Source organism: Bacillus sp. LBG-1-113 (assembly GCF_020708615.1).
Lineage (GTDB): Bacteria > Bacillota > Bacilli > Bacillales > Bacillaceae > Bacillus > Bacillus mojavensis.
Genome location: NZ_JAJFDG010000008.1, coordinates 62,317 through 163,297, shown reverse-complemented (window position 1 = coordinate 163,297; position 100,981 = coordinate 62,317). Strand labels below are relative to the sequence as shown.

The following is a 100,981-nucleotide window of genomic DNA, read 5'->3' as shown; positions in this document are numbered from 1 at the left end:
GAGAAGAATTTCTTGTGTGGAACATGAGAAAGACACCGTCCTTTTGAAGTCTTTCTTTTATTTTATTACAGGAGAGTGGGTATTTTAAGAAAAAATAAAGGCTGTCGAGATTTTCTCGACAGCCTGAAGAAAACCCGCCAACGGGTTTTCTTTTTTATTATCCAGTTTTTTGCTATTCGGTGAATCTCTATACAATTATAGGTGAAAATGTGAACATTCTGTGGAGGCTTACAGTATAAAAAGTTTTTTAACTTTAAACAGATTGACACATGTTAGGGGCTATTGTATGCTAAACGAGGGTATTATGAGAAGGTTTTCATAGCTTTCATTATAGTCCTCATCCCCAATGTAAATCCTCCCAGAAAACCCGTTTTATGAGGATTTATTCAAGCGAATGAAACAGCATCCCTGCAAGGCTTGCGGATGAATGATTTTTTCGAACAGGCCCGTTTTGCCGGACAAAAAAGGTCTTCTACTAGGGTTAACCGCTGATTTTGCCGTATCCAAGAAATACATTATTTTTTCATCAGGAGACAGATAGTTGATGGACGATCCCAAGCTACAATTTAGCAGACAACGAAAATATCTATTGTTCATTTTGGCAGCGTATGTACTGGGTTATGGTTTAACAGCGTATAAAACCGTTTTTTTAGGCCTTATTCTGGGAACTGTTTTCAGTTTGTTTAATTTTTTACTGCTCGTCAGAAGAATGAATGCTTTTGACAGGGCCGTTGCGAAAGGCAAGTCCATACGATCCCTTGGGAGCGCAGCGCGGTGGTGCAATGCGATACTTGCTGCGGCTGTTGCCTATAAATATCCCGAGCATTTTCATATGGCAAGCACAGTTATTGGATTAATGACAATTTATCCTGTCATTATGATAGATTCCTTTATCCAGCTTAAACGTTCATCAATGGAAGAGAGGTGAAAACCCTTTGAATCATGAATACAGAACTATTGAATTACTAGGTCTTACTTTTAATCTGACAAACATTCTGATGATTACTGTGGCGAGTGTGATCGTGTTATTGATTGCCATCCTTACCACAAGAACGCTTTCGATCCGTCCGGGAAAAGCCCAGAACTTTATGGAATGGATTGTTGATTTTGTCCGCAATATTATCGGCAGTACAATGGATTTGAAAACAGGGGCTAACTTCTTGGCACTTGGTGTCACATTGCTGATGTACATATTTGTGTCGAATATGCTGGGGCTGCCGTTCTCTGTCACAATCGGACATGAGCTCTGGTGGAAATCTCCGACAGCCGATCCTGCCATTACATTAACGCTTGCCGTAATGGTTGTCGCTTTAACCCATTATTATGGTGTGAAGATGAAAGGGCTCAAGGAATATTCCAAGGAGTATTTGAGACCTGTTCCGTTCATGCTCCCGATGAAAATCATAGAAGAGTTTGCAAATACGCTGACTCTCGGTTTGCGGCTTTATGGTAACATCTTCGCCGGTGAGATTCTTCTCGGACTGCTTGCGGGATTGGCGACAAGCTTCTATTCGCAAAGCGTGGTTCTCGGACTTGTCGGTACAATCGGCGCCATTCTGCCGATGCTGGCATGGCAGGCATTCAGTTTATTTATAGGTGCCATCCAGGCGTTTATCTTTACGATGCTGACGATGGTGTACATGTCTCATAAAATCAGTAATGATCATTAAAACATTATATCCAAACGGATAACATTTTAAAGGAGGAACTTTTTCATGAATTTAATAGCAGCTGCGATTGCAATTGGTTTAGGCGCACTTGGTGCAGGTATTGGTAACGGTTTGATTGTTTCACGTACGGTAGAGGGGATTGCCCGTCAGCCGGAGGCAGGTAAAGAACTTAGAACTCTTATGTTCATGGGTATCGCATTAGTTGAGGCCCTTCCTATTATCGCTGTCGTTATCGCATTCTTAGCGTTCTTTGGCTAAGCATAAAAGCCTTATATGAACTAAAAATGGCGAAGATCATTCCAAGAGAACCTTCGCCATTGCTTTATGTCTGATAAGCATCCCGCCTTGCCGGCTGAAAAGAGACAAGTGCGGCTGCTGGATCAGCAAAGAAAAACCTGCAGAAGGGAGTTGCCGTAGTAGATGTCTCAATTACCACTTGAACTAGGACTGTCGTTTAACGGCGGAGATATCCTGTTCCAACTGTTAGCTATGTTAATTTTATTAGCGCTTCTGAAGAAATACGCTTTAGGGCCGCTATTAAACATAATGAAACAGCGTGAAGATCATATCGCTGGAGAAATTACGTCTGCTGAAGAAAAAAATAAAGAAGCGCAGCAGCTGATTGATGAGCAGCGCGCTCTGTTAAAAGAAGCAAGACAGGAATCCCAAACGCTTATCGAAAACGCGAAGAAACTGGGAGAGAACCAAAAAGAAGAGATTATTCAGGCTGCGCGTGCAGAATCTGAACGTCTGAAAGAAGCAGCCAGAACTGAAATCGTGAAGGAAAAAGAACAGGCGGTTTCTGCTCTCCGTGAGCAAGTAGCGTCTCTTTCTGTCATGATTGCGTCGAAAGTGATCGAAAAAGAACTGGATGAACAGGCTCAAGAGAAATTGATCCAGGACTATCTTAAAGAGGTAGGAGAAAGCCGATGAGTGGATCAGCTGTCTCTAAACGATATGCATCAGCTCTTTTCGATATTGCCAATGAGTCCTCTCAGCTCAATCAGGTAGAAGAAGAGCTAAAAGTTGTAAAAGAAGTATTTCAAAATGAAAAAGCGCTAAATGATGTGTTAAACCATCCGAAGGTGCCGGGCGCAAAGAAAAAAGAGCTCATCCAAAACGCTTTTGGATCTTTATCACAGTCCGTGCTTCATACGATTTTTCTTTTGATTGACCGTCATCGGGCAACAATTGTGCCTGATCTCACAGATGAGTTTGTGAAACTCGCAAATGAGGCCCGTCAAACAGAAGACGCAATTGTATATTCAGTTAAACCACTGACGGATGCTGAAATTTCTTCATTATCACAAGTGTTTGCAAAAAAAGCCGGAGTCGCTTCACTGAGAATCAGAAATGAAGTGCAGACGGATTTAATAGGCGGCATTAAAGTCCGCATTGGAAACCGGATTTTTGACGGCAGCGTAAGCGGAAAGCTTCATCGCATTGAACGTCAACTTGCCGGGGAAAATCGATAGAAGGGGTGAAACCTAAGTGAGCATCAAAGCTGAAGAGATTAGCACGCTGATAAAACAGCAAATACAAAATTATCAATCTGAAATTGAAGTTCATGACGTAGGTACAGTCATCCAAGTCGGTGACGGTATTGCTCGTGTACACGGTCTTGACAACTGTATGGCCGGTGAACTTGTTGAGTTTTCAAACGGCGTTTTGGGTATGGCTCAAAACCTTGAAGAATCAAACGTAGGTATCGTTATCTTAGGACCTTACACAGAGATCCGTGAAGGGGACGAAGTAAAAAGAACAGGCCGCATCATGGAGGTTCCTGTCGGTGAAGAGTTAATCGGCCGTATTGTGAACCCGTTAGGTCAGCCGGTAGACGGTCTTGGCCCGATCCTCACAAGCAAAACACGTCCGATCGAAAGCCAGGCACCTGGTGTTATGGACCGTAAATCCGTTCATGAACCGCTTCAAACTGGTATTAAAGCAATTGATGCACTGATTCCAATCGGCCGCGGCCAGCGTGAGCTGATCATCGGTGACCGTCAAACAGGTAAAACATCTGTTGCGATCGATTCGATCTTAAACCAAAAAGGCCAAGACATGATCTGCGTATATGTAGCGATCGGTCAAAAAGAATCTACAGTCCGCGGCGTAGTTGAAACATTGCGTAAGCACGGCGCGCTTGATTATACAATTGTTGTAACGGCGTCTGCGTCACAGCCGGCACCACTTCTGTACCTTGCTCCGTATGCAGGGGTTACAATGGCAGAAGAATTTATGTACAATGGCAAGCACGTTCTTGTTGTATACGATGATCTTTCTAAACAAGCGGCTGCTTACCGTGAGCTGTCCTTGCTTCTTCGCCGTCCGCCAGGCCGTGAAGCGTTCCCGGGGGATGTATTCTATCTTCATTCCCGTCTGCTTGAGCGTGCAGCAAAGCTTAGCGACGCGAAAGGCGCAGGATCAATTACAGCTCTGCCGTTCGTAGAAACTCAAGCCGGAGATATCTCAGCGTATATCCCGACAAACGTTATTTCCATCACTGACGGACAGATCTTCCTGCAATCTGATTTGTTCTTCTCAGGCGTACGCCCAGCGATCAACGCCGGATTGTCTGTATCACGTGTCGGCGGTTCCGCGCAAATCAAAGCGATGAAAAAAGTATCAGGAACATTGCGTCTTGATCTTGCATCATACCGTGAGCTGGAAGCATTCGCTCAATTCGGATCCGACCTCGACCAAGCGACTCAGGCGAAACTGAACCGCGGTGCGCGTACAGTTGAAGTGCTGAAGCAGGATCTGAACAAGCCGCTTCCGGTTGAAAAACAGGTAGCCATTCTTTATGCGCTGACAAAAGGATATCTTGATGATATTCCTGTAGCGGACATCAGACGTTTTGAAGAAGAGTACTACATGTACCTTGACCAAAACCATAAAGAACTGCTTGACGGAATTGCAAAAACAGGGAACCTTCCTGCTGATGAAGACTTCGCAGCTGCAATCGAAGGCTTCAAACGCACATTTGCACCAAGCAACTAACTCGAATGCTGATGAGAGAAAAAGGTTCTCTTTTTCTCTCTTTTTACGCAAATGAAGAGAAAAGGTGGTGAAATCTTTGGCCTCATTACGCGATATTAAGTCAAGGATCACGTCAACGAAAAAAACGAGCCAGATTACAAAAGCCATGCAGATGGTATCTGCAGCTAAGCTGAATCGTGCTGAAAACAACGCAAAATCATTTGTGCCATATATGGATAAGATCCAAGAGGTTGTATCAAATGTCGGAAAAGTATCCGGCAGCGCGAAACATCCGATGCTTCTCAGCAGAGATGTGAAAAAGACGGCATACCTCGTCATTACATCTGATCGCGGTCTTGCTGGCGCTTTTAACAGTTCGGTTTTACGGAGTGCTTATCAGGCCATTCAAGAACGTCATCAGTCTAAGGATGAGTATGCAGTGATCGTTATCGGACGAGTGGGCCGTGATTTCTTTAAAAAACGCGATATTCCGATCATTTCCGAGCTAACAGGACTTGGAGACGAAGTGTCGTTTTCAGAAATTAAGGACCTTGCCCGTCAAACGATTCAAATGTTTATAGACAGTGCATTTGATGAATTGCATCTTGTATATAACCATTATGTCAGCGCCATTTCTCAAGAAGTGACGGAGAAAAAACTTCTGCCGCTATCTGATTTGGGCGGCGGCGGAAAAAGAACGGCGTCTTATGAATTTGAACCGTCTGAAGAGGAGGTTCTGGAGGTTTTGCTTCCTCAATACGCAGAAAGCTTAATCTTCGGTGCGCTTCTTGACAGTAAAGCAAGTGAACATGCTGCGAGAATGACGGCGATGAAAAACGCGACAGACAATGCGAAGGATCTTATCGATTCACTTTCGCTTTCTTACAACCGCGCTCGCCAAGCAGCGATTACACAAGAAATTACGGAAATTGTCGGCGGAGCAGCCGCTTTAGAATAGAAAGATTTTGTCAGGAGGGATAGCGATGAAGAAAGGACGCGTTAGCCAGGTATTAGGGCCAGTTGTCGACGTACGTTTTGAAGATGGTCACTTACCTGAAATATATAATGCGATTAAAATTTCACAGCCGGCTGGAAGTGAAAACGAAGTAGGTATTGATTTGACGCTTGAGGTCGCTCTTCATTTAGGCGATGACACAGTCCGTACAATCGCAATGGCATCTACGGATGGTGTGCAGCGCGGAATGGAAGCTGTCGATACGGGAGCGCCGATTTCAGTTCCGGTTGGTAATGTGACACTCGGCCGTGTATTTAACGTACTCGGAGAAAATATTGATTTAAATGAGCCGGTTCCTGCGGATGCGAAGAAGGATCCGATTCACAGACAGGCTCCTTCATTTGATCAGCTTTCAACAGAAGTTGAAATCCTTGAAACAGGAATTAAAGTTGTTGACTTGCTTGCTCCATACATCAAGGGCGGTAAGATCGGATTGTTCGGCGGTGCCGGTGTAGGTAAAACCGTATTAATCCAGGAATTGATCAACAACATCGCGCAAGAGCACGGCGGTATCTCTGTATTCGCCGGCGTAGGAGAGCGTACTCGTGAAGGGAACGACCTTTTCTACGAGATGAGCGATTCAGGCGTAATCAACAAAACAGCCATGGTATTCGGACAAATGAACGAGCCGCCGGGCGCACGTATGCGTGTTGCACTGACAGGTCTTACAATGGCTGAGCATTTCCGTGATGAGCAAGGACAGGACGTACTGTTCTTCATCGATAACATCTTCCGTTTCACACAAGCGGGTTCAGAGGTTTCTGCCCTTCTCGGCCGTATGCCTTCTGCGGTTGGTTATCAGCCGACGCTTGCAACTGAAATGGGTCAGCTTCAAGAGCGTATCACGTCTACAAACGTTGGATCCGTTACATCTATCCAGGCGATCTACGTGCCTGCCGATGACTACACTGACCCGGCGCCGGCAACGACGTTCGCTCACTTGGATGCGACAACAAACCTTGAGCGTAAGTTAACTGAAATGGGTATCTACCCTGCGGTTGATCCGTTGGCTTCTACATCACGCGCCCTTGCTCCAGAAATTGTCGGAGAAGAGCATTATGCGGTTGCCCGTGAAGTTCAATCAACGCTTCAGCGTTACAAAGAGCTTCAGGATATCATTGCGATTCTCGGTATGGATGAATTGAGTGACGAAGATAAACTTATCGTTCAACGCGCACGCCGCATTCAGTTCTTCCTTTCTCAAAACTTCCACGTGGCTGAACAGTTCACTGGCCAAAAAGGTTCTTACGTGCCTGTAAAAGAAACGGTTCAAGGTTTCAAAGAAATCTTAGCCGGCAAATACGACCATCTTCCTGAAGATGCGTTCCGTCTTGTAGGCCGTATCGAAGAAGTTATTGAGAAAGCAAAAGAAATGGGTGTAGAAGTTTAAACTGGTCCTAGGAGGGTAAAAGCATGAAGACCGTTCAAGTCAATATCGTTACTCCCGACGGCCCAGTATACGATGCGAATATCGAAATGGTGAGTGTGAGAGCCGAAAGCGGCGATCTCGGTATTTTGCCAGGTCATATTCCAACCGTGGCTCCTCTTAAAATTGGTGCTGTTCGTCTGAAAAAAGACGGACAGACTGAATTGGTTGCCGTCAGCGGCGGATTTATAGAAGTCCGTCCTGATCAGGTGACCATCCTTGCCCAAACTGCTGAGACAGCGGAAGGCATCGATAAAGAGCGCGCTGAAGCTGCACGTCAGCGGGCGCAGGAGCGTTTGAATTCTCAATCAGATGATACTGACATTCGTCGGGCTGAGCTTGCATTACAGCGGGCTTTGAACAGATTGGATGTAGCAGGGAAATAATAAAAAATCCTTCTCTTAATGAGAAGGATTTTTTTTATGACTGCACAAGAGAATCAAACAGTGACAGCAGCGGCTGACTCTCTTTTTGACGCAAGTATAACCAGTCACAGCAATTCACGGTATGCCATGATTTACGGTTTCTTCTAAAGCCCATTGTATAAGCCCCGTCTGTATACGGATAAGGCTTTACGATCCATTCAGCATCTTCGTGGTGGGCAATTACACAATCTATAAGATAAACACTGATCATCTTCTCGAATTCTTCAATAGGAAGATTCCAATCAGCAAGCAAAAGCTCTTGTATACTTTGAAAATAAAGATTTTCAAGCTCTTCTAGGCTTTCTCTCGTATGGGTGAGAGAAATGTTATAAAACTGACACAATTCATTCAGTTCTTCAATCTGTGACTGTCTATAATCATAATAGAATGCAATTGCTTCCCATTCCTGCTCAAATACAGGCAAGTCCTCACCATATTGCTTTTCAGGCTGAAAAAAAGAATGATTCATAATTGCCAGCTCCTTTCCAAAAAAGTATACCATGCAAAAGAGCCGCTGTTTAAGCGGAGATTAGCCCTAGTTTTGGATGAATATTCCGTTCTGTATAAAATGTATCATCTTTATCTCTTCTTCTTATATAATAAGAAAGGGTATAAAGCGGAGAATGGATGAAAGGAGTGCGGATAGATGAGCGTATTGGGACAGCAGGCTGCAATTGGCATTATCGTTCACTTGATTTTTATCGCGGTTACTTGGTGGGCGCTGCAAGCCGTCAATATTGATCCGTTAATCAGAAAAGGCAAAGTCGTGCAGGCAAGACTCCTGATGATTTTGCTGACCATTGCAATCGGAACGACTGTCGGAAACTTCTTTTTAGATTACCTTAATTATTCACAGCAGCTTCCCTATTTATTTTGATAGGTTTTGATTGCCGAAAACATGGGAATGGCTGGGGAAGCGGGTTAAAACGCTTCCTGGAATAACGCGAGTTTTGACGAAGATTTCCACGTATGGCGCCCCTTGCCTCCGGTAAAACTGGAGATTAGGGGGAGAGATCATAATGAAGAAAAAACAAGTAAGCCATGCTATTATTGTATCTGTTGTGTTAAGCTTCGTCATTGCTGTTTTCCATACGATTCATGCGAGTGAGTTAACGCCATTAGCTCAAATTGCACAGGGAATGGAACGCCAGAATGTGTCAATTGATAAGTGGACATTGCATGCAAAACAAAATATGTCTCTGAACGAAAAAGAATTTTATAAAAAAGTGCAACGTTTAAAATCAGAGTATCGTCAATATAATTGGGCACTTGCACAGGAAGATTCAATAGTAAAGGCCATTGGCACGTATACTGACAAAAAAAATCATACTTCTTTTAAACTGCAGCTTGTCACAACCCTCAAAAAACACAACCCAACTTCGTATTTATTATATGAGCAAATGAGTCTTGAGACACCGATTAGCTGGAATGATACATATGAACAGTTTGAACGGCAGGCACTCGGGATATTCCAAGAAAAAGTAGTTACTTTTACTTGTCTAAATGGTCACTTAGATGATAATATGAATATTGTTTTGCAAAAAAAAGCAAATCAGTTATTAAATGAATTTCAAGCAAGATCTGTTGAACATGTAGTCGAGCCAAGTTTCGTTTCTATTTCTGCGTATACAGATGAGTGGAAAGAGTCTATCATGACCTCAAAACATAAAATGAATTTGCAAATTGCACTTAGAAGTGCAGGAATGGGCGGAAAACATATCGTTACGGTTGGCACACCAATCGTTACGACTGAATATTAATATAGAGAATTTAGGGACGCGGAGGGGAATACCTTGGAAAAAATCATCGTCCGCGGCGGTCAAAAGTTAAACGGCACAGTCAAAGTTGAAGGCGCTAAAAATGCTGTTTTACCAGTTATCGCTGCATCTTTATTAGCAAGTGAAGAAAAAAGCGTAATTTGTGATGTACCTACGCTCTCCGATGTATATACAATTAATGAAGTGTTGCGTCATTTAGGAGCAGATGTGCATTTTGAGAATAATGAAGTCACTGTAGATGCTTCATACGCTTTGCAAACTGAAGCACCTTTTGAATATGTGCGTAAAATGCGTGCGTCTGTGCTTGTCATGGGACCGCTTCTAGCGCGTACAGGTCATGCAAGAGTAGCGCTTCCAGGCGGATGCGCAATTGGATCTAGACCAATAGACCAGCATTTAAAAGGTTTTGAAGCAATGGGCGCAGAAATTAAAGTCGGTAATGGCTTCATTGAAGCTGAAGTAAAAGGCCGTCTGCAAGGCGCAAAGATCTATCTGGATTTCCCAAGTGTGGGAGCAACAGAAAACCTGATTATGGCAGCTGCTTTAGCTGAAGGAACAACAACGCTTGAAAACGTGGCGAAAGAGCCTGAAATCGTTGATTTAGCAAACTATATCAACGGCATGGGCGGAAAAATCCGCGGAGCGGGCACCGGCACCATCAAAATTGAAGGAGTCGATAAGCTTCACGGCGTAAGACACCATATTATACCTGACCGTATTGAAGCGGGCACATTTATGGTTGCCGCTGCAATCACTGAAGGAAATGTTTTAGTTAAAGGAGCAGTACCTGAACATCTCACTTCTTTAATCGCAAAAATGGAAGAAATGGGTGTTACGATTAAGGATGAAGGAGAAGGCCTTCGTGTAATCGGTCCGAAAGAATTGAAACCGATTGACATTAAAACAATGCCTCATCCGGGATTCCCGACTGATATGCAATCACAAATGATGGCGCTTCTGCTTCGTGCAAGCGGCACAAGCATGATTACAGAAACTGTTTTTGAAAACCGTTTTATGCACGCGGAAGAATTCCGCCGTATGAATGGTGATATCAAGATTGAAGGACGTTCTGTGATTATTAACGGCCCTGTACAGCTTCAAGGAGCTGAAGTTGCAGCTACTGACTTGCGTGCAGGCGCAGCGTTGATTCTTGCGGGGTTAGTGGCTGAAGGTCATACACGTGTTACTGAACTGAAACACTTAGACCGCGGTTATGTTGATTTCCATCAGAAGCTTGCCGGTCTTGGCGCAGACATCGAACGTGTAAACGATGAGTCTGCTTCTGAGCAAGAAAGCAAAGAAGTAGTTTCAGACTTAAACGCATAAAGGATTAAAAATCAGTATGTCATTCTGGCATACTGGTTTTTTATTTTTAGTGTATTATCATCATTATGCGCAAAATAGCAAAAAAGAATACGTAAATGACAAATAAAGTTTCTGTCCAAAAGGAGAGTCATATTAGCTTGTCCCTGCCCATAGACTAGACTAGAGTCGAATCCCGAGCAGGAGGCAGCTAAATATGAAACAATTCGCAATCACACTATCCATACTATGTGCATTGATTCTCTTGGTCCCCACACTCTTAGTGATTCCGTTTCAGCATAATAAGGAAGCGGGGGCCAGAGGAGAATCAGGAAAGACAGCAGTCAATACGATACAAGAATCTAAAGGAGCGGAAACATTGAAAGCTTCGCCTGTTTCTATCCCAGTCTATCGAACCGCCAATCAATCCGTAGAAGATATTCCGCTTGAAGAGTATGTCATCGGAGTCGTCGCCTCCGAAATGCCGGCTACCTTTGAACCTGAAGCGCTGAAGGCTCAGGCTCTCGCCGCAAGAACGTTTATTGTCAGGCTGATGGTCTCAAATTCCGCAGTAGAGGCCCCTAAAGGCTCGCTGGTCGATGATACTCAGATGTTCCAGGTGTACAAAAGCAAACCGGAGCTGAAGAAACAGTGGGGCGCAGATTATGAAGCAAAGCTGAAAAGAATCACAGATGCGGTTGCCAGTACGCAAGGCAAAATCTTAACGTACAACAACCAGCCGATTGAAGCCTCCTTTTTCTCCACAAGCAACGGTTATACAGAAAATGCGGAAGCATATTGGACAAGTGCCATTCCTTATTTAAAAAGCGTCAAAAGCTCTTGGGATAAAAAATCCCCGAAGTATAAGGCCACCAGAACCTTTACAGTGGCACAATTTGAACAAAAGCTTGGCGTCCAGCTGAATGGGTCAAATACTGTCGGAGAGATCACCGGAGAAACACCGGGCCATCAGGTGGCAACAGCCGTCATTAACGGCAAGAAGCTGAAAGGAAGGGACATACGCGAAAAGCTTGGCCTCAATTCAGCTGATTTTGAATGGAAACGAAATGGAGACACCATTACCATTACCACGAAAGGCTTTGGCCACGGTGTGGGAATGAGCCAGTATGGAGCTAATTTTATGGCCAAAGAGGGCAAAACAGTTGATGAGATTGTGAAGTATTATTATCAAGGAACACAGATTTCAACCGCAGATTCGTTTTTGAATAAATATATGGCGAAGAAATAAAAGGACGCTTCATAAAGCGTCTTTTTTGCCGTTTATAAGCGCATATTCTGTTCCTAAGCCTTTTTATTTAAAAGCGGCTAAAGACCGCCTAAAGGCCTTCTGCGTATTTTAAAGTCTATATGAGGATGAGGGAATCAGTTCCTTTTTCATATTTGCTGACACTGAGCTTGTGGTAAAGAAATCCACATTGATCGACTGACTTCGACAGACTCATATAACGAAAGGCGAAAGGCTGACAATCATGATTTTTCATCCTGCTGTTAGGCGGAAATCACTAATAAAAATAAAGATTTCTATGCAAAAGTAAACAGAGGCAATGGGGAAGCCCGCCCTATTTATTTCTCTGTTTTTGTCGATTACGATTAGTTATGTTCAGCGTTGAACATCTGCACGCAGAAACAAACTTGAAAAGGGGCAAGAACATGAAAAAAAGATTTTCACTGATCATGATGACAGGATTGCTATTTGGACTGACGTCACCTGCTTTTGCTGCTGAAAAAACAGAACCGAAGGCTGAAGCTCCGGCAAGCGTGGCGGTTTTGCTTGATGCCAGCGGAAGCATGGCGAAAAGAATAGACGGTGTATCTAAATTTAATTCAGCCAAAAAAGAAATTTCAAAGTTTGCAAGCTCACTGCCTGCAGACACTCAAGTGAAAATGAGTGTGTTTGGTTCAGAAGGAAACAATAAAAATTCCGGAAAAGTTCAATCATGCGAAGCGATTCGCAACGTATACGGCTTCCAAAGCTTTAACGAACAGAGCTTCCTCAATTCTCTTAACACAATCGGGCCGACTGGCTGGACACCGATCGCAAAAGCGCTGAACGAGGCGAAATCTTCTTTCGATCAGCTTGATGCAAAAGGAGAAAAAGTCGTTTATCTGCTAACAGACGGTGAGGAAACATGCGGCGGCAACCCGATCAAAACAGCAAGAGAACTTCATAAAGACAACATCACAGTAAATGTAATTGGATTTGACTATAAAGAAGGGTATAAAGGCCAGCTGAACGCAATTGCTAAAGTTGGCGGCGGAGAATATTTCCCTGCTTATACACAAAAAGATGTTGAGAAAATTTTCACTCAGCAATCTCTGATGTTATCTAAATAAGAACAAAGAAGAGGCTGAAAGGTCAGCCTCTTTTTTGTTTTTAACAAAACGTTCAAAAGTAAGCAGCTGCCCGCCTGTAGCATAGTAGCAGATTTCAGCTTTTCTCTCCTGATCACGGAGAAAAAAGAATGAACGGTGTCACATTCTTTCTATATTTTTTGGGTGGAAATGGCTAAAAACGATTGAGGTTTCCAGCGATTTTGAATAGAGAGTAAAAGGGAGATAAAAGGCAGCTTGCCCTATATCAATTTGAGGTTTCATATTCTAGCATTAAGAAGAATCCAACAAGACGTTGGAAAATATGATAAAGAAAGGAAGTTGAACATGAAAAAATTACTGACTGCAAGTATGATTGGACTGTTGACTGTCTCCATTGCGTCCCCGTCTTTTGCCGCTGAGAAAAAAGCCGACACGAATGTAGCTGTCCTGTTTGATGGAAGCGGAAGTATGGTTCAAAAAACAGGAGGAGAACGAAAGATAGACATTGCCAAAAAATCTGTAAAGTCTTTTGCCGAGCTGCTTCCTGAGGATACAAATCTGATGCTTCGTGTCTTTGGACATGCCGGAAACAATAAACTTTCCGGAAAGGCTCTTTCATGCAGCACAACAGAAACGATTTACGGCCTCCATCCATATGAAGGAACGCTCTTTGACCATTCATTAAGCGGCATCAAACCGACCGGCTGGACGCCAATTGCCAAAGCGCTTTCTGATACTAGAAAAGAATTTGAAGCGTTTGATGCAGACGGGAAAAACGTGGTGTATTTAATTACTGACGGCGAAGAAACATGCGGCGGAAATCCTGCTGATGAAATTGAAAAGCTTCGTGAAGCAAATGTAGATACGATTGTAAACATTATCGGCTTCAACTTTGATGTGAAAGAAAACGCGGAAATGAAACAGGCGGCTGTTGCCGGCGGTGGAGAATATATTTCAGCAGACAGTGCGGAAGAATTTGAGCAGGCCTGGGAAAAAGAAGCACAAAAATTTACGGATTAACCCAATGAAAAGGCGCTGCCCCAGGCGCCTTTTTCTATTGGTTTAAAAACAGTGCCTGCGGGAATGATACCGGTAAAAGGGGTTGAAAACATGAGATTGTTAGGATTGATATTTCTTATAGCGGCCGTGGTTTTCATATTGCTCGGTGTTTTTCTGAAACTGGCAGCTTTCTTTTTTGTCAGCATGCTCACTTTGATCGCAGCTCTTGTGCTGTTTATGATCCTGAAAAAGAATCAGCATAACCAAACGTAGAGTCCTTTAGAATGGGCTCTTTTTTTTATAACAGGATTCGACAAAATCTGAGGAGTGTGAAAAAATATAAAGGCAGGAACATTGCGGAGGGGAAGAGACATTGAATGATAAAGTAACTGCGGTCAGGGAGATATGGCGTTATGAACAAGGGGAAATGAGCAGGCAAACCGACCGGATGGTGACGGAATATCCGTTGACGGTGATGGTGAACGGCAGTGAGTTTGTCACGCTCGTTTGCACGCCGGAGCATATCAAAGAGCTCGTCATCGGATTTCTCGCATCTGAGGGCGTTATTCGATTTCAAAAAGAGATTAAAAGGTTTACAATAGATGAAAGTCTCGGTTTTGTGTATGTCGATCTTGTTCATCCTGGGACATTGGATCAACAGGAATATACGAAACGGGTGATCGGCTCGTGCTGCGGAAAGGGTCGCCATTTTTATTTTCAGCAGGATGTCAAAACCGCCAAGACGGCTGTCAGTCAAATCAAGATTTCGCCTGAAACTTGTTTGGCGCTTATGAAGGATATGCAAAAAGAAAGCGGGACGTTTCAGGAGACGGGAGGCGTGCATAACGCGGCGCTTTGCGATACGGAGAAAGTGCTTTTGATGCGCACAGATATCGGCCGTCACAACGCGCTTGATAAATTATACGGACATTGCCTGCTGAATGGGATGTCCGTCCGCGATAAACTGATTGTCTTCAGCGGGAGAATCTCATCAGAAGTGCTGTTAAAAGCGGCAAAAATCGGCGTGTCGATTGTGATTTCAAAATCGGCCCCGACAGAGCTTGCGATTCAAATGGCAGAAGAATTAAATATCACAGCGATCGGTTTTGTGAGAAACGGATCTTTTAATGTATATACACATCCCGAAAGAATTTGGGGATAGGAGGGGCTGCGCAATGAATACAGAATCTCGCCAGATGTTAGATAAAAAGAACAGACCGCTCAGAGATCTTCGCATTTCTGTTACAGACCGCTGCAACTTCCGATGCACGTACTGTATGCCAGCCGAATTATTTGGCCCGGATTATCCTTTTTTAAAGAAAGAAGAGTTGCTTTCATTTGAGGAAATGGAACGGCTTGCGACGCTGTTTGTCACCAGGTTTGGGGTGGAAAAAATCCGCTTGACCGGCGGAGAACCGCTTATGAGAAAAGACATGCCTGAATTAATCAAAAAACTGGCCCGCATTCCGGGTCTCCGTGATATTGCGATGACGACAAACGGGTCGCTGCTGCCTGTTTATGCTGAGAAACTCAAAGAAGCCGGCTTGAAAAGGGTTACCATCAGCCTTGATTCATTAGAGGACGAACGCTTTAAAATGATCAACGGGCGAGGGGTTTCTGTCAGTAAGGTGCTTGAAGGCATTGAAGCGGCGAAACAAGCGGGGCTCGGCGTTAAAATCAACATGGTTGTCCAAAGGGGCGTCAATGAAAAAGATATACTGCCTATGGCGCGCTATTTTAAAGAAAATGGGCATATCCTGAGATTCATCGAATTTATGGACGTCGGCAACACCAACCAATGGGAAAAGAAAGATGTCATGACAAAGGCGGAAATCATTGATGTAATCAATGAACACATGCCGGTTGAACCGATCAAGCCTAACTATAAAGGGGAAGTTGCTTCAAGATTCCGCTACTTGGACGGCTCTGGTGAAATCGGTGTGATTTCTTCTGTATCTGATGCGTTCTGCGGCTCGTGTAACAGGGCCCGCCTGTCTGCGCGCGGTGAGTTGTTTACTTGCCTATTCGCTTCAAGCGGATATGACCTCAGAGCGCCGGTTCGGCAGGGATTAAGTGATGGCGAGCTGACAGAGATGATCGGCACAGTATGGAAGAATCGGATAGACCAATATTCAGTTGACCGGACGCTTTCAAAAACAGCGGGGAAAAAGAAAGTGGAAATGTCTTATATCGGCGGTTAATATGATAAAAGCTTATCGGCTAAGTCCGGTAAGCTTTTTTGTGTCAAAAACTGTAATGCGCAAAAAAGTGCAAAAAATCCATTCATAAACCGAAAGATATAAGGATAGGCAAAAAGAAGGAATCATTGGAAGGAATTTTAATTCCAAAGCCATACAATATGATAAAATATAACCACTAGTTCATAGAAAGGGTTGGAGAGGCATGGCCGCTTACGAGATCCCGTCATCTCAAGTAGGAGTTAAAATCAATCAGTGGTATAAGCACATTTTAGCATTTCAAGTGGCTGATGCCGTTCAGCTGAAGGAAGAGATTGATCATGATATAGAACATATGGAAGAGGATCAGCTGCTTCTGTTGTATTATCAGCTGATCAGCTACCGTCATCAAATTATGCTTGATTATGTAAAGCCCGACCTGCACGAGGAATCTCAGCTCCAATATCGTGAATTAATCGAGAGGCTGGAAAGCAGCAAGGACAGCATCTCGGGATTATCTGAGTATTATTTTCATTTGTTCAGAGGAATGTATGAATTTGAACAGAACAATTACATCTCAGCCATATCTTTCTATCGAAAAGCTGAGAAAATGCTTGCGTTTGTAGAGGATGATATTGAAAGAGCGGAATTTCATTTTAAAGTAGCAGAAGTATTTTATATTATGAAGCAGACCCACTTTTCTATGAATCATGCGATACAGGCGCTTGAGACCTACAAGGCTCATGATTTTTACAGGGTGAGAAGAATTCAATGCCACTTTGTCATTTCGGGAAACTATATAGACTACAGAAATTATGAAAAAGCGCTTGAGCATCTCGATGACGCTTATCGTTTGGCTTTACTGGAAGGACAGCCCCGCTTGATCGGATCAGCCCTCTACAACATGGGGAACTGTTATGATGAAAAAGGAGAGCTGGATCAGGCGGCTGCCTACTTTGAAAAAGCGCTGCCCGTCTTTGAGGAACATCAGCTGGAGCAGCTCCCGAAAGCGCTGTTCAGCTTGACGCGTGTTCTCTTCAAAAAACAAGCTGAACAAGCGGCTATGCATTATTATGAAAAAGGGATTGCCATCGCCCGAAAACGAAACGACAGCTTTAGTCTGGAAAAATATAAATTTCTGCAGGCTCTATATGTGGAATCCGTTAACATGGGTATGATTCAAGAGGTTTTTGATTATATGGAGGCCAAGTCCCTGTATGTGTATATTGAGGAATTTGCTCTGGATGCAGCTGCATATTCGAGCCTTCACGAAAACTATCAAGATGCGGTGTTTTTCTATGAAAAAGCGGTCAGCATGAGAGCGCTGATCCAGAAGGAAGACTGTTTATATCAAGTGTAAAAACCATCTGACGCCAGATGGTTTTTTTTTATACAAAAAAAGGGGAGCATCGGGACGTTTATTTCCGTGGAGAACAGGAAAAATCGCTACATACTGTTTTGGAACACAAACGGATGGTTAGCCGCGATTTTGTGAAATGGGAAATGGCGTTGTTTATGACAAGCGTGAGGGGGAATTCAATGTTTGGATTTGATGATATGGTGAAGTTTCTGTGGTCTTTCCTCATCGTTCTGCCGCTTGTATCTATTATACATGTTGCCGGGCACAGCTTTATGGCCTTTATTTTTGGCGGGAAGGGTTCATTGGATATCGGGATGGGCAAAAAGCTGTTCAGGATCGGGCCGATACAGGTCAGAACCATTTATTTTATGGATTCGTTTTGCCGGTACGGCGAACTGAAGATCGACAACCGATTCACACACGCACTTGTTTATGCCGGAGGCTGCCTGTTTAACTTAATCACCATTTTCGCAGTGAATTTGCTCATTATACACAGTGTATTGAAGCCAAATGTGTTTTTTTATCAGTTTGTCTACTTTTCTACGTATTATGTGTTTTTTGCCCTGCTGCCGGTCCGTTACTCAGAAAATAAATCATCTGACGGGCTGGCGCTCTACAAGGTGCTCCGTTACGGAGAGCGTTATGAAATCGATAAATAATATTCAAATGTTTACCGCTGCTCAGATCGGGAAGGTAACAAGTACACACATAAATGAAGGGAGAGAATTACACATGGGTAACGATAGTGTAAAAGATAAAATGAAAGGCGGCTTAAATAAAGCCAAGGGAGAAGTGAAGGATAAAGTTGGAGATATGACCGACAAAACGGATATGAAGGCTGAAGGCAAAAAAGATAAGGCAAAAGGCGAGGTCCAAAAAGATATCGGTAAAGCAAAGGATACATTCACAGATAAAAATTAATCAGAGCGGCAAGGCAAGAAACAATGTTTCTTGCCTTTTTTTATGTGAATAAATATGACAAAAAAGACAATCGATTTGGTTAAAGTATCTAAATTTTTTAAATATTCTTTAAAGTAATGCATCTTTTCTATATAATAAATGACATAAGTTGTTAACTTTTATAACATCAGTTGACTCAATCAGACAAAGGAGGTTGTGAATGAAAAGCAAAGGGGTTAGAATACAGGCTTTCTTTCTGATGGTTCTTATCACGATTCTGATCACGGGATGTGCGGCGCCGAAAAAAGTGTCGGAAGCCAGCGTGGATGCGAAAAAAACAGTTGATATTGACACAAGCGGGGATGCAGTGAAGATTGGGATTCTTCACTCATTAAGCGGGACAATGGCAATCAGCGAGGTATCCGTTCATGATGCAGAGCTGCTGGCTATTCATGAAATCAACCAAAAAGGCGGCGTTCTCGGCAAAAAGCTTGAACCTGTCGTGGAGGACGGGGCTTCTGACTGGCCTACATATGCCGAAAAAATGAGAAAGCTGCTTCAGCAGGACAAAGCGGCGGCTGTTTTCGGAGGATGGACATCAGCGAGCCGTAAAGCGATGCTCCCGGTTGTGGAGCAAAATAACGGGCTGCTGTTTTATCCGGTGCAATACGAAGGCATGGAGTCATCACCAAATATGTTTTATACCGGAGCAACGACAAACCAGCAAATCGTGCCGGCTGTTGATTGGCTGCTGAAGAATAAAGGCAAGACATTCTTTCTGATCGGCTCTGATTATGTGTTTCCGAGAACAGCCAATAAAATCATTAAAGCGCAAGTGAAAGCCGCTGGGGGAGAAATTGTCGGTGAAGAGTATACGCCGCTCGGCCACACGAATTACAGTACGCTGGTCAGCAAAATCAATGAAAAGCAGCCGGATGTTATTTTTAACACATTAAACGGCGACAGCAATGTGGCATTTTTTAAGCAGCTGATAGATGCGGGTGTGACAGCTGATGAAATTCCTGTCATGTCGGCGAGTGTCGCAGAGGAAGAAATTCGGGGGATCGGTCCTGATGTGCTAAAAGGGCATTATGCGGTGTGGAATTACTTCCAGACAACCAATACAAACGAAAATCAGACATTCGTGAAGCATTATAAAAAGATGAACGGCGATAGCCGGGTGACGAGCGATCCGATTGAAGCCGGTTATAATGCGGTGTATCTCTGGGCAGCGGCTGTTGAAAAAGCCAAGTCCTTTGATATCGATAAAGTGAAGAAAGCGGCTGACGGGATTGCATTCAAGGCCCCGGGCGGCACGGTGAAAATCGATGGGGAAACACAGCATCTTTACAAAACAGTTAGAATCGGGCAAATCACGGGGGATGGACAGTTTAAAGAAGTATGGAATTCAGGTGATCCGGTAAAACCTGATCCGTATTTAAGAACGTACGACTGGGCAAAGGGGTTATCTAAATAAATCAAAGCCGTTTGCGGGAGAGGAGGCGGAAAATGTCTGTCATCGTAACGCAATTGTTTAACGGAATCAGTCTCGGTTCTATTTTGATTCTCATTGCGATTGGATTGGCCGTTACATTCGGTTTGATGAACATAATCAATATGGCGCACGGTGAGCTGATTATGGCGGGGGCATATACGACATATGTCGTTCAGCAGCTGTTTTTAAGTTATTTGCCGGCTTCTATGTTTTCTTACTATTTTTTAATTGCTATCATCATGGCATTTGCGGTTGCGGCGTTTATTGGAATTGTTATTGAAAAGGTGATTGTCAGGCGGTTGTATGACCGTCCGCTCGACAGCCTTTTGGCAACATGGGGGGTAAGCTTGATCCTGCAGCAGGCGGCCAGATCGATTTTTGGCGCACCAAATGTGGCCGTCAAGTCTCCTGAATGGCTGACGGGAGGAGTAACACTGTTTTCCGTTACCTTTCCGTATAAAAGGCTGTTTATTTTGGCGCTCGTTCTTTTTACACTGGCGCTGCTCGGATTCTATTTGTTTAAAACCTCTGCGGGACGGCGGATGCAGGCTGTTACGCTGAATCGGAGCATGGCATCATGTCTTGGTGTATCTGTGAGAAAAACAGATACATTGGCTTTCGCGCTCGGAAGCGGGCTGGCCGGTATTGCGGGGAGCTCACTCACATTGCTGGGGTCAATCGGGCCTACTCTCGGTTCGTCCTATCTGGTCGATGCTTTTATGATCGTCATTTTAGGCGGTATCGGAAAATTAAAAGGGACGATTATTGGGGCTGTGCTGGTGGGATTACTCAGTACATTTGTGGAGTATTCGGCAAGCGCCATCATAGCCAAGGTTGTGGTGTTTGCGTTTATTATTCTCTTTCTGCAATGGCGGCCTTCGGGTCTCGCAAGCGTCAAAACGAGATTACTTGATTAGGGGGTGCCGGATGAAGCAGTTTTCGCAATTCAGTCCGTATCTTGTGATGTTTGCCCTTTTTATCGCCGCTCCGTTCTTTCTTCAGGAGTTTCGATTGGGGCTGTTGGCGAAGTTTTTATGCTTTGCGATTGTAGCGGTCGGCATTTGCCTCATTTGGGGATATACAGGCATTTTGAGCTTGGGGCACGGCGTCTTTTTCGGATTGGGCGCCTACTGCATGGCGATGTATTTAAAAATAGAAGCCTCACCATCCGGGATTCCTGATTTTATGGAGTGGACGGGAGTCAGCGAACTGCCGTGGATCTGGGCTTTGTTCAGGCATCCTTTTGCTGCAATTGCGGCGGCTGTCGCTGTGCCTGTGCTACTGGCGTTTTTGCTCGGCTATTTTACGTTCCGCAACAATATAAAGGGAGTATATTTTTCATTGATATCACAGGCAGTCGTCGTTGTGGTGGTTACACTGTTCATCGGCAGCCAAGAAATCACCGGCGGTACCAATGGACTAACCAACTTCTATACGATTTTTCAATATTCTTTGGCTGATCCTGCGTTGAAGCGGATCCTGTATTTTACCACAGTCTTTTTTCTCGGCCTTACTGTTGTATTCGCTTTGTTTCTTACGAGAAGCCGCTTTGGCCGGCTTTTGCAGGCGGTTCGCGAAGGAGAAAACAGGGTGCGTTTTTTCGGTTATCATTCCACTGTTTTTAAAGTGTTTATTTACTGTGTGTCCGCTGCGATGGCGGGAATTGCCGGGATGCTGTTTGTGCTTCAGGACGGAATGATCTCGCCGGAAATGATGGGCATCATCCCTTCAGTGGAAATGGTGCTGTGGGTGGCGATCGGCGGCAGGCACTCCATTTTCGGAGCTGTGCTGGGCGCGCTGTTAACAAACGGCATGAAAAGCTATTTAAGCGAATATTATCCTGACATTTGGCTGTATTTCCTCGGTGCGCTGTTTATGATCGTCGTGCTTTACTTGCCAAAAGGGATTGTCGGACTGTTTGAGAAGCTTGGAACCCGGCTTTCTTTCTCGAAAAAGAAAGGAGCGGCTGCATATGAAACCGATACTTATCTGCCGTGACGTGAAGGTTCAGTTTGATGGATTTTGGGCGCTGCAGGGGGCGGATATCAGTGTGCAGGAACGTGATATTCACTTTTTGATTGGGCCGAATGGCGCCGGGAAAACAACCATGCTGGATATTATTTGCGGGAAAACAAAGCCGCAGTCGGGTGAGGTTGTTTTTCAAGAAACGGCAGAACTGACAAAGGTTCAGGAATATCAGATCGCCAAAATGGGCGTCGCCAGAAAGTTTCAGGCTCCGAGTGTCTTTTCGCAGCTGACCGTGTTTGAAAATATCGAGCTTGCCATGAAGCAGAAAAAAACGATTCTCTCCCTGCTGATGGCGCGTATGACAAGAGAACAGCGTGAAAGGGTGACAGACATCCTGAAGCTAATCGGTTTAGAAGGAAAGCGGGACATAAAAGCCGGCAGCCTGTCACACGGACAGAAACAATGGCTCGAAATCGGCATGCAGCTCGCCATGGAGCCGAAGCTTTTGCTGCTGGATGAACCGATCGCCGGAATGACGGGAAAAGAGCGGGATAAAACCGGGGCTCTCCTTGAGGAAATTGCCAAAACGTGTTCCGTTTTAATTGTGGAGCACGATATGGATTTTGTCCGCTCGTTTTCCAGAAAAGTGACGGTGATGCATGAAGGAAAAGTGCTTTGTGAAGGATCGATGGATGAGATTACAAGCAATGAAGAGGTGGCAGCGGTGTATTTAGGAAGGAGCGGGGCGTCATGATAGCGGTTAGTAATGTGACATCCGGTTACGATCAATCCATGGTTTTGCATAACCTCAGCATGGAAGTCCGCCCTGGGCAGATCGTCGCTGTATTAGGCCGAAACGGAGTTGGGAAATCCACTTTGCTGAAGACGATCATCGGCCTGATCCCGGCCAAACAGGGACAAATCCGTTTTCATCAAACGTTTGTTCAAAACGAAAAGACGGAAAAACGGGCAAGAGCAGGAATAGCGTACGTGCCGCAGGGGAGAGACATCTTTCCCGCTTTAACCGTTCGCGACAATCTTTTGCTCGGAGAAGAACCGCTTCCTAAGAAGGAGCGGAGAGGGCAGATCAAGGAGGAGATTTTTCAGTGGTTTCCTGTTTTGAAGGACATGCTCGACCGTAAAGGCGGCGATTTGAGCGGAGGACAGCAGCAGCAGCTTGCGATTGCCAGAGCGCTGATGGGTAATCCGAAAATGATTTTACTAGATGAACCAATGGAAGGAATTCAGCCCTCAATCGTGGAATTGATTCAAAAAGTTATCATAGAAATTTCCAGAAAAGAAGAGACTGCAGTTGTTTTGGTGGAACACAGCTTAGAGAACGCCTTAACGTGCGCTGACTATCTTTATGTTATGGACAGGGGAACGGTCGTCGCTCACGGAAAGGCTGACGAAGAAACGGCTCGCCGTTTTGAAAGGCATCTCACTGTTTGATCAGCATCCTGAAAAAGGGAGGTGATGGCCCGCCTGCATCGTTCCGGAGATTCATGTAACGCAATCCACTTTAGAATGACGATAATAAGGAGGACCTAAGATGAAACTGACACCTGTTGAACAAGAGAAATTGCTCATTTTTGCAGCGGGAGAATTAGCCAAGCAGCGAAAGGCGCGCGGCGTTCTGCTCAATTATCCCGAGGCTGCCGCTTATCTCACCTGTTTTATCATGGAAGGCGCGCGTGATGGTAAGGGAGTGGCGGAGCTGATGGAAGCCGGCCGCCATGTATTGACTGAAAAAGATGTCATGGAGGGCGTGCCTGAGATGCTGGACAGCATTCAGGTGGAAGCTACATTCCCTGACGGAGTGAAGCTTGTCACAGTACACCATCCGATTTCTGCGGAGGTGAAGTCATGAAGCCGGGAGCATTTCAGATTGCTGAGGGAACCATTACGATTAACGAAGGCCGCCAGACACGGGAGATAGCGGTGAAAAACACCGGATCACGTTCCGTTCAGGTCGGTTCCCATTTTCATTTTGCGGAAGCCAATGGTGCGCTATCGTTTGACCGCGAACAAGCCATCGGCATGCGTATCGACATTCCGTCAGGCACATCGGTCCGTTTTGAGCCAGGTGAGGAGAAAACGGTCACGCTTGTTGAATTCAGAGGACGAAAAACAGTAAGAGGACTGAACGGAATGTCCGATACGTATATCGATGAACGCGGCAAAGAAAAAACGTTAGCCAACTTAAAGAAAGCCGGCTGGATGGAAGGTGTGATTCGATGAAAATGTCACGGGAACAATACGCGGAGCTGTTTGGTCCGACAACGGGCGATAAAATCAGATTGGGCGATACGGACTTATGGATCGAAGTCGAAAAGGACTTCACTGTATATGGTGAAGAAATGATCTTTGGAGGCGGAAAAACGATCCGTGACGGCATGGGCCAAAACGGCAGCATCACAGGAAAAGACGGTGCTTTGGATTTGGTGATCACCAACGTCGTGTTATTGGATTACACAGGCATTGTCAAAGCGGATGTCGGTGTAAAGGACGGCCGGATCGTGGGTGTCGGAAAAAGCGGCAACCCAGATATCATGGATGGAGTCGATCCGCATATGGTCATCGGTGCGGGTACAGAGGTGATTTCCGGGGAAGGCAAAATTTTAACGGCTGGAGGAGTGGATACGCACATTCACTTTATTTGTCCTCAGCAGATGGAAGTTGCACTTTCCTCAGGAGTGACGACTCTTCTTGGAGGCGGAACGGGGCCCGCTACAGGAAGCAAAGCGACAACATGTACGTCAGGTGCATGGTATATGGCAAGGATGCTGGAAGCGGCCGAGGAATTTCCGATCAATGTCGGCTTCTTGGGAAAAGGGAATGCATCCGATAAAGCGCCGCTGATTGAACAGGTGGAAGCCGGCGCCATCGGCCTGAAGCTCCATGAAGATTGGGGCACGACGCCAAGCGCTATCAAAACGTGCATGGAAGTTGTGGAGGAAGCCGATATTCAAGTCGCAATCCATACGGATACGATCAATGAAGCGGGCTTTCTGGAAAACACGCTTGATGCAATTGGTGAGCGGGTGATTCATACCTATCACATTGAAGGAGCAGGCGGAGGCCATGCCCCGGATATTATGAAGCTCGCCTCTTATGCGAACATTCTGCCGTCATCCACAACGCCGACAATCCCTTACACCGTCAATACGATGGATGAGCACCTTGACATGATGATGGTCTGTCACCATTTAGACGCGAAGGTGCCCGAGGACGTGGCGTTCAGCCATTCCAGAATCAGGGCTGCGACAATTGCGGCAGAGGACATTCTCCATGATATTGGTGCGATCAGCATGACGTCATCGGATTCCCAAGCGATGGGGCGGGTTGGCGAAGTCATTATCCGCACTTGGCAGGTGGCTGACAAAATGAAAAAACAGCGTGGCGCTCTCACTGGAGAAAACGGAAACGATAACGTACGTGCGAAACGCTACATTGCCAAATATACGATTAACCCGGCAATTACTCACGGCCTCAGCCATGAAGTCGGTTCTGTAGAAAAAGGTAAGCTCGCTGACCTTGTCCTATGGGATCCTGTATTTTTCGGCGTGAAACCGGAATTGGTCTTAAAGGGCGGCATGATAGCACGCGCGCAAATGGGGGATCCAAACGCGTCTATCCCGACTCCGGAGCCTGTGTTCATGCGCCAAATGTATGCTTCGTATGGTAAAGCCAACCGCTCAACCTCCATTACGTTTATGTCCCAGGCGGGCATTGAAAGGGGCGTGGCGGAAAGGTTTGGGCTGGAAAAAAGAATTTCTCCTGTGAAAAACATCCGCAAGCTGAGCAAGCTGGATATGAAATTAAACGCTGCTTTGCCGAAGATTGAAGTCGATCCGAAAACATATCAAGTCTTTGCTGACGGAGAAGAATTATCCTGCCAGCCTGTCGATTATGTTCCGCTGGGACAACGATATTTCTTATTCTGACAAGACACGGCCGGAGTGCATCCGGCCGTTTTATTGACTAAACGGATGTCCAAGAAGCGCAAATTTAGTGTATATTATATGTTGACAAACGAATTAAATGTAACTATTATAGTTACAACGGTGGTGAAAAAACATGATTAACAGCCGTCTTGCTGTTGCCATTCATATTTTATCGCTCATTTCGATGGATGAAAAAGCGTCTTCGGACATTATCGCTGACAGTGTCAACACCAATCCGGTAGTTGTAAGAAGAATGATCAGCCTGCTGAAAAAGGGCGATATTCTCACATCACGCGCCGGGGTGCCGGGCGCGAGCCTCACAAAAGATCCAGCTGATATTTCTCTTTTAGAAGTATATCGGGCTGTTCAAAACCAAGAGGAACTATTTGCGGTTCATGAAAACCCGAACCCGATGTGTCCGGTAGGCAAAAAAATTCAGTGCGCACTGGATGAGACATTTGAAAGTGTGCAAAAAGCGATGGAAAATGAGCTGGCAAGCAAGTCATTAAAAGATGTAATGAATCATCTCTTTTAATCAAAAGAGATGACTTCTCACCGCCAACATGTAACTAAAATTGTTACAAATAAGGAGGAAATCAAAAAATGAAAATAGGAATTATTGGTGCAAGCGGAAAAGCGGGAAGTCTGATTTTGAAAGAAGCGAAGGAAAGAGGCCATGAGGTAACAGCCATTGTCCGAAATGCATCTAAAGTGCAAGAGCAGGACACAGCGATTTTGGAGAAAGATGTTTTTGAACTGACAGCGGAAGATCTCAAGCCTTTCGATGCACTCGTGAACGCTTTTGGAGCTGCGCCTGGCCAGGAACATCTTCATGTTGAAGCAGGCAGAACATTAATCAACCTGCTAAAGGATGCAAAACATACAAGATTGTTTGTCGTCGGCGGAGCGGGAAGCCTGTTCGTTGATGAAGCCAAAACAACACGTTTAATGGATACACCGGAATTCCCGAAAGAATATCTTCCGACTGCATCAAATCAAGGAGAGAACCTGAAAGACCTGCAAAAGGCAGACTCTATTTCCTGGACATTCCTCAGCCCGGCGGCGTTTTTTGATGCGGCAGGAAAGCGGACGGGATCTTACCAAAAAGGAAAAGACAATGTGATCGTAAACGCAAAAGGCGACAGTTATATCAGCTATGCCGATTATGCGATTGCTGTTTTGGATGAGCTTGAACATCCGTCACACAAAAATGAACGCTTCACAGTAGTAAGCGAAGCGGAATAACAAGAAAAAACCCGGAGGAAGCTCCGGGTTTTTTACTTAATAGCTGCTGTACGTATCATAATCGCTGAATATGCCGTCAGCGATTCCAAGCATTAGAAAGATGAAGAATGCGATGATCGCCAGGATCGATACAGCGATGCTCACAATTAAATAAATCCCTTGCATCTTTACAAATTTCGCATAGTTCTCCAGCATTAAATCTTCAGATTGCCCGCTATGCTTTTCAGCCATTAAGCCTGCTTCTTTTGCTGACCGCATCAAAAAGATGCCAGAAATGATTTGCAGTACGCCGGGCACTGCGCCGATAAGAAAAAAGAACGCGCCTGAAAGCGCAGTAAAAGCGCCCATAATAATAAATAAAATGCCTGTTGCTTTTCCCCATTTTGAAATACTGATGAGGGTTTTGTTGACCGTTTCCGGATTCATTGACACGGGTCCCCTTTACAAAAAAATACTCACTTTTCTTTTATACACTATTTGTGAGAAGTTTTGTATAAAGAAATAAAAATAGTGAATTTGATTTTGAAGCGGCGTGAATGGAGCTTGGCCTGACGATCCGGAGGTGCAAGCAAGCCGCTCTTGATAAATTACATGATCATATTAGTGATTTTTTATTACGATTGCACGCTATATGGGAAAGGTCACCAACGTTTTTATGGGATGCGTGATGATGCCATGCTGAAAAACCCCGGCCATAAAGGCCGGGGGATTGGCACATCTTATAAAATCGGCGACAGCAGCCGTGACACTGATTCCTTAATGCGGATCCATAATGATCGCTGCTGATATTCCTCGTAGGTGTATTTTCTCGATACGAGCAAATCTTCTTTAAATGTAGAAACCAGTTTTTTGGCAATGTTGATATCATAAATAAATGCATTAACCTCAAAATTCAGCCTGAAGCTTCGGACGTCGATATTCGCTGTACCGACTGACGCAATTTCGTCATCCACAACGATTGTTTTCGCGTGGATAAAGCCATTATCGTATATATAGACGGTGGCTCCGGCTTTTAAGAGATCCCCGATATACGAAAGTGTGGCCCAGTATACAAAGGCATGGTCGGGCTTGTTCGGTATCATAATGTTGACATCAATGCCGGACAGGCACGCAATCCTTAATGCATCCAGCAGGCTTGCGTCCGGAATAAAGTAAGGTGTTTGTATCAAAATGCTACGTTTGGCGTTTGAAATCATTTTGATGTAGCCGTTTTTAATTTGTTCCCATTCGGAATCGGGCCCGCTCGTAACAATCTGCATCCCGACATTTCCCTTTGGGCTGCAATCGGGAAAGTGGTTCGGAATATAGGTGAGTGTATGATGATGTGAAGCTTGGTTCCAGTCAAGGATGAATCGTGTCTGAATGGCGTGGACGGCCGTTCCCTGCAATCGAATATGGGTATCGCGCCAATAGCCGAACTTCGGATTGAGGCCGAGGTATTCATCCCCGACATTAAACCCACCGACATAACCGGTTATGCCGTCTATGATGACGAGCTTTCGGTGGTTGCGGTAATTCAGCCGAAGGTTAATCGGCCTGAGTTTTGAAGGGAAAAAGACCTCCACATGCCCGCCGGCCTCACGCAGTTTTTTGAAAAACTTTTTGCGTAGCGTTCTGGACCCGAGCTCATCATACAAAACCCTGACCTGCACACCTTCTTTCGCTTTTTGAATGAGGGCGTCCCGCAATTTTTTTCCTAATTCATCACCTTTGTAAATATAATATTGTAGATGGATATGATCCTTTGCCTTTGATATGTCATGTAAAAGCCGCTGAAACTTATCACGTCCGTCTGTAATGACATCAACTGAATTATCCTCTGTAAAGACAGCATGATTATTCATGATGAGCATGTATATTAAATCCTTATTATCAAAGGTTGCCCGGTTGTTGAACTGAAATTGCCTGTTTTCTAATTCTTCAAGCTGATGCTGCAGCAGCTTTTCGATTCCGATTTTCTTGCGATCCTCCCATTGAAACAAATGCTTGCGTCTGAGATTATGACCGAATAATAGGTATAAAATAAAGCCTAAAACGGGTATAAAGAAAAGAACAAGCAGCCAAGCCCATGATGCACTGGCATCGCGCCGTTCTTTGAATATGACAATGATGGCCAAAAGAATATTCAAAATGAAAAAAAGTGATAAAAGGATGGAAGAAATACTCACTTTGTAACCCCGCTAATTCATATTTATCAAGAAGATTGCCATTAGTATTCCATGAATAACAGCAATCTGATTCCCATTACAAATTATAACACTGACTTTTTAAAAGAATAAAGTGTGTTGATCCAGATTCTTTGTGAATAACACGGGCAGATTTCTTTAAAACCAGCTTGCACCTGCGTTAAAATAAACTCATATGATAACGTTCGTAAAGCCTTGCAAAATCAAATAAAGGGGGAGAATAAATGAACTTTTACAGAATAGAACAAATGCCGGGGTTCATTAAAACAGAAATGCAAAAAATTCAAAAGGCTGTACAGCCTTTAATGAAGAAAACTGTCATCTACCGTTTTCTTGCTGTTCCGCTTGCTGCATTCTCTCTCTTTAATTTGGCTGCTTTCCTTTTTCATGCTTCAGCAGACAGAGAGTCCCTAATCAGCGCCGGTCTTTTTGCGCTTCTTGCTGCACTTGGATTAGCATTTTTTAAAGAAGCGGGCTATCAGCATAAACAAATCCAAAAGACCGTTCATATTTATATGCTGAACAGAATCAAAAAGAGCGAAATTCTTTCAGAAGAGCGCAAAAACACGTATACGCGCCAGATCAAGGAAGAACCGTTTGCGATGCGGAGCTTTGTAGAGTTTTTGACTGAAGAAGACAGACGCAAGAAAATGCTGTATTAATACAGTAAACGGCACCCTGACTGTTAGCGGATTTATCTAACAATCAGGGTGCCGTTTTTTCATTTCATCGAATTCGTGTGAAACAACCGGATATTCATTCTGTGTTTTATATATCTATTGAAGATAACGTAGACATGGCAATTCTTTCTTTTCATCAAATTAGATCTGTGGCCCGTGCCGTATACGATATCTATGAGCATTATCATGATTCCTTTTCATAGAAAAATAGGGGATAAAACTATATAGAATCCCATCCCAGCGGTGTCCCTGCTGAAAGGTGTTTCGTTGCTGTTTTTCCGATCATTACATCAAAGTACTTTGGTTCCAAACCATAACCAGGTCGTATCACCTTAATATTTTCTTTGGTGAAAATCTCTCCGGCTTTTATATCGTTTGTTACATAAATAGAGCGGCGAAATTTAAGCGAAGCTTTTTCCATGTCAGTTGGTCCATAAGTGATCTGTCCTAACGCTTGCCATGCCCTTTCCGTTTCAACGACAAGTTCTTTCAATTCAGGTGGTTCCAGTGAAAAGGCAGAATCTACACCGCCATCAGCTCTTGATAAAGTGAAGTGTTTCTCAATCACAGTTGCGCCTAAGGCGACACTGGCAACAGCAACTCCTGTTCCCATTGTGTGATCTGATAAGCCAACTTGGCAATTAAATAATTCCTTCATATGAGGAATCGTAGAAATATTGGTGTTTACTGGTGATGCCGGATAGGTGCTTGTGCATTTTAGAAGGATTAACTCTTTACAGCCTGCTTCCTTGGCAGCCGTTATTGTTTCATCAATTTCTGCTACTGTAGCCATTCCAGTTGAAATGATAATGGGTTTACCTGTAGCAGCTACCTTTTTGATAAGAGGGATATCAGTATTTTCAAATGAGGCTATTTTATATATAGGCACTCCCAGGTCTTCCAAAAAGTCGACAGCCGATTCATCAAATGGCGTACTCAAAGGAATCATTCCAAGCTCCCGGCATTTATCGAAAATGGGTTTATGCCATTCCCATGGGGTGTAAGCCTTCTGATATAATGTATAGAGCGTACTGCCAGACCATAGACTATCGTTATCCTCAATTTTAAAATCTTTCGTATCTATATTTAACGTCATCGTATCAGCGGTATAGGTTTGTATTTTTAATGCATGTGCACCTGCTTTGGCTGCTGCTTCTATAATGTGAAAAGCACGTTCTAACGATTGATTATGGTTCCCGGACATTTCAGCAATAATAAATGGGGGATGATGCGGGCCAATACTTCTTCCATCAATATTGATTTCGTTCATCTTTGCACTCCCTTCTATTCACAGGAATACCGGCCGTAAAACAATAGACTTTGATGTCATCTATATGAAATGATTGTTCAAAGTCTAAAGTTCACTAAAACCTGTATCAATGTCCTTGATATCTATTCCTCTTTCAGCCAATTTCCTGATCACTTTCGGCTTTTCTGCAATCCATTCTTCTTTTAAGAGACCATATCTGATTACATCAAGATATTGATGATTTCTTACTATATGGTTTCGAAAATGACCTTCTTTACAAAAACCGAATGTTTGGTGAAATGATAAGCTTCTTTCGTTATTCAAAAGTACTTCTCCGTATACTTTCTCAACACACAACTTTTGAAACGCCCATTCTAACGCTAAAAACCCCATGATAGAGCCAGAGCCTTTTGGACTATCGGGCTCTCCAATATAAAAACCCCAATAGCAGTGGCTATGTTTATCATCAACATCTTTAAAGCTAACAAAGCCAGTTTCTTTATGATCAATTGTAAATATAAAATAATGTTCTGTTTTGGATGTATTTATTTTCTTGAACCATTGATGATGCTGTTTTTCATTAATTATTTGGTCATGGTACATTGATTTTCTGATTCTCTCATCGTTACGCCAACGGAGAACTGTGTCTAAGTCTTTTTCTTTTAATGGTCTAAGGGAATATTTGAACACAGATTTATTCCTTCCTTACTTTAAAATTTCTAATAAGAGGTTCTGGCGTTGATCCATATTTTTTTCCAGCAGCAGTCGGGCTTTTCTTGACATTTGTTGAAGTGACAAGGGGCTATTCATCATGTCTTGAATGGCTGAGACGATATCTGATTCCTTGACTGATTCTTTAGGTCCCAGATATTTAATCGCGCCTAATTGATCAAGCGTTTGAGCAATCGATTCTTGATTTTCAGCGACGGTGATGACGATCGCTGGAAGGCCGAGATAGCAGCGCTCCCAAGTAGTCGTTCCGCCCGCACCTATTGCCAGGTCAGCATTGTACATTAATTCTGCAATATGATTCACTTGGCAGTGAAAGTTGCAATAGTCATGGATGTTACAAATGGATTCAATTTCATTCTTATGAGTATTGGTATTTCCAATCACGATATCCAGCTCAATATCATGGGGGGAAAGCTGCTGAAAGGCTTTCATCACCTTTTTCGTTTCATTAGTGGGATCACTGCCTCCAAAAAAGACAAGAATCTTTTTTACACTTCCATCGCGGTTGATGTGATGGGGTAAAAATGAATAAAACTCGTCTCGCAATAAGACATATTCTGGTCCTAAGTATTGTTTGCAGCTTTCGGGGACTAGATTGACATAACGATCTTTATAATGATGATAAAGATTCTGATCCAATAATATATCACAATCATGTAAACGATCAGCCAAGTCATCAATCACCATCATTCTTTTCACATGTTTTTTCACATTCATCTCCCAATTGATATCAATTGCGTAGTGATCAATGATAAGGAGGGAGATGTCCTTGTTCATGTCTTTTATCGCGCTAATGGTTTCAGCTGCGTCAACATACCAAGGGACACCAAGCCAATTAGAATGCGGAGTTGTTTTAGGAATGAAAACATTCTTTTTAGGTTCTGGCAGCATAATGAGATCAAACTGTTTCTCTCGGATGACCTCCGCTAGATGACCTTGTAAGTCTCGGCAAATAAAGATAATATTTGCCCCCTTTTTGCGCAACGCATGAGCAAGCGTGAGGCATCTCATGACATGACCTGTTCCTATTTCAATTGAAGCATCTGTTCTGAAAAGGATGTTCATCACAGCACCTCAATCACTTGCATTTATTGTCGGCTTCATTGATGATTTCTTTTTGTTCTATCCGGGCATTGAGCAATGACCATTCTGGAAACTCGTTCAATAATGATAGGGTATCCTCTAGGCTGAAGTCAGGTTTAGTTGGGTAAAGTTTTTCAATAATGTTTTTGATTAATAAAAAATCCTCGTGCGTATCTACAGTCCATCTATGCTGTTTCTGATTTTCGGTATAGGTGATATTAGCTAAGCTGAATCGATCTGGATTCAGGTAAATAAAGGGTGTAACATGTTCCCGTTCGTAGTCAAGGCTGGACTCGTGATAAGCTTTCTCTAACGAAGAAGCTGAAAAAACCTCTATATCCATTCCGCGGGGATACGTTCGCTGTAAGGTGTTAGACACATAATCATATTGGCCCTTTGAATCCAGGTAACATTTTATTACCTTATCAATCACACGATAATCAATAATAGGGCAGTCAGAGGTTAGTCGGACGACATTTTCCGCGTTGCTTATTTTTGCTGCTTCGTAGTACCTTGATAAAACATCGGTTTCTGACCCGCAATAATAAGAAAGAGACAATCTCTTACTTAACTCAACAATGGGTTGATCTATCGCATTTGTAGTCGTGGCGATCACAATATCATCAATAAGTGCTGCTCTTTTGATTCTTTCAATTTGATATTCCAGCAAAGGTCTATTCAACACTTTTTTCAACACTTTACCCGGCAATCGGCTGGAGCCCATCCGTGCTTGGATAATAGCCGTTACTTTCACCTAACCACCTCCTACGAATAATAATTCACTACTTTCTTTAGTGCTTTTATAACATCGTCTGCATCTTTTTCGTTCATCGATTGAAACAGAGGCAAGGTGATCATTCCTTTATACAGCTTTTCGGCATTTGGGCATAAGCCCTCTTGATAACCTAAACGTTGATAATAAGGGTGTAAATAAACAGGTATATAGTGGACGTTAACACCTATATTTTCTTTTTGCATAGCGTTGAAAATATCATCGCGATTTCCTTTAAGCGAATCTAGCTTTAACTCAATGACATAAAGGTGCCAGCTGGAAGTTGAGGCTGCATCTTGAATTGGGAGATGAATGTGGGAGATTGTTTTTAATTTTTCGTTGTAGATCCTGGCAAGATGTCTTCGTTTTTCAATAAAATCATCTAATTTTTGAAATTGGCTGATGCCTAATGAAGCTTGGATATCTGTCATCCGATAATTGAATCCAAGAAAGTGCATTTCATAGTACCACGATCCATGGTTTTGGCTTAGCTTTTTAGGGTCGCGGGTAATTCCGTGACTGCGGAATTGGAGCAGCTTCTCATAATATTCTCTATTATTAGTTGTTATCATTCCGCCTTCGCCGGTTGTAATATGTTTAACAGGGTGGAAACTAAACATCGTCATATCACTGATTGAACCGATTGTTTCCCCTTTATACGAAGCGCCTAATGCATGGGCAGCATCTTCAATAACGATCAAGTTATGGGCTTTTGCAATTTTTTGAATCTGATCATGATTCACCGGCTGTCCTGTAAAATCTACCGGTATAATAGCCTTTGTTTTTGGAGTGATCAGCTTTTCAATGGAATCAGGGTCAATATTGTATGTGTGCGGGTTAATATCTGCGAAAACCGGTTTGGCTCCCATGTACAAAATGCAATTGGCACTTGCCGCAAATGTGATGGGTGTCGTAATGACTTCGTCTCCCTGTGAAATTCCCGCAGCAAAGCAAGCCGCGTGTAAAGCAGCTGTTCCGCTGGAAAATGCAACAGCATAGCGGCTGCCAACATAGTCTGCGACTTTTTCTTCGAATAAGTCGATTGCTGGTCCCGTCGTCAAATAGTCTCCCCGTAAAACGTCAACTACTGATTGTATATCATCTTCATCTAACCATTGCCTGCCGTATGGAAGATATGAATCTCTGACAGGCTTACCGCCTGTCATTGCTAATTTATTCTCACTGGTCATTTTCATTCTCCTATTAAATGAGATTCGTACTCTTAATCCATTCTTCTGTTTTTCTTATTCCTTCTTCCAAACTGACCTGCGGACTCCAATTAAGAATTTTTTTTGCTTTTTCGTAGTTACATAACAATTTTGGAATTTCACTTTGGGGATGTATATGCTCTACATGGTGAATGTTTTGTTTATCGCCTGCAATTAATTCTGCTAATTCATTAATCGATATATCTCTTCCAAGGCCTGCGTTTATAATTTCACCGTTTGCTTTTTGGGAATAACCAGCCTGCACGACGAAATCAGCACAATCCTCTACATATAAAAGATCACGGGTTTGTGTGCCGTCACCATATATATGCAGCTTTTTACCGTCCAATTTGTTTTTTATAAAAATAGCGACTACTCCGCCTTCACCGCCTGTTTTTTGGTAAGGCCCATACGTATTAAACGGACGTATAACAACCGCAGGGAGACCGTATGCGTGATAATAGGAGAGCACCATATTTTCAGCCGCGATTTTTGACCCGGCATAAGGTGAAGCGGGTTTAATAGGATCTGTTTCTTTAATACCTTCAGCAAATGCAGCTCGGTCATATACCATGCAGGTACTCATAAAAACAACTTTTACATTATGCTGCTTACATAATTCTAAAATGTTAAAAGTACCGATTGTGTCATTTTCAAATGTGGTTTTCGGATCGTCGATGCTATCTTGTACGTTGATGCTTGCACCTAAATGGTAGCAAATATCAAATTTTGTCGAGAAAAGATCCTCTAATGTTTTTACATCCTTTATATCTCCATGGATAAATTCGATAAAACCAGGGTCGTTTTTCAGGTCTTCTATATTTTCTAAACGCCCATTTGATAAATCATCCAGTACCCATACTTGATGACGGTCTTCTAATAATTTTTTCACAACCCATCTGCCGATAAAACCTGCTCCCCCAGTGACGAGAACTTTCATGATCATCTTCCTTCCCGAATTAAAGTAATGTTTGCGATTTTAATAATGCAAGGACCTCTTCTTTTGAAATTTGCTTTTGGTCATTTGAACTATAAGTCCCTTCAGTTGCTTTTTTCGCTTGGGTATAATGATTTTTCTCCCCATAAGTTGAAGGGATAACAAACATGTCAGGCAGCTCCAAAGCCATTGTCGACTCGTCATAAGTCATCAGTTCTTCATACATTTTTTCTCCGGGCCGCAGCCCGATTTCTTGTATTTCTATTTCATCAATATTCATATTCTGTTTTTTGCATGTTTCTTCAACAACGACTGAGACTAAGTCATGCAGTGATATGACAGGCATTTTTAATATGAAGATTTCGCCGCCCTGAGATTCCTTTAATGCACCAATTAATAAAGATGTCGCCTGATCCAGTGTCATCATAAAGCGATTCATCTTTAAATCCGTAACAGTCACCTTTTTTTGCGTTAAGATTTGTTCTATAAACAAGGGAACCACGGAACCCCTTGAACCAATTACATTTCCAAACCGAACACAAGAAAAAACCGTCGAAGCTTTTCCCTTACTGTATGCTGCTGCAGAAATTAATCTTTCAGCTGTGAGTTTTGTTGCTCCATATGCATTCGTTGGTGATATTGCTTTATCTGAACTTGTAAACACTACTTTTTTTACGTTTTGGGCCACTGCCGCTTTAATGACATTATTGGTTCCTATAATATTGGTGAGGACTGCTTCATAGGGATTGTATTCGCAAGCAGGAACATGCTTCATGGCAGCAGTATGGAAGACGTAGTCAATGCTGTCCATAGCATTTAACACCCGGTCATAATCTCGCACATCTCCTATTAAAAATCTAATATCCTTTCTGGGACCGATTTCATTTTCCAACATAAATTGTTTATATTCATCTCTGCTAAATATACGAACAACCTTTGGCTGATCCTTGAGAATTTGTTTTAGAAGACTTTTTCCAATCGTACCTGTTCCGCCAATTATGAGTATTTTTTTATCTTTGAAAAACACAAGTATATCCACTTCCTTTTTCTTAAATGGATGAAAAAATGTCGGTTATTGAAGTATATGATTGTTACAAAACTCTGTGTTTGCTCTAGCCTAATCGATTCAACTATTATTTTAGAAAAACCATAAAACATAGAGAGTACATCTGCGGGGCGGTGGGGGAATAGCTGCTTAATGGTCTAAACGTATAAAAGATAGAAACAAATATTTTGAATGAGAAATCATATAACTGTCTGTGTCCTGCGATGTAAATGGAGAGATGTCCTGATTGTTTCTAACATATAAGATAGGGATGCTATACAAAGTATGTCACACCGAAGAGCGTGCCTGGATGAATGACGATAACGCAGAAAATTTGAGGAGAACATAATAAAAAGGCATGAGTCCGGTTCAATACCGAACTCATACCTTTGCTATTCGTGTCTTTCTTTCGGAGGTCAGATCCACACCTTTATTCAAAGACGGGCCCATCTTCATAATAATAGGAATCCGGGTCTTCATACGTATCCATATCCTCAAAAGCGGCGATGCCGACAAATACGAGGAAGAAAATAAGCAGAATGATTCCGATGAGGCCTGCGGCGATACTTGATGCAGCGTAGAATAATTGCATTTTGATAAATTTCCCGTAGTTCTCCAGCATGCTTTCACCCGCACTGCCGGCCAGGTTTCCGCTTGCCTCTCTTGCTGCTTTTGCCGACCGCATCAGAAATACGCCTGAAATAATGAGCAGGACGCCTGGAATAGCGCCTATGATTGTCATTAAAGCCGACAGGGCAGCCAGCGCACCCATGACAATTAAAAGAATTCCTGTGATTTTGCCCCACTTTGCAATGTCTGAAAGCGATTTGACAGCAGCAGCGCTCAGCTCACGTTTTTCGCCCTCTGTGCTGTTGTTCTCCTGCTTGGTCACGCTGTTTTCTTCGTGGTGAGTTTCAATATGGTTTTCATCTTTATCAAGACTAATCATGATAGCTCTCTCCCTAATATTTTTAAGTCATATCGCTTGCCGTCCATTTCAGCAATGCCGGGGAATAACCCCCATTCCTTGAAACCGTGCTTTTCAAACAGCTTCAGGCTAGGCTTATTATGTCCGAAAATGAAGGCCATAAGCGAGCGGATGCCAAGCTCCGGCGCGATGCGGAGCGCTTCCTGAAGCAAGTGATTTCCGGCGCCTTTGCCGCGGCATGATTCATGAATGTATATGCTGATCTCGGCTGTTTTATTATAAGCAGGCCTGCCGTAAAATCTTTCGAAGCTGATCCAGGCAGCCACGTCCCCGCTTTCATCCTCAGCAACATACAGCGGCCGTTCGTCTGTATGTCCCAAAAACCACGCCATCCGGTCTTCCGTTGTTACCGGTTCAGTATCAGCTGTTACCATTCGTGAGGCGATCGTTGAGTTATAAATCGCAACAACCGCTTCTATATCCTTTTTTTCAGCAAGACGTAATGTCAAGTTCATACGTATCTGGTTCTCCTCTCAAAAAAAATGACATACTTTCTTATCAGCCTGCACAAACTATATCTAAAAAAGTTTTTTATATCAGTGTATATATTTTCAGAAAAGTGTTCAGAATGTTGCTGAGGTGATGAAACAATGAGAGAGGAAGAAAAGAAAACTTCTCAAGTCAAAAAACTTCAGCAGTTTTTTCGTAAACGCTGGGTGTTCCCTGCAATTTACTTAGTCAGTGCGGCCGTCATTTTAACAGCTGTCCTTTGGTATCAATCTGTATCAAATGATGAGGTAAAGGATCAGTTAGCTGATAACGGCGGAAGCTCCGCGTATGACAACAACGACGATGCAGTTGAAGTAGGAAAGTCTATGGAAAATGTCGCAATGCCGGTTGTTGATTCTGAAAACGTTTCTGTTGTGAAAAAGTTCTATGAAACTGATGCCGCAAAAGAAGAAAAAGAAGCAGCACTCGTTACCTATAATAACACGTACAGCCTAAGCAAAGGAATTGACTTAGCTGAGAAAGACGGAAAAGATTTCGAGGTTTCTGCTTCTCTAAGCGGTACGGTTGTCAAAGCTGAAAAAGATCCAGTGCTGGGATATGTTGTGGAAATTGAACATGCTGATGGTTTATCTACTGTGTATCAATCACTTTCTGAAGTAGGTGTTGAGCAAGGCGACAAGGTGAAGCAAAATCAGGTCATCGGAAAGTCTGGCAAGAACCTTTACAGCGAAGAAAGCGGTAACCACGTACACTTTGAAATCCGTAAAGACGGAGTTGCTATGAACCCGCTGAACTTTATGGACAAGCCGGTTTCTTCTATTGAAAAAGCGGCAGCTGCAGAAGAGAAAGCTGCAACTGAGGAAACAGAAGAATCCATTCAGCAATCATCTGAAAAAAAGGATGGTTCAACTGAAAAAGGAACTGAAGAAAAATCCGGAGACAAAACGGATGATTCAACTGACAAATCAGGTTCCAAAGAAAGCAGTACAACAGAAGACACTGAACAGTCTTAATGAAGAAAACGTCTATCGGTGTGATAGGCGTTTTTTTTGTTACTTTTTGTTTCACTGTGCCGTCTATGTATTTACATGCACAAGATGCTGCTGGAAAGGAGGCTGTTTAGATGAATCGGCTATTACTTGCGGGCTGGACCTTCTTCATATTACTCTCTGTCTGCACAGAAAGCTTCAGCGATATGGTGGTGTCGCAGACAGTGACATTTCATTTTCATCTGCATCCTGATTTATACCAATTTTTAGACATGGATTTTGCTCAGCTGACTACGCCTGAAGCTGTAATTCAAAAAATCGGGCACGCGTTTTCTTTCTTCGTGCTGACATATTTGCTGTGGAAGCAATGGAACAATATCAAATGGGCCTCGGCCGGAGCATTCATGTTTGCCGTTTTTACAGAAATCATTCAGCTTTTCTTCAGCAGAAACGGCTGCATCCGGGATGTACTCATTGACAGTGTTGGGATTGCCCTGTTTATTGGATTATTTGGTCTCGCAAAACGGAAAAGACATGAGATGTATGAAAAATATTAAAGCCGGCGCTCTTCCATTCAGAGGCCGGCTTTATCTTAGAAATTTTGATCGGTTGGTTTTTTCGTTATTTTATTGATAATCGCTTCATAAATTCGGACGATTAAATCAACGAGCGGGCGAAGAAAATCTGAAAATCTAAAGAACAGGAACCCGATAATGATCGCGACAACAAGACTGCCCAACACATCTACAGGATAGTGATGTCCCACCCAAATTCGTGAAAAACCGGTCAAAAGCCCGAAGATGACGAGCGGCCAGCCGATTTTACGGTTTCTGAAAAGCATTGCAATCGAAATAGCTAGCGCTCCCGTTGTGTGGTCACTCGGAAAAGAAGCATCTGCATCGTGCGGAATCAGCGTATGCACTGTGTGAGCGACGAAAGGGCGTGGTTCAACATAAACTTGTGTAATCAAGAAATTAATCACAAGACCCGCAATTCCTGTAATTCCTGCGTACAGCACGTTCTTTCTGCTTTGTGTGTTCCCGAACAGCCACATCACCAATAAGATAAGCGCATAGGCAACGATCGCGTATTCCGTTATGAAAACCATAATGGAATCGAGAACAGAATTGTGATGAGATAATCCATGGATAGCTTTAAATATTTCGTAATTCAAATAATCACCTTTTACATTTTTATATTAAGTAGACTCATCTTACTCAGAAAAAGTTTCAAATAAAAATAGAGATTGTCTGAAATCATGGCGCTTGAAGAGGATTCGAATGGGTACCACGTTTTCTGGGGGTTTTTTCTGTTCGCAAAAAAAAAGATCCGGAGTGTCCGAATCTCTTAATGATATTACAGCGCTTCAGGTCCTTCTTCGCCGGTGCGGATATTAATCGTATTGCCGATTTCATAGACAAAGATTTTACCGTCACCCGGTGATCCCGTTTTCAGAACCCGCTTAGCGGTCTCAGTTACTTGATCAACAGGAACCTTGCTGACCACGATTTCAATTTTTAACCGTTCATATACATTGCTTTCTATTTTTACCCCTCGATAAAGCTCCGTATGTGCTTTTTGAAGCCCGCAGCCGTGAACATTGGAGAAGGTCAGAGAGGTGACTCCGATTTTTCCGAGTTCCTGCTTCAGCTTTTCAAAATTTGCCGGACGCGTTACAATTTCTACCTTGAACATTTGACCGCTCATAGCGTCACTCCTCACATAGAATCTTGATATGCTTTTTCCCCGTGCATTGTTAAATCAAGCCCGAGTGATTCTTCTTCTTCGGTTGCGCGTAGGGGCAGGAAGAGGCCTACAATTTTAATAATAACGAATGTGACAATAAATACAAAAACATAAGTTGCGGCGATCGCTACAATTTGTTTCCAGATTAAACTTGCATCCCCGTAGAATAAACCATCTGCACCAGCGGAGTTGACTGAAGTTGTTGCGAACAATCCTGTCGCGATGCCGCCCCATGTGCCGCCGATGCCGTGCAGGCCAAAGGCGTCAAGCGCGTCATCATATCCGAATTTCTGTTTCAGCGAGAAGACACCCCAGAAGCAAACCGCTCCGCCGATGATGCCAATGATAATAGAAGAAAACGGTGTGACAAACCCGGCCGCCGGCGTAATGGCCACAAGTCCTGCAATCGCTCCTGATACCGCGCCGAGCATCGTCGGTTTTTTGTTGATGATCCATTCCACCAATATCCAGCCGGCAATCCCCGCTGCAGCTGCCGTGTTTGTATTAATAAAGGCGTACATGGCCACATCGTTTAATGTCAGGGCGCTGCCGACGTTAAAACCGAACCAGCCGAACCAAATCAGGGCGCCTCCTAAGAAGGTGTAAATGAGGTTGTGCGGAGAAGACGCTGTGCCGTCTTTTCGTTTGCCGAGCACGATGGCCAGAACAAGGCCGGCCACCCCGGAAGAAATATGAACAACGTTTCCGCCCGCGAAATCAAGCGCGCCAAGCTGGCCGATCCAGCCTCCGCCCCATACCCAGTGAGCAACCGGCGTGTAAACCAAAGAAACCCATAAAACCGAGAATAAAAGAAAAGCGCCGAATCGCATCCGCTCTGCGAAAGCCCCGGAAATGATAGCAGTTGTCAGAACCGCGAACGTCATTTGAAACATCATAAATAATGAATGGGGAATCGTGTCGCTGTAATCACCCGGATCAAATCCGACCCCCTTCAGACCTGCCCACTCCAGTCCGCCAATGATTGAATTGCCTGGTGCGAAGGCAAGTGTATATCCGAACAGCACCCAAACGATGGAAACGATGGCGATGGAAGAGAAACTGTGCATTGCTGTACTCAGCACATTTTTGCTTTTTACCATGCCTCCATAAAATAACGCTAACCCCGGGGTCATCAGCCACACGAGTAAAGCGCAAAAGAACATAAATACTGTATCGCCCATTTGCATGTCTCATTCCTCCGTATCTTTCAGAATAAAAGCAATTATTATATTTCTTCATTATAGAGAAAAAAGAATGATAAAACATTTTCATGTGAGATTTCCTAACATGTTTTTTTAGTGTGTGTTATCGATGCGGAAGAGGGAAGAAAAAACGGTATTTACTATACAAGACTTTGTGTCTATAAAATAACTCTGATTTTATGAGAAAAAAGGGAATTGACAAAAAATAGAATGTCATATACTGTATTAAGTGTACTAGTTGATGTAATACACTTAGGAGGATGCGATATGAATAAAGGCAGCAGGCTGCTGAGAGCGTTAAGAAAGTCCATTCCGGCGACATTCCGGTTGTTTTTGGCCTTTAATTTTGTTGTGTACGGCCTGGCGAAAGTGGTCATGGGGCAGTTTGGGGGAGTAACACCTGAAATTGCAGCTGCGGTGGGAAAGGGAAAGGGATTTACAATTGCGTGGACATTTTTTGGTTATTCCCATGTCTATGAAGTATTTATAGGCTTTGGAGAAATCATTGCTGCAGTTTTGCTGTTGATTCCAAGAACATCTGCGTTAGGTGCCGTTGTATTTATGCCGATTATTGTGAACATCGTCATGATTAACTATTGTTTTGATATTGGCGTGCAGGATCTCAGTACGATATTAATGATCATGTGTTTGATTCTGCTTTGGATTGACCGCCGCAAATTTATGGGCATGTTTAATCAGCAGCCGATTAACGGCAGGCAGGTGACGAAGCTATGACAACTTTTATGATCGCAGTGCTTGCCGGTATGTTTGTATGCACCACCTTTTATTTTTATATAAAAGAAAAATCGTGAGATAAGCGCTTCTCCTGAGAACTTCACAAGCGTCATGCAAGAATTCATGTGAAGTGAAGAGTAAAATATGGGATGTGAGAAACACTAACCAGCATCAGGAGGAAACGCAAAATGAACACACTTACCATTGATTTTCAAAACACAGCATTGGTTATCATTGATCTGCAAAAAGGAATTGTGCCAATAGACAAAAGCGGACAGGTTGTCCCGAATGCGAAAAAACTTGTTGACGAATTCCGAAAGCATAACGGCTTTATCAGCTTTGTGAATGTAGCCTTCCATGACGGAGCAGATGCGCTAAAGCCGGAAACGGATGAACAGGCGCAGGAAGGTTCAGGTGAAATGCCGGCGGACTGGGCGGAATTTGTTCCGGAAATCGGTGTGCAGGACGGAGATTACACAGTGACCAAACGCCAGTGGGGCGCGTTTTTCGGCACGGACTTAGATTTGCAGCTGAGACGCCGCGGCATTGATACCATTGTACTATGCGGCATTGCCACGAATATCGGAGTGGAAAGTACGGCTCGCGAGGCCTTTCAGCTTGGCTATCAGCAGATTTTTATTACTGACGCGATGTCCACGTTCAGTGAGGAAGAGCATGAAGCGACACTGCGCTTTATTTTCCCGAGAATCGGTAAATCGCGGACAACAGAAGAATTTTTATCACAAGTGAAATGAAAATATCAAAAAAGAGCCGTGCTGTCTTTTTAACAGCGGTAGCTTCAGGAACGATGCTGAATCCGCTGAACTCGTCTATGATTTCTCTGGCGCTCCACAGCATCCAGCATGAGTTTCACCTGTCATTTACGACGGTTTCCTGGCTGATCTCCTCTTTCTATTTGGCGAGTGCTGTGGCCCAGCCTGTGACGGGAAAGCTTGGCGATTTGATTGGGCGGAAAAGGTTGTTTTTATTCGGGCTTATTCTTGTGGCGGTTTCCGCCATCGGGGCGCCGCTTGCGCCAACCTTTATGACATTATTGGTCATGCGGCTGTTTCAATCGGTGGGGAGCAGTGCGATTTATCCGTCGGGAGTCGGGCTGATACGAAACCACATACATGAGCGCCAGGCTTCAGCCATGGCGGTTCTGTCCATATTTGCATCTGCAATGACAGCGCTGGGGCCGACAGTCGGCGGTTTTTTGATTGTCTGGGGCGGCTGGCCGGCAATTTTTATCGTCAATCTGCCGTTTATTATCCTCAGCTTCCTGTTAGGGATGTATATGTTCCCAAAGGATCAGAAAAAAGGGGTGGGGATCAGAGCGGTTATCCGGCAGCTAGATGTTCCGGGAATCCTTTTGTTTGCCGGCGGGATCATTTTGCTCCTGTCCTTTTTGCTTTCGTTCAGCACATCCCCGCATATGTCAGAAGGTGTGATTGGTGTCATTCTGCTTGCCGCATTTGTCTGGCGTGAGCTGAAAACGGAGAAGCCGTTTATTGATGTCCGTCTGTTTAAAACGCAGCGAAGTCTGTCAGCGGTATACGTTCAGTTTATTTTACTTAATGTATTCTTCTACTGTTTATTTTTTGGGTTGCCGAGTTATTTTCAGGATGAAATGCATCTTTCTGTCCAAACGAGCGGTCTGTTTATGCTGTTCATGTCGGGTATGAGCATCGCTATATCGCCCATTACAGGCAAGTGGATTGATCGATCGGGAGTCATTAAGCCGATTTTGGCGGGATCGCTTCTGATGACCGCGGGCGCTGTGCTATTAACGGTCTTTTTTATCAGCGTTCCGGTTATCGGGAAAGGCTTGATCCTGTCGCTGCTCGGCATCGGTTACGGACTTGGAAACGTAGCGCTTCAGGCAGCGATGCTGAAAACGAGCCCTTCAGACATGGTGGGAACTACCTCAGGCCTGTTCCAAACGTGCCGTTACCTTGGTTCGATTTTGTCCTCGGTGATTCTGGGCCTTCTGTTCGGTAAAGAGATTACAGCGGCTCATTTTGATATCATGGGAATGATCCTTATTGCTGTAGGCGGATTGAGCCTGTTTATGGCTTTGAGATTCACCGCCTTAATGAAAACAAGATCATGAGAAAAGAGACAGATATACGAGTCTGTCTCTTTTTCTTGTTTAAGATGCTCAAAAATAAATAAAAGGATTGTGTATCATAGCTGATGTATTTGTCTGACTTTTCAGTTATATTAAGTCACATGTTATGTTAGAAAACTATACATATGACGGAAGATAGACAAGCTGAAAGGGGAGCCGGCTATGGAATTAAAAGAGGGTCATCTGCAATCAAACAGGCTGAGCAATGAGGATCTGCTGCCTTTAGGGCAGGAAAAACGCACGTGGAAAGCAATGAACTTCGCCTCCATTTGGATGGGATGCATACATAATATACCGACCTACGCGACAGTGGGCGGATTAATTGCGATTGGGCTTTCACCGTGGCAGGTGCTGGCGATCATTATTACGGCCTCGCTTATTTTGTTTGGCGCACTCGCTTTAAACGGGCATGCAGGGACAAAATACGGGCTGCCATTTCCTGTGATTATCCGGGCTTCTTACGGAATTTACGGCGCGAACATTCCGGCGCTTCTGAGGGCTTTTACAGCCATTATGTGGCTTGGCATTCAAACCTTTGCCGGGAGCACGGCGCTGAACATTTTGCTGTTAAATATGTGGCCCGGCTGGGGAGAGATTGGCGGGGAATGGAATATTCTAGGCATCCACTTGTCTGGTTTCCTTTCTTTCGTATTCTTTTGGGCTGTGCACTTACTTGTATTGCATCACGGTATGGAATCGATTAAGCGTTTCGAGGTATGGGCAGGTCCTTTAGTATATGTGGTGTTTGGCGGCATGGTATGGTGGGCGGTCGATATAGCCGGAGGACTCGGGCCAATCTATTCGCAGCCTGGGAAATTTCACACGTTTTCAGAAACGTTTTGGCCGTTTGCTGCCGGAGTCACCGGCATTATAGGTATCTGGGCGACGTTAATTTTAAACATACCTGATTTTACACGGTTTGCGGAAACGCAAAAAGAGCAGATTAAAGGCCAGTTTTACGGCTTGCCTGGAACCTTCGCGTTATTTGCGTTTGCCAGTATTACGGTGACCTCCGGTTCACAGGTTGCTTTCGGCGAGCCGATTTGGGACGTGGTTGATATTTTGGCGAGGTTTGATAATCCTTATGTCATCGTATTATCTGTGATTACGCTCTGTATTGCCACCATTTCAGTTAATGTCGCAGCAAACATCGTGTCTCCCGCTTATGATATTGCGAATGCTTTGCCGAAATATATTAATTTTAAACGAGGCAGCTTTATCACAGCCCTGCTCGCTTTATTTACGGTTCCGTGGAAGCTCATGGAGAGCGCAACCAGCGTTTATGCGTTTCTCGGTTTAATCGGCGGCATGCTCGGTCCGGTGGCAGGCGTCATGATGGCTGATTACTTTATCATTCGCAAGCGGGAGCTCTCGGTTGATGATCTATATTCCGAAACCGGACGGTATGTGTATTTTAAAGGCTATAACTACCGGGCATTCGCGGCCACGCTTTTAGGCGCACTCATCTCATTAATCGGGATGTATGTCCCCGCATTAAAGGGCTTATATGACATCTCATGGTTTGTAGGTGTACTGACATCATTTCTTGTCTATATTGCTCTGATGCGGATTCACCCGCCGGTATCATCTGCTGTCGGAAAGTATGATTCTGAACAGGTGCTTCGTGCGGAATAAGCGTTTTCTGCAGTGGAATGGATTTGAGATGGTTTTCCATAAATGGATAACCTATAATGGTAGAAGAAAATCCATTCTAAATAGAAATGAGAATCCCATATGAAGCTACCATTTTTTATTTCTGCTGCAGTTGTTTTAACTGCTGTGATCATCGCTTTAATCTATGATAAGACGGCAGCAAATGAACATGAATCAGTGAATTGCTTATATGTTTCTCCTAACGGCAATGATCAAAATGAAGGGACGAAAACTAAGCCATTTCGTACACTGGCGCACGCCGCTAAGGAAGCTGTTGCCGGAACAACCGTATTAATCCGTGAAGGCACGTATGATGAACCGCTTGAAGTGAAGCATAGCGGCACGGACGGGAAGCCTGTCACGTTTCGAAACTATCAGAACGAGAAAGCAGTGATTACCGGGAAATCTATCACGAGCGCAAAATATGAAACGCCGTTAATCGGCATAGACAATAAACATTACATCACAATCAGCGGTTTAACGATTGAGAATCTCTCTGTTTCATCTGAAGAAGCAACCGCCATGGGAATTTATGTGACTGGCTCCAGCAGCCATATCACGATTAAGGGTAATCATGTTCGGAATATAAAAACAACGGCAGATGAGGGCAATGCCCACGGAATTGCAGTGTATGGAACGGGAAGCATGAAAGACATTAAAATCACGGATAATACCGTTGAAAAGCTGACACTCGGAGCGAGTGAAGCGGTTGTGCTAAACGGAAACATTGACGGCTTTACAATCGCGGGAAATCTGGTCCGTGATAATAACAATATTGGCATCGATCTTATCGGATATGAAGGAACGGCAGATCAAAACGATTATGTGCGGAACGGCATCGTAGAAAACAATACTGTCTATCATCATTCAACTTTCGGAAATCCGGCTTATGGAGATGAGTACTCAGCGGGCGGAATCTATGTCGACGGAGGACGCAGTATTGACATCAGGAAAAACACGGTATACAGAAACGATATCGGTATTGAAGCAACTTCTGAGCACAAAGGGAAATATGCTGAGGATATAAAGATTACCGACAACAAGGTGTATCAGAATGCATATACGGGGATTTCAATCGGCGGATACGACAAGGAGCGTGGCGGCACCGCCGGTTCTGTGATTGCTCACAACATGATGTTCCGAAACGACACAAAAGGGCTGTATGGCGGTCAGCTATTGCTGCAGCATGATACAAAAAACAACATAATAGAAAAAAATATTATGACGGCAAGTGACTCTAGGCTGTTTATTGCCAACGAATTTAAAACCAATGAAGGAAATACAGTCAATCATAACGTTTACCATAAGGAAGCAGATAAAGACGGCTTATGGATGTGGAAAAAGACAGAATACGACTCATTTCCGTCCTATCAAAAAGCAACGAAAAACGATGTCGGCTCTCTCTATGCAGATCCGATGTATCGCGACGAAGAGTCTTTTGATTTTACATTAGACCCGGATTCACCTGCGCGTCCGATTATTGAATCATGAACAAGCGGCATTCTATTCCGTTAAACGGAGCAGAATGCCGTTTTTTATGCAAAAAAAGACTGCCGGCAAATTCCGGCAGTCTGACAAGCTATTCTGCAATCGACACTTTTCCTTCAGGTTCGGCTACAGCAGGTTTTTTCTGGCTCCATGCATAGAGAAGAAGAGAAATCAGAACGAATAGACCCGCTGATAAGTAAATAGATGAGAAACCTGCGGAAGCAACGAATAAACCAAACACATACGATCCTGCGGCAATTCCGCTGTCAAAGAACGTAAAGAACGTTGCTGTCGCAAACCCTGAACGGTGTGCCGGTGAGTTTTGTATCGCCAGCGTTTGCATGCACGGCACGATTGAGCCGTATCCGAGTCCGATCACAGCTCCGGATAATAGCAGCATCAAGCTGCTGTGCGTAAAGGCAAGCATGCAAAGTCCGACAGAGAAAATCAGGATTGAAGGGTAAATCACAATCCCCGCTCCGACTTTATCGAACAGTTTGCCTGTAAACGGACGCGCAACCATCATCGTAACAGCAAAGCAAACAAAGAAGTAGCCGCTGACATTTAATAGATCAATAGACTTAGCAAAAACGGACAAAAATGCTGTAACTGTTGAATAACAGAATGATATAAACAGTCCTACAATCGCAATCTTAAGCGCGCCTTTTTCAAACATATCCGAAAGAGAGAAGCGGAATACAGTCGTTCCGCTGCTGAGGCTGTTTGGCACTTTAATGAGTAATGTAACAAACAGCCCGACAATCATAAACACCGCAAAAATTGTAAAGAAGACAGAGAAAGGCACAATTTTCACTAGGCTCAATCCGAGAAACGGACCGATAGCCATTGCGAGGTTCATAGACATGGCAAAGTATCCAAGCCCTTCGCCGCGGCGTTTAACTGGAATGATATCAGCTGCGATCGCGCCGGTTACAGTGGTTAAAATACTGAACCAGATTCCTTGGAAGAACCGCAATCCAAGCAGCAAATAGAAGTTATGAATCGGCAGGTAAAGAAAAGAAGAAAGGGCAAAAATCGCCATCGATACAATCGCCATCCTCTTTTTCCCAAACCGTTCTATAATAGCCCCTGAAAAAGGACGAGTGAAAATGGCGGATAACAGGAACAGACTGATCAACAGCCCTCCCTGAGATTCAGTACCGCCAAGCTCCTGTATCATATAGATAGGCAGAACAGTCAAAAATGTATAAAAGAACACAAAAATAAACAAGTTCACGAGAACGACCATAATGAAATCTTTGGTCCAAATTGGTTCAGACTTTTTCAAATGTATGTCACTTCCTTATTTTCATTGTTGTAAGAACAAATGAAATAAATGAGAAAACACTTTTTTATCTTCATCACGGAAATCTGCGAGCAGTTCTTCCTCAAATTTAAGCATTTTCACATTGATTTCTTCGTATTTCTTCTCTGCTTCTTTTGTGAGGACAACGAGTTTTTCCCGTTTGTCTTCACCTTGCCGTCTCTGTACCCAGCCGTTTTCTTCAAGGCGTTTGATCGTCCGGGTTACGGTCGGGGCTTCCACATTTAAATAGGACCAAATCTCCTTTTGAGTCATTGGTCCAATCGTACGCAAACAATATAAAACTGACCATTGAGATGAGTAAAGGCCGAATGGCTCCAGCTGTTCATTGGCTTTTTTGGCAATCAGGCGGGCGCTTTGGTTGATTTGATGAATGAGGTGTCTGTTGACGTAGGTCATTTCGGTCTCCTTCTAAAAAACTTACCTAAGTAACTAATTGCTTTTTCATTTTACAGGAGCGATGAACGGATGTAAAGATAAAAGTTTAGTGACGCGAAATAGTTAGCGGAAGCCGAAAAATTCGTTTCACCCCTTGTCCTTATTGAGTTTTTAGCATATTCCCAAAAGAATGCTAATACACTGTTACAAACCTAACAAAGAGAGTGTTTGAGGTGAGGGATCGTGGGCATATTTCACAAACTTACTTGTAAAATCATACAACAAAGAAGCTGCATAATGAATGACTCTTTACAGAATACGGATCTCATTTCACACTTCTCACATCCATTTTAGGGAGGTCGAGTGGTGTGCACGATTACATCAAAGAGCGAACAATCAAGATAGGAAAGTACATCGTGGAGACAAAGAAAACCGTTCGTGTCATTGCGAAGGAATTTGGTGTTTCCAAAAGTACAGTACACAAGGATTTAACAGAGCGTCTGCCTGAAATCAATCCTGACTTGGCAAACGAAGTGAAAGAAATACTCGATTATCATAAATCCATCAGGCATTTAAGAGGAGGAGAAGCAACAAAACTCAAGTATAAAAAGGATGAAATTCTCGAAGGAGAGCCCGTTCGCCAGCCATAATCACCCAGGGCAAATCAGCCTGCATTGTCTTCCGGAAATCGTTTGTAGATCATCCGCAAAAATTTGTAAAGAACTTAATGTGCTTCCAACTTTTTTTCTATATTTTATGATAATATATATAATTAGGGCACAATGTGGATATTTACTGTGAAACAGATTTTCAAGGAGGATATAAATAGATGTTTGCAAGGGATATTGGTATTGACCTCGGTACTGCAAATGTACTGATCCATGTTAAAGGTAAAGGAATTGTTCTGAATGAACCTTCCGTAGTTGCACTTGATAAAAACAGCGGCAAAGTGCTGGCGGTTGGCGAAGAGGCAAGACGAATGGTTGGACGTACACCTGGGAATATTGTTGCGATTCGCCCGCTGAAAGACGGAGTTATTGCTGACTTTGAAGTAACAGAAGCAATGCTGAAACATTTTATTAACAAGCTGAACGTAAAAGGCCTGTTCTCAAAACCGCGCATGCTTATTTGCTGCCCGACGAATATTACATCAGTTGAGCAAAAAGCCATCAAAGAAGCTGCTGAAAAAAGCGGCGGTAAACATGTGTACCTTGAAGAAGAACCGAAAGTTGCCGCTATTGGCGCGGGTATGGAAATATTCCAGCCGAGCGGTAACATGGTTGTAGACATCGGAGGCGGGACGACGGATATCGCAGTCATCTCAATGGGCGATATTGTCACCTCCTCTTCTATTAAAATGGCTGGGGACAAGTTTGACATGGAAATCTTAAATTACATCAAACGCGAGTACAAGCTGCTGATCGGCGAACGTACTGCGGAAGATATTAAGATTAAAGTCGCAACAGTTTTCCCAGACGCACGTCACGAAGAAATTTCCATTCGCGGACGGGACATGGTTTCCGGTCTTCCAAGAACAATTACAGTAAACAGCAAAGAAGTAGAAGAAGCCCTTCGTGAATCTGTAGCTGTTATTGTGCAGGCTGCGAAACAAGTGCTTGAAAGAACACCGCCTGAACTGTCCGCTGATATCATTGACCGCGGCGTTATCATTACCGGCGGAGGCGCGCTCTTAAACGGCCTCGACCAGCTGCTCGCTGAAGAGCTGAAGGTTCCGGTGCTTGTCGCTGAAAATCCAATGGATTGTGTGGCAGTCGGAACAGGTGTTATGCTTGATAATATGGACAAGCTTCCTAAACGCAAACTAAGCTGATCACTCAAACCTCATTCTGAAAAAGAATGGGGTTTTTTTATGAAAACTCTTCACGAATTGATGGGAAATGCCGATAATAGGATAAAATACTGATTAATATTATAGAACGAATGTTCCTATGTGACAACTGGAAAAAATGCCATTTTAGAGGTGGAAAACTTGTTAAAAGGATTATATACCGCAACATCCGCAATGATTGCCCAAGAGCGCAGAACGGAAATGCTTTCAAATAATATCGCAAACGCAAATACATCCGGATATAAAGCAGACCAAGGCTCGCTGCGCGCGTTCCCTGAGATGCTTCTTAGCAGAATTGAATCAAAATCTCCGGCTGGCACATCGAAAACAGAAATCGGTTCCGTTAATACCGGTGTCTATATGCAGGAGCTTAAGCCTCTTTTTACACAGGGAAGCCTCAAGTCGACGGATCAGCCTACAGACATCACATTGGTTGAAAATCAAGTTCCGGTTCATGCGGAAACAAATGAAAATGCCGCCCTTTTTTATCCGGTTCAAACGGAGAATGGGGTCCGTTATTCAAAAAGCAGCACGTTTTCTTTAAATGAGAATAATCAGCTGACGATTAACGGAAATACCGTTTTATCAACGACAGGACAGCCGATTACGGTCGAAAATGAAAATTTCACCGTGTCTGAAAACGGTACTGTTACTGCGAACGGACGAACAGCCGGACAGATTGATGTCAGAATGGCAGAGGATGTCAGAAATCTAAAAAAAGATGGCAATGATTTGTACAGTACGGCTGACGGAAATGACCTGCCGAGCGCGGCTGGCAATAACCAAGTATCCTATTCATTAAAACAAGGCGTTTCGGAGCTTTCGAATGTTGATGTGACGAGCGCCTATACAGAAATGACTGAAGCGTACAGATCGTTTGAAGCAAACCAGAAGGTCATTCAAGCTTATGACAAAAGTATGGACAAAGCAGCCAATGAAATCGGAAAAATATAAGATAACGGAAGAAAAAACGGGGGACATCAACTATGCTCAGGTCAATGCTAACGGCATCAACAACCTTAAACCAGCTGCAGCAGCAGATTGACACAATCAGCAGCAACCTTTCCAACAGCAACACAACCGGCTATAAGGCTAAGGATACGAATTTCTCTGAGCTCGTCAGACAGCAATTCGATCAGGTTGATGAAAAAAACGAAGAAGTGGCACAATCCCGCAAAACGCCGCCCGGCTTGCGCCTTGGCGTCGGAGCGATGATGAATTCACGGCTTGTATCTGATCAAGGAAGTATTCAGAAGACGGAGCGCGATCTGGATATCGCTTTTACGTCTCCTTACCAATACCTGCAGGTTAACGTGAATGGCAATCGCCAGTATACGAGGGACGGGGCGCTTTATTTATCGCCTTCAGCTGATAATGCCAACCAGCTTCAGCTCGTGACAGGCAACGGTCATCCCGTGCTTGATGAAAACGGCAATGCAGTAAACATAGACAGCTCAATGAAAAAAATTACGGTCAATGATAACGGGACCTTAACCGCGTCTAACGGGAATACAGTACAGCGGTTTAATCTCGGAGTTATCCAAGTAAACAATCCTCAAGAGCTGAAATCCGAAGGAAATAATCTTTTCTCCATTGATAATGCGGCAGCCTTTGAAGAGCTGAATGGCGCAAACAGACAAAACATCGGCATGCAGCAGGGTGCACTTGAAATGTCAAATGTGGATATTTCTAAACAAATGACAGATTTGATTACGTCTCAGCGTTCTTATCAGCTGAACAGCAGAACGATTACAATGGGTGATCAGATGCTCGGTTTGATTAATTCTGTCAGATAATAGAGAGAGGGGCGTTTTCAATCAGCCGCGCAGTATAAAAAAGGCGGCTTTTTCGAAATCGTCCTTTTTTTTGTAGTATTCCGTGATGTCCTCCAAAAGCACCTCTAAATCCACCCAAGCTTCGATTTTTTCAAGTTCAAGCACATATTCAAGCAAGGTATCATAAGGGTCTTCAGCAGACGTATAGAGCGCTTCAAGTGTTTTTAATTTCAATTGAATTGTTTGAATGTTTACTTTTTCAGATAATTCTTTTCCTTTTTGCAAAACCGCTTTTCCTTCTGAGATCTTTTCTGTTTTAAAAAGGGCTCTGACGGATTCATACACACAGTGAAGATAGGATACTGGAGAATTGGTTTCAAATTCCTGATTCTTCAATACCTTTTTAAAGTATAGAAGTGCTTCATGGTCTTTCTTTTCGGTTGCTTTTAAAAAGCCCAAATTATAATAAGCATGGCATAGCAGGTTATCGTCATTTAACTGCTGGGTTTTCTTGATGATTTCTTTGAAAAGCTGTTCAGCCTCATCATAGCGTTCTTGATCAATATAGTTTACAGCGAGCAGCAGTTTGCAGCTGATCACCTTTTTTACATAGCCGAATTGATGCAAGTAGATATTTAAAGCTTTTTCAACATATTGGATGGAAAGCGGCGGTGATTTCATCAAGTAATAGGCGCCGGCGGTTTGATAATAAAAGTCAGCGGCTTCAAATGAGTTTTGAATCGCGTGCAGGTGCTGCTCAGCTTTTTTAAAACCATTCACCGCATGCTTCGGAGCGGTTTTTACCATTTCATATAATCCTGAGAAAAAGTGCAGATAATATTTCAATTCATCATCCATTTTTTCTTCCTGTTCATATAAATCATGGAATAATGAATCCAGACCGTCCTGGTTTTCATAAAGCAGCTGATGCCGTGCGAGGAACAATTGATAACGCATCCAAAGTTTTGTGTTCCTTTTAAGCTTCGGAAGGTTCTGATCGATTTCCTCTTTAAGTGCTGCTGCGTCATCCATTTTGCGTTTGCCAATAGCGGTATACCACTCGTCTAACATTTTTTGCATTCTTTTTTCTATAAACTTTGAAATCATTTTCCTACCTCTTTGCTAATGGTAAAATCTATAATTATCATATCACAACTTTTGACGGCTCTCATTGACAGTTGGTTACACTTTGGGTGCAGGTTGAAAAAGAGATTCATTCATAATATACTTTTCAAATGTACAGATTGGATCATAAATGATTGCTATACATACTAACGCAGATGAAGGAGATGTCAAGAGAATGCTTGATACTCAGCAAATTAAAGAAATTATTCCTCACCGTTATCCGTTTTTGCTCGTAGACCGGATTACGGAAGTTGAAGAGGGCAAACGGGCCGCAGGATATAAAAATGTAACCGCAAATGAAGAATTTTTTAACGGCCATTTTCCTCAGTATCCGGTTATGCCCGGCGTATTAATCGTAGAGGCACTTGCCCAAGTCGGCGCTGTTGCCATGCTGATTAAAGAAGAAAACCGAGGCAGATTGGCTTTCTTTGCCGGCATTGACAATTGCCGGTTTAAAAAACAAGTGAAACCAGGTGACCAGCTTCACCTTGAGGTTGAGATCATTCGTGCGCGAGGCACAATCGGGCGCGGAAAAGGCGTTGCCAAAGTTGACGGCGAAGTGGTTTGCGAAGTGGAACTGACTTTTGCCCTTGGCGAGTAAGTGAAAAAAAGACAGATGGGCAGCGGCACATTTGTCTTTTTTTCTTTCAAAACAAAAAAGCAGGTGATTGTAATGTGGAAAGAGTTTAAGACCTTTGCCATGCGCGGGAACATTGTTGACCTTGCGATTGGTGTTGTCATAGGGGGCGCGTTCGGTAAGATCGTCACATCGCTCGTTAATGATATCATTATGCCTTTAGTTGGCTTGCTTCTGGGCGGGCTTGATTTTTCGGGACTGTCATTTACATTCGGTGATGCGGTCGTCAAATACGGCAGCTTCATTCAAACCATTGTGAATTTCTTGATCATATCGTTCTCTATTTTTATTATGATTCGGACTTTGAATCAATTGAGGCGCAAGAAAGAAGCGGAAGAAGAGGCCGAGGAGGAAGCGGCGGACGCGCAAGAAGAGTTATTGAAAGAAATCAGGGACTTGCTGAAGCAGCAGACAAGATCTCCAGAATAAAAAAAGACTGCCGCTGGAATGCGGCAGTCTTTTTTATAGGTCAAGGATTACCGTATTCTTTATTGTTCCTCCGCATCCGGAGACGTGCTTATAAATTTAGGAGAATCTGTTGTTTCAGTAATGTGTATGACCATCGAAACAGCTGTGCCGGCATCCGGGATGCTGCGGATGTTCAATTCACCGCCGCAAAAATGCTTGAGACGCTGGTTGATATTTTTCAGTCCGACGCTGCGATCGAAGTCTTGAGACAGGATATCCTTTTGTTTTTCCGGCGCAATGCCAACACCGTTATCTTCAACTTCGACGTAATATTCGTTCCTGCTTTGTTTTTTTACGGTCAGCTTAACCCATCCTCCGCCTCTTTTTTTGCTGACGCCATGATGGACTGCATTTTCCACCAATGGCTGAATCATTAAAGGCGGAAGGATGAAGTCAATGTCTTTGTCTATATTGAAAAGAATGTCCAGCCGATCGCCGAAGCGGGTCTTTTCTATGGAGAGATAGGAATTGATAATAGAAAGCTCGTTTCTGAATGAACTGATGGCTGATGTATTTTGGAAATCAAAACTCATTCTTAAATAGTTAGTAAATTCAGCTGTTATCTCTCGCGCTTTTTCAATATCCAAATGACTGAGTGAAATAATTGTGTTTAACACATTGTAGAGAAAGTGTGGTTTGATTTGCGACTGCAGAAATGCCATCTCCATATTTGTCGCTTGGTTTGCTGTATGTTTCATCATAATCAGGTTTTTGATACGCGCCATAAATTCAGAGTAATGATAAGGTTTTTGCAAAATGTCATTCGCTCCGGCATGAAAAGCCTTGTATTTGTCATGGCCGATGATGGCTGCTGTAATGATCAGAACCGGAAGATCAACCATAGTGAATCGTTCACGAATTCTCGTACAGACTTCGAAACCAGTCATATCCGGCATCATCAAGTCCAGAATCACCAAATCAAGCTTCGTGCAAGAAACCACTTCTAATGCTTCCGTTCCGTTTTTTGCAGCAATTACATTGTAGGGCACGCCTTCAAGCATATCGCTTAAAATTTTTAAACTGTCAATGTTATCATCGACAATCAGAATGGTTGGTGCGTCAATTTTCTCAGAGTAATAGGGCGTGCTTAAAGAGATACCTGACATCTCTAGCCCGGATTGTAATTCTGGAAGACTTGTTTTGGTTTCAGGCACAGATTCATGATGGACAATGGGCAATGTGAAATGGAATGCCGACCCTTTTCCCTCTTCTGATTCGACCCAAATGTCCCCGTTTTGGAGCTGGACCAGCTGTTTGACAATACTGAGGCCAAGACCGGCTCCGTCGTCTTTATTCATTTCTGCTTGCTGAAAAGACTCAAAGATGGTTTGGCGATCGGCTTCGGAAATGCCGCTTCCGGTATCCGTAACTGTCACCTTGATCATGTTATCGTTCAGTTTTGAAGCAGAAAGTGTGATTTGGCCCTCCGCTGTATACTTGATTGCATTGTCTACTAAATTGGTTAATATTTGGCGGAAGCGGTTTTCATCTGCGAGCACTAAAGGAAGGTCGTCTGGAATATGATTCATCATATTTAAGTTTTTATGTCTCGATAAGAGATTATAGAAATTCATTTCCGAACAAACTAAAGCATAAATATCAACAGGCACCGGGTGAATTTGAAGCATGCCTTGCTTTATTTTTTCTAAATCCAGGATGTCATTCACCAGATTGGACAGCCTGTAGCCCATGCGGATAACAAGCTGCATGTTTTCTTTCTCTTCTTCTATCGTTCTTTTTCCTTTGCCGGCCAGCAACGTTTGGCATATATTAATAATGCTGTTCAGCGGTGTTTTAAATTCATGCGATGTCTTCGCTATAAACTCATCCTTCAGCCGGTCAACCCTGAGTAATTTCCACGACAGCACTTCATTTTCGCGGAATGCGCCGGCAAATTGCTGTGCCATGAGAAGAACAATCGCCAGCAACGCAATGACTGTCGGCAATGAGTAGATCGAATTAAAAGAAAAAGCCGTTTTTCCTGTGTAAGCGGAGATGGTCGTTAAAATGACAAAAGCACTCATTGATATAGAAGCGATTGTCAGATACAGGCTTCCTTCCATTTTGCGGATCGCTGCGATCGTAAAAATATATGTGATATAAACCAGGGTCGAAACGGCTAGCACGGAATGTAGTATGTATGAGGAGTGGCCGATAAACCCAACGGTTAAAAAATCTATGATCAAGACCAGCCCGCAAGAAACAGTGGCTATGAGAATAAAACGTTTTGACACAATCTCTCTGTAAGCAAAATAGAGATAGAGAAAAACCGCTATACTGACAAACACAGTTGAGATTGCCCTCATTGAATTTAACAATGAAAATGAAATGGACGGAAAGAGGAGGAATATAATCCGCTCTTTTCCGATCATCAGAATAATGAATGAAAACAAAAGGCACATAACAGAAAAAAACAGCAAATGTTTATCCTTTTTTCTTTGCAGGTAAAAGCCCAGAAAATATAATCCGGTAATGAAAAATGCTGTAATCATGACCGTATCATTAAGAAAGGAAATTTTGTTTTCACGCACTATTTGGTCCTGGGTTCCAAAGGTAATCGGCTTTGCGATTCCCCACCCCGGCGTTTTTCCGAAGTTCGAAAATTGTACGACAAGTTCATTATCACCCTTGTGAAGCGGAAAAAAGCTCGTATACGGTCTGTTTTGTGCTGTAAAATCAGGTTTATTTGAGGGGCTGCCGCTTTGGCCTATGACTTGTCCATTAAAATAGCTGCGATTTGCACTGTAAATAAACGACGTGCTGACCCCGAAAACCTGATTGTCTAGCTTTGATTTGATCGTCAGCTTGTACGTTCCGTAATCCACGTTGATACCTTGCTTGGCCAGCTTCACATTACTGGGGACATCAACGAAGAGGGGATCTTTTCCTTTTGCTGAAGCAATCTCTTTTGGCGATAAAATCTGATTTGGATATAATGTCCACTTTCCGTTTAGCTGTACATTCCCATCCTTCTGAAAATCCCAGTTCTCCAAGTTCATGACCCCATGCTTTGCTTCAGGAAGTGTTGATCCAAAAAGATGATCAATCGCTATAAAAACCATAAACAAAGCGGCATAACCGAAAATAATCGAAATGAAAATAAATTTTTCTTTCATATCAATGCTCCTTTATAATAGGATCACTCTACATTCCTATTTTTTATAAATATTGTAAATGTAAACTTTCAAAAGCAACAATAGCAAGAAAAAGAATCCAATTAAAGGGGCTATTTGGCATGATATAATAGAAGATATTTACTAATATCTCGATTTTACATATAGGGTGGGATGTGTTTTTGAACGCGTTAATTGTTGATGATGAGCATCTGGCATTGCTTCATTTTAAGAATATGCTTGAACGGACAAACGCCTTTCAATCTATTACGGCATTTCAAGATCCGATTGAAGCTCTGGAGCATGCGGCGATTCCTGCTATAGATGCGGTGTTTCTTGATATTGAAATGCCCGGAATTAATGGCATTGAGCTTGCTGAAGCGATTCAAGCGCAGAATGAAAACGTCCAAGTCATTTTTATCACGGCTTATAATGAGTTTGCTATCAAAGCGTTTGAGCTGAATGCCATTGATTATTTGCTGAAGCCTGTCATTTACAAGCGGCTTGAGACAACAGTTGAACGTATCAGAACGAATAACAAGCTCAGGGCACCTGCAGAAAATACCGAGGCGCATTATTTCATTCAATGTTTTGGAAGCCTGCAGTTTTATCAAACCTTAAATAGCGTCAAGACAAACATACCGGTCAAATGGAGAACGTCCAAGGCGCGTGAAATCTATGCTTTTTTACTTCATAATCAAGGACGTGTCGTCAGTAAAGACCTGTTAATCGACCTTTTTTGGCCCAATTATGATGTTTCAAAAGCAAGCACCCAGCTTTACTCAACCATTTACCAAATCCGGAAATTAATCGGCCAGGTTCCTTTCGGCCAATCAATCGAGAAAACAGAAACAGGGTATATTCTTCGTTTTTCAGGAGTAAAGATTGATGTTGTTGAATGGGAAAGGTCACTAAAAGAGGCTCCGCCGCTTAATACATCTACCTTACACCAGCACATGGATATGTTAATGTCATACGAAAACCATTACTTTATGGAGTACGGCTACTTGTGGGCAGAACCGGAAAAAACGCGTCTTGCCCAACTGTGGATCGGCAAGGCATATGAATTGATTGATTTTTTCATGCATGAAATGAACTACAGTCAAGCGATGGACATTTGTCTGCAGGTTGAGAAAATTGAACCTTTCGATCATAAAATTATGCAATACAAAATGCAGATATTTAACAAAAACGGGAAGGTAGAAGAGGCGATAAAGGAATATCAGCGCTACAAACAAATGAAAGATCAGATTAATTAAAGAAGCAGAAAACTTATCCAAACCAGTGAGTGTCGATTGCCTTTCGATGCACACTGGTTTTTTTTGTACATGACACCTAAAGGGAAGGCCCTCGCCATATGTCTGAAACTTCGAATCTCCAATTATATCCATTTCGCTTGAATCATACATGATTTTTTGTTGTACAGAAATTGTATAGTTCCATTTCATACAATGTAGTTTGGTTCGGATGGCAAATCTTAGTTTTAAAACTCATTCGGCATTAGTAGTTTAATTGTGGGGGATGGAACATGGTTTTATGGTCTCATGTATCAATCGGCAAGTGAAAAATAGATATGAAAGGGAGGAATGAAAAGTTGAGAACGAGGAGTTTTCCCTTAGGGCTGAAAAAAAGCGGGCGGATCGTTATGATCATAAGCCTTGCCATCTTTTTCTTCTTCAGTCAGATCGCCAGCTATACTCTTACCGCACAGGCTGTGGATGTAACGTCAAGTGACAGCCAATTCTTCGATTCGGTGACTGTCAAGGACGGCAAGAACCAGATTGTAGACGGATCAAAAGGAAACGAACCGGCATTAACGCCGGGGGATGAAGTGACACTGACATATGAATGGTCATTGAAAAAAGATGTAGAAACAGATAGTGAACAGGATATCAATGTGGAGATCCCTAAAAACTTTACATTTGATAAAGGTGCAGAAGGTGAAATCAAATCTGCTGATCAGGTCATCGGCAGCTATCAAGTGCCGGCGGGCAGCAGCACCATGACGGTAAAATTAACAACTGGATTCGCGGATTCTCCGAATGCCAAGGGAACCATTACACTGTCAGCCGCGTTTGCTGCAGATGCAAAAGACGATGAACATACAGTAGCAGCCCTTTTTCAACTAGGGGGAGGCAAAACCCAGCAGGTGATTATTCCTGTTAAGAAAGATGAATCACCAGATGCCGAGGAGGAAGAGCCAAAAAACGACCCTTCTGATACTGATGGTGATCAGAAAGAGACAGATGACAAATCTGCACCACCAGTCAGCAAGGATCAAAAAGAGGAAGAACAGCAACCGTCAGCCGACTCTAAGAGCGGTGATTCCTCAAAGGATAAAGATTCAAATAAAGTGTCATCCTCAAGTCAATCAGCTTTCAGAAGTTTGCAAACTGAAGAAAAACAAATCACGCAAAATCTTTTAACCGGCGTGACATTGACGGACGAAAACGGAAAGCCATATGACAAGGGCAATCGTGCCGATACGAATTCTCCGGTGAAAATTTCAATTGATTGGGCCATTCCTGACGATTTTGGAAAAACAATCAATGCCGGCGATAAATATGAATTTGATTTACCTAAAGAATTTATTATGCATAATGACATTGTGAACCTGCCGTTAAGCGCCGGAGACACCACATACGGGACATTTTCTATTGATACGAACGGACATGTGGTGATGACATTTAACGGCGAGGTAAAAGAAAGTTCTAATGTCAAAGGCACATTGGTTATCAATACGCAGTTCAATGAGAAAAAAATAACGGGTTCGACAACACAGAAGATTCCATTCCCTGTGAATTCTGATACTCCTGAAACAACAGTTTATTTTAAACCAAATGTGAGTAAAACCATTGATAAATCAGGTGCACTGGATAAAGGCATCAACCCCGGTAAAGTAACATGGACGGTCGATGTCAATAAAAAGTTGGATCAAGTCAAGAATGCCAAACTCACGGAAAGCCTTCCAGAGGGTTTAACCTACCGTTCAGTTAAAGTGTATGAACTCAATGTGAACATTGATGGTTCTGTCAGCAAAGGAAATGAAGTTTCTTCCGGCTACAGCGTTGATTCAAAAGGAAATGTCACATTTGATGGGACAATTGATTCAGCCTACCGCCTTGTGTACGAAACCGACATTGACAATAGTGCAAAGCCGAGTGAAGGCGGAAATATATCGCTGACGAACAAGGCGGCATTCAGCGGAGACAATCTGGAACCAATTTCTGCAGAAGCCACTGTTGCGGCCAAATATGGAAAAATGATCGCGAAATCATCGACCGGCTATGATGGAGAATCTCAAACATTCAGCTGGGCTCTTTCATACAACTATGGTGAGAAACAGATCGACCAATCCAAGGCCAGCATTAAGGATTCTTTTGGAACTGGCGATTTGCATCTCGTGAAAGATTCCTTGAAGGTTATTCCTATTACCTTTGGACAGAATGGCAGCGAGCAAGCGGGCACGCCTTTAAAGGAAGGCGAGGATTACACGCTGATCGATAATGGAAGCGGATTTGAAATCAAATTTAATAAAACCGTTACCAGTGCTTACAAAATCACATATCAAACAAAGGTCAACAGCGGAGTGATCATTGATAAATCGACAACATACACCAATAGCGTGGTGACCGGAACAGGGGATTCTAAAGAAGCTTCTGGAATAGCCATTCAGCAGAACCTCATTAAAGGGTATTCAAACGTTGATTATGAGAAGAAGACGGTTGATTGGACGATTACAATTAATAAAAACAAATATGAGATGAACAATTGGACGTTGGATGACCAATTCGAAAGCGGCGGATTGGTTCTGATTGATGACTCGTTCAAGATTCAAGACACAACGAACAACAAAACGTTGCAGAAAGACAAAGACTACACATTGACAAAAAAAACCGATAATAAAGGCTTTACTTTGGCATTGATCGGGGATTACAAAAAAACAGACAGTCAGTTTAAGATCACTTACACAACAACATTCAATGCTGATTATTCTAACGAAAGCGTCAAGAATACAGCACATTCAACATGGACTGATCAATACGGCAATGACCGCACAAATAAGGTATCAAGCGGTTTTACACCGAATCATCAGACTTCAAATAATGGTTTCAAAAACGGTTCATATAACGCAGTTTCAAAGGAAATCACGTGGAAAGTCGGCATCAATTATAATGGCGAACCGACAAAAAATTCTTATATAAAAGATGCCATAATAGATCCTCAGCAATTTGTGCCGGGTTCCGTTGTGGTAAAGAGCTATACGATCAATAAAAACGGCTCCATCACAGAAGGAGACGTCCTTGATCCTTCCAAGTATGAGGTCGAAGAGCCTTCAGAAAAAAATGAACGCACTCTGACAGTACACCTTAAAACGAGCGATTCTGTGCCATACCTGATTGAGTTTAAGACATCGCTCAAAGGAAAGGTCATTGACCAGAATCAGTACACAAACAAGGCAACATACCATAATGACGGTTATGCAGACCGCACGTTGACGGGTTCTGTTTCGGTTGTGAACGGAGGAAGCCTGGTTTTCAAAGGCGGCAAACAAAATGGAAACTACATCGATTGGAATATTAACGTCAACTCTAGCCAATCAACGCTGGATGACGTGAAAGTTACTGACACGCCAGATGATAATCAAATACTAGATGCAGCGTCTTTTAAAGTATATCAAGCAAAATATGATGAAAACGGAGTGGTCAAAGACAGCAGCGGAAATCTGACCGCGGGCGATGTCGAGCTTCAAAAAGACAAAGACTACACGGTAGACATCAAAACCGACAATACAACAGGTGAACAATCGTTTGTCCTGCAATTCATAGGCAGCTATAAGCAAATTGACCGTGCCTATGTGATCAAATACCGGTCTCTGATTAATATAGCCGGCACGAAGGGCCACGTTAAAAATAAGGTGTCCATTTCAGGAACAAATGTGAAAGAGCAGACTCAGGAAAACAGCAGCTCGATCTTTGTTGCCATTTCAAGCGGCGACGGTTCCGGATCAGGAGAAAAAGGAAGCCTGACGATTTTAAAGACAGGAGAGGACGATAAAGCTCTTGGAGGAGCAGAGTTTCAGTTATGGTCTGAAGACGCCAAGCAGCTCCTGCGCAACGGCACAACAGGTGCCGATGGTAAGCTTACATTCGGAAATATTCGCTACGGCTCTTACGTATTAAAAGAAGTAAAAGCGCCTGACGGATATACCATCAGCGATGCTTATGCAAAAGGAGTCTCTGTTAAGATAGACAGCAACTCATCCAAGACAGGAGCGCTGTACAAAGTCGTAAATCAACAGAACAAGGTGACGCTTATCAAAAAAGACGAACAAAAAAATCCTTTAGCTGGTGCTGTTTTCAAGCTGGAGAAAAAAGCGGGCAACGGCACCTATACTTTGATAGAAACAGATATCAAAAGCGACAAAAACGGAAAAATCGAAATGAATGGTTTGCCGGCGGGGTATTACCGCCTCACAGAAACGAAAGCTCCTGCCGGGTTTATCGTGAATACAAAAGCGATTCATTTCTCAATCGCAAAGAATGATAAGAATCAGGTGTCTGACGTAGAATTAGGAGAAATGGTCAATTATCAAGGAAGGGCCTATTTAACGAAGGAAGATGCCGCAGGCCAGAAACTCGAAGGAGCGGTCTTCAAGATTATCGATGACGAAGGAAATACGGTTCAAGAAGAGCTGACGTCGGATAAAGACGGAAAAGTAGAGGCTTCAGGCCTTGCGCCGGGACGCTACGCCTTTGTCGAAACAAAAGCGCCTAAGGGATACGTATTAAACACCGAGAAACAAGAGTTTACCATCTCCGAATCAGCAGAAGGAAAGCCGGAGTCAGCTGATGCCGGAGCAGCCGTTAACTATAAAGGTTCTGTGCAGCTGGTGAAGGAAAATGCCAAAGGGCAGAAACTTGAAGGGGCTGTTTTCAAGATTGTCGATGACGAAGGAAATACGGTTCAAGAAGAGTTGACCTCAGATAAGGATGGAAAGGTCACAGCTTCAGGCCTTGTACCTGGACGCTACGCTTTTGTCGAAACGAAAGCGCCTGAGGGTTATGTATTAAACACTGAGAAACAGGAGTTTACCATCTCTGAATCAGCAGAAGGAAAGCCGGAATTAACTGATGCCGGGATAGCCGTTAACGATAAAGGCTCCGTTCAGCTGGTGAAGGAAGATGCTGAAGGGCAGAAACTTGAAGGGGCCGTCTTCAAGATTGTCGATGACAAAGGAAATACGGTTCAAGAAGAGCTGACCTCGGATAAAGATGGAAAGATCACAGCTTCAGGTCTCGTACCTGGACGCTACGCCTTTGTCGAAACGAAAGCGCCTGAAGGATATGTGCTGAACACTGAGAGAAAAGAGTTCACCATCTCCGAATCAGCAGAAGGAAAGCCAAAGTCAGCTGATGCCGGGATAGCCATTAACTATAAAGGCTCCGTTCAGTTAACGAAAGTAGACCAAGATGAAAAAGGAGTAGCCGGTGCCATTTTCAAAATCGTTGACAACAATGGAAACACAGTAAGAGATGACCTTGTCTCAAAAGAAGGCGGCAACATTGAGGTTGACGGTTTGGCTCCGGGAAGCTATCAATTTGTTGAAAAACAGGCGCCAGACGGATATCTCCTATCCGAAAGCCCGGTGCCGTTCACCATTAAGGCTGAACATGACGGCCAACCAGAACAAGTTGAAGTAACAGCTGTCAACATCGAGAACCGTGTCGTTCTTACAAAAATAGATCAACATGATAAAGAGAAAGTTCTTCAGGGAGCGGAGTTCAATCTGACTGATGCCAAAGGCAAAGTTTTGAAATCCGGTCTCATCACGGATGACAAAGGACAGATTACCGTACACGGTCTCAAAGCGGGAGAATATCAGTTTATCGAAACAAAAGCACCTGCGAATTACAGTTTGAATAAAACGCCAATATCGTTCAAGATCACCAATACTGAAACAAAGCCAGTCGAAATCACCGCAGAGAACATACTGACACCAGGCGACGTGAAACTGACAAAAGTGGATCAAGACGATAAAAAAGCCGTTTTGGAGGGTGCTGAATTCAAGTTATTGGACGCGAGCGGAAAGCCTGTAAAAACTGACGGCTACGGCAAAGATCTGCCTAAATTGTGGAAAACAAATCAAAATGGACATTTCACTATCAAAGGCCTTGCGCCGGGACGCTACCAGCTTATCGAAACAAAGGCGCCCTATGGCTATAAACTGGATGAAACACCAATCGAATTCACAATAGAAAAAGGACAGTCAAAACCTGTTGAGATTGTTGCTTCTAATCAGAAATTAAAAACGCCAACGCCGAGCAATGATACACCGGATAAACATGTGAAGGGAGATGGACAGCATCCAAAAACCGATGGCACAGATGGTCATGTAAAAACAGACAATTCACATCCAAAAGCCGATGATCCAGCTGGCCATACCAAAACAGACAATTCCCTTCCAAAAACCGGTGATACAGACAGTACGGTGCCGGTTATGATCGGCATTCTGCTGCTCTTAGCAGGCGGAGCTATGGCTCATGTCTCTAGAAAGAGACAAAGAAAGGCTTAAATGTGATGGCACCTGATCATTGAAGATTTGATCAGGTGCTTTTTTAAAACAGATCATACCCCATAGCATGACGCAAAAGAAAGGGATGTACAGTATGTATAAAAAGATAATCATAGCGGTGTTTATTCTTTCCGGCCTGCTGCTTATCTTTTCTCCTTTCATAAAAGGAAGTCTCATCGCCTACCTTAGCAAAAACCAGTATGAGTCGGAATTGACTGTGAAGCAGCTGCAAGAAAATAATGAAAAAGAAGCAGAATTTGATTTCAATTCCATTCAGCCGCCCACGATAAAGGAAGCTATAAATGCGGGCTTCGATCGGGAACCGAAGGCCATAATCGGCCGGATCACCATTGAAAGTGTGGATCTGGAGCTCCCCATATTAAAAGGAACCACCAATGAAAACCTGCTGATCGGAGCGGCTACAATGCGCCCGGATCAGAAAATGGGCGAGGGAAACTATCCATTGGCAGGCCATCACCTGAAGCGGAAGAGCCTTTTATTCGGACCTCTGGCTAACATAAAAAAAGGCGCCAAAATTGTCATTACAGATTTCAAAAACGATTATATGTACTCTGTGACATCAATAAAAAATATTTCTGAAATAGATGCAGATGTGATTCAGGATACAAAAGAAAAGGAAATCACATTAATCACATGCGACAAAGCTGTGGAAACCGAAGGACGTCTCGCAGTGAAAGGGAAATTGATTGAGATTGTCGGTCATACAAATGACAGATCGAGTAGCGGAATGTGAGAATGTGTGTAGACCATTTATTTTTCATTTGATTATAGGAGAATGAAAAAGCCTGCCTTGTGATAAAAGGCAGGCTTTATTCTAATACAGAATATATTTGTTTAATATGTCCATTGTCATGCTTTTCGCTTCTGTGCCGGTACCATCAATGTTCGTCACGAAACTATACACTCCGTTTTCAGTTTTGACAAAGCCTGCATACCAGCCGATGCCTGAACCTGAACCGGTTTTTCCATAAAGGGTATAATGATCTTCATCCTTCTGAATCATCATCCGCTTCACCGTTTTCATTACGCTTTTATCAAATGGCAGTTTTTCTTTGTATAAGGCTTCCATAAAGTCAGTCTGTTCCAGAGGAGAAATCTTAAGCGTGCTGCTTAGCCAAAATTGGTCAATGCCTCCGCTGATATCTTGATTGCCATAAGCTATTTTATCAATCAATTCCTTCATTCGATCTTCTCCGATGTCTCGTGCCATCGCTTGATAATACCAAACAACAGAGTATCTCATGGCAGATCCGAGCGTGTGATCCTGATTCCAGATATCGAGCTCACGTTTCACACCGTCCCAGTATTTGATGTCATATTCATCTTTAACGGCGCCTGTTTGTAATCCAATGAGCGCGTTTGGGACTTTAAAAGTGGATTGCGGCGCAAATCTTTGTTTCGCGCGTTGATTGTCATAGATGAATGTTTTTTCGTTTTTTAGATCACGTAAAATAAAAGTTCCGTCGTGATCAGTGAAGAATTCATCGACATTCATCTTCCTTAGATTGGGCCTCTTCTCGGCAGCATCAGCTTCTCTAGGTGTTTGCAAACTCGATGTTAGAAGGACAGCCGCGCCGATAAGTGATAATAAAACCGTTTGAATTTTACGCTTACTCATACCTATCACCTCAGCACATGTAAAATAAGAGAGGGGATGATTTCCACTCTCTTTTATATTTTCTGTTTAAACGCCTCGATCAGCTTCGCTCCTGTATACCCCTCTTTCACAAGAGATTCCAAAATGGTTTCAGTGCCTTGCTGTTTTCTTGTCACCATTTGTCCGTAAATTAAAACCGAAATGCTTTCTTCCAGTTCAGCAATGTTCTTTACTGCTGCAGTCAGCTGGGCGGGGCGGTTGCTTTTTTTCGTAATCGTCACAAATACTTTGACCTCAGCTTGCTTTTTTTGAAGCTGGTCAAAAAAAGACATGTGCTCCTTCGGAACAAGCGCTTCAATCAGCCAGTGATTTTCGCCGTCTTCTTTATTGATAATCAGTCCGTCAATAAGGGGAAACTGTTCAATTGATTTTTCTTCCTTGTCCACTCGTTCCACGTTCAGATCAACCAGTTTAAAGGTTTTCATTTTATCTCACCCCATTTACTTACAAAGAATTCTTAAAATGAATTATAACACATATTCATTTTTCCGTGAAAACGCTGTAATGCTGGGGGCAATTTATTTTGTTCGGTACAACATTTAATAATTTCTATTTTTTCATTATACTGTAACTGACTATGGATTACGGAGAGGTGTGTATGAATCGATTTCATTTAAAGGAAATTTATATTGACGGCACTCGGGCGGATCAGCCTTTGGTTCCAACGAGCGAAGTTTATATGTTAAGCCGTAAAGATATTTTTGAGGTTCATCTCTATAGGAAAGAGAGGATGATTTTTTTATACGAAACTTATGATGGGATGGAACAGTACAAAATCCAGCTGTCGCTGCCGGAAAAGAAGCTCAGCTTTCAGTGGTTTGCATGGGACGGCTCTTCTTATGTCTGTATGAATACGCAGCATTGGCTGACATCTAAATTGTTTTTCCGGTTTTTAAAAAATACATATTTCTTTAGAGGAAAAAAACAAAAGCTGTTTTTATCTGAGGGAAAAATGAAAACGAAAGATAAAAACAGAGGCTGAAATTCAATTTTAGGCGTTTTTCTTTTCTCGATGCATCGTCTACAATACGTGTAACCGCAAGGAGAGGAGGAATCGCAATGTTCAATCAGGTCATGCTTGTCGGACGGTTAACAAAAGACCCTGAGCTTCGATACACTTCCGCAGGCGCGGCAGTCACACACATTACGATCGCGGTTAACCGCAGCTTCAAAAATGCTTCGGGGGATATTGAAGCGGATTACGTCAATTGCACGCTTTGGAGAAAAACGGCCGAAAACACGGCGTTATATTGCCAAAAAGGTTCTCTCGTCGGCCTAAGCGGAAGGATTCAGACAAGGAGCTATGAAAATGCGGAAGGTGTCAAAGTGTATGTAACTGAAGTGATGGCTGACACTGTTCGTTTTATGGATCCTAAACCTCGGGAAAAAGCTGCCGATTGACATACCCCCGCTCCTCCCGCTTTATATTCCATTCACGATTACTTATCTTCGCATCACCCCCTCTGAATTGACCAGTCGACCAGACTGGTTTTTTCTTTCTGTTTACTCTAGGAAAAATTGGTTCTTACGATGCATTTTTACTTAATTTCACTTAAAAATATTGATTGTTAATATGTAAAAACTTATAATTACTTAAAGATAACGACATATAAAAAGGAATGAGGGCGTGTACCAAGAAGAAAGATTAGTAGCGATTGTGGATTATCTAAAAGAGCATAACCGCATTACAACGGAGCAGATCTGTACGCTCCTTCAGGTGTCCAGAGATACAGCAAGGCGGGATCTTGTGAAGCTGGAGGAACAGAATGCCATTATCCGCACAAGAGGCGGCGCCATTCTGCCGTCTGTGCATCAGAAAATCCAAGGGTATTCCGGCCGGCTGAAAACAGTGTCCGAGGAAAAAAATAAGATTGGCAAACTCGCAGCATCGCTGATCCAAAATGGCGACCGGGTTATTTTAGATGCGTCTACAACCGTTCAGGCGTGCGCTAAACACTTAAATGCAGATGACTGCACGGTTATCACCAACTCCATTAATCTAGCGGAAGTGCTCTCAGACAAAGGTGGTATTGAGATCTATCTTCTCGGGGGCAAGCTTGAAAAGGAGCACCGTTTTTTGTACGGCGCCTCTGTGATTGAAAAGCTTTCAAGCTATCACGTCGATAAAGCGCTGATCGGTGTTGTCGGCATTTCTGAACACGGCATTACGATTGCACATGAAGAAGATGGCCTGGTGAAGCGAAAAATGATTCAGCAGGCGAAGCAGGTGATCGCCCTTGCGGATTATTCAAAGCTGGGAAGCACCGGTTTTTATCAGTACGCTGAGCTGAGTGAAATTGATCTCTTAATCACAGACCGGCTGCCTGATCAGGCGTTTTGCGACTTGCTTGATCTTAATGGCGTCGAACTTCTCGTGACAGAGCAAGATGAAAGAAAGGGCTGATCAACGTGAAATTGATTGCGATTGACTTAGACGGAACCTTGCTGAACAGCAAACATCAAGTAAGCTCAGAAAATGAAAATGCTCTGCGGCAGGCACAGCAGGACGGGATAGAGGTTGTTGTATCAACGGGACGCGCTTATTTTGATGTCGTGTCCATTTTTCAACCGCTCGGGATCAAAACGTGGGTCATCAGTGCGAACGGCGCCGTCATTCACGACCCTGACGGCAGGCTTTTTCATTCGGAAACAATCGATAAAAAACGGGCGTATGACATTCTCTCATGGCTCGAGTCAGAAAACTATTATTACGAGGTTTTTACAGACTCTGCCATTTACACGCAGCAAAACGGCAGGCAGCTCCTTGATGTTGAGCTTGACCGGGTCAAAAGTGCGAATCCAGAGGCTGATCTTTCTGTTCTGATGCAGGCAGCCGAGGTGCAATACAGTCAATCGGGCTTCGCTTATATCGACACGTTTCAAGAGCTCTTTGAGGAGGATAAACAGATTGATTTTTACAACATTCTTGGTTTTTCTTTCTTCAAGAAAAAGCTGAAGGCCGGCTGGCAGAGATACCAGCATGATAAAGATCTGACACTTGTCAGCTCTGCTGATCATAACTTTGAGTTATCCTCCAAAAAGGCATCCAAGGGGCAGGCGCTGGAAAGACTGGCAAAGCGGCTTAACATCCCAATGAATGAAACAGCAGCCGTGGGCGACAGCTTAAATGACAAATCCATGCTGGAAGCTGCCGGAAAAGGTGTAGCGATGGGCAATGCGCGTGAGGACATCAAAGCGATAGCCGGCGCTGTAACCCTGACCAATGATGAACACGGCGTTGCCCATATGATTCGGCATTTGCTGTAAGGTTTATTTTTCGAAAAAAAGTGCATCCTGAACATAACCGGCGTAACGGATTCTGTGAAATTCGGCGTGACGGCTATGAACGGAAAAAAGCTGGCTCTTTTTAGGAGCCAGCTTTTTTGTGGTTATTGTGCCTGCGCTGAGGCGCTTAATGTGAATAATTCTTCGAGCTCATCTGTGGACAGCTCGGTAATCCAGTTTTCGCTTTGGATAATTTGGTCATTCAGTGTTTGCTTTGTTTCAAGCATCATATCAATTTTTTCTTCAATTGTTCCTGTTGTAATCATTTTATGAACATGGACAAATCGCTCCTGCCCGATGCGGTATGCCCGGTCAGTGGCTTGGTTTTCAACAGCCGGATTCCACCATCTGTCATAATGAATGACGTGATTGGCGGCTGTCAGATTGAGTCCGGTTCCGCCCGCTTTCAGCGATAGAATCAGTGTCGGGTATTCTTTCTTTTGAAATTTCTCAACGAGTGTATCGCGGTCTTGCTTAGAAAGACTCCCGTTCAAAAACTGTACAGGTTCGCCGAAGGTTTTTTCAAGCAATCGCTTCATCATGTTCCCCATTTGAATATATTGCGTAAAAATGAGACAGCTTTCGTTTTGGGCGCGGATCGCAGTCATCAGCTCAAGCAATTTTTCAAGCTTGACTGATCTTCCGGCCAGCAGCTCGGTTTGGTCTTCCTTCAAATAAAGCGCGGGATGATCGCATATTTGTTTAAGCCGTCCGAGCATGCTGAGGATCAGTGCTTTTCGCTGCATGCCTGTCAGTGACGTCATATGTTCAAAAGTGTCTTTCACCAGCTGCTCATAGAGAGACGCCTGTTCGGCTGACAGCGGAATAAACTCTTTTTGCTCCAGCTTGTCGGGAAGGTTTAATGCGACGTCCTCATCCCGTTTTGTCCGCCGCAGCAAAAACGGCCGGATTAATTGCTGAAGCTGTCCGATTCTCTTTTCGTCCCGGTCCTTTTCGATCGGCAATACATAGCGTTTATGGAAACCAGTCAGACTGCCGAGATAGCCTTTATTCATGAAGTCGAAAATCGACCATAGCTCAGTCAAACGGTTTTCCATCGGTGTTCCGCTCAGCGCAATATGGTGAATGCCCTTCAGCTTTCTGATTGCGCGTGATTGCTTCGTGTGCGCGTTTTTAATATTTTGTGCTTCGTCAAGGCAAATTGTGCTCCATGTCACGGTAGAAAGCTCTTCAGAATCGGCATGCGACAGTCCGTAGGAGGTTAATACAACATCCGCGTTATCATAATAGCCGGTGAAGTCTTCTCCCTTCGGACGGCGAGGGCCGTAATGGAGAGCGACCGACAGATTGGGCGCAAAGGTTTGAAGCTCCCGCTGCCAGTTGCCGAGGACGGATGTCGGCGCGATGATCAGATTCGGCGTGTTTTGCCGTCCGCTTTCCTTCACATGAAGAAAATACGCGATCATCTGAATGGTTTTCCCAAGTCCCATGTCATCGGCCAGACAGGCGCCAAAACCGCTTTGCCGCAGAAACAGCAGCCAATTCATACCGTATTTCTGATACGGACGGAGCGTGCCTTGAAAGGAGGGGCTGACTTCATGCTCCGGCAAATTTTCCGCAGTTGTCAGCTTTCGAATCAGTGATCTGAGCTGTTTTGACAGGTCGAATTGAATACCGGCAAAAGCGGATGTATCCATGAGGTCTGAATCCTCAAGCCCGCTTTCCCGCTGATCCATCAGCTCGCGTGCCAGAATATCAGACATATGGAGCCCTTCAGATTCCGCTTTCTCCATCAGCCGTTTCATCTGTTTGATAAACTGAGGATCTATTTTCACCCATTGCCCGCGAATATTGACAAGGCGCCTGTTGCTCGCGACAAGCTCGTTAAATTCATCCTCTGTCAGCTCAATGCCGTTTGTCGCAAACCGCCAGTTAAAATCAAGCAGCGCATTCATGCCGACAAATGACTCGCCGCGCGGGGCGGAAGACACCTTTGCTTTAAGCATCATGCTGCTGTCTCTGACAATCTGCCACCAGGATGGCAGAAGAATTTCAACGCCCATATCAACAAGCGTCTCACTTGCCTCAGACAGGAAAATCCAGGCTTCTTCCTCTGAAATCAGCGTGGTGCCGGAATCAAATGACAGCCACGGAACCGTTCGATGAAAGCGGTCCTGCTCACGTGCGATTTTATCGCTGTAGGCCTGCCACGATTTTTTGAGGCTCTTCAGCCCATCAAAAAATACAACCGCGCCGCTCTTTTTATCGCGTAAAAACATTTCGATTTTCCAATCATCGCCATCAAAGTCTGGTTCGTTCAAGCGGAGGCCGACCGTAAACGGGGTTTGATCGTCAACCCAGCCGATGCCTTCGAGAAAATCCTCTTCATCCAGAAAATGTCCGCGAAATGTTGTGACCGCAGGTGATTTCTCTTTGATATTTTCCCATTTCTCACGCAGTTCGTCGTCATATTGAATATAATCCTGCACCGCGGCTGAAAACCATTCCGCAGTAAAGCCATCCAGTATGCTGTCCCGATCCTTCCAGCGGAAAACACCGTTTGTCCATGCTTCGTAGTCAGGCAGGAAATCGCCGTCCGCGATAAATTCGTAAATGGTGGACGCTGCCTCAATCAGCGGTTCCGTTTCTTCTGTGAGCTGCACGGAGCTGAATGAGTTGAACGAGTTCTTGCCGAGAAGCTCTACAGTCATCCATGGAGAAAGCAAAACCGCGGTTGTCCCGATGAAGCTGACATCCTCAAGGAATGTTCCGTAAAATGAGGATTCGTGCCATTGAAACAAATGCTTTTTCATGTGGCTGTAGGGAAGGGGCTGCTCATTCTCATCAAAGGCTGAGAGCGTGAATGACCCGTCTTCCATTTGTTCGACGTGAATAAGTATTTCTTTAAGACTCGCCATCAATCAACTTTCCTTTCTGCAGTTCTTCTTGAAGGGCGCGCAGGCGCTTGTAATGTGAGCTCAGCTGCTGAATATAGCGTTCCCATACCTTCAGTTTTTTCGCTTTTTTGTAGAGCGTCCGCAGTTTTTTCAAATACCGGGCCGCTTCCTTGTAAGAGCTGCGGTTTTTCTGGTCGATGAAAAAGGCCACTTCTCTGTGGTAAGCGGGTATAAGGGCCTCGGGATCGCTCGCCGCAATTTCTTTGAGCATCGTTTTATCTATTTCATAGATGGAAAAGCCAACAAGACTGTGGATTTCGATCCACTCGGCATAACGCTTTTTCTCATACAAATGATGGCTGTATTCTGTGAAAGTATACGGCAGACAGCCTGCTGCATAGCGTTCAAACAGTGCTTGGTCATTGGTTTGCTTCACATACGCGTTCAGCAGAAGGAAGAGCTCGCCAATTACGTCGCGAATTTCTTTGAACGGCTTATCCAGCTTCGTATAACCAATCGCAATCAATTCAATACGGAGGTACCATGCCTTGAGCCGTTTCCAATCCTTTTTCGCGGTGATTTCACTCAGCCATTGGAACGTATACGGCAGCGCTTCCGGAGGGAATTGGTCGGTTTCTGCAAAAATCGCATCATCATGTTTCTGCAAAAATTCCATATGCAGACGCCCGAATTGCAACTCAGGAGAAAACCGCCGCCCGGCTTCTTTTTGCAGGATCTCTTGCTCACGCGCCACCCATTTCGGCCGCGGCAACAGCGCGCTCCAAATTTCACCGAAAATGCGGATGCGTTCATATTGAAAAATATCCTCCTTCAATAAGAGATTCCGAATGACATCCGGCGTTTTCTCCAGAAAAGGATCGAGTGCAAACGACAGTGCGTACGTCTTTAATTTATCAATTGAGCTGTAGATCGTATCCATCAGCTGTTCAACATAAGGATTGAGGGAATAAAAATCGCGCTCGGGGTCCAGTTTTCCTTCTTCAATCAATGTAAACATGCGAAGCCACACCGCGATCGCTGAATGAATCTGATATAGACTTTTCAGCTCCGGCTTGATCGGGGCATGCTTTTTCAGAGCAGACAGATAGCCGTAATAGAGGCCCTGCATATTTTGGCTGCCTTCAGGCGTGCGAGCCTGCCAAAGAGAAAACTCTGAATCGAAAAAAGCAAGCCAGCTTGAAAGCGACTCTTCATTAGGCAGCACCTTCTCTTGGAATTGTCGCCGGACGAGCTCTTTGCTTTCTTCAAGCTTTTCCCTCTCCAGCCAGTGCTCTGTAAAAGTTCCCACTCGTTCAAACATTGCATATACATATAAAAAAACAGCCAGCTTATGGCGGCAGATTCTCCCAGACGGACATGAACAGCCGCTTTTGGCTATGACAAATAAGTTCAATGTGACCCGCACAGGCACAACATCCTGCACGTAAGCCGTAACTTCCGTCGGACTCACTGCTTGTAAACGATAGACTGAATCCTGCCGATATAAAATAAGGGCTTTTTTGATCAGCTGAACATTTTCCTCGCTGTAAGGAAGAAGCTCTTTTAATTGTTCAGCCGATGCCAGCACATCGTCTTTAGAAATCATATTCTGAAGCATGATTATCGCTCCTAACCGAGTCACGTAATAAAAAGATCCAATTTCTCTATTATATCGCAACACAACGGCATGAAAAAGTTTTTCCTAAAATAGGACATAAAAAATGGGATGTGTCGAATGATGTATTAGAGATTGCAAAACGAGAGCCGGCATCATATAATAATCGTGTTTTCAACTTAATGGAAGCTGAAAGGAATAAAATGATGAGTGAAAAGAAATTGAATCAAGAAGAATTTCTGAAAATTTTGATGCATGCACATGATATTGGTGAGCAGTCATCCGAGATGACCACTAAGGAAATGCTTGAAAATTTGATTTCTCATATTAAAAATGGATATGCAACATAAAAATCCCGCTGGTTTTTGGCGGGGTTTTTTTCTGATTTATGACCGGAAGGAGAAAAAGATTCAGCTCTGGCAAGACAATAAATAGAACGCTTACATAATAGAGGCTGAAAACTGATTTTGTAAATTTTTGTCGAATATTGTCACGTGAAAAGATGGAGAAATGCTGTTTTAACGTTGTATAATCGTATGGAAAAGGATGTTTAAGCTGATTTGGAGGTATCATGGGAGAATCTATTAGTTTAAAAGACATATTATCAACGTTAAGAAAACGCATACTTTTGATTATGATTGTAACCGCAGCTGCGACTGCTGCCGGCGGATTCATCAGTTTCTTCGCACTTACACCCATCTATGAAAAGTCAACTCAGATCTTGGTCAATCAATCGAAAAACGACCAAAAAGAAGTCCAATTTAACGATGTCCAAACCAATCTTCAATTAATCAATACGTATAACGTCATCATTAAGAGCCCTGCTATTTTAGACGAAGTGATTAAAGAGATGGGCTTGTCGATGACTTCACAAGAACTGAATGAAAAAATTACTGTTTCCAGTGAGCAGGATTCCCAAGTGGTCAATATTTCTGTCAGAGACGGGAGCGCGGAAACGGCGGCTCACATTGCCAACACTGTCGCATCTGTCTTTAAAGACAAAATCACTTCGATTATGAATGTTGACAACGTAAGCATTCTGTCAAAAGCTGAGGTTTCTGACCATCCGTCGCCTGTATCGCCAAAACCGCTGCTGAACATCGCCATCGCGTTTGCGGCAGGATTGGCAGGAAGCATCGGACTGGCCTTCCTGCTTGAGCATTTGGATAATACGATCAAATCGGAAGAGCAGCTCGAAACATTGCTGGACATACCGGTATTAGGAACGGTTTCCACCATTGCCAATGAACAGAAAACAGAAAAGAGCTTAAAAGGCATTCAATCTGATAAAGCGGGGAGTGGACATTTTGGCGCTTAGAAAAAGCAAGGGCTCATGGAGTCGCAAAAATGTCATTGCGCTGACAGAGCCGAAATCCTTGAATTCAGAACAATATCGAACGATTCGAACAAATATAGAATTTTCTTCAGTGGATCGCCAAATGAAATCAGTAATGATCACCTCGGCATGCCCTGGAGAAGGAAAGTCTACCACAGCTGCTAACCTTGCTGTCGTATTTGCACAGCAGGGAAAAAAGGTTTTGCTCATCGATGCAGATTTGCGAAAACCTACAGTACATACCACCTTTCAACTAGAAAATATGACAGGCTTAACATCCGTTTTACTGAAAAAATACTCACTGAAGCAGGCTGTGCAAACGTCTAAGGAACAAAATCTTGATGTGCTGACGAGTGGCCCGATCCCGCCGAATCCGGCCGAGCTGCTTTCCTCCAAGTGGATGGAAGAGCTTTCGGAGGAAGCGTGTGCGGCCTATGATATGGTGATTTTCGATACGCCGCCTATTCTCCCTGTAGCAGACGCGCAAATTTTAGGGAACGTTGCAGACGGTTCCGTTTTGGTTGTTTCAAGCGGGAAGACGGAAAAAGAAAAAGCCGCAAAAGCAAAAGAGGCGCTCGATTCGTGCAACAGCAAGCTCCTCGGAGCCATTATGAACGGCAAGAAGCGCTCGAAGCACTCTGATTACGGCTACTACGGAAGGGAAGACAATTTCATACAAAAATAAATAACGTGCATGCTGCCCGTTATTTATTTTTGCGAAAAAAGGAGGCTTAGAAATGATTGATATTCACTGCCACATCCTCCCGTCAATGGATGACGGGGCGAGGAGCCTGGCAGACAGCATCGAAATGGCCAGGGGGGCTGTTCGTGAAGGAATCAGAACCATCATTGCAACCCCGCATCATAAGAATGGTTCATATGAAAACGAGCAAACCGCTGTCAGAGAAGCGGCAGACCTGTTAAACAAACGTTTAATGAAAGAGGAGATCCCGCTCACCGTACTGCCGGGACAGGAAATCAGAATCTACGGGGACTTGAAACGGGAAGTGGCTGAGGGCCGGCTGCTGTCACTGAATGACACGAAATATATCTTGATTGAGTTTCCGTTTGATCATGTACCGCGATATGCCGAGCAGCTTTTTTATGATTTGCAGCTGAAAGGATACATTCCGGTTATCGCGCATCCCGAACGCAATAGCGAGATCCGCGAAAATCCGTCCTTGCTGTATCATCTTATAGAAAAAGGAGCGGCATCTCAGTTGACAACCGGAAGCCTCGCAGGAGTTTTCGGGAAACAGATGAAAGCATTTTCGCTGCGGCTGGCTGAAGCCAATCTGATACATTTCTTAGCTTCAGATGCACATAATCTGAAAACAAGAGATTTTCGCTATCAGGAGGCACTCCATGTTCTTGAGAAAGAATTTGGTACGGAATATTCTTATATGCTCACAGAGAACGCTGAGCTTCTTCTGCAAAATCAAGCGATTTACAGGCAGGCACCGCAGCCGGTCAAAAGAAAAAAACGATTCGGGCTCTTTTGATCTGCAATTCTCATTTCCCCACTTTCTTTGTGAGAACGATATAATAGTATATTGTATGATTGAATCATATTTCAGAAATCTGTACAGGTTGATTCCGGGAGATCATCCGCATTCATGTCAGGATGTTCTCATACGATAATACGGAAGCTGTAAAGCAGCAATTTAACTGTTGGAGGGAAACCATGAATATAACAGTCATCGGAACAGGCTATGTCGGTCTTGTGACAGGTGTTTCTCTTTCTGAGATTGGCCATCATGTAACTTGCATTGATATTAACGCTCAAAAGATTGAAGAAATGAGAAAAGGGATTTCCCCCATATTTGAACCGGGTCTTGAAGAGCTGATGAGAAAAAATATAGCTGATGGGCGGCTGAGCTTTGAAACGAGCTACGAGAAAGGCTTAGACCAGGCAGAGATTATTTTTATAGCGGTCGGCACACCGCAAAAGAACGACGGGCATGCGAACCTGGAGCATATTACAGATGTGGCCAAGCGTATTGCCCGGCACGTGACGCGAGATACGATCGTCGTAACAAAAAGCACAGTGCCTGTCGGAACAAATGATTGGATTTACGAGCTGATTACCAAACATCTTGCGGAGCCTGTCAGCATATCGATCGCATCCAATCCGGAATTCTTACGTGAAGGGTCAGCCATCCATGACACGTTTCATGGAGACAGAATTGTGATCGGAACAGCCGATCAGGACACCGCCAGAACGCTTGAAGAGCTCTTTCATCCGCTTGATATCCCGATTTACCAAACGGATATCAGAAGCGCCGAGATGATCAAATATGCCTCAAATGCCTTTCTGGCTACTAAAATCAGTTTTATAAATGAAATTTCGAATATATGTGAAAAGGTCGGCGCTGATATTGAATCTGTCGCATACGGCATGGGACAGGATAAGCGGATCGGGAGCCAGTTTTTAAAAGCGGGCATTGGCTACGGCGGTTCTTGTTTCCCAAAGGACACAAACGCCCTTGTGCAAATTGCGGGCAATGTCGAGCATGATTTTGAGCTGCTGAAATCGGTCATCAAGGTCAACAACAATCAGCAGGCGATGCTGGTTGATAAAGCGCTGAACAGGCTTGGCGGAGTGACGGGAAAAACGATCACCCTTTTAGGGCTGTCATTTAAACCGAACACGGACGATATGAGAGACGCGCCGTCGATTGTCATTGCTAACCGCCTCGCCGCACTAGACGCCCATATCAAAGCCTTCGATCCCATTGCCGTCAGCCATGCGAAGCATATATTGCCGCAGGCTGTTGAATACAAAAAAACGATGGCGGAAGCCGTTAAGGGATCAGATGCCGTCATGATTTTAACGGACTGGGATGAGATTAAACAATTTCCATTAGCAGATTATCAACATTTGATGGAGCAGCCGCTGATTTTCGACGGCCGAAATTGCTATTCATTAGAAGAGGCTGCTGCTGCTGGAGTGGAATACTACTCTGTAGGCCGGAAAGCGGTTGTTCCGGCAGGTGTAATGTCATAGATGTAAAGGAAAGACTGGCGGGATGCCGGTCTTTTTTTGTATCCATCTTCTGTATACGATGGATATATTCGCTAAGGTTTACCTATTGTGAAACTAGAGGGTGCCGCCTACAGATTTTTCATTCGGTTGGAATACGCGTATAAAGAACATCCCATCATGCTTTTACAAACTGATTCAGACGATGATATTGATTTGTTGTAGGGAGACGTCGGCATCGCAAATTTTTTCATCACACCTGATGATTTAAGGGGAAAAGACTTTTCAAACGTTCTGTACAATTGGGACTGCAGCTCATACAAGCTTTTGATCCAAAGGGTCACCCCTGCCGCCAATAGGGTCAGAAGCGGAAATGAAATAAGCCAAACAATAAAATCAGGCGCGGCTGAGTCAATGCAGAACATAAATATGACCAATAAGCAGAGCACTGTAAGAGGCATTGACCAAAGGCCGTGTTTTCTAAACAATAAAGTGCCTGCCATTCCAAATACAAAGAAGGACAGAAAAGGAAAAACCACGAAAAATAACATCATCGGACTGAAAAAACTCATTGTCATCCCTCCGTTTCACCTCTTAATCTTTACAAGATTTTACCATATAAGAAAATGAGCAGATCATCAAATCTGCCTCTTTCAAGTGTCTTTTTGACTAAGACTTTAGAATTTCTAACCATATAAAACGCTCGCATTGACCTTATAACGAACAAAAAAGAGACTTTAGACCTCCTTATTCAGAGCATTATAAGCCTAAATTAAGCCGTTTACCCTATTTAAGCCGCCTTCCGGCTATTTTAAAATATAATATATGGAAATAAAGTATGGAAAAGTCTATCTTCATCAGCCCCTCCATACGACTTTTTGAGTATTAAGAGGTGATTCAGATGGGTTATGAAAGTATGCTAGCGGATATCAAAAGTTCGCTCAACGGAAAAATTTCCGACGTGGAAGACAAGATCGAAAAGCTGAAAAAAGCAAAAAAGGACATAGACACACTGCAAGAAGAGGCAATCACTGAAATCAAAGAAATTGTGAAACCGGAATTAGGCAAGCATTGGACGGGAACAAAAGCTGATGATTTCGACAAGGGAAGAGAAGAGGCGAAATCGGAAGCTTCTAAGATTGTGAATGATAAATATAACGAGTATATGGCTTCGATTCAAAGCAAAATATTCTGGCTTGAGACAGAGAAATTTGAGCTGAATTTGACAAAAAGTGCAGCGAATGCCGCAGGCGACCTTCTTGCTAAAGGAGAAGATTTCGTAGAAGAAGCAGGAAGACAAATTAGTAAACTAAAATGGTGGTGATCTTTTTTTATGTCAGAAATTAAGCTGAAGTACGACACAGTCATCAAAACATTAGAGTCTGTCAAAGATGCGCTTGCTGACGTATCAATCGGCGCCGCAGGATCCAACGGAAAAAACAGCCTCGATTATACGAAGAAATATCATGAGCGTGAGGAGAACATCAAAACCATGCTCGGAGATTATAAAAAAGCGGTACAGAAAAATATCGAGGATACGAAGGATAATGTTGATTCACTGAAAGAGCAGGATGAGGCGATCGCAGTAAAATAGAAGAGAAAGGGCAGTGCGATGAGTAAAGTATTTGAATCACATTCTTTAATCGATGAAGCGAAAAATAGAAAAAAGCAATATGAGACGCTGGAAGAGCAGCTGAACACGCTAAAAAAGGCGTTTCAGGAAGTTGCTGATTTAGGTGACAGTTTTAAAGGAAAAGGCGCGGACAATATTAAGGACTTCTTTCAGGGACAGGCGGAAATCGTCGACAGCTGGCTGACGCTTGTCTCTGCTCAAATTGCGTTTTTGAACGGCATTTCAGGAGATATTAAAGATCAAGAACTGAATGATTCATATGTGGAAACTTCTTTTTTGGATCATGAGCTGCCCAACGGAGATTTAAAAGCCTCGGAAATTGTCTCCGCTCATAAAGCAGAAATCGATTCTATTTTGTCAGGCATCAGCGATGTTATTGATCTCGATATGTACTCGCTTGATAATTACGCGGATAAGATGGGCGATGCCCAAAAAATCAGGCGTGACACGATCACGGCAGTCGATAACCTTGATGAATCCCTGACCACTGAATATCAAAATTTAGAATCTCTGGACAACGCAGTGCTCAGCAAATATTCTGTTCTTATGCAGGCCACCAGCAACGGGAAAAGCGCATCCCCTATGTACTATGACAAAAAAGCCTTTCACAGCAATGATGTCTACAAAAGCGTGATTGAAGTAGAAAAGCAAGGAACAACCTATATTGACGCAAAAGCCCAGCAAGCCGAAGCAAGACGGCTTCAGGAAAAAGCGGAAGAAGAAGCGAACAAACCGTGGTACGAAAAAACATGGGACGGGATTTGCACCTTTACCGGTGAAGTCTCCGGCTATTATGATTATAAAAGAGCGACGGAAGGCGTTGACCCGGTTACCGGAGAAAAACTCTCTGCCGCAGAACGTGTGACAGCAGGAGCAATGGCTGCAGCCGGATTCATACCGGTCGTCGGCTGGGCAGGCCGCGCCTTCAAAGGCGGAAAAGCCATCTACAAAACCGGAAAAGCGGCTATCGCGGCTGAACACGCTTTGGATGCCTACAAAACCGGCAAATCCTTAGACATTCTCAAAATGTCAGAAATGGGCGCATACGGCCTTGTTGCGTCAAACGGATTCTCTGAAGCCGTGACAGGCAGAGATATGTTTGGAAACAAAGTGTCCGAGGAGAAGCGGAAGACGGGCGCGCTGGAAGCGGCATTGAGCTTGGTTGGAGCTGGTGCATTGGCGAAACATATAGACAAAGGCATACCGCTTGCAACCCATTCAAAAGTCCAAAAGGCAAACAAAACATTAGAAAAAGTAAAACAATTCAAAGTCCCGACAAACGTCCGTGTGTATGCAGAACGCCCAGTAACAACGAATGGCTTTACATTCGGATTCCCGACAGTCCGTGTCGATGTGGAAAAGACAGCTGTGAAGGATCTTGGGATTGTGAAGATGGCGAGTAAATGGAGTAATAATGGTGAATATGATCGGATTAGAGGATATAAAGGCAGAGATCTTTCAAAATACGATGATAAATATTTAGTTGATCCTAGGCTTGTTGTAGAGATGAATTTTAAGGGGAAAGGCAAATCTGGGACAAATGCAGCTGGCTGGGAAAGAAATGCGAAAAAATTCTTCAACACGTTACTTAAAAATAATCCTGAGTTTTGGAGTGCTGAAAATACTGCTAAGATTAAAAGAGGAAGAGTTCCAGTAGTTGATGAGCAATTTATAAAACATTTTCCACAGTATGCAGATTACTTAAAAGACCCTATGAGACATCATCATATTGGAGAAGGAGGTCAAGCAGTAGCTTTACCTAAAAGCTTGCACCCTGGATATGGCGGTATTCATAATATCGAAAAAGAATGGGGAATTACCGGGGTAGATGATCAAATTGCAAATAGGCTAGAAACTTTCAGAAAAGAATCAGGAAGGTGACAAGATGTTATTACCAGAAGAATTTAATAGAAACTGGGATGTTAATAAAAATGGTCCGTTATTAAAGTTTTCATATGATGATCTAATGGAGGTTCCTTTTTCAGAGGATTTTAAACAATTTTTATCTATAGGAGGCTTACCTGAAACACCTCCTCCTTATTTAGATTTTACTTCCTCTCAAGCATCATTTAAACCAATAACGAGTATTTTTGATATGTCTGAAGCATTTCGAAAATATTGGTTGTTGGGATCCACTGGTTCTGGAGATCCAGTATGTATCATTGAAAGTAACGAGAGAATTGTTTATTTAGATAATGGTAATGAATATAAGGAAGTATTTATTAACACTTCAATAAATCAATTTGCTGAATGTATATTACTTTTCTCAGAAATGATTGACAAGGCTATACAAATAAATGGTGAGGATGCCTTTATTGACAATGACATTCCAGAATATGTAATAGAGTGGTTGAAAGAAGAATTCAAAAGAGTAGACTCAAATTGTATAAAAGAAGGAAGCTTTTGGGATATTGAAATAGAAAATTTATATGAATAAGGAAGAGAATTATTACCTTTATAGGCTGATGCCTGTTAAAGGGCCGGGGTATTAAACATCCTGTAAGGAACTCAGCATAAACGATTATTTAGATTAAAGAAAAAGGTTTTATTGAGCTCAGTTATTTATATGATTACTATGATACAGTGTATGAGTGGAATGAATTCCCTAGTGTGCAACCTTTTCACAGTTTAAACTTGCCGTATTCGGCAAGTTTTTTTAGAATGATGAAGCTTACAGATAGATTAACAATGTGGAGTAAAAGGAGAAGCAGGATGGGCAGAGATCCAACTTTTCAATTACAGCCGTTAAAATTCTGTGATGGCTGGTCTGTGATACTGAACAATTTAAACTCAGAAAAAAGAACAGAAGAAGAGAATGAACTACTAATACTACAAAATGAAAACCGTAATGCTATTATTAAGGTAATATATGAAAATGATCAATACCAAATTAAAGTAGTTGGCTTAAAAATAGATAAGATTTATGAAGAAAAATCTTTTGTTGAAATGGAACAATTATTAGAAGAGCTAGAACGTCAAATCTGGAGTGTGGGAAGTGGGGGGTTAGAGGATTTGCAGCCACTAAGCCAACAGATTCCCAATTTCTTAAGACTTAGGATACCAGCTGGTTGGACAGTTGACTATATTACAATAAAAGATACTGACCCTAAAACATTAGAGGCAAGTGATGATGCTTGGTTATTTGACTTTAATCAAGATCTCCTGCAGATTTCTCATAAGACAAAAAACTTGTTGCTTGATGTAGGATGGTACCCAGATGGGGATCCAACCGGAAGTTATGGCATTGAACTTATAAAAAATGAAGATTGGGACAATCCACTAGAGGATGTAAGGTGCAGTAAAATCATTGAGTTAAGCTTCATTTTGGAATCTATTTTTGTTAAAGAAATTAACAACAAATATTAAAACAAAGTTGCTAGTATCGGAAAAAATGGTTGATATACAAACTGGTTCTTTTTATCCGACCAGATTAAAAAGTGATTCCCTGAAAACAGGATTATTAATGAAAAGGTGTTTAATTGATGAAAGTTTATTATTGTGATGAATGGTCGGACATCAAAAAACAGCCGTGGAATATTCTTGATGAACGTACCGCATATTTGCATCATCAAAATCATGAACCATATACTGCGGTGTTAATCGAAGATGAAAAACCTAAGTATATTGTAAATGTAACAAACGAATGGGTTTCGGTTGGTTTTTATGATGACCTGAATCGTAAGTATCTGAATTATGATTTTGAAGTTATAAGCCACGGTAAGATCTTCTTAAGAACAGCAATGTATTGGGAATATGATGATGCAACTGAGATTGAAATCAGCAGTTTGATTTTAGGCTTCCGTGAAGATGGTCATATAGTAATGGAGAAGACAGATTTTAAGACTGGTTCAGTCGAAGAACGTGATACTAGCGACAGTCTAGAGAATAACTGGGATGTGTTCCCTGAGTTTGGTGAATACATCCCCTTGTGCAGAAAGGAAAGATAATGTGGGATACGGGGCAACACATGTCCTCGTAATGGTGAAATCAGCTAACATTGAGAAAAAAGAAGAACATCATGTTATACATCTTTCCTATGCTCAAGATATATTTAGGAGTCATTTTCAAACAAGTCATTCAATGGTATGTGACTGATAAGGAACTATGATTTTTAGATACTGAAAAGTTGGAAAGAGCTTTTTTTATATTTCATCAGATACATAGATAATGAAAGAGCAGGCAGAAAAGGTTACAGGATGATTGAACAGAGAAGACTATTTTAGGAAGTAAAGAGAGGAAAACAAGTGAAATGAAAGTACATCAAATTCACGATTTTCATCTAAAAGATGAATCGGATTTTGTTCAAACACAACAATCCCTTATACATAAAATCAACCTATCACCCTCCATCACCCCAGACTCCATCAAAACCTGCGCAGGCGTTGACCTTGCCTATTGGGAACAGGACGGAGAACCATACGGAGTGTGCAGTATCATCGTCATTGACGCTGATACAAAAGAAGTCATTGAAAAAGTGCACAGCATGGGGAAAATCAGCGTGCCGTATGTGTCTGGTTTTCTTGCTTTTCGTGAGCTGCCGCTGATCATCGAGGCGGCCAAAAAGCTGGAGACAGAACCGGATGTGTTTTTGTTTGATGGCAACGGGTATCTGCATTACAACCATATGGGCGTTGCCACCCATGCGGCTTTTTTTCTCAATAAACCGACAATTGGGATTGCGAAAACCTATCTCAAAATCAAAGGCTGTGATTTCGTAATGCCTGAAAATAAAGTCGGTTCATACACAGATATTATCATTGACGGCGAGGTATATGGCCGGGCGCTGCGGACGCGGCGAGACGTGAAGCCTATTTTCTTGTCTTGCGGAAATAACATTGATTTAGAAAGCAGCTATCAAATTACGATGAGCATGATCAGTCATGGAAGCAGACTGCCGATCCCTGTCCGCCTGGCTGACCTTGAAACACATGTATTGCGAACGATTTATCAGAAAAATCACGGGTAACACTTGGGGCTCTAAGCCATCAAGTGTTTTTTGTATGCTGTGTGCTTTCCTGCTTTATCAAAAAACTTGTCGTCCTTGCAGAGAGGTTTATTTGAATGTATTCCGCGTCAAATCGATAAAAGCCTTTAATGGTGCAGACATCCACTTGTCCTTATGCCATGCTAGTTGAGTAAAAACGGGGCAGTCGCTTTGCCAGTTGAATTCTTTCATCCGACCTTCGGCAATATCGTCTTTTACTGTCATTTGAGGCAATAGTCCAATTCCAAGTCCGGCCATCACACATTGTTTGATGGCTTCTATGCTGACAAATTCTAATTTGTTAGGGTAGACACCGGCGTCATGTAAGGCTTCCTCAAAGAGCGTGCGGTATGAGCAGCCGTCCTCTGTCAGGAGAAGGGTTTCGTTTTGAAGATCCTTCAATATTACTGGTGAGTCTGCTGGAAAAGGATGGTTATTGGCAGCCACCATTTTGATCTCATCCTGAATCAGAGATTCAACGTGCAGTGCGTCTTCCGTCCGGTTCACATCCAAAATGAAGGTAATATCAAGCTGGCCCTGTAAGAGCTGTTCTTTCGCTTGTTCGTTGGAAATATACGGTTTGAATATGAGCTTTACTTGAGGAAAAGCCTGTTTAAATTCTTTTATGATAGGGGGAAGGCGATATGTGCACTGGCTTTCTGTCGCTCCGATTCTTAAGGTTCCCGTTGTTTCAATCACTTGGTTTGACGCCATTTTCGCTTCCTCAGTTAAGGAGATAATTTTCTCTGCGTAGGACTTAAATGTTTTGCCGGCTTCGGTCAGTACGAGCCGCTTGCCGAGCCGTTCAAATAAGGGGGTTCCGATTTCTTCTTCAAGTGATTTGATTTGAGATGTAACACTTGATTGCGCATAATTGAGCATCTTGGCGGTGAGGGTGAAATTGACGTGTTCTGCCGCCGTGATAAAGGTAATCAGCTGCTTCAGTTCCATCGGCCGTCGTCCTTTCTAAATCGGTTTTATCGATTGATTCAATCGGAATAATCATCTGTATTGATTGATTTGTTCATTATATGATAAAGAAAATCATTCGTAAACAAAAGGAGCCGATGACTGATGAAAATAGCGGTTATTAACGGAGGGACACGGACCGGGGGAAATACCGGCATTCTTACGGAGAAAGCTGTTCAAGGATTAGCGGCGGAATCCATTCATTTACGAGAATATCACATTCAGCCAATAGAAGATTTTCGTCATGATTCAAATGGCTTTCGGCCGGTGATGGATGACTATGATTCTATCGTTGAACGGATTTTGCCTTGTGACATTCTCATTTTTGCCACCCCCATTTATTGGTTCGGCATGTCAGGAACGTTAAAGCTATTCATTGATCGCTGGTCACAGACGATGAGAGATCCACGATTTCCTGATTTTAAAGAGCAAATGTCAGCAAAACAGGCATATGTGATAGCAGTCGGAGGAGACAATCCTAAGATAAAGGGGCTGCCGCTGATAGAACAGTTTGGTCACATTTTTGATTTTATGGGAATGTCATTTGAAGGCTATGTGCTGGGAGAGGGCAATCGTCCCGGCGATATTATATTTGATCAGCAGGCGATAGAAGCTGCGGGCAGACTATTGAGAAGAAGTGATGCCGTGTGAAGCTGCTGTTGTCCGTCATTGTTGGGATGCTTATTCTAGGATTCTTTTTATCTTGGAAAATGCCGCGGTCTGAGGAATGGATACACGTCAAAACAAACTCATCTCAAGAGAAGCAATTTGCCAGAATGTCAGGAAACACGCTGCAAATCAAAAACGTGATCAAAAATGATGCAGCCAAAGAAACAATTTATATGACAAATGGCATTTCTGGCCCAAAATAAAAAAGCACCCCCTGAGGGTGCTTTTTTCTATAAATGAGGAACTACAAGCCCCCCATATAAAAATGCCGAGATAATCAGGAAAGCCGGATGCAGTTTGAATTTTGTCATGCAAAGGAGGGAAATGCCCGCAATCACTAAGGATTGAATCCAGCCGATGGCTTTGATGCCGTCTGCGCCGATTTGCCAAGTGAGAATGAGCATCATGACAGCGATAACAGGCTGGACAGACAGCGTCATGCCTTTGATCACAGGTGATTGGCGAAAACGCTGAATGATGCGAAGCAGGACGATCAGCGCGAACGCGGACGGTACAACAGTTGCGATCAGCGCAATCAGAAAGCCGGGCCAGCCGCCTGCGCTGTAGCCGACATAAGCGGCGATTTTGGTTGCGATTGGGCCCGGCAATGCGTTCGCAAGTGCGAGCATGTTAGAGAATTGGTCGTTTGATAGCCAGCCGTACCTGTTTACGACTTCTTCAAACATCAGCGGGATAGAGGCTGGGCCGCCGCCATATCCCAGAACGTTTGCGATAAAAAATGCTGTGAATAAAAACATAATGATCATGAGGCGGACATTCCTTTATCTTTTGAATGTTTATTCGTCACTTTGTCTTTCAGTTTAAAATGAAATGCGCCGTATGCTAAGAAAATGATAATAACGATACCGGGGTTGATCTGTAACAATTGCAGTCCGATAAAAGCGATGATAAAAAACAGGATTCCGGTGACCCAGCCAAATCCTTTGAGCGCTTTTTGCCCAAACTCGTATGCCATGATACCGAGCATTACGGCGATAACCGGCGTTACTGCGCCAATCATGCCGGCAACAACTGCCGAGTGGCTTAAGACGTTTACAGCCGCAAATAAGGCAACCATTGCAAGGCATGTAGGCAGAATGTGGGCCAGAGTGGCAACAATCGCGCCTAGCGTGCCTTTTAGTTTGAATCCCAGATACGCCGCCATCTTGGTAGCGATCGGTCCGGGGAGTGCATTGGCGATGGCTAATATTTCTCCAAATTCATCATCATCTATCCATTTATACTTATTCACCGCTTCATGGCGGATCAGCGGAATCACCGATGGCCCGCCCCCGAAGCCTAAGATTCCGGTGCGCACCATTGCGGCGGTCATATCCCGATAAGGATGGTTTTTCATCAGTTTCTCTCCTTTACAGCTTCATTCCCATACGGCTTTTGTACCGTTTGATCAGCATTTGGCAATCAACGCTGACGACGCCCTGAAGCGGATACAGCCGTTTCGTTAAAAACTCTTCCATTTCCTGATCATCCGCGAAGATCCCGTGCATGTGAAGCTTGCTCGGACCAGTCATGTGATAAAGGCTGGTGACCGCAGGTTCTTCTTCAAGCTTTAGGGCGACTTCTTCTAGGAATTGCGGCTCTACCTCCACATTAAAAAACACGGATACATGAATGCCGATTTTAGCTGGATTGATCACGGCTGTGAATTTTTCAATAACACCTGCTTCAATCAGCTGATTAATGCGTGATTGAACCGCAACACGTGATAATTCAACTCTTTTGCCAAGATCCGTATAAGAAATCCTCCCTTCCTCATGCAAAATGGTAAGAATCTGTTTGTCTATCTCATCAAGAACAAGGTTAGGAATTTGATATTCATTGCCCATTTGTTGCACCTGCTTTCGTTTGACTTTTAGTCAATATTTTATCATATAAGTTTCATTTCGTAAGAGAAAATTTATATTTATTTTCGCAATGAATATAAAAATATTTTTATGTTTACGAAAAGGATAAAGTTCGTCAGCTTTTCTTCCGGATCAGTAGATGCGAAAAAACAGGGTCTCTATAATGAAGAAAATCTCTTGCAAAGGGGACTTGTGATGAACAGATCTATTATCGGCACTAAGCAAATGGTCGTCAGTCCGCATTACCTCGCATCACAAGCGGGAAACCGCATTCTGGAGAAGGGAGGAAACGCATTTGACGCCGCTGTCGCCGTGAGCGCTTGTCTGGCGGTTGTCTATCCGCATATGACGGGGCTTGGAGGAGATTCCTTTTGGCTGACCTTTCATCAAAAAACAAAGGCGGTAAGAGTGTACAATGGCAGCGGCCGTTCAGGAAAAAATGTGACGAGAGACGTGTATAAGGGGAAAAATGAGATTCCGCTGCGGGGGATCGACAGCGCAATTACCGTACCGGGAATGGTCGATAGCTGGGATGCCGTGCTGAAGACATACGGACGGATGTCGCTTTCTGACGTAATGGAGCCTGCACTCCATTATGCTGAAAATGGTTTTCCTGTATCTGCAGATCAGTGCCGGCATACAGCGACGAATCTTGAATTGCTGGCGTCAACACCTTACACCGCTGATATCTTCACGAAAAGCGGCAAAGCACCGGTCCCCGGCGAACGGTTTGTGCAAAAAGAGCTTGCGAACAGCCTGAAAATGATTGCTGAAAAAGGAAGAAACGCATTTTATGAAGGTGATATCGCACAGCGGATTGTCTCATATTTACAGCATAATGGCAGCTATATGACAATGGATGATTTTACAGCACACAAGGGTGAGTGGATGGAGCCTGTATCCTGTGATTACCGGGGGTACATTGTGTATCAGGCGCCGCCGAATTCCCAAGGTTTTACGGGTTTAATGACGCTGAACATTCTGGAAAACTATGATTTCAGCCAAATTGAACATGGTTCATTTAACTATTATCATGTGCTCGTGGAGGCACTGAAAAAGAGTTTTCTAGATCGGAATGCCGTTCTGACTGATCCGGCGTTTGCTGATATTCCGCTGGAAAGCCTCTTGGACAAAAGCTATGCCAAGCAGCTGGCGGAAGAAATTGGTTATATAGCTGAACCGGTGGAAAGCAGACCGGTAGGCAGTGATACCGCCTATGCGGCGGTGATGGATTCGGATGGCAACGCGGTGTCGTTCATTCAAAGCCTGTACTTTGAATTTGGCTCGGCTGTTACTGCCGGGGATACAGGCATTCTCATGCAAAATCGCGGCTCATTTTTCTCATTGGATGAAAACCATGTCAATACACTTGAGCCGAGAAAGCGCAGCTTCCATACGCTGATGCCGGCTATGGTCTGTAAGAATGGGGAACCGAAGATTCTGTACGGCACGCAAGGGGGCGAAGGCCAGCCGCAGACTCAGACGGCAATCATCACCCGGATGCTGGACTATGGAATGCATCCACAGCAGGCAATTAGCGAGCCGCGCTGGGTATGGGGCAGAACGTGGGGCGAGGATTATGAAGGTCTCAGAGTTGAGAACAGAATTGCAGAGAAGACGGTCGAAATGCTAAAAGAAAGCGGCCATCTCGTGGAGACAGTCAGTGATTATGACCCGCTGATGGGCCACGCCGCAGCAATCGCAGTGGATGAGGAGGGCTTTCTCCAAGGAGGAGCCGACCCAAGGGGGGATGGGGCGGCTGTTGGGATTTAAGATACGAAGAAGAAGAACATACTCATATAAATAAAAATGACCAGAAACAGTGCAGCACCAAATAATGAGTGTACATATTGTTTTTCTTCACGCTCATATTTCCATTCCATAAAAGCACGTAAACCATTAATGACGAAAAGATATAAAATGAGCATATACTCTGGCGGATAACGCAAAAGAGAAAATCCCAGTAAAATGAGCAGAACGATTTCCAGCACGCCTTGTATACTGTTCACCGGTTTATACCACCAACGGGGTTTGGGAATGCCGCGTTTACTGGCGAAAATATAAAAAGATGTACTGAAAGCAGCTGCAATCAGTATTAAAATTAAAAAATGAGTGCCTGTCATACCAATCCCTCCTAAACTCATCTCTTTATACGTTTGTGGGAGAGAAAATGTTTCATAGAAAAACACCCGGGGGGATTACTCCGGGTGTTGCATTTTTATAGGGTGTGTCTGCTGCTGGAAAATGGTTTTCATTTTATTCCATGCGATTTCTGTGTTTTCATCGAGGTCAAAGAGGCCTGAATTGCCGATGATAAAAATGTCATTCCCAGCCTCTGCAAGCGTGCGGAAGGTTTTTTCATTACAGGAGCCGTCAACTTCAATGGCATACGTATAATGATTTGTTTCTCTCCATTCTCTGGCCGCCCGGATTTTTTCCGTCATTTCTGCGATAAACGGCTGCCCGGCAAAACCCGGATCAACGGTCATAATCGTCAGTTTATCAATCAAATGCACATAAGGGCTGATCCACTCTAGCGGAGTGGCCGGGTTCAATACAATCCCGACCTTTGCGCCATGATCTTTGATTTTGTGTATCAGCCGAAATGCCGCCCGGTTAATCGTTTCGGCGTGCACGCTAATGTAATCAGCGCCGGCCTCTGCTGTCATATCGATAAAATCCTCCGGCTTCTCAACCATCAGATGGGCATCAATCGGGAGAGCTGTCACTGTTCTGAGCTGGCTGATGAAAAATGGGGACAGCGTAATGTTTTTGACGAAATGGCCGTCCATGATGTCAACATGATACATATCGGCACGGCTGTTTAGAATGGTGATCTGCTCGTTGAATTTTGTTAAATCCATACACATCAGAGAAGGTGAAAATAAATGTTTCATGACGCAGCATCCCTCACTTTAATTACATAATTGTATGATCCAGCCAAGAAGAATCCCGATAATGCCAAAGTCTGAATCACCGTAAGTTGTGCCTTCAAATCCGAGCGAGCCAAGAACCGGCAGAAGAAACGCAGGCAGAAAAGAAATGAGAATCCCATTGGCAAACGCACCGAGTACAGCACCCCGAACGCCGCCGGTTGCATTTCCGTAAACTCCCGCCGCCGCTCCTGTAAAGAAATGCGGTACAAGTCCCGGGACAATAACGCTGAGACCGAAGACCGGAAGAAGAAAAATGGACACAATACCTGCCAGGAAGCTGGATAAAAACCCGATAATCACAGCGTTGGGCGCAAAAGGAAAAACTGTCGGACAGTCAAGAGCGGGTTTGGCGCCTTTCACTAGCTTTTCTGCGATGCCTTTAAAAGCAGGGACAATTTCCGCGATTACCATCCGAACCCCCGCCAAGATGACATATACCCCAGCAGCGAACGTAATGGCCTGCATAAAGGAATAAACGAGAAAATGGCTTCCGCCGCTCAACGATGCTTCAATATAGTCCTTTCCGGCGAAAGGAGCGACAATAAAGAAAAGGAGTGCCATCGTTAAAGAAATGGAGACTGACGTATCCCGCAGAAATCCTAATGATTTCGGAACTTTGATATCCTCAGTGGAATGAGATGGATTGCCCGCATGTTTGCCGATGAATCCAGCAATAAAATAGCCGGCAGAACCGAAATGGCCGAGAGCAAGATCATCGCTTCCTGTAATTTTTTTTGTATACGGCTGAAGGATGGCGGGTGACAGCACCATCAGCCCCCCAAGAATAATGGCGCCCGCAGCAATGAGAGGAACACCGCTGATGCCGCCGGTAATTAGCACAGCCGAAATCAATGAAGCCATGTAGAGAATATGATGGCCGGTTAAGAAAATATATTTAAATGGCGTTAGACGCGCCAGCAATATGTTAACAATCATTCCGAAGATCATAATGAGTGCCGTTTCTGTACCAAACGTTTTTTGAGCAATGGCTGAGATTGCATCTGTATTGGGTACGACGCCTTTAATGTGAAATGCTTTTTCGAACATGCTGCCGAATACCGCAAGTGAATCTGAGACAATCGCCGCCCCGGCGCTGAGGATGACAAATCCCATGGCCGTTTTCAGTGTGCCCGATACGGTATCCGCAGCATTTTTCTTTTGCAGAAGCAGACCGGCTAAGGCAAAAAGTCCAATTAAGATAGCAGGAGTTCCCAGGAAATCGTTTATCAAAAAATCAAGCATCAGATGCACCCCCGTCGTCTATGTTTTTTTGTGTTACAAGTTGGTAAGGATGGCTTCTTTGATTTCTTTCTGGTCCAGCAGGTTTTTGAGTCCGACCACGTTACGCGTTCCATCGTCTAGGCCTGACACAATATCGGCTGATCCTAAGTACAGATCCGCTTGCTCTGTTTTGCTTGAGGTGAGGTCTGTATGTGTCACATCAGCGCTGATGTTCAGTTCATCAATGATTTTTTTTACATTCATTTCAACAATAAAGCTCGATCCGAGTCCATTTCCGCAAACAATTAAGATTTTTTTCACTTGAATCACTCCTAATTTGAGTATTTTTGAATCATTGGCAGCACATCTTCCGCCGATTGAGCGTTGATCAGCAATTGAATGTTTTCCGGATCACCCAGCATATTCGTGAGCTGGGTGAGGGCTTTCAAATGGGTGTCATTGTCGATTGCCGCGAGCACGATAATCAGCTGGACTGAATGCTCGGGCTTCTCTGAAAAGGAAACGGCTTGTTTCAGTCTCAGAAAGCTCATACCGATTTGATTCACACCGTCTTCAGGCCTTGCGTGCGGGATGGCGACGTTCGGCGTAATGACGATATATGGGCCCAGTGTCTGAATCGTGGCAATCATGGCATCGACGTATTGCGGGGTAACAGACCCGTCATCCAATAGCGGCTTTGCCGCCATGCGGACGGCATTTTCCCAACCGGGGGCAGAGTCGGCCATCGTTATATGGTTAGGTGTCATTAATTCAGCAAGCATTGGTTTGCGGTTCGCCTCCTTTTCATGTTTGCGCGGCTCTCCTAAATACTCGGTCAGTTCGCGCATCAGCTCTGTTTTATGAATGCCTTCTGCGTGTTTTTCGATGATGCTCATGATGTCATGAACACTTGGATGGAAAAGGGCAGCGCTGTTTGAGAGTGCATCTACTTTTTTCAGCAGGCTGATCTTTTCCCTGCTGTTCAGTATGGGATTGACGATGAGTACAGGCACCCCTCTGTCTGGGAGCGGAACGGTAGAGATTAGGACATCCGTTTCAAGCGTCATTGTTTCATAGACACGGCTTGACACGGTTTCCAAAATATCGACATTCGGCAGAAGATCTTCAATTTGGCTCTGTAAAATTTTTGATGTGCCGATGCCGCCCGGACAGACAATAACCGCTGTTTTTCTAAGTGAGGGCGCGACCCCTTCGCGTTTCATCCAGCCTCCGAAATGCATGGCGATAAATGCTGTTTCTTCACTGCTGACAGGAATTCTTAATTCTTTTTGAAGGTGATGAACGACTTTTTTCGTTAAGCAGAAAATATCACTGTATTTCGTTTTGATGGAGGCAGCTATCTCACTCTCATGAGGGGTGATATCATATTTAATCCTGTAATATGCTGATTTCAAATGAAGCACCAGATGTTTTTTTAGATTTTCCGGGTCCTGAAAAAGCACGCAGGCGTAACGCTGGAAATCGACAATCATTCTGTCCGCAATATCATGTACCGCACCCAACTCACCTGCAATGAGACTTGAAGCGGGGAACTGACTGATTTTAGCCCCTAGCAAATGGATCGTGAAGTAGCACATTTCTTGATCAGAAATAAAGGCTTTTTCCGGCAGTTCCGCCGCTTCCACCGCTCGAACGGCCGCTTCATATTCCTTCGTTTGCCTGATGGCGTATTGCTCTTCTTGTTCTAGAGTGATTTCTTTTCCCGCCTGTATTCTGATCAGAAATAACGTAAAGTGCACACTTAAGCCCGCGAGAACATGATCAGCAAATTTCATGTGAAGAAGTTTTTCGAACGTCAGCAGCATAGAGCGCATGATTTGGATTCGCTGCTCACAAGCAGCTGGATCGGGGCAAAGATCTGTTACCGCCGCAGTGCTGCTCTTTTGCATGAGCTGATTTGCATATTCAGCCAGCATTTTTCGCTTTTGCTGCTCTAATCCTGAGAAAAAGTAACCCTTTTCTTTGGTAAAGCAAAGAATGATACCGAATGTCTTCAGCTTTTCGCGAATATGCTTCATATCCTGAATGGCGGTGTTGCGGCTAACGTGATTTTCGTCAATGAAGTGTTGCAGAAGCAACCGTCTGTTTCTCGTTAAAATACGTAGGATCACTCTTGCCTGTCGCTCTGAAGGAGAATATTCATATCTTGAATTTGTCGGCGTTTTCATTTCGGATGTCAGCATTTTTTTCGTTTGGTCTTCTAAATAAAATCCTGCTGAACGCCTTCTTTTGATCGGTGTCAGTCCTGTCTCTTTCAGCCAGCCATTAATTTTTTCAATGTCATAATACAGCGTTCTCCTTGAAATGTTTAATTGCTCCGTTAATTCGCCGCAAGTAACATAGCTTTTTGTGTTGAGAACCTGGTGAAGTATGGCTGATCTTCTTTGGTCTAAAGGCATGCCCATCAGCTCCTTATGTGCAGGTGATATCAGTCTGCCGTCCTTCTCTTCGTGCGGGCTTATTTTAATTGTAATGGGCAACATCTGAATTTATAAGACCAAATCAGTGCAAACGATTTGTGCAACTATCATTCCTTCACATAAAAAAAAGCCAGGCACATGCTGTGCCGGCTTTTAATGACAGTGTCTTTTTGACTAGTTTCTTCTATATAAATAGTCCTTTTATGAACTCGGACGAATCAATGTAAATTCTTCACCGAGCTTTGCATAATGGTTTCCGGCTAATCTGGAAGCCGGCTTTAATTCGTCCGTTAAAATATACCCTTTATCTGCGTCATACACCTTCTCATCGAGGTGAAAACAGACAACTCTGCCAATAAGCAGATCAGCCGTGGTTACACCATGATCATTGTCGAATGTGATATGCCGTTCGAGTTTGCATTCAAAACGAACGCGGGCTTCTTGAATGCCAGGCACCGAGACAGCTGTGCTCTCTACAGAATGGAGAGAGGTGCGTGTCATTTCACTTTCATCCGGCCCTAAACTTGCCGCCGTTTCATTGATGTCTTCAATGATGGCTTCATCACTGACATGGACGACAAATTCACCGTTTTCTATCGCGTTTCTGGCTGTATCTTTTTGCCGTCCTTCTGACCGGTTAACAGAAATACTGAGTAGCGGAGGATCTGAGCTGACCACGTTATAGAAACTGAAAGGCGCCGCATTGATTGTCCCGCTTGAAGAAAGTGTTGTAACAAATGCGATCGGGCGCGGAATAACGGCTCCTGACAGCAGCTTATACGTGTCCTTGGAACTAAGCTCTTCTGCTTGAAATATGTACATAACAACACCGCCTTTATTGTAAGGATACCATGAGTATAACGAAATCCATTCAAAGAAACCAAATAATGCGGGTTGCATATGCTATGTCATGACATATAACTGATATAGGGGAATTAGAAAATAGGCTACCGTACGTATGCCGGAGCCTATGACAGTTTTGTATTATTTATATTTCTTTTTGACTACCCAGCAATTGCCGTCTTTCCAGAATTCTTTTTTGCTGTCGTAATCATCTTTTTTGTGGTGCTGAAATTTTCTGCCGTGTTTTTTGTGAGATCTTTTCTTATGAGAACAGAACGATTTTTTGTAGCTGCGTGATCTTTTCTTATGAGAACAGAACGATTTTTTGTAGCTGCGTGATCTTTTCTTGTGAGAGCAGTAAGACTTTTTGTAGCTGCGTGATCTTTTCTTGTGAGAGCAGTAAGACTTTTTGTAGCTGCGTGATTTTTTGCGAGAACAGAACGATTTCTTGTAGCTGCGAGACTTTTTGTAAGAACGGTATGATTTTTTGTGGCTGCGAGATTTCTTGTGAGAACAGTAAGATTTTTTATGGCTGCGAGATTTCTTGTGAGAACAGTAAGATTTTTTATGGCTGCGAGATTTTTTGTGAGAACAGTAAGATTTTTTATGGCTGCGAGATTTCTTGTGTGAGCGGTAAGACTTCTTATGGCTGCGTTTTTTTCCACGAGGCTCTTGGTATAAATAAGTTTTTAAACCTTCTTTTTTTGCGGATTTCACCGCTTCTTTGATATCAGAATGGGAATAGTGGCCCAATTGAAATCCTCCTTTTTGTAATTGGTTTAAGGATGAAGATCCTTACTACACACATAGTACGCACGATTGTAAAAAGTGTATAAGTGTTCCGCTGAGATCTCACAAAAATAAAAGCCTAATTTTGAAGGGGGACTACGGATGAAGAATCAATCAAATTTGCCTCTGTATCAGCTGTTTATTCATCCAAAAGACTTACGGGAATTAAAAAAGGATATATGGGATGATGAACCGGTTCCGGCTGTGCTGAAAGTGAATCAGAAAAGATTTGATATCGACATCGCTTATCGCGGATCTCATATTAGAGATTTCAAAAAGAAGTCGTACCATATTTCCTTTTATCAGCCGAAAACATTTCGCGGCGCCCGCGAGGTTCACTTGAATGCGGAATATAAAGATCCTTCTATGATGAGAAACAAATTGTCTCTCGATTTTTTCTCAGAGCTGGGGACGCTGTCTCCGAAGGCAGAATTTGTGTTTCTAAAGGTAAATGGGAAGAATGAAGGAGTGTATCTAGAGCTTGAATCCGTCGATGAATATTATTTAGCGAAAAGGAAGCTGGCGGACGGAGCCATTTTTTACGCGGTTGACGATGATGCTAATTTTTCTCTCGTGAGTGATTTGGAGAGAGAAACGAAGACGTCGCTTGAGCATGGGTATGAAAAGAAGACAGGGACCGAGGAAGATGATTTTTATTTACAGGATATGATTTTTAAAATTAATACTGTCCCTAAAGCTCAATTTAAATCAGAAGTGACAAAGCATGTGAATATCGATAAGTATTTGCGCTGGCTGGCCGGCATTGTGTTCACCTCAAACTATGACGGGTTTGTCCATAATTACGCTTTGTACAGAAGCGGGGAAACCGGATTATTTGAAGTGATTCCTTGGGACTATGATGCGACCTGGGGCAGGGATATCCATGGAGAGCGGATGGCTGCAGATTATGTAAGAATTCAAGGGTTTAATACATTAACCGCTCGCATTTTGGATGAACCCGATTTTCGCAGGTCCTACAAGCATCTGTTAGAAAAAACGCTCCAATCTCTCTTTACCATTGAATATATGAAACCAAAAATATTGGCGCTTTATGATCAAATCAGGCCGTTTGTCCTGATGGACCCATATAAAAAGAATGATATTGAACGTTTTGACCGTGAGCCGGAAGTGATTTTTGAGTATATTAACAATCGTTCACAATATATTAAAAGCAATTTAAGTATTTTGTGAATGCATGATTATAGGTATTCGCTGAAAATCAGTCAATTAGGCTATTCAATTAGTTCAAGAAATAACTGTGACACGTATATATGCAATATATTTATCATCTATGTATAAATGACTAGGAGGGTAATGAATGAGCAAGAGGAGAATGAAAAATCATTCAAATCATGATATATCTTACTATAATTTTTTGCATTCAATGCAAGATAAAATTGTCACTGTATATCGAGGAGGTCCGGAATCTAAAAAAGGAAAATTGGTAGCTGTAAAATCAGATTATATCGCCTTACAAACTGAAAAGAAAACCATTTATTATCAATTGGATCATGTCAAAAGTATTACAGAGGATACCAATAATAGCACAACAACAATTGAGACGGCAGAAATGGCTGATGCTGATGATTTTCACAGCTTAATCGGACAGTTAATGAACCAATCAGTGCAATTAAATCAAGGCGGTCCGGAATCAAAAAAAGGAAGTTTGGTATGGCTAGGAGATGATTTCGCTGCGTTAGACACAAATGAGGATGGAGTAGTTTATTTTAATATTCATCACATCAAAAGCATAAGTAAACATGAGGACGCTATAAATAAAGAAGGACATACGCCAGGTGTCTTGGAAGCTGATCATTTAAACGAAGTTTTTAAGAGTTTAACTCATAAATGGGTTTCGATTAATCGAGGAGGACCAGAAGCAATTGAAGGGATCCTCGTAGATAATGCGGATGGTCATTATACTTTAGTGAAAAATCAAGAAGTGCTTCGGATATATCCTTTTCATATCAAGAGCATCAGCTTAGGCCCAAAAGGCTCTTACAAAAAAGGTGATCAAAAGAAAGAACATGATGATAAAGAAGAAAGCAAATATGATATAGACCAAAAACAAAAACACGAAGAAGAGGGGGACAGCAGTTCGTTAACCTCTTCAACATCATATAGCTCATCAAGTTCGTCCAAATCATATCGGTCACCAAGATCTTCAGATTATCAATCGTCAACATATGATCGTTCATCAGATTCCAAAAGTTCGTCCAAATCATATCGGTCACCAAGATCTTCAGATTATCAATCGTCAACATATGATCGTTCATCAGATTCCAAAAGTTCGTCCAAATCATATCGGTCACCAAGATCTTCAGATTATCAATCGTC

104 protein-coding genes and 2 pseudogenes are annotated in these 100,981 nt (G+C 43.3%); 71 read left to right on the top strand and 35 right to left on the bottom strand.

From position 1 onward, the window contains the following. Positions 1-544: 544 nt before the first annotated feature. The 9 genes from atpI to LJF29_RS17335 all read left to right on the top strand — a co-directional run bounded on the left by atpI (position 545) and on the right by LJF29_RS17335 (position 7,476). A complete protein-coding gene (atpI, locus tag LJF29_RS17375) occupies positions 545-928 on the top strand; it encodes an ATP synthase subunit I (protein WP_010332235.1) in 384 nt (127 codons plus the stop codon). A 7-nt stretch (positions 929-935) separates the two neighbouring features. Beyond that, positions 936-1,670, top strand: a complete 735-nt coding sequence (gene atpB, locus LJF29_RS17370) for a F0F1 ATP synthase subunit A (protein WP_010332234.1) — start codon at positions 936-938, stop codon at positions 1,668-1,670. A 45-nt stretch (positions 1,671-1,715) separates the two neighbouring features. Beyond that, positions 1,716-1,928, top strand: a complete 213-nt coding sequence (gene atpE / locus LJF29_RS17365; protein WP_003151167.1) for a F0F1 ATP synthase subunit C — start codon at positions 1,716-1,718, stop codon at positions 1,926-1,928. Between the two features lie 162 nt (positions 1,929-2,090). Continuing rightward, entirely contained in the window at positions 2,091-2,603 is a 513-nt protein-coding gene (gene atpF / locus LJF29_RS17360) for a F0F1 ATP synthase subunit B (protein WP_105990810.1), read from the top strand. After that, positions 2,600-3,145: a F0F1 ATP synthase subunit delta gene (locus tag LJF29_RS17355; protein WP_010332232.1), complete on the top strand. Its 546-nt coding sequence runs from the start codon at positions 2,600-2,602 to the stop codon at positions 3,143-3,145. Before atpF ends, LJF29_RS17355 begins: the two co-directional genes overlap by 4 nt. A 16-nt stretch (positions 3,146-3,161) precedes the next feature. Continuing rightward, a complete protein-coding gene (atpA, locus tag LJF29_RS17350; RefSeq protein WP_010332231.1) occupies positions 3,162-4,670 on the top strand; it encodes a F0F1 ATP synthase subunit alpha in 1,509 nt (502 codons plus the stop codon). Positions 4,671-4,746: 76 nt separating this feature from the next. Further along, positions 4,747-5,607: an ATP synthase F1 subunit gamma gene (gene atpG, locus LJF29_RS17345; protein WP_229149860.1), complete on the top strand. Its 861-nt coding sequence runs from the start codon at positions 4,747-4,749 to the stop codon at positions 5,605-5,607. Between the two features lie 25 nt (positions 5,608-5,632). Further along, the gene (atpD, locus tag LJF29_RS17340; protein WP_010332229.1) at positions 5,633-7,054 is read left to right on the top strand and encodes a F0F1 ATP synthase subunit beta; all 1,422 of its coding nucleotides are present in this window, start codon (positions 5,633-5,635) and stop codon (positions 7,052-7,054) included. A gap of 23 nt (positions 7,055-7,077) precedes the next feature. Continuing rightward, complete coding sequence (locus LJF29_RS17335; RefSeq protein ID WP_010332228.1) at positions 7,078-7,476, top strand: F0F1 ATP synthase subunit epsilon; 399 nt, start codon at positions 7,078-7,080, stop codon at positions 7,474-7,476. A 34-nt stretch (positions 7,477-7,510) separates the two neighbouring features. Here the strand turns inward: LJF29_RS17335 and LJF29_RS17330 are convergent, their stop codons facing one another. Beyond that, complete coding sequence (locus LJF29_RS17330) at positions 7,511-7,984, bottom strand: hypothetical protein (RefSeq protein ID WP_229149858.1); 474 nt, start codon at positions 7,982-7,984, stop codon at positions 7,511-7,513. Positions 7,985-8,161: 177 nt separating this feature from the next. Here LJF29_RS17330 and LJF29_RS17325 point away from each other — a divergent pair, with 177 nt between their 5' ends. The 22 genes from LJF29_RS17325 (at position 8,162) to LJF29_RS17220 (ending at position 27,020) form a co-directional block, all read left to right on the top strand. Then, the gene (locus LJF29_RS17325) at positions 8,162-8,392 is read left to right on the top strand and encodes a DUF1146 family protein (RefSeq protein WP_010332226.1); all 231 of its coding nucleotides are present in this window, start codon (positions 8,162-8,164) and stop codon (positions 8,390-8,392) included. A gap of 142 nt (positions 8,393-8,534) precedes the next feature. Then, positions 8,535-9,275, top strand: coding sequence for a YwmB family TATA-box binding protein (locus LJF29_RS17320; RefSeq protein WP_229149855.1), 741 nt, complete (start codon positions 8,535-8,537; stop codon positions 9,273-9,275). Positions 9,276-9,308: 33 nt separating this feature from the next. Continuing rightward, entirely contained in the window at positions 9,309-10,619 is a 1,311-nt protein-coding gene (gene murA / locus LJF29_RS17315; protein ID WP_010332224.1) for a UDP-N-acetylglucosamine 1-carboxyvinyltransferase, read from the top strand. A gap of 193 nt (positions 10,620-10,812) precedes the next feature. Beyond that, positions 10,813-11,844 carry a stage II sporulation protein D gene (spoIID, locus tag LJF29_RS17310; RefSeq protein ID WP_010332223.1) on the top strand — a complete coding sequence of 344 codons (1,032 nt, stop codon included), beginning with the start codon at positions 10,813-10,815 and terminating at the stop codon, positions 11,842-11,844. Between the two features lie 422 nt (positions 11,845-12,266). Next, on the top strand, positions 12,267-12,950 hold the full coding sequence (locus LJF29_RS17305) for a vWA domain-containing protein (RefSeq protein WP_010332222.1): 684 nt from the start codon (positions 12,267-12,269) through the stop codon (positions 12,948-12,950). 324 nt (positions 12,951-13,274) lie between these two features. Further along, positions 13,275-13,949 (top strand): vWA domain-containing protein, encoded by a 675-nt coding sequence (locus LJF29_RS17300; RefSeq protein WP_229149853.1) that lies wholly within the window; start codon positions 13,275-13,277, stop codon positions 13,947-13,949. A gap of 90 nt (positions 13,950-14,039) precedes the next feature. Then, a complete protein-coding gene (locus tag LJF29_RS17295; protein WP_010332220.1) occupies positions 14,040-14,201 on the top strand; it encodes a hypothetical protein in 162 nt (53 codons plus the stop codon). 100 nt (positions 14,202-14,301) lie between these two features. Then, positions 14,302-15,090 (top strand): formate dehydrogenase accessory sulfurtransferase FdhD, encoded by a 789-nt coding sequence (gene fdhD, locus LJF29_RS17290; protein WP_229149851.1) that lies wholly within the window; start codon positions 14,302-14,304, stop codon positions 15,088-15,090. A gap of 13 nt (positions 15,091-15,103) precedes the next feature. Continuing rightward, positions 15,104-16,129: a GTP 3',8-cyclase MoaA gene (gene moaA / locus LJF29_RS17285; RefSeq protein WP_229149849.1), complete on the top strand. Its 1,026-nt coding sequence runs from the start codon at positions 15,104-15,106 to the stop codon at positions 16,127-16,129. A 202-nt stretch (positions 16,130-16,331) separates the two neighbouring features. Beyond that, a complete protein-coding gene (locus LJF29_RS17280; RefSeq protein ID WP_229149848.1) occupies positions 16,332-17,465 on the top strand; it encodes a tetratricopeptide repeat protein in 1,134 nt (377 codons plus the stop codon). A 179-nt stretch (positions 17,466-17,644) separates the two neighbouring features. Beyond that, a complete protein-coding gene (locus LJF29_RS17275; RefSeq protein WP_168748964.1) occupies positions 17,645-18,124 on the top strand; it encodes a hypothetical protein in 480 nt (159 codons plus the stop codon). A gap of 73 nt (positions 18,125-18,197) precedes the next feature. Next, entirely contained in the window at positions 18,198-18,386 is a 189-nt protein-coding gene (locus LJF29_RS17270; RefSeq protein WP_026014623.1) for a CsbD family protein, read from the top strand. Positions 18,387-18,585: 199 nt separating this feature from the next. Further along, positions 18,586-19,842, top strand: coding sequence for an urea ABC transporter substrate-binding protein (gene urtA / locus LJF29_RS17265; RefSeq protein WP_229149846.1), 1,257 nt, complete (start codon positions 18,586-18,588; stop codon positions 19,840-19,842). Between the two features lie 32 nt (positions 19,843-19,874). Next, positions 19,875-20,777: an urea ABC transporter permease subunit UrtB gene (urtB, locus tag LJF29_RS17260; RefSeq protein ID WP_229149845.1), complete on the top strand. Its 903-nt coding sequence runs from the start codon at positions 19,875-19,877 to the stop codon at positions 20,775-20,777. 10 nt (positions 20,778-20,787) lie between these two features. Continuing rightward, positions 20,788-21,858 (top strand): urea ABC transporter permease subunit UrtC, encoded by a 1,071-nt coding sequence (gene urtC / locus LJF29_RS17255; RefSeq protein ID WP_229149844.1) that lies wholly within the window; start codon positions 20,788-20,790, stop codon positions 21,856-21,858. Beyond that, on the top strand, positions 21,833-22,582 hold the full coding sequence (gene urtD / locus LJF29_RS17250; protein WP_229149843.1) for an urea ABC transporter ATP-binding protein UrtD: 750 nt from the start codon (positions 21,833-21,835) through the stop codon (positions 22,580-22,582). Before urtC ends, urtD begins: the two co-directional genes overlap by 26 nt. Beyond that, positions 22,579-23,280: an urea ABC transporter ATP-binding subunit UrtE gene (gene urtE / locus LJF29_RS17245; RefSeq protein WP_010332210.1), complete on the top strand. Its 702-nt coding sequence runs from the start codon at positions 22,579-22,581 to the stop codon at positions 23,278-23,280. Before urtD ends, urtE begins: the two co-directional genes overlap by 4 nt. A gap of 100 nt (positions 23,281-23,380) precedes the next feature. Continuing rightward, positions 23,381-23,698, top strand: coding sequence for an urease subunit gamma (ureA, locus tag LJF29_RS17240; RefSeq protein ID WP_010332209.1), 318 nt, complete (start codon positions 23,381-23,383; stop codon positions 23,696-23,698). Continuing rightward, positions 23,695-24,069, top strand: coding sequence for an urease subunit beta (gene ureB / locus LJF29_RS17235; RefSeq protein WP_229149842.1), 375 nt, complete (start codon positions 23,695-23,697; stop codon positions 24,067-24,069). The genes ureA and ureB overlap by 4 nt, the downstream gene beginning before the upstream one ends. Then, the gene (gene ureC / locus LJF29_RS17230) at positions 24,066-25,775 is read left to right on the top strand and encodes an urease subunit alpha (RefSeq protein WP_229149840.1); all 1,710 of its coding nucleotides are present in this window, start codon (positions 24,066-24,068) and stop codon (positions 25,773-25,775) included. Before ureB ends, ureC begins: the two co-directional genes overlap by 4 nt. A 133-nt stretch (positions 25,776-25,908) precedes the next feature. Further along, positions 25,909-26,310 carry an Rrf2 family transcriptional regulator gene (locus LJF29_RS17225; protein WP_229149838.1) on the top strand — a complete coding sequence of 134 codons (402 nt, stop codon included), beginning with the start codon at positions 25,909-25,911 and terminating at the stop codon, positions 26,308-26,310. Between the two features lie 68 nt (positions 26,311-26,378). Further along, positions 26,379-27,020 carry an NAD(P)-dependent oxidoreductase gene (locus LJF29_RS17220; protein ID WP_229149836.1) on the top strand — a complete coding sequence of 214 codons (642 nt, stop codon included), beginning with the start codon at positions 26,379-26,381 and terminating at the stop codon, positions 27,018-27,020. 36 nt (positions 27,021-27,056) lie between these two features. On the opposite strand, the gene LJF29_RS17215 is transcribed toward LJF29_RS17220, so the two are convergent. Next, positions 27,057-27,446, bottom strand: a complete 390-nt coding sequence (locus tag LJF29_RS17215) for a DUF5362 family protein (protein WP_010332204.1) — start codon at positions 27,444-27,446, stop codon at positions 27,057-27,059. A 293-nt stretch (positions 27,447-27,739) separates the two neighbouring features. Further along, the gene (cls, locus tag LJF29_RS17210; RefSeq protein WP_010332203.1) at positions 27,740-29,188 is read right to left on the bottom strand and encodes a cardiolipin synthase; all 1,449 of its coding nucleotides are present in this window, start codon (positions 29,186-29,188) and stop codon (positions 27,740-27,742) included. A gap of 242 nt (positions 29,189-29,430) precedes the next feature. Between cls and LJF29_RS17205 the strand changes: the two genes are divergently transcribed. Then, positions 29,431-29,868 carry a DUF5392 family protein gene (locus LJF29_RS17205; protein ID WP_024123133.1) on the top strand — a complete coding sequence of 146 codons (438 nt, stop codon included), beginning with the start codon at positions 29,431-29,433 and terminating at the stop codon, positions 29,866-29,868. Between the two features lie 238 nt (positions 29,869-30,106). Here LJF29_RS17205 and pseI read toward each other — a convergent pair whose 3' ends face one another. The 9 genes from pseI to LJF29_RS17160 form a co-directional block, all read right to left on the bottom strand. Then, positions 30,107-31,156 (bottom strand): pseudaminic acid synthase, encoded by a 1,050-nt coding sequence (pseI, locus tag LJF29_RS17200; RefSeq protein WP_229149835.1) that lies wholly within the window; start codon positions 31,154-31,156, stop codon positions 30,107-30,109. A gap of 84 nt (positions 31,157-31,240) precedes the next feature. After that, a complete protein-coding gene (gene pseH / locus LJF29_RS17195; protein ID WP_229149833.1) occupies positions 31,241-31,825 on the bottom strand; it encodes a UDP-4-amino-4,6-dideoxy-N-acetyl-beta-L-altrosamine N-acetyltransferase in 585 nt (194 codons plus the stop codon). Between the two features lie 15 nt (positions 31,826-31,840). Then, positions 31,841-32,932, bottom strand: coding sequence for a UDP-2,4-diacetamido-2,4,6-trideoxy-beta-L-altropyranose hydrolase (gene pseG, locus LJF29_RS17190; protein WP_229149831.1), 1,092 nt, complete (start codon positions 32,930-32,932; stop codon positions 31,841-31,843). Positions 32,933-32,945: 13 nt separating this feature from the next. Next, positions 32,946-33,704, bottom strand: a complete 759-nt coding sequence (locus LJF29_RS17185; protein ID WP_229149830.1) for a glycosyltransferase family protein — start codon at positions 33,702-33,704, stop codon at positions 32,946-32,948. An 11-nt stretch (positions 33,705-33,715) separates the two neighbouring features. Then, positions 33,716-34,912 carry a UDP-4-amino-4,6-dideoxy-N-acetyl-beta-L-altrosamine transaminase gene (gene pseC / locus LJF29_RS17180; RefSeq protein WP_229149828.1) on the bottom strand — a complete coding sequence of 399 codons (1,197 nt, stop codon included), beginning with the start codon at positions 34,910-34,912 and terminating at the stop codon, positions 33,716-33,718. A gap of 13 nt (positions 34,913-34,925) precedes the next feature. Continuing rightward, positions 34,926-35,870 (bottom strand): dTDP-glucose 4,6-dehydratase, encoded by a 945-nt coding sequence (locus tag LJF29_RS17175; RefSeq protein ID WP_010332196.1) that lies wholly within the window; start codon positions 35,868-35,870, stop codon positions 34,926-34,928. 19 nt (positions 35,871-35,889) lie between these two features. After that, complete coding sequence (locus LJF29_RS17170) at positions 35,890-36,894, bottom strand: SDR family NAD(P)-dependent oxidoreductase (RefSeq protein WP_229149826.1); 1,005 nt, start codon at positions 36,892-36,894, stop codon at positions 35,890-35,892. Between the two features lie 448 nt (positions 36,895-37,342). Continuing rightward, the gene (locus LJF29_RS17165; protein ID WP_229149821.1) at positions 37,343-37,861 is read right to left on the bottom strand and encodes a DUF5362 family protein; all 519 of its coding nucleotides are present in this window, start codon (positions 37,859-37,861) and stop codon (positions 37,343-37,345) included. Further along, positions 37,858-38,349: a GNAT family N-acetyltransferase gene (locus LJF29_RS17160; RefSeq protein ID WP_229149865.1), complete on the bottom strand. Its 492-nt coding sequence runs from the start codon at positions 38,347-38,349 to the stop codon at positions 37,858-37,860. Before LJF29_RS17160 ends, LJF29_RS17165 begins: the two co-directional genes overlap by 4 nt. A gap of 141 nt (positions 38,350-38,490) precedes the next feature. Here LJF29_RS17160 and spoIIQ point away from each other — a divergent pair, with 141 nt between their 5' ends. Together spoIIQ and LJF29_RS17150 are read left to right on the top strand one after the other, a co-directional pair. Further along, positions 38,491-39,363 carry a stage II sporulation protein spoIIQ gene (spoIIQ, locus tag LJF29_RS17155; RefSeq protein ID WP_229149820.1) on the top strand — a complete coding sequence of 291 codons (873 nt, stop codon included), beginning with the start codon at positions 38,491-38,493 and terminating at the stop codon, positions 39,361-39,363. A 110-nt stretch (positions 39,364-39,473) separates the two neighbouring features. After that, on the top strand, positions 39,474-39,896 hold the full coding sequence (locus LJF29_RS17150; protein WP_229149819.1) for a VanZ family protein: 423 nt from the start codon (positions 39,474-39,476) through the stop codon (positions 39,894-39,896). A 35-nt stretch (positions 39,897-39,931) separates the two neighbouring features. Here LJF29_RS17150 and bcrC read toward each other — a convergent pair whose 3' ends face one another. From bcrC to amtB, 3 genes are all read right to left on the bottom strand, one after another. Beyond that, positions 39,932-40,513: an undecaprenyl-diphosphate phosphatase BcrC gene (bcrC, locus tag LJF29_RS17145; protein WP_229149818.1), complete on the bottom strand. Its 582-nt coding sequence runs from the start codon at positions 40,511-40,513 to the stop codon at positions 39,932-39,934. Positions 40,514-40,695: 182 nt separating this feature from the next. Continuing rightward, a complete protein-coding gene (locus tag LJF29_RS17140; protein WP_010332189.1) occupies positions 40,696-41,046 on the bottom strand; it encodes a P-II family nitrogen regulator in 351 nt (116 codons plus the stop codon). Positions 41,047-41,057: 11 nt separating this feature from the next. Next, positions 41,058-42,272, bottom strand: a complete 1,215-nt coding sequence (gene amtB / locus LJF29_RS17135) for an ammonium transporter AmtB (protein ID WP_024123127.1) — start codon at positions 42,270-42,272, stop codon at positions 41,058-41,060. A 282-nt stretch (positions 42,273-42,554) separates the two neighbouring features. On the opposite strand from amtB, the gene LJF29_RS17130 reads away from it, so the two are divergent. The 5 genes from LJF29_RS17130 (at position 42,555) to LJF29_RS17110 (ending at position 48,297) form a co-directional block, all read left to right on the top strand. After that, positions 42,555-43,022, top strand: a complete 468-nt coding sequence (locus LJF29_RS17130; protein ID WP_044159677.1) for a hypothetical protein — start codon at positions 42,555-42,557, stop codon at positions 43,020-43,022. A 188-nt stretch (positions 43,023-43,210) separates the two neighbouring features. Continuing rightward, positions 43,211-43,777, top strand: coding sequence for a hydrolase (locus LJF29_RS17125; RefSeq protein ID WP_168748950.1), 567 nt, complete (start codon positions 43,211-43,213; stop codon positions 43,775-43,777). Further along, positions 43,774-45,135, top strand: coding sequence for an MFS transporter (locus LJF29_RS17120; protein ID WP_229149817.1), 1,362 nt, complete (start codon positions 43,774-43,776; stop codon positions 45,133-45,135). Before LJF29_RS17125 ends, LJF29_RS17120 begins: the two co-directional genes overlap by 4 nt. 180 nt (positions 45,136-45,315) lie before the next feature. Then, positions 45,316-46,788: an allantoin permease gene (pucI, locus tag LJF29_RS17115; RefSeq protein WP_229149812.1), complete on the top strand. Its 1,473-nt coding sequence runs from the start codon at positions 45,316-45,318 to the stop codon at positions 46,786-46,788. Positions 46,789-46,887: 99 nt separating this feature from the next. Further along, entirely contained in the window at positions 46,888-48,297 is a 1,410-nt protein-coding gene (locus tag LJF29_RS17110) for a DUF1565 domain-containing protein (protein WP_229149811.1), read from the top strand. An 88-nt stretch (positions 48,298-48,385) separates the two neighbouring features. Here LJF29_RS17110 and LJF29_RS17105 read toward each other — a convergent pair whose 3' ends face one another. Together LJF29_RS17105 and LJF29_RS17100 are read right to left on the bottom strand one after the other, a co-directional pair. Beyond that, the gene (locus tag LJF29_RS17105; RefSeq protein ID WP_229149809.1) at positions 48,386-49,582 is read right to left on the bottom strand and encodes an MFS transporter; all 1,197 of its coding nucleotides are present in this window, start codon (positions 49,580-49,582) and stop codon (positions 48,386-48,388) included. Positions 49,583-49,603: 21 nt separating this feature from the next. After that, positions 49,604-50,017 carry a MarR family winged helix-turn-helix transcriptional regulator gene (locus LJF29_RS17100; RefSeq protein ID WP_229149807.1) on the bottom strand — a complete coding sequence of 138 codons (414 nt, stop codon included), beginning with the start codon at positions 50,015-50,017 and terminating at the stop codon, positions 49,604-49,606. A gap of 222 nt (positions 50,018-50,239) precedes the next feature. On the opposite strand from LJF29_RS17100, the gene LJF29_RS17095 reads away from it, so the two are divergent. From LJF29_RS17095 to LJF29_RS17075, 5 genes are all read left to right on the top strand, one after another. Further along, positions 50,240-50,350, top strand: coding sequence for a protein usd (locus LJF29_RS17095; RefSeq protein ID WP_081720816.1), 111 nt, complete (start codon positions 50,240-50,242; stop codon positions 50,348-50,350). A 14-nt stretch (positions 50,351-50,364) separates the two neighbouring features. Then, complete coding sequence (gene spoIIID / locus LJF29_RS17090) at positions 50,365-50,646, top strand: sporulation transcriptional regulator SpoIIID (RefSeq protein WP_010332180.1); 282 nt, start codon at positions 50,365-50,367, stop codon at positions 50,644-50,646. Between the two features lie 179 nt (positions 50,647-50,825). Beyond that, positions 50,826-51,827 (top strand): cell shape-determining protein Mbl, encoded by a 1,002-nt coding sequence (gene mbl, locus LJF29_RS17085; protein ID WP_010332179.1) that lies wholly within the window; start codon positions 50,826-50,828, stop codon positions 51,825-51,827. A 159-nt stretch (positions 51,828-51,986) separates the two neighbouring features. Then, positions 51,987-52,799: a flagellar hook-basal body protein gene (locus LJF29_RS17080; protein ID WP_229149805.1), complete on the top strand. Its 813-nt coding sequence runs from the start codon at positions 51,987-51,989 to the stop codon at positions 52,797-52,799. 32 nt (positions 52,800-52,831) lie between these two features. Beyond that, positions 52,832-53,641: a flagellar hook-basal body protein gene (locus tag LJF29_RS17075; protein ID WP_010332177.1), complete on the top strand. Its 810-nt coding sequence runs from the start codon at positions 52,832-52,834 to the stop codon at positions 53,639-53,641. 21 nt (positions 53,642-53,662) lie between these two features. Here the strand turns inward: LJF29_RS17075 and LJF29_RS17070 are convergent, their stop codons facing one another. Next, positions 53,663-54,727, bottom strand: a complete 1,065-nt coding sequence (locus tag LJF29_RS17070) for a tetratricopeptide repeat protein (RefSeq protein WP_010332176.1) — start codon at positions 54,725-54,727, stop codon at positions 53,663-53,665. Between the two features lie 193 nt (positions 54,728-54,920). On the opposite strand from LJF29_RS17070, the gene fabZ reads away from it, so the two are divergent. Continuing rightward, positions 54,921-55,346, top strand: coding sequence for a 3-hydroxyacyl-ACP dehydratase FabZ (gene fabZ / locus LJF29_RS17065; RefSeq protein WP_010332175.1), 426 nt, complete (start codon positions 54,921-54,923; stop codon positions 55,344-55,346). A 72-nt stretch (positions 55,347-55,418) separates the two neighbouring features. Next, on the top strand, positions 55,419-55,811 hold the full coding sequence (mscL, locus tag LJF29_RS17060) for a large conductance mechanosensitive channel protein MscL (RefSeq protein ID WP_010332174.1): 393 nt from the start codon (positions 55,419-55,421) through the stop codon (positions 55,809-55,811). Positions 55,812-55,870: 59 nt separating this feature from the next. Here mscL and LJF29_RS17055 read toward each other — a convergent pair whose 3' ends face one another. Together LJF29_RS17055 and LJF29_RS17050 are read right to left on the bottom strand one after the other, a co-directional pair. Beyond that, positions 55,871-56,851, bottom strand: coding sequence for a histidine kinase (locus LJF29_RS17055; protein WP_229149863.1), 981 nt, complete (start codon positions 56,849-56,851; stop codon positions 55,871-55,873). A 228-nt stretch (positions 56,852-57,079) separates the two neighbouring features. Then, positions 57,080-58,342 (bottom strand): annotated as a pseudogene (locus LJF29_RS17050) (ATP-binding protein); the annotation flags it as partial. Between the two features lie 803 nt (positions 58,343-59,145). Here LJF29_RS17050 and LJF29_RS17045 point away from each other — a divergent pair. The 3 genes from LJF29_RS17045 (at position 59,146) to LJF29_RS17035 (ending at position 67,293) form a co-directional block, all read left to right on the top strand. Next, entirely contained in the window at positions 59,146-60,222 is a 1,077-nt protein-coding gene (locus LJF29_RS17045) for a response regulator (protein WP_229149804.1), read from the top strand. Positions 60,223-60,557: 335 nt separating this feature from the next. Continuing rightward, positions 60,558-66,539: a SpaA isopeptide-forming pilin-related protein gene (locus LJF29_RS17040; protein ID WP_229149803.1), complete on the top strand. Its 5,982-nt coding sequence runs from the start codon at positions 60,558-60,560 to the stop codon at positions 66,537-66,539. A 94-nt stretch (positions 66,540-66,633) separates the two neighbouring features. Further along, positions 66,634-67,293, top strand: a complete 660-nt coding sequence (locus tag LJF29_RS17035) for a class A sortase (protein ID WP_229149802.1) — start codon at positions 66,634-66,636, stop codon at positions 67,291-67,293. An 81-nt stretch (positions 67,294-67,374) separates the two neighbouring features. Here the strand turns inward: LJF29_RS17035 and blaOXA are convergent, their stop codons facing one another. Both blaOXA and LJF29_RS17025 read right to left on the bottom strand, forming a co-directional pair. Beyond that, positions 67,375-68,178: a class D beta-lactamase gene (blaOXA, locus tag LJF29_RS17030; protein WP_229149800.1), complete on the bottom strand. Its 804-nt coding sequence runs from the start codon at positions 68,176-68,178 to the stop codon at positions 67,375-67,377. Positions 68,179-68,231: 53 nt separating this feature from the next. Further along, a complete protein-coding gene (locus LJF29_RS17025) occupies positions 68,232-68,642 on the bottom strand; it encodes a YwpF-like family protein (RefSeq protein WP_010332168.1) in 411 nt (136 codons plus the stop codon). 173 nt (positions 68,643-68,815) lie between these two features. On the opposite strand from LJF29_RS17025, the gene LJF29_RS17020 reads away from it, so the two are divergent. The 4 genes from LJF29_RS17020 (at position 68,816) to LJF29_RS17005 (ending at position 71,484) form a co-directional block, all read left to right on the top strand. After that, positions 68,816-69,199, top strand: a complete 384-nt coding sequence (locus LJF29_RS17020) for a hypothetical protein (protein WP_229149799.1) — start codon at positions 68,816-68,818, stop codon at positions 69,197-69,199. Positions 69,200-69,276: 77 nt separating this feature from the next. After that, positions 69,277-69,618, top strand: coding sequence for a single-stranded DNA-binding protein SsbB (gene ssbB, locus LJF29_RS17015; RefSeq protein ID WP_010332166.1), 342 nt, complete (start codon positions 69,277-69,279; stop codon positions 69,616-69,618). 226 nt (positions 69,619-69,844) lie between these two features. Beyond that, entirely contained in the window at positions 69,845-70,621 is a 777-nt protein-coding gene (locus tag LJF29_RS17010; RefSeq protein WP_168748938.1) for a DeoR/GlpR family DNA-binding transcription regulator, read from the top strand. Between the two features lie 5 nt (positions 70,622-70,626). Then, complete coding sequence (locus LJF29_RS17005; RefSeq protein WP_229149797.1) at positions 70,627-71,484, top strand: Cof-type HAD-IIB family hydrolase; 858 nt, start codon at positions 70,627-70,629, stop codon at positions 71,482-71,484. 122 nt (positions 71,485-71,606) lie between these two features. On the opposite strand, the gene LJF29_RS17000 is transcribed toward LJF29_RS17005, so the two are convergent. Together LJF29_RS17000 and LJF29_RS16995 are read right to left on the bottom strand one after the other, a co-directional pair. Continuing rightward, positions 71,607-74,381 carry a DEAD/DEAH box helicase gene (locus LJF29_RS17000; protein WP_229149795.1) on the bottom strand — a complete coding sequence of 925 codons (2,775 nt, stop codon included), beginning with the start codon at positions 74,379-74,381 and terminating at the stop codon, positions 71,607-71,609. After that, complete coding sequence (locus tag LJF29_RS16995; RefSeq protein ID WP_229149794.1) at positions 74,368-75,978, bottom strand: SWIM zinc finger family protein; 1,611 nt, start codon at positions 75,976-75,978, stop codon at positions 74,368-74,370. The genes LJF29_RS17000 and LJF29_RS16995 overlap by 14 nt, the downstream gene beginning before the upstream one ends. A gap of 203 nt (positions 75,979-76,181) precedes the next feature. Here LJF29_RS16995 and LJF29_RS16990 point away from each other — a divergent pair, with 203 nt between their 5' ends. From LJF29_RS16990 to LJF29_RS16930, 13 genes and pseudogenes are all read left to right on the top strand, one after another. Then, positions 76,182-76,325: a hypothetical protein gene (locus tag LJF29_RS16990; protein ID WP_010332161.1), complete on the top strand. Its 144-nt coding sequence runs from the start codon at positions 76,182-76,184 to the stop codon at positions 76,323-76,325. A gap of 221 nt (positions 76,326-76,546) precedes the next feature. Beyond that, positions 76,547-77,293: a YveK family protein gene (locus tag LJF29_RS16985; protein ID WP_010332160.1), complete on the top strand. Its 747-nt coding sequence runs from the start codon at positions 76,547-76,549 to the stop codon at positions 77,291-77,293. Beyond that, entirely contained in the window at positions 77,283-77,996 is a 714-nt protein-coding gene (locus LJF29_RS16980; protein WP_229149792.1) for a CpsD/CapB family tyrosine-protein kinase, read from the top strand. The genes LJF29_RS16985 and LJF29_RS16980 overlap by 11 nt, the downstream gene beginning before the upstream one ends. A 52-nt stretch (positions 77,997-78,048) precedes the next feature. After that, complete coding sequence (locus LJF29_RS16975) at positions 78,049-78,813, top strand: tyrosine-protein phosphatase (RefSeq protein ID WP_229149790.1); 765 nt, start codon at positions 78,049-78,051, stop codon at positions 78,811-78,813. 182 nt (positions 78,814-78,995) lie between these two features. Continuing rightward, positions 78,996-80,318 carry a UDP-glucose dehydrogenase family protein gene (locus tag LJF29_RS16970; RefSeq protein ID WP_229149789.1) on the top strand — a complete coding sequence of 441 codons (1,323 nt, stop codon included), beginning with the start codon at positions 78,996-78,998 and terminating at the stop codon, positions 80,316-80,318. Between the two features lie 129 nt (positions 80,319-80,447). Then, positions 80,448-80,609: pseudogene (locus LJF29_RS16965) on the top strand (DUF1963 domain-containing protein); the annotation flags it as partial. A gap of 586 nt (positions 80,610-81,195) precedes the next feature. Further along, positions 81,196-81,618 carry a YwqH-like family protein gene (locus tag LJF29_RS16960; RefSeq protein WP_010332155.1) on the top strand — a complete coding sequence of 141 codons (423 nt, stop codon included), beginning with the start codon at positions 81,196-81,198 and terminating at the stop codon, positions 81,616-81,618. A gap of 9 nt (positions 81,619-81,627) precedes the next feature. After that, positions 81,628-81,888, top strand: coding sequence for a YwqI/YxiC family protein (locus LJF29_RS16955; RefSeq protein ID WP_010332154.1), 261 nt, complete (start codon positions 81,628-81,630; stop codon positions 81,886-81,888). An 18-nt stretch (positions 81,889-81,906) separates the two neighbouring features. Then, the gene (locus LJF29_RS16950) at positions 81,907-83,808 is read left to right on the top strand and encodes a T7SS effector LXG polymorphic toxin (protein WP_229149788.1); all 1,902 of its coding nucleotides are present in this window, start codon (positions 81,907-81,909) and stop codon (positions 83,806-83,808) included. Between the two features lie 4 nt (positions 83,809-83,812). Beyond that, positions 83,813-84,364, top strand: coding sequence for an SUKH-4 family immunity protein (locus LJF29_RS16945; RefSeq protein WP_229149787.1), 552 nt, complete (start codon positions 83,813-83,815; stop codon positions 84,362-84,364). Positions 84,365-84,639: 275 nt separating this feature from the next. Next, a complete protein-coding gene (locus tag LJF29_RS16940) occupies positions 84,640-85,293 on the top strand; it encodes a hypothetical protein (protein WP_229149786.1) in 654 nt (217 codons plus the stop codon). A 116-nt stretch (positions 85,294-85,409) separates the two neighbouring features. After that, the gene (locus tag LJF29_RS16935) at positions 85,410-85,874 is read left to right on the top strand and encodes a hypothetical protein (protein ID WP_010332149.1); all 465 of its coding nucleotides are present in this window, start codon (positions 85,410-85,412) and stop codon (positions 85,872-85,874) included. Between the two features lie 302 nt (positions 85,875-86,176). Further along, positions 86,177-86,893, top strand: a complete 717-nt coding sequence (locus tag LJF29_RS16930) for an endonuclease V (RefSeq protein ID WP_229149785.1) — start codon at positions 86,177-86,179, stop codon at positions 86,891-86,893. A gap of 87 nt (positions 86,894-86,980) precedes the next feature. Here the strand turns inward: LJF29_RS16930 and LJF29_RS16925 are convergent, their stop codons facing one another. After that, positions 86,981-87,862, bottom strand: coding sequence for a LysR family transcriptional regulator (locus LJF29_RS16925; protein WP_229149784.1), 882 nt, complete (start codon positions 87,860-87,862; stop codon positions 86,981-86,983). Between the two features lie 123 nt (positions 87,863-87,985). On the opposite strand from LJF29_RS16925, the gene LJF29_RS16920 reads away from it, so the two are divergent. Further along, positions 87,986-88,531 carry a flavodoxin family protein gene (locus LJF29_RS16920; RefSeq protein ID WP_229149783.1) on the top strand — a complete coding sequence of 182 codons (546 nt, stop codon included), beginning with the start codon at positions 87,986-87,988 and terminating at the stop codon, positions 88,529-88,531. Then, a complete protein-coding gene (locus tag LJF29_RS16915) occupies positions 88,528-88,752 on the top strand; it encodes a hypothetical protein (RefSeq protein ID WP_229149782.1) in 225 nt (74 codons plus the stop codon). Before LJF29_RS16920 ends, LJF29_RS16915 begins: the two co-directional genes overlap by 4 nt. A 27-nt stretch (positions 88,753-88,779) precedes the next feature. Here LJF29_RS16915 and LJF29_RS16910 read toward each other — a convergent pair whose 3' ends face one another. From LJF29_RS16910 to chrS, 3 genes are read right to left on the bottom strand one after another with little or no spacing between them, the layout of a single operon-like run. Further along, the gene (locus LJF29_RS16910; protein ID WP_168748925.1) at positions 88,780-89,316 is read right to left on the bottom strand and encodes a chromate transporter; all 537 of its coding nucleotides are present in this window, start codon (positions 89,314-89,316) and stop codon (positions 88,780-88,782) included. Beyond that, complete coding sequence (gene chrB / locus LJF29_RS16905; protein ID WP_229149781.1) at positions 89,313-89,906, bottom strand: chromate efflux transporter subunit ChrB; 594 nt, start codon at positions 89,904-89,906, stop codon at positions 89,313-89,315. The genes LJF29_RS16910 and chrB overlap by 4 nt, the downstream gene beginning before the upstream one ends. Before the next feature lie 13 nt (positions 89,907-89,919). Continuing rightward, complete coding sequence (gene chrS / locus LJF29_RS16900; protein ID WP_010332142.1) at positions 89,920-90,396, bottom strand: chromate efflux transcriptional regulator ChrS; 477 nt, start codon at positions 90,394-90,396, stop codon at positions 89,920-89,922. Positions 90,397-90,609: 213 nt separating this feature from the next. Here chrS and ggt point away from each other — a divergent pair, with 213 nt between their 5' ends. After that, a complete protein-coding gene (ggt, locus tag LJF29_RS16895) occupies positions 90,610-92,187 on the top strand; it encodes a gamma-glutamyltransferase (RefSeq protein ID WP_229149780.1) in 1,578 nt (525 codons plus the stop codon). Here the strand turns inward: ggt and LJF29_RS16890 are convergent. The 7 genes from LJF29_RS16890 to cotG all read right to left on the bottom strand — a co-directional run bounded on the left by LJF29_RS16890 (position 92,184) and on the right by cotG (position 98,608). Beyond that, a complete protein-coding gene (locus tag LJF29_RS16890) occupies positions 92,184-92,537 on the bottom strand; it encodes a DUF4181 domain-containing protein (protein WP_010332140.1) in 354 nt (117 codons plus the stop codon). The genes ggt and LJF29_RS16890 overlap by 4 nt on opposite strands. Positions 92,538-92,612: 75 nt before the next feature. After that, on the bottom strand, positions 92,613-93,311 hold the full coding sequence (gene alsE / locus LJF29_RS16885) for a D-allulose 6-phosphate 3-epimerase (protein ID WP_229149779.1): 699 nt from the start codon (positions 93,309-93,311) through the stop codon (positions 92,613-92,615). An 18-nt stretch (positions 93,312-93,329) separates the two neighbouring features. Continuing rightward, complete coding sequence (locus tag LJF29_RS16880; protein ID WP_168748920.1) at positions 93,330-94,592, bottom strand: PTS ascorbate transporter subunit IIC; 1,263 nt, start codon at positions 94,590-94,592, stop codon at positions 93,330-93,332. 33 nt (positions 94,593-94,625) lie between these two features. Further along, a complete protein-coding gene (locus LJF29_RS16875) occupies positions 94,626-94,892 on the bottom strand; it encodes a PTS sugar transporter subunit IIB (RefSeq protein ID WP_024123087.1) in 267 nt (88 codons plus the stop codon). Positions 94,893-94,903: 11 nt separating this feature from the next. Then, complete coding sequence (locus LJF29_RS16870) at positions 94,904-96,991, bottom strand: BglG family transcription antiterminator (protein WP_229149778.1); 2,088 nt, start codon at positions 96,989-96,991, stop codon at positions 94,904-94,906. A 222-nt stretch (positions 96,992-97,213) separates the two neighbouring features. Then, entirely contained in the window at positions 97,214-97,834 is a 621-nt protein-coding gene (locus LJF29_RS16865) for a flavin reductase family protein (protein ID WP_168748918.1), read from the bottom strand. A gap of 162 nt (positions 97,835-97,996) precedes the next feature. Further along, positions 97,997-98,608 (bottom strand): spore coat protein CotG, encoded by a 612-nt coding sequence (cotG, locus tag LJF29_RS16860; protein WP_229149777.1) that lies wholly within the window; start codon positions 98,606-98,608, stop codon positions 97,997-97,999. Between the two features lie 138 nt (positions 98,609-98,746). Here cotG and cotH point away from each other — a divergent pair, with 138 nt between their 5' ends. Beyond that, positions 98,747-99,835: a spore coat protein CotH gene (gene cotH / locus LJF29_RS16855; RefSeq protein WP_010332133.1), complete on the top strand. Its 1,089-nt coding sequence runs from the start codon at positions 98,747-98,749 to the stop codon at positions 99,833-99,835. A gap of 127 nt (positions 99,836-99,962) precedes the next feature. Further along, positions 99,963-100,981: spore coat protein CotH (locus tag LJF29_RS16850; RefSeq protein WP_229149776.1), on the top strand; the 1,019-nt coding region annotated here is incomplete at its 3' end.

Bases quoted from the DNA above. Each gene is read 5' to 3' on its own strand.
- LJF29_RS17275 (WP_168748964.1), top strand. From the start codon at position 17,645: ATGTTTGGATTTGATGATATGGTGAAGTTTCTGTGGTCTTTCCTCATC.
- LJF29_RS16960 (WP_010332155.1), top strand. From the start codon at position 81,196: ATGGGTTATGAAAGTATGCTAGCGGATATCAAAAGTTCGCTCAACGGA.
- LJF29_RS17125 (WP_168748950.1), top strand. From the start codon at position 43,211: ATGAACACACTTACCATTGATTTTCAAAACACAGCATTGGTTATCATT.
- urtB (WP_229149845.1), top strand. From the start codon at position 19,875: ATGTCTGTCATCGTAACGCAATTGTTTAACGGAATCAGTCTCGGTTCT.
- LJF29_RS17175 (WP_010332196.1), bottom strand. From the start codon at position 35,870: ATGAAAGTTCTCGTCACTGGGGGAGCAGGTTTTATCGGCAGATGGGTT.
- LJF29_RS16990 (WP_010332161.1), top strand. From the start codon at position 76,182: ATGAGTGAAAAGAAATTGAATCAAGAAGAATTTCTGAAAATTTTGATG.
- LJF29_RS17205 (WP_024123133.1), top strand. From the start codon at position 29,431: ATGAACTTTTACAGAATAGAACAAATGCCGGGGTTCATTAAAACAGAA.
- LJF29_RS16955 (WP_010332154.1), top strand. From the start codon at position 81,628: ATGTCAGAAATTAAGCTGAAGTACGACACAGTCATCAAAACATTAGAG.
- LJF29_RS17100 (WP_229149807.1), bottom strand. From the start codon at position 50,017: ATGACCTACGTCAACAGACACCTCATTCATCAAATCAACCAAAGCGCC.
- LJF29_RS17335 (WP_010332228.1), top strand. From the start codon at position 7,078: ATGAAGACCGTTCAAGTCAATATCGTTACTCCCGACGGCCCAGTATAC.
- LJF29_RS17130 (WP_044159677.1), top strand. From the start codon at position 42,555: ATGAATAAAGGCAGCAGGCTGCTGAGAGCGTTAAGAAAGTCCATTCCG.
- LJF29_RS17280 (WP_229149848.1), top strand. From the start codon at position 16,332: ATGGCCGCTTACGAGATCCCGTCATCTCAAGTAGGAGTTAAAATCAAT.
- LJF29_RS17110 (WP_229149811.1), top strand. From the start codon at position 46,888: ATGAAGCTACCATTTTTTATTTCTGCTGCAGTTGTTTTAACTGCTGTG.
- LJF29_RS17215 (WP_010332204.1), bottom strand. From the start codon at position 27,446: ATGAATCCGGAAACGGTCAACAAAACCCTCATCAGTATTTCAAAATGG.
- LJF29_RS17305 (WP_010332222.1), top strand. From the start codon at position 12,267: ATGAAAAAAAGATTTTCACTGATCATGATGACAGGATTGCTATTTGGA.
- LJF29_RS16880 (WP_168748920.1), bottom strand. From the start codon at position 94,592: ATGCTTGATTTTTTGATAAACGATTTCCTGGGAACTCCTGCTATCTTA.
- LJF29_RS17225 (WP_229149838.1), top strand. From the start codon at position 25,909: ATGATTAACAGCCGTCTTGCTGTTGCCATTCATATTTTATCGCTCATT.
- LJF29_RS17140 (WP_010332189.1), bottom strand. From the start codon at position 41,046: ATGAGCGGTCAAATGTTCAAGGTAGAAATTGTAACGCGTCCGGCAAAT.
- urtC (WP_229149844.1), top strand. From the start codon at position 20,788: ATGAAGCAGTTTTCGCAATTCAGTCCGTATCTTGTGATGTTTGCCCTT.
- LJF29_RS17320 (WP_229149855.1), top strand. From the start codon at position 8,535: ATGAAGAAAAAACAAGTAAGCCATGCTATTATTGTATCTGTTGTGTTA.
- LJF29_RS17325 (WP_010332226.1), top strand. From the start codon at position 8,162: ATGAGCGTATTGGGACAGCAGGCTGCAATTGGCATTATCGTTCACTTG.
- LJF29_RS17075 (WP_010332177.1), top strand. From the start codon at position 52,832: ATGCTCAGGTCAATGCTAACGGCATCAACAACCTTAAACCAGCTGCAG.
- blaOXA (WP_229149800.1), bottom strand. From the start codon at position 68,178: ATGAGTAAGCGTAAAATTCAAACGGTTTTATTATCACTTATCGGCGCG.
- LJF29_RS16940 (WP_229149786.1), top strand. From the start codon at position 84,640: ATGGGCAGAGATCCAACTTTTCAATTACAGCCGTTAAAATTCTGTGAT.
- LJF29_RS17165 (WP_229149821.1), bottom strand. From the start codon at position 37,861: ATGATTAGTCTTGATAAAGATGAAAACCATATTGAAACTCACCACGAA.
- LJF29_RS16925 (WP_229149784.1), bottom strand. From the start codon at position 87,862: ATGGAACTGAAGCAGCTGATTACCTTTATCACGGCGGCAGAACACGTC.
- cotH (WP_010332133.1), top strand. From the start codon at position 98,747: ATGAAGAATCAATCAAATTTGCCTCTGTATCAGCTGTTTATTCATCCA.
- LJF29_RS16970 (WP_229149789.1), top strand. From the start codon at position 78,996: ATGAATATAACAGTCATCGGAACAGGCTATGTCGGTCTTGTGACAGGT.
- LJF29_RS17330 (WP_229149858.1), bottom strand. From the start codon at position 7,984: ATGAATCATTCTTTTTTTCAGCCTGAAAAGCAATATGGTGAGGACTTG.
- LJF29_RS17220 (WP_229149836.1), top strand. From the start codon at position 26,379: ATGAAAATAGGAATTATTGGTGCAAGCGGAAAAGCGGGAAGTCTGATT.
- LJF29_RS17035 (WP_229149802.1), top strand. From the start codon at position 66,634: ATGTATAAAAAGATAATCATAGCGGTGTTTATTCTTTCCGGCCTGCTG.
- LJF29_RS16870 (WP_229149778.1), bottom strand. From the start codon at position 96,991: ATGCCTTTAGACCAAAGAAGATCAGCCATACTTCACCAGGTTCTCAAC.
- LJF29_RS17295 (WP_010332220.1), top strand. From the start codon at position 14,040: ATGAGATTGTTAGGATTGATATTTCTTATAGCGGCCGTGGTTTTCATA.
- atpI (WP_010332235.1), top strand. From the start codon at position 545: ATGGACGATCCCAAGCTACAATTTAGCAGACAACGAAAATATCTATTG.
- pucI (WP_229149812.1), top strand. From the start codon at position 45,316: ATGGAATTAAAAGAGGGTCATCTGCAATCAAACAGGCTGAGCAATGAG.
- ureA (WP_010332209.1), top strand. From the start codon at position 23,381: ATGAAACTGACACCTGTTGAACAAGAGAAATTGCTCATTTTTGCAGCG.
- spoIID (WP_010332223.1), top strand. From the start codon at position 10,813: ATGAAACAATTCGCAATCACACTATCCATACTATGTGCATTGATTCTC.
- LJF29_RS16945 (WP_229149787.1), top strand. From the start codon at position 83,813: ATGTTATTACCAGAAGAATTTAATAGAAACTGGGATGTTAATAAAAAT.
- ureC (WP_229149840.1), top strand. From the start codon at position 24,066: ATGAAAATGTCACGGGAACAATACGCGGAGCTGTTTGGTCCGACAACG.
- LJF29_RS16985 (WP_010332160.1), top strand. From the start codon at position 76,547: ATGGGAGAATCTATTAGTTTAAAAGACATATTATCAACGTTAAGAAAA.
- atpD (WP_010332229.1), top strand. From the start codon at position 5,633: ATGAAGAAAGGACGCGTTAGCCAGGTATTAGGGCCAGTTGTCGACGTA.
- LJF29_RS17120 (WP_229149817.1), top strand. From the start codon at position 43,774: ATGAAAATATCAAAAAAGAGCCGTGCTGTCTTTTTAACAGCGGTAGCT.
- pseC (WP_229149828.1), bottom strand. From the start codon at position 34,912: ATGACCAGTGAGAATAAATTAGCAATGACAGGCGGTAAGCCTGTCAGA.
- alsE (WP_229149779.1), bottom strand. From the start codon at position 93,311: ATGAAACATTTATTTTCACCTTCTCTGATGTGTATGGATTTAACAAAA.
- moaA (WP_229149849.1), top strand. From the start codon at position 15,104: ATGAATACAGAATCTCGCCAGATGTTAGATAAAAAGAACAGACCGCTC.
- amtB (WP_024123127.1), bottom strand. From the start codon at position 42,272: ATGCAAATGGGCGATACAGTATTTATGTTCTTTTGCGCTTTACTCGTG.
- LJF29_RS16975 (WP_229149790.1), top strand. From the start codon at position 78,049: ATGATTGATATTCACTGCCACATCCTCCCGTCAATGGATGACGGGGCG.
- ssbB (WP_010332166.1), top strand. From the start codon at position 69,277: ATGTTCAATCAGGTCATGCTTGTCGGACGGTTAACAAAAGACCCTGAG.
- LJF29_RS16910 (WP_168748925.1), bottom strand. From the start codon at position 89,316: ATGATCATTATGTTTTTATTCACAGCATTTTTTATCGCAAACGTTCTG.
- LJF29_RS17020 (WP_229149799.1), top strand. From the start codon at position 68,816: ATGAATCGATTTCATTTAAAGGAAATTTATATTGACGGCACTCGGGCG.
- LJF29_RS17270 (WP_026014623.1), top strand. From the start codon at position 18,198: ATGGGTAACGATAGTGTAAAAGATAAAATGAAAGGCGGCTTAAATAAA.
- atpE (WP_003151167.1), top strand. From the start codon at position 1,716: ATGAATTTAATAGCAGCTGCGATTGCAATTGGTTTAGGCGCACTTGGT.
- LJF29_RS17355 (WP_010332232.1), top strand. From the start codon at position 2,600: ATGAGTGGATCAGCTGTCTCTAAACGATATGCATCAGCTCTTTTCGAT.
- fabZ (WP_010332175.1), top strand. From the start codon at position 54,921: ATGCTTGATACTCAGCAAATTAAAGAAATTATTCCTCACCGTTATCCG.
- mbl (WP_010332179.1), top strand. From the start codon at position 50,826: ATGTTTGCAAGGGATATTGGTATTGACCTCGGTACTGCAAATGTACTG.
- LJF29_RS17150 (WP_229149819.1), top strand. From the start codon at position 39,474: ATGAATCGGCTATTACTTGCGGGCTGGACCTTCTTCATATTACTCTCT.
- ureB (WP_229149842.1), top strand. From the start codon at position 23,695: ATGAAGCCGGGAGCATTTCAGATTGCTGAGGGAACCATTACGATTAAC.
- LJF29_RS16920 (WP_229149783.1), top strand. From the start codon at position 87,986: ATGAAAATAGCGGTTATTAACGGAGGGACACGGACCGGGGGAAATACC.
- urtE (WP_010332210.1), top strand. From the start codon at position 22,579: ATGATAGCGGTTAGTAATGTGACATCCGGTTACGATCAATCCATGGTT.
- atpF (WP_105990810.1), top strand. From the start codon at position 2,091: ATGTCTCAATTACCACTTGAACTAGGACTGTCGTTTAACGGCGGAGAT.
- pseI (WP_229149835.1), bottom strand. From the start codon at position 31,156: ATGAACGAAATCAATATTGATGGAAGAAGTATTGGCCCGCATCATCCC.
- ggt (WP_229149780.1), top strand. From the start codon at position 90,610: ATGAACAGATCTATTATCGGCACTAAGCAAATGGTCGTCAGTCCGCAT.
- pseG (WP_229149831.1), bottom strand. From the start codon at position 32,932: ATGAACATCCTTTTCAGAACAGATGCTTCAATTGAAATAGGAACAGGT.
- LJF29_RS16995 (WP_229149794.1), bottom strand. From the start codon at position 75,978: ATGCTTCAGAATATGATTTCTAAAGACGATGTGCTGGCATCGGCTGAA.
- LJF29_RS16950 (WP_229149788.1), top strand. From the start codon at position 81,907: ATGAGTAAAGTATTTGAATCACATTCTTTAATCGATGAAGCGAAAAAT.
- urtA (WP_229149846.1), top strand. From the start codon at position 18,586: ATGAAAAGCAAAGGGGTTAGAATACAGGCTTTCTTTCTGATGGTTCTT.
- LJF29_RS16890 (WP_010332140.1), bottom strand. From the start codon at position 92,537: ATGACAGGCACTCATTTTTTAATTTTAATACTGATTGCAGCTGCTTTC.
- LJF29_RS17025 (WP_010332168.1), bottom strand. From the start codon at position 68,642: ATGAAAACCTTTAAACTGGTTGATCTGAACGTGGAACGAGTGGACAAG.
- spoIIQ (WP_229149820.1), top strand. From the start codon at position 38,491: ATGAGAGAGGAAGAAAAGAAAACTTCTCAAGTCAAAAAACTTCAGCAG.
- LJF29_RS16865 (WP_168748918.1), bottom strand. From the start codon at position 97,834: ATGTACATATTTCAAGCAGAAGAGCTTAGTTCCAAGGACACGTATAAG.
- chrS (WP_010332142.1), bottom strand. From the start codon at position 90,396: ATGGGCAATGAATATCAAATTCCTAACCTTGTTCTTGATGAGATAGAC.
- mscL (WP_010332174.1), top strand. From the start codon at position 55,419: ATGTGGAAAGAGTTTAAGACCTTTGCCATGCGCGGGAACATTGTTGAC.
- LJF29_RS17000 (WP_229149795.1), bottom strand. From the start codon at position 74,381: ATGGCGAGTCTTAAAGAAATACTTATTCACGTCGAACAAATGGAAGAC.
- LJF29_RS16935 (WP_010332149.1), top strand. From the start codon at position 85,410: ATGAAAGTTTATTATTGTGATGAATGGTCGGACATCAAAAAACAGCCG.
- urtD (WP_229149843.1), top strand. From the start codon at position 21,833: ATGAAACCGATACTTATCTGCCGTGACGTGAAGGTTCAGTTTGATGGA.
- LJF29_RS16930 (WP_229149785.1), top strand. From the start codon at position 86,177: ATGAAAGTACATCAAATTCACGATTTTCATCTAAAAGATGAATCGGAT.
- LJF29_RS17300 (WP_229149853.1), top strand. From the start codon at position 13,275: ATGAAAAAATTACTGACTGCAAGTATGATTGGACTGTTGACTGTCTCC.
- chrB (WP_229149781.1), bottom strand. From the start codon at position 89,906: ATGAAAAACCATCCTTATCGGGATATGACCGCCGCAATGGTGCGCACC.
- LJF29_RS17055 (WP_229149863.1), bottom strand. From the start codon at position 56,851: ATGCTTGAAGGCGTGCCCTACAATGTAATTGCTGCAAAAAACGGAACG.
- LJF29_RS17070 (WP_010332176.1), bottom strand. From the start codon at position 54,727: ATGATTTCAAAGTTTATAGAAAAAAGAATGCAAAAAATGTTAGACGAG.